Genomic DNA, 115,343 nt, shown 5'->3' on the forward strand with positions numbered 1-115,343 from the left:
AGCGGGAGCACTCTAGCTCCACTCGCTCACCCCGAAATTTATTCATTCTGTAATACAACACAAAGCCCTTGAGGCAAGCGCTAAGCTTGCTCCAAGGGCTTTGTTTGATTCAAAAAGCCGAACATTGTGTACCCTATATAAGAGGCCGTTAAGAAATCCTCCATCGAGGTCGCCTCTTACAGCGTAACCCAGCCAAACTTGATGGAATTGATGACGGCTTGCGTGCGATCGTCAACCTCCATCTTCTGCAGGATGCTGCTGACGTGATTTTTGACCGTCTTCTCGCTGATGAACAAATATTCGCCGATCATCTTGTTGCTCTTGCCCTCAGCCATAAGCCTGAGCACTTCCGCTTCGCGGCGCGTCAGCGGGCTCTCTTCCGTCGCGATATATTTCACTCCAGGCTCCTTGGCAGCGGCAGCGCCTGACGCAACGCCCATCTCATCGAGATACGTCATGCGGCGGAGCTGGTTAATCAGCTTGCCAGTCACTTTAGGATGAATATAGGAATGGCCGTGATGCACGGAGCGAATCGCGTTAATAAGCGCCTCCGCCTCCATATCCTTCAGCAGGTACCCCGTCGCGCCCTTGCGAAGGGTCTCGAATACATAGCTTTCATCATCATGAATGGATAAAATAATCACTTTCACATCAGGAAACATCGCTTTGAGCCGCTCTGTTGTCACGACGCCCGTCTCAATCGGCATATTGATATCCATAAGCACAATTTCCGGAACGGTATGATTGCAGAACTCCAGCACTTGTATGCCGTCGCCGCATTCCCCAATCACTTCGATATCGCTTTCCATATTCAGAATTCGTTTCAACCCTTCACGGAACAGCTGGTGATCGTCAGCGAGCAGAATCTTGATAGTATTGGATTGGCTAGACGTGATCTGGTTCATTATACTCATTCTCCTTTCTTTGTTCTGGAGTTGTCGGGATTTCTATCATAATCTTCGTGCCCTGTCCGGGATTTGAGTCTATAACCATCCTTCCTTGGATCAATTCCACACGCTCTCTCATGCCGATCAGGCCAAAGTGTGAATTGCCGTCGGTAGGTCTTGAGACTGCGCCGACCTGGAATCCCTTTCCGTTGTCCTGGATCGAAATCTTGATCATCTGCGGAGTATAATGGATTTCCAGTGAGACATGCGAAGCATTCGCATGCTTGATCACATTCGAAAACGCTTCCTGCATCATGCGATAGATAGCAGCCTCCATTGCGGAGGGAAGGCGAATTTCCTTGCCTGTCGTCTCGAAGGTGGCATGTACCTTTGTCTTCTCTTCGAAGTCCTGAACGAACTTGCGAAGCGTCGGCAGCAGACCCAGATCATCCAGCGCCATGGGGCGCAGGTTGAAGATGATTTTGCGAATCTCCTCAAGCCCGTTGCGCACCTGGCCCTTCAGATCCACCAGCTCATCCTGCACCAGCTCGAATTGCCCCTTAATCAGCATACGCTCGGCAATCTCGGTTCGAAGGACGATATTCGCAAGCGACTGCGCCGGTCCATCATGAATTTCACGGGCAATCCGCTTGCGCTCCTCCTCCTGGGCCAGAATAATCTTCAGGCCGAGAAGCTGCCTGTTCTTCGCGGATTCAATAATGTGGGTAACCTGATTCAAGTCGCCGGACAAATATTCCAGCACGACATTCATCTGCGATGCGATAGCCTCTGCGCGCTCGATCGACTGCTCGACATTCCGAACGCGCTTCTGGAGATCGTCCCTGCGGGAGCGGAGATAAGTCTCCTTCTCGCGGTATATCATCAGATCCAGCTGGATCTGTGTCGCTTTCTCGTAAGCCTGCTTAATATCCTCTTCCCGATATCGCACGAAATCGCGGCTCACCTCGGTCAGACGGATGCGGGCGCGCTTATAGTCCTGCTCTAATTGATCCACCTTATCGATTGTACGAACCGTCTCCTCGAGCACCTGCTCGAGCTCAAGCTCCAGCGCCTCCAGCTCCGAGCGCGCCGACTCGCATATCTCATAGATCTGATATTTGCTGTCTTCCATGACCTTGATCGCGTTCGAGATGACTTTGTTAATATCGACTGTCAGGTGATCCACTACAGCTAGGCACTCCCCATCCAAATAGGATATTCCACTCTATCATACCACATCACGACCATCTCTCGTCTAGCTATTCAATGGTAATCTTCTTTAATTTCTCCTCATAATTGACCTTGAAGCCCAGCTTTTCCGAAAATAATCGGATCGGTATAACCGTGCGGTTATTCCTTGTAAAAGGAGCGACATCGGCCGTATACCGGACGCCGTTCAGCATATAATCCCTCTCGCCGATCGTCATCTCCAGCATCTGGCTGCCTCTAAGCACCGTAATTCTTCTGGTCTTGGCCTCATACAATACCTCCGCGCCCATCGCCTCCGTCACGAACCGAAGCGGCACATAGGTGGAGCCCTTCTGAATGAACGGCGCGGCGTCCAGCTTGATGCTCTTGCCGTTCACCGTGGCGACGGATTTGTCGACATTCATGGTAATATTCGCCCTTGCGGGCTCCTTCACCTCAGCCGCCGTGCGAAGAACCAGATTGTCCATCGCAATCGCGCCGGTCGACACTCTCTTCTCGAAGCCCTCTTCAATCGTGACGACATAGATACGCTTCAGCTTGGCGGGATAAGCGATGCCGGCGGCGGTAAGATCCACCTTCACATTTCTCCAGCCGGACCAGTTCAGCTCCTTGGCGATATCAAGCAAATGCGCCTTGCCGTTCGCATCCACCACCTCCGCGCGTACCCAGTTGCGGCTGTTATCGCTGTAGAGATCCATCGTCAGCGAGGTCGGCGAGCCGGACAAGGTCAACCCGTCGCCGAATACCGCATATGAGGCTCGGGTGCCCTTCGTTCCCGCGGCAAAATCATACGCCAGCTGCAGCCCCCGGCTCTTCTGCTCCGGCAGATCGCTGACCAGCTTCACGGTGCCTGTAGTCGTGCCCTCTGAAGTGACGGCATTCGTAATCGCGTAGCGCGACACCTCGAAGTCCTCCAACGTTTTGACCTGCTCTCCCTCGACGAACGGGAGCATCGCCCCATAGCCGTCATAGCGGGCGATCGCATAGCCTGTTGCAGTCTTGCTGTCGATATCCTTCACCGTTACCGTACCCTTGTTGTATTCGCCGGTGAACCCGATAAATTCCCATTGCAGCGCATCGCCTGTCACATAATAGGTGCTGCCGTTCTTCAGCTTGATGGTGATGGGCACATTGACAACAGAGCCCTTGGTCAGCATAGCCGCCGACGAATTGATCTTGATCGAGGCGATCTGATCCTGGCCGATCACCTCGACGTCATAGGACGCCGTAATGTCGCCGGATTGAACGGTCAGCTTTGTTTGGCCCACCTTGCTTGCCGTGAACTGGTTCCCCTCAATCTTTCCCACGTCCGTGGAGGAGGTCCACTTGAGCGATGCGGCGTCCAGCGCGTATGGGTTGTAATACGTATCGTAGCCGCCCGCCGTATAGGTGGCGCTTTGGCCGAGCAACATAATAGCAGGGCCGCCTACAACCATACCCTTCAGGGCGCCCTGCGGCGCGGTTGTGAAGACGCCGATGCCATTCGCCACCGCTCGCTGCGAGCCCTCCTGCGTAGGATGCGCCAGCTGCACGCCTGTGCTGCCAAGCGGGCGCTCCGTCATCGTCGTGGAGCCTCCGCCGTCCAGATTTACGCCCTTGTACACGCCCAGCTGGACCATAATCTGCTGCAGCTCCTTCAGGCTGACGCCTGTATTGCTGCCGGACTTCTCGCTGGTAATCATATAGACCTTCGTGCCGTCCTTGGAATAGCCAATACCGGTTCTCGACGTATAAGAAGTGCCGCTGACACCTGCGACGTCGCGGGAGAATGCGGCGGCAGCGCCGTTATCGACAAGCAGCGTGTGACCGCCTACAAGCATCCCCAGGGACGCGGCGTCCACTGGCTGCTTCGTTGTCTGCGAGACAAGCGAATAGTCCGACGTAATAGTCTGCCCGATCTGCAGATTGGTTTTGACGAATTGCGCTGCCGTGCCATGAGCTCTCAGAATGTAGCCGTCCACCGGTACAGCCCCTGGGATTGCAGCGCCCTCCGATATTTGCTCCACGAGGCCGTTGCGCACGAGCACCTCTGTCGGCTTCGTCGCGGAATTCACCGGCCGCTCAGCGCCGCCCCATGTACTTGTATAAATAAACAGATTATTGACGTGGCTATACGCGGAGCTCCCGCCCTCCGGCGAATAGGCGGACTGATTCAGCCCCTCCAGCGGATAGGTCAACCCATTCTCGGCCGTCACTGTGCCGCTGAACGTGAAGGCGTCAATGAAGGGCTTGCGGTCGGCGCCAATACCGAAGGCATACATGCCCTTTAGCTTGGACGGACTGACGACCAGCTGGCCGCTCGTCACCTGGGCGCCCAGTGGTGCTCCTTCGTTGGACATGACGAAGACGTCACCGTTAATGCCACCGACAGCTCCATTCTCCTTGGTCATATTCAGAATGCTGTTGCGCTGGCCAACGCTGTTATTTTTGCCGCTGATTGCGTTCAACATAACATGAGGATTCGACAAATCAATCTCTATCACATGCACATCCGTCTGCACCGATTTATTATTGCGTGTTGTGCTCCATTTATAATCCAGCCGCTTCGCTCCAGACGTCAGGATCGAAGACTTCGTCAGCTTCAGAATCGGCGCAGTGGCCGCTTCCGCCTCTCCTATCATATACGCCTGCCAGCTGTGCGGCAGCGCAAGTGCCAACGGCTGCGCCAGCAACGCGCCGCTAATCGCAACAATAACAACTCTTCTTCCCAGTTTACCCGCATGCCTCTGCCGGCCCCTGCTGTTCCAAGCCTTGCTCATATCGTCAGCAACTCTCCCATCTCTATGTATCTATTAGTTATAGACTACAAGAGTATTCGAAAAGTTACGTCGATAAGAGACTGCTATCACTTCATTTCTACTGAAAAATATTGTTAATGTGGAAAGCCGTTGCGAAGAAGCTCGCAACGGCGGGTGAATTTCATATAGGATGCCTAATTCTTTCCTGACCTTCTAAGTCGCATTATATGCGGCAACACTTGCTCTCTCAGCACATCATGAATAGTATAACCAATTGGACCTGCTTGACGCTCACCTTCTTTGTCAGTCAAATCTTTAGGCACGTGCCAATGCCATGGATCATATTGAGTGATCTCAGCAGGTGTACCATTAGGATGATAATGAGCATGGTACTTACCTAATATTTCACCATTGCCAGCATACCAGTCGTAATAATATTCTACCAACAAATAGGTCGAAGGTTCGAATATCTCCTTACATCGAAGATAGCAATCTGTGTAATGAAAAGTTATTTTGGCGTTAACTTCCCTGCCTTTTTTGTGGTCAAGCTCCCTATTGTTCACCTCAGCCGTCCGAGCTTCGAGGATTTCGTTGTATATATAACTTAAGTTTAAAAAAGTGGTTTTAGGTATGTTCAGGGTCGTTCTTGACACTTTCCAACCTCACTTTGTAAGACAGCCAAATAGAAGCATCGGTATCCTCTTGAGTCAGCTCGTTGATTGTCTTATGACCAAAAACCTCTTCAAATGTTTTGCCGTCGTATTTATCTTCCAGTTCCTTGATGGATAACTCAAGATAAGTCTTTTCATCAACGACCGGGATTACATTTTCTTTTTCCCAGTTCTCCTTAAGCACCCTTATCGATACTTGAGAGCCATTTTGAAAAATGACTTCAGCTTCTTCCGGAATTCTATTCCATTTTTTATCTTCCTTTTCAGGAACACCAACAATCTTCCCATCACGCAACCACGCATTAATCGTTTGTTGACTGACGCCGATATACTTTGCAACATCAGACGTTGAGAATGTTACAACTGAATATTCTCGAATAGACTCTTCCGATATCAGTTCAAGCAACCTGTTTCCGCATTCCAGCAATCCCTCTTTGTCCACGAACTGTTCATCATTCCAGCTTCGTGCATAACGCTCCGCTCCACGAACGGTATAAAGCAGGTTTTTGACAAGGGCTGCGGTAACGATCATGTCTGTTTCGACCATTTGGCGTAATAGGTTTTGTGCAGCCGAACCTTTTAATAACCCTCTCTCAATCACTGTGGGGCGCATAATCATCTCACCTCACCTCCATACTAACTAAGTTATGCATCACTTGTCAACAAATTGAAAGAAAATAGAAAGTAAACTTAAATATAATTTTAACCTTTCTCCAAGCCCTTCATTCATTGCATAAAACCAAAAAACCCCGCCATAGCTCATCGCTATAGCAGGGTTTCGATAAATGAAAGTTACTGCGTCAGAAACTCCGCCTTCTCCAGAAGGCGCATAATCATCACGGCACCCTCCGCGCGGGAGGCGTTGGTCGTCGGGCTGAGCGTCGTCGCCGACTTGCCGTTGATGATGCCGAGGTAGATCGCCTGCGCCATGCTGGCTTTGGCATACGAGCTAACCTTGCTTCGGTCCGTGAAGCTGGACAGATAGGAATCCTGCGAGCTTGGCAGGGTTATCGTCTTATCAGCGGCCTTCCACGCCCGCATCATCATCGTCGCCATATCCTGGCGGGTGATGTAGCTGTTCGGCTTGAACGTCGTGCTGTCGATACCGTTCACGATTCCTGCTGATGCTGCTGCGCCGATATAAGCGCCCATAACCGTACTCGAGTTAACATCCTTGAACTTGGCCGCCGCAGATCGGTCGCCCTGGAGTCCAAGACCCTTAGCGATATACGTTGCGAACTCGCCGCGAGTAATCGGCTTGTCCGGCTCGTACTTGGACACCGTGTGGCCTTCGACGATGAATTTGCGGGCCATCATTTGAACGGTATCAGCAGCCCAGTGTTTGCCCATGTCGCTGAAGGAAGATGTATTTTTTACAAGCGCGTAGACGCTGTTCCCCTGACGGTGGAACGTGGCTGTCGTTACACCGTTCGTTGTCTTGAACGACGTCGGCACATAGGATAACGTCGCTGTCACCGGATCCAGCCATACGACGGAAGACTCCGCCTCGTTGACCGTGGACGTCGTCTTGAACGTGCGAGTCAGATACCCGCCGAAGTCCTTCAGCTCCTGCTCCTGCGAGCCATTCACGACGGACACCGCGAAGCTCGCCGGACCTTCAACGACTGTCGCTTTTGCGCTCTTAATTGCGTTGGAGAGCGGCAACGTCAGCGTGGTTGAGGTGGGATCAATCTCGACGACCAGTTGATTCGAGACTCCGTTGCCGCCAACCGCCGTTGCCAGCTGAGCAAAGCTCAGCTCGCGCAGCGGAAGGCGATAGCTTACATCGCCGTGCAGCACTTCAAGAATGACGTCACCGCCCTGCTTGTACGCCATTTCAAGCGTGATAACCGATACGGCAACGATTGCAGCCTTTTGGCTGTCCGGCACCATGAATGCGATGCGCGGACTGGCCAGTCCTGCATTGCGCGCAGTCGTAACGGCGGCGATGAACTTATCGTTATTCAGTGTATAGCGGTTCGCAGCTGTGCCGCCATGCGAGACATCCGACGTAGACATCGCTCCGCTGCTCTTGATTACGACGCCCTGGCCGTCTTCGGCCGCTTCATAATCGCCGGTCAGCGTATCGAGGAGCGTTGTCTGATTCGCAACATTGACGTTGGCGAACGTAGGAACCGCTTCTCCACCGGAGGATTTTAATCCACTCGCATTGGTATAATACGAGATTTCCGCTTTCTCCCCGACATTTGCCGGTGAAGCCAGCGTCAGAATAACCGTGCTGCTGCTAATCTGCACACTCGACACGACGCGGACCATATCCTTCACGCGAACGATGAACAAGCTCGCAGAAGGTATGGACGTCTGATTGAGTGGGGCGCTGAAGTTCAAGGTCAGCTTCGAGCCCTTGAGAATAGCGCCCTGCATCGTAGCGATACCACCTGTTCCCGTACCGGTTCCAGCGTTGGCCGTAACGTTGGTGAACGATGTTGCAGCATTGCCGCTAAGATCCATAACCGACAGGCCGTTGCTAATATAGGAGACACGCACTGTCTGTCCGGATGTGACAGCTGTTCCAAGTGTCAGGTAGACGGAATCGCCTGCGATAACGATGCCGCTTATCGTACGCGTCTGGCTATCTGCCAGGACGCTGTATTGATAGATGCCCGGGGTACTCCCCGGGTTGAGGTATTCATTATATTTTAACGTCACGATGGTGCCTGCTGCAGTAATGCTCTGCAAGACCGGTGCGCTGACATCTCCAACGGTACCTGTGCTGCCTGTCACATTGTAGCCGCTGATGCTGTTCACTTGACTGCCGGATGTCCCATACAATGGGTAGCTGCCCGGCGTATACGACACTCGAACGGATTGGCCGCTCGGAATCGAGCTGCTCAGAGTCAACTGCACAACATTGCCACTGTGCCAGATGGCCGTTGGACTGTAGTTAATGCCCCCTACTTCAACTGTGAACTGCGTATAGGCATATGCGTTAGGCGTCATCAATGCTTCACTGAAGTTTAGCACAACAACATTATTATATGCCGACCCGCTGGATATGACGGGATTCGTGCTCGTGAAGCCGTTCGAGATATCCAGCTTAGAGAAACCTGCAGCCTGATTGCCGGACAGATCCTGCACCAGACCAACAAACGGCTTCGTGTAGGATAGCTCCACCTTCTGACTGTAGCCCACGGAGCTGGACAACGTAAGCAGCACCATATTGCCCTCTATCTGCACGCTGCGAATGCTTCGCGCCGCTCCTGCCACTGTCGCGTAGTAGCTCGCAACGGAAGGTGACAGCTCCGTGTTCAGAGGCTCATTGTAGATCAAACGAATAACAGAGCCGCTGACTTCAGATTTCGTAATGGCCGGCTGAGTTGTATCTCCACCCTTCGTTAGGAACGTCCATTGGTATTGGTTCAGTATACCAGCGAATGCGTTGCCTACGAGATCGGTAATGGCCCCTTCATCAATAGCTATATAATAATTGGTGTTCGCTGCCAGCGGCGAGCTCGGCACAATGATCATCTTTTTATTATCGGCCGAATCGACATAGAAATTGGCATCCACTGTAACACCCGAGCTTACAGGGGTGAACTGAATTTCCTTCGTAAGATCACCTCTTGCAATCGGCTTGTCGAAGGTTGCCGTGAACGTCCCCGATGTGTCGACAGCCGTTGAACCGTTTGATGGAGAGACAGATACAAGCAGTGGACGCGTACCGTCCTGCGTAATAGTGAACGCCCATCCGCTTGTGCCCGAGATACCGGCATAGAAGTTGCCCGCACCGTCTCTAATGGCACGATTGCCGATCGTAACATAGTATTTCGTATTATTCAGGAATGACTTCGCCGGATCACTGGACGAAACATACCCCGTTGCATCGATAGTCAGTTGATTCGTACCGCCGCCTCTCACACGGGTCGATGTAACAGGGATCGAGCGGAACAGACCGCCTCCCACAGACTGACGAATTTCAATCGTGCCTGTGTTTGGATAGACGACCTCGTTGAAGGTAAGCACGAGATTTGTACTGGTACTTACGGCTGACCCATTATTCGACGGCGACAGGCTCGTAAGAGACGGCGCCGTAGTATCATTGCCATAGCCTGTCGAGAAATTCCAGATCGTTGCGGCAGAGATGCCGTAGAACCACTCGCCAGTGTTAGGAGCAGGACGGGAGAACGCTCCTGGCTGGATGAGCACGTAATATGCCGTGCTCGGGGCCAGATCCTCAGGCAGATTAATCGTCACCGTATCTGTAGTATTATCAATTGTAATAGCTGAGTCCGTCGCCTCCAGCCTATATACTGCCTTATTATCGCTGACTCGTCTTATTTCCACATATCTGCCGGCATTCGCTTGCACATCCTGATCGAAACGAATGGTCAGATTGGAAGCGATCGGTATCAGTGTTGCATCATCCGCAGGGAAAAACGGATTGCTCGCAGCCAGATTGACCGGGGCCGAGGCCGTCGTGAAGCTCCACTGCATGGCATCAAAAGAATTACCCGACGCATCCTGGAAGTTGTCCCCCGCAATTCGAACCGTATACGTTGCCGTTGGGAGCAGGGCTCCGTCCGGTGTAATCGTAATTTCTGTCGAACCGCTTCCTGTCACCATCGAAGAAGTAACCGGAATGGATCTCGTATCGTCTGCAGATTCCAGTGTAATATACCCATTCGAAGCATATACGGGCTCGCTGAACTGAATCCGGATGATGCTTGTAATGGAATGTGTACCGGCAGTCGCAGGACTGTAAGAGCCCGGAGCAGCAAGCGTTGGCTTGACAGAGTCCTCTGACACTACCGTGCGGAAATTCCATCTGGTCGCACTCTGGATGCCCGCATATGGCGCATTGTTCGACACATTAAGGAATGCTCCAGCGTCTACTAGCGCATAATATTCCGTATTCAGGTCAAAACGATTCGACGTTGCGCTAAGAAGCGGATCAATAATCGCTTCTCGCCCTTCAGATATCGTAATTCTTCCTGAACCGACGCTAATTCTCTCCACCACCTGGTTATCGGATGAACGATAGATGGTGACAGCCGTCGTGGCTGAGCCCAGCTTGATGTTCTCGTCGAACAGGATGCGCAGGTTCGCCCCCAGGGGCACATTGGTAAGATTATCAGCGGGATAGAAGCTCAGCGCCGCCGGGCCGCTTGGAGCTGCTTCCGCGTGTCTAGGCGCAGACAATCCTGGCACACCTAGCTGCAGGATCATCGCGAAGGCCAGCAGAACGGAAAGCTTTCGGATTCGATACATGTCATCATTCACTCCTCATCAAACACTCGTACCTTATTTTTCGGTTCAACACGATGAAAAATTTAGGGTATCCGCCTTTTTTGTACCGTTTGAAACCAATCGTTGCTTCTGACCATAAAAAAAACGCCGTTCCAACCATCATTTATCATGACGGATGAAACAGCGTTTCGGTTGCGCACCTCGCGCATTCTGTCGAGAAATTTATAGACCTGCGCCGGATTTCAGCAGCTCAGCCTTGTCTACGCGCTCCCAAGGAAGATCGATGTCGGTACGGCCGAAGTGACCGTAAGCGGCAGTCTTCGCGTAGATAGGACGGCGAAGGTCCAGCATCTTAATGATGCCAGCAGGACGAAGATCGAAGTTGTTCGTGATCAGCTCGACCAGCTTCTCCTCGGACACTTTACCCGTGCCGTATGTGTCGACGTTGACGGATACCGGCTTCGCTACGCCGATTGCGTAAGCGAGCTGGATTTCGCATTTGTCAGCCAGACCGGCTGCAACAATGTTTTTGGCTACATAGCGAGCCGCGTAAGCTGCAGAACGGTCAACCTTTGTTGGATCCTTGCCGGAGAACGCGCCGCCGCCATGGCGAGCATAGCCGCCGTAAGTATCTACGATGATTTTGCGGCCAGTCAGACCGGCATCACCTTGAGGACCGCCAATAACGAAACGGCCAGTTGGGTTGATAAAATATTTGGTCTCCGCATCCAGCCACTCTTCCGGTACAACCGGCTTAATGACATGCTCCATGACGTCGCGTTGGATTTGCTCCAGCGAGATTTCTTCCGCATGCTGAGTGGATACCACGATAGTGTCTACGCGTACAGGCTTGCCGTCCACGTATTCAATCGTTACTTGCGTCTTGCCGTCCGGACGGAGGTAGCCAAGCGTATCGTTCTTGCGCACCTCGGACAAGCGGCGTGCAATGCGGTGCGACAGGGCGATTGGCAGAGGCATAAGCTCCGGTGTCTCGTTCGTCGCGAAGCCGAACATCAGGCCTTGGTCGCCTGCGCCGATGTCTTCGTTCTCTTGCTTCATGTCCTTGCCGTCGCGCGTCTCGAGAGCCGCGTTCACGCCTTGCGCGATATCCGCGGATTGCTCGTTCAGCGACGTCAGAACCGCACACGTGCTGTGGTCGAAGCCGAACTTCGCGCGTGTATAGCCGATCTCCTTGATTGTGCGACGCGCAATGGATGAAATATCAATAAAATCCGCGCGGCTGCTGATTTCTCCAATGACAAGCACAAGACCTGTCGCTACCGAAACCTCGCACGCTACGCGCGCATTAGGGTCTGCTTCCAGGAATGCGTCCAGTACGGCGTCCGAGATTTGGTCACAAATCTTATCCGGATGTCCTTCCGTAACTGATTCCGATGTGAATAAATGGCGTCCTTTAACCGACATTCGATATCAACCTCCTAATTTCAATCCTCGCCCTCCAGGAAGAGTACGATATTGTTTTTCGACAAATAATAAATAAGTACAATGGTTTTATACAAAATTGAACCTTTTCCGCGAAGGAAAAGGTTGTCACACAGCTCTTCTTCTAAAAAGTTATGATACCTAAAATGTCGCATAGTGTCAATGGACGCCATCGGGTTTGTTTATAGGGTAAACCCGCCGCCCAGCACGGATTCTGCCTGCGCGATCAAGCGTTTCGTAATCTCGCCTCCGACCGATCCCGCTTGACGTGTCGAAATGTCCGACCAATGCACACGGCCCGCGCCGCTGCTTGGAGCTGCTCCAAGCTCGCCTGCAAATTCCGTATCCGCAGAGCCTGCCGAATAGCTTGGCGTCATTAAGCCAAACTCCGCAGCAATTTCATATTTCATTTGATCAAGGGCAGCCTTGCAAGTGGGAACAACGACTTTATTGGAACGACTCATGTTGATGCACCTCCAAGATGTGATGATTACATCCCTATTGTGCATCCCTGCCGTCATCCTCAAGCGTGCTTTCTGTTGTCAATGCGGGTAGAATGTAGCACCTTATCCACCAATCGTATTGAATGCCAACTCAGGTCTGATGGGCTCAAAGCAACGAGCTGCTCAGCCTGGGTTAGACTGCAGCAGCTCGCTTCGTTCATTATTTGATGGTATAAGTCCCTTTCACCATAAGGGTGAGCGGCCCTGTCTCGTCTGGGTGCCCCATGATGCCGCGTCCATCGCGTGGGAACCAGATCAAGTGGTTCGTCGGCACATCCTTGCCGCTCTTGATATCGATCCCGCCCGTCAGATCGGAGATGCCATTCGTGTCGGAGCTGTAAGCAACCGCTTTGCCTACACGAACCACTGCTTCGCCGCCCGCTGCAATCATGAGCGTCTTGCCCACAGGCAGCTCTACAATCTCCAGCCCGGAAGCCTCTCCCGTGCCACCGGCCGTTCCTCCTGTGCTGCCTCCTGTAGAGCCTCCAGCCGTGCCGCCATTGCTCAGCTTCGCAATCTGCTCATCCACATAGCTTTTGGTCACCACAGGATCCTCTATCGTTCCAGGCGCTATCGCCGAACCAGCCTCCAGCGGCTTCGCCATAGCCATGCCGACCCACACACCCGCTGTTACAATGACAGCTGCAGTTAATACCTTTAATGCCCTCTGTTTCACTAAAGTGGTCTCCTCTCTAGTATCTTATTAGTAGGATACTAGATTTCATGAAATTCATCTACTTCTATGTCCCTTATTGCGTTGTTTGGAACCATTTAAGTTGTTTTGAAGCTAATAGTATTTTTGCATCCTGAATGACAGTGTAGATATTTATAACATAGTCATCATACTTTTGAATTTTATTTTGAATATGTTCATCTTCAAATATAATTTCTAGCGTTCCATCTTCAGTAGGTTTTAATATTGTTTCTTGTGCTTGCGTTGCCCCAATACCAAATTGCTTACTATATGTCGGTTTCCCTGTGTTTTGATCTACAAATTCAACTAATACTTTATGATCACCCGCGATTAAATCGTATGATTTATCTCTTTTTAATGAATAATTCGTTTGAAGTTTAACACCACTTACCGTAAACATCCCTGTTACATGAAGTGACGCATGAATCTTGCTCAGACTTAATTCATAACCTCCAATAGCAATATTTGAAAATGATGTGTTAATTGCAGTAGAGTCAAAATTCAATTTATATTTTACTGGCTTAATAATAATACCGGTAGCTGAAGATTCTTCATCATTTTCCGAACCTGTAGTTCCGACTTTTTGACCCATTACAAATTCCATTTTGGAATCTTTAAAACTTTGAGGCACCTTAGCCCATCCGGATATTAATACCCTTCCATTGGCCCTTATTTGATTATTCGTTTGAGAAAATGATACTGGAATAATTTCACCTAAATCATTGGATAAATATCCTCCGAGTTCGGCAATTTTTGAAGCTCTTGCTTCCTTATTAGTTAGATCTAACTCAACATAAAAAATCTGTGAATCCTCAAAGTTGATAAGTCTTGACCGCTTAATATTTACATCAGATCTTTGACCAACTATCTTTGTTGAATACGTCTCATTTTCTTGAATACTTGCAATTTCATTTATTGTATTGCTTGTGAATTGAAACAAATGTTTATGACTATTAGCGTCAGAAGAAGTTTGATTAGTCAATATGAATGAGATATTAGTTATTGATGTAGAATAAGGTATGTTCGAATAAACCAATAGATTTATAGACTGACCTGGTGCAATGGTTACGTTATTGTTTAATGTTATTTTTTTAGCTTCTACATTCAACTTAACACCATTAATCATAAAGTAACCGCCCAGCATCGGAACTGTACTGCTTTCTGACCCTTTATTGGTTATCACAAGATCTGCTATCAACGTGTCCTTATCAGTAGAAGCTACACGTTGGATAGATTCCAGCTTTATATTGTAATTGTTGTACTTGTAACTGCTTCCTATCGCACCTAATTGTTGGCTAGTTCTAAATAAGTAAGAACCCAAAACATATCCTTCAGATTTTTCATTCGCACCTGTAAAAACAACGATTTGTGCTTGATTCAGGTCGATATCCGCGGGCAGTATACCTTCAACTTCTAATACCTCTCTGATTTGTGGAATGAGTTTTGTTGAATTTTCAGCTGTTTTCTTAATCGTCAAGGGATATGTCACACCATTAGCTGTAAGGATTGAAAATGCCATGTTTGGATAATCAACCGATTCCAGCCCCACATTTCTTATCGCATAATGAATGTTAATTGTAGTCTTATCTTGCACCTTACTTAAAAAAGCAGATTCCAGAAAAGTATTAATTTTTTGCCCGTTTATAAATGTATGTTTTGTTTTATCAATAGGAGTGATTGTATTATCTTTTGTCAAAGGTATCTGTAAAGAAGCGATTGGTAGCATTACTCCGTTTGCTTCCTCTTTGATCGCAGTGACAAAGTCTAATGATTTATCGATTAGATGCTTCGGTAATGCTACATTTAATGTATAAATCTTTTGCTCACCAGATCTTAAAGGATTGGATGCAAATACGCTTACATCAAGCGGATATACCGCCAGCGAATCGGTTTGAATAAGGAGATTAAGTTTACTTAAATCGGCAGAATTAAGCCCATTATTCCGAATTTGATAATTTATTTGAAGGTAGGCATTGTTTTGGTCTTGCGTCATTATAACCTGATCTATTTTGAAATTTAACTTACTATTTCCAAACACCGAAAGTTTTTCTTTATTTACTGGTGTCGAAACAGAAGATCCTTTCGGAAATTGAATACTGCCTAGCTTTCTTTCATAATTTGGTGCACTGAAATCCCATTCTACTATATCAAATACAAATTCATTCAATTTAGTGTCTTTGTCTACAATTGAATAGAAAGTAATTGTATCACTACTATTGGCGGAAATTGCTTTTAAACTCTTATCTTGTTCTGAAATTTTTGTCGTAAACGATTTACCATTGGTTGCTCTTAAACGAACCCAATAATCATTTAAAGAAAGCTCTTTGTTCCCGGTATTCTTAATTAAAAATGTAAATGCTATTATTCGTCCTTGATCTTGCATCAGAAACTGCGCATCTAATAGACTAATCGTACTCACATTGTTCATTTTTATCACTTGATCAGAAAAACTTAAAGAATCTGCATTTGTTGTTGGAATTGTTGTCAACACTGTAGCATTTTGAACTAACAAAACACATGTAATCATTGCAATAATACTTGTCTTTACTATTATTGATTTCACTTTTATTTCCCCTCCTATTTATATTACCTATATAGACGACTGGACCCTGATGATTGTTACAAGTCCATGTATCTTTTATTATAAAAATGTTTTGTGAACTGTATATGTATTTACAAGCATTCAGATAATTTTCATTTTAAAGATTCAGGTTCGACGAGATTTTGAACCTAAAATTACCTTTAGAAGTATTCAGGTAAGTATAAGAAAAAGACAGGAGATTAATCTCCTGTCTTTTTCTTTAAAAAAGTATTAATTAGTTAACAACGATAACAGCAGTTCCAGTTACATTGTTGGAAGTGATATAAGTCAGAGTTGCTTGACCAGGTGCTTCAGCAGTTACAACTAGACCATTAACAGACGCTACCTTAGCATCGCTGGAAGTCAAGAAGCCAGTAACAGTGATATCCACACCATATTGGTCTTTAACAGCTACTTTATAATCAGTACCTGTGTTTGCTGTGAATGTTAATGTTCCACCATCAGCTACACTGTACTCAGATTTACCAAACTCAACTTTTGTAGCAACCGGTGCAACTGTAGAAACAGTGACAGTTGTTTCGGCAAGTTTAGTAGAACCTTTGTATGCAGTGATAGTAGCTGTACCTTCACCAACACCTTGAATTGTTTTGTTATTAACAGAAACCTTAGTTGTATCGGATGTTGTTACAAAATCAAATGCAGTATCTTGAACAAGCGCTACCTCTGTAGAATTAATCTTACCTACAAGCTGAATTGTTTTAGCATGAGCTGCAGATACGGCTTCGTTAATTTTACCGCCGAAGATTGTTCCTACGGATTTAATTTCATAGGATTTAACATCAGCGACCTTAACGACATTTACATCAAATTCAAACTTGGAGTTAGCTAAGCCTTTGATTTCTGCTTTGAACTTGGTAACACCAGTTTTTGTAGTATCAGCGAGAAGACCAGTAACAACACCATTGTTAGATACGATGCTAACAGAGTCACCCGAAACGATGGAAAGTTCTACAGTACCATCTGCATTTCCAGCATCCACAATTTCCAGTCCGGAAACAGTTTTAGTGCGGTTGTAGTTATCCAAGAAAGTTACTTTATCTTTGTTGAAGTCGACTTGAGCGCCATTTGTAAGTGTTGTAAGAACACTAGTAACGCCGTTTACTTTAACAGCTGTTGCGGATTTCTTAACAGCCAATTGCAATTGACCAACTTGTGCACCATTTACATAAGCGTAAACATATGCATTTGCATCGCTAGCAATTGTGTCAAATTTGAACAAAAGCTCGCCTTTACCGTTAACTTTTGGATATCCAGCGGCGAAAGCAACGTTGGAAGTAACGTTAACTTCATTTGTACCGTTGCCGAATTTGATGTCTTTAGCCGCTACATTACCGTTGAATTGATCAACAGCAACATAAGGAATCTTAACCTCTTCTCCAGCCACTACAAGGACGCCTGGGTTATTGATTTGGAAATTTTTGATAACAGAAGTGTCTTCAATTTTAACACTTGTAGTACCAGTTGCACCTGTTGTAGGGTTAACTGCATTTACAACCAGTGTTGCTGCCTTTTTAACGCCGATAGTCAGAACGCCGTCTTTATCAACAGCATAGCTGCTTACAACATTATCTTGGCTCAGCATGAAAGTAATACCCGAAATTGTGAATGTAGACAAAGTACCATTCGCAGCTACGGTTACTTTTGCTGTTTCAGCAAGTTTAATTTCGGTGCCGTATTGGTCAGTCAAACCAACCGGAACAACTAGGCCTTCGTCACCAGCTGTAATACGTGTTTTATCTTTCAGCGGAGCAATAGTACCAAGTGTGATTTTTGTAGCTGCGCTTCCTGCAACAACTTTGAATGTTTTTGTATCACTCAAGCCGGAAGAATGTGTAACTGTGACAACAACGTTATCGTCAACTTTCGCTACATTGTCGTTAGACAAATCATATTTACCATTCACATCAGCGCTGATTTGCAAACCTTTTGTAGCATTGTAAACCGTAACGTTCAAGGATGGATTAGCAATTTCTTTACCAAATTGGTTATACAGTTTTACATTGAGGCTTTGTCCTGCTGCTTTTTGCAGGGAAGTCGCGCCGATCTCAATCTTCGCAGGAGCTTCGTCAGCTACAGTTACTTGTTTAGCATCAAAAGAGCCTACAGTAACCGAATAAGTGCCAGCTGGCAGATAAGTGGAGCTCAAAACAACGGACTTGTTGTCTTCTGCATATTTAGCAGTTACTGGGTACTTAACAAGACCATTTTCAACTGTGAAAGTAAGTTCTTTTTTCTCTTCATCAGTTGCAGCCTTGTTGAAGTTTACAGTGATTTCACCTTTGCCAGTTTGTGCAACTGTACCCACAGCCAGATCAACAACTTCGATCAGACCCAGTTTCTCGCCAAGAGTTTGGCCAGTGCCAGGGATCTCAGTGTTCAGAGCAGTTACGATTGTAGCGTAAGTTTCGCCACGTGTAGGGATTGCAGCCATGTCAGTTGCTTCAGTAGCAAGACCAAGCTCGATTGCAAGCGCCGGAACTTCAGCGTACTTGTCGCCTTTAGTGTCAACGCCGAATGCGCGAAGAACTACTGCGAAGAACTCTTGGTTTTTCATTTCAGCTTTGAAGCCGAATTTGCCTTCGCCTTTACCTTCTACCAGACCTTCTTCAACAGCCCAAGTGATGAAGCCGTCGTAGAATGCGTCAGATACGTCAGTGAAAGTGTGGCCTTTAGCAGTTGCTTTTGCTTCTGCTTCTTCACCCAGAAGGCGGGACAGAAGAACTACAACGTCTTGACGTGCCCAGGATTGATCTTCTTTCAGATCAGTACCGTTACCTTGGATAACGCCCAGATCGTTCAGAACTTCACCTGGAGTTTTGTCAGCTGCGTAAGCAGCGCCTGCGAACATGGAAACAACCATCGAGCTAGCAACAAACAGAGATAAACCTTTTTTCATAACCTTTTTTTCTCCTCCTCGAATATCTTTCGGTTTTTGAGAGTTTTGTTTGGATGTTACGGAATCTAAAGAAAATGAATTGCTCGTTTTTCTCATAGCCGATTCACCCCCTTCCCAGAGTTAGAGCATTATAAATTATAAAATGATGTCTACAATCACGTTCAACCCTATGAAAGCATGATGTAGAAACTTGTAAACGATACGACAATAGATGCTAGACTTCGCGCACCACTTTAACATTATACAATGGGCATTTGCAACCGTAAAGAGGAAGTTGAGAATTCATTCCAGCTGATAGGTTACTGCCCTGTTGTGATAACGTCATGTACTTAAACGTATGTGGCGCGGAAAAGTTGCGGCGCTTCGAAAAAAGTTTTCACTTTTTTCTTTTTTGTTCTCTTCGACAAGCTCATTCGTTACTCATTCGTGTATTTCAACTCGTTAATTTCGTGTGCCTCGTCTTGTGCACGTTGTTAGTATAGCGCGGAATCATGCACGAAGTATATACTAACAATTTTCCATGGGTAAGATTACGTTTCACAAATCTAGTACAAGCGTAAAACCGCATGAATGCTAGGTCTCCCCGTATTCTTACACAGAAGAGAGACTAGCGAAACAGCTAGTCCCTCTTGAATTTCATCCACTAATTGTAAATCGGAGGAAGCTTCTTCATATCCTTCATCACGCGAGCCATAATGATGGCTGCATCGCTCCGAAGCAGTCTAGCCTTCGGCACGAACACGGAGCCTTCCTTCGGCTCTTCCGGATTGATCAGTTGGCCTTGAATGAACCCTTTCTTCTGAATAGCGAGCACAGATGGAATCGAATAATAATCGAAGCTGCCGGAATCCTTGAAGATCTTATCAAGTGAAGCCTTCGCCTTCGTTCCACTCGTCTCCAGCTTCAGGTCCAATGCTCTAGCGAGCATAACCGAAGCATCCTGACGAGTCAATTCTACATCCTCATCGAAGAATCCAGGTCTGGTGCCCCGTACAATGCCTGCTCTGGCCGCCGTCTCAATATAACGATAGTCAAACAGCGCATTGGCATTATTCGCATTTGTAATGGTCTCTGGATAATACGAGAAGTGCATATCGCCGCCGTAATTCAATGGAAGGTCCAGCGCACGAATAATCATACGGGAGAACTCGCCGCGCGTTACGTAGCGGTCTGCACCGAATACGCCTACAGGGTCAACTGCATTCATAATACCCTTAGCGTAGATGGCTTCCATAGCTTCACGTGCATAAGGATGATCCGTCATGTCGTTATAGCTGCGTGTCATCTTGGCTGCGACATAATAGCCGAACTTTGTGAACGGCACAGTGATTGTACGATTCTTCTCGTCGACAACACCGCCGATATTCTCCCATGTGCTGTTGTACGGGTCGAATCGGAAGACGGTAATCGTCGTGCCCGCTGCTTGCGCCACATTGGCATCGTATGACAGTGTCAGCTCGCCAGCCTTGGTAGGGACCAGCTCGCGGTCGAATTGGTTCCAGCGGCTTGCGAAGCTCTCCAGATACTTGCCAGCCACGTTCGGGAACGGAAATGGATCTACGCCGCTTGTAATCGGGTCATACTGAGGCGAAGTGGGATCCGGGTCATCCGCAAGGCCTGCGTCGATCCAGAACAATGGGCTTGCCTTGATATACTGTCTGGCGATGTCTTGGAATCGATAGCCGATATGCAGATTGCCTTCCGCTTGACTGTTGGCTGAGTAGTTCGGCGGCTGGCTCTCGAACATATGGCGGTTCACGATGCCGTCATTCGGGTTAGCTATCGAGAACATAATATCATTGCCGCTGTACACCTGCGTTGATTGATTCGTTGATGCGTTATAATTTGGACGCACAAGCTGTGTATTTCTCTCGAACGTCAGCTCCAGAGCGCTGTCGAACATCTTATGTGACGACTTCATTGTCTGCAGCACCGATGCGCCAGGAATCGTTGCCGGAACATATTTGACGACTAGATCCTGCTTGATGGTATCATCGCCTCGTGTGATGGTGAATGGAATCTTCGTTTCCTTATTCTCCTTCAAATCCTTCACAACGGCTTTGAACGCGTCCACATAGGTTTCTACACCGCCCACGTATTCCACGAACTTCACGGGCTCAGCATTAATCTTGTTGACTACGATGGAGTCCGCGCCAGGGGAAGAGATAATAACCTCCACATAGTTCTGGTTCATCGTGCGCTCTTCCTTCAAAGGCGACTTAATTGTGTATGGAATGGATACCGGATTAATCTCCAGACGATAGGTGGCCCGAGGCCCCGCTTCACCTGCATTGAATACTGTAATCACGAATACCTGCGAGCTGCCGTCGATCGGCATGGACTGATTGTTCATAATGAAGTAGAAGTATTCATCATCTACATCATAGTAGAACCGAATAGACGCATCCGACGTCGACGGGTTGCTGCCCTTCGTAGGATCAGGATCTCTGTTGAAAGGTACCGTTTCGTAATTTGGTACAGGATCACCATTGGAAGTCGGCCAGAACTCCTTGGTTAAATCCCATTGAACCGTGCTCTTCCAGTTTGGTGAGGAGATGACCACCTTGTAGTTGTTCTTGCTGTCAGCCAAATCGGTGTGTCCCTGGACAAAGTTGCCAACTCCGCCCAGGTCCACAAAGTCGAAGGTTCCGTATACATTGAAGAAGGCTTCCTTCGTTGTGAAGACGGTGCCTTGCTTGGTGAAGCTAGGATCATTCGGCAGCGGCTTCGACGCTCCGCTGGTGTACGGATAGACCCCGTCCGTATTCGGAGCCGGAACAACCGGCAGATTCGTCGGGACGACACTGAACTTCAATGTGTTCTCGTAGACGTTCGTACCAGAGCGGAATACGATCTTGACCGTATTGTCACCCGCCTTGTTCATGACGGCTACGATATTATTTTTGACCGTGTCAGCACCAGCACCAGTAATTCCTTTGGGTCTGAACTTCGTTACTACTGAATCCTGCTCCAGCTCAATCTCCACATTATTCAGGTATAGGAAGACAGATTGCTGCTTGCCGGTAGGGCCTGTCGTCGTATTATAGGCAATGTCGCTTGTGTTGGTAACGTTCAAGAGTTGACCATAGAAATTCCCAAGCTCCGCCATCAGATCGGAGACATTGCCTTTAACCGTATCGTATTCGACCTTCATGCCGTCAACCAATGAGTTGAACTTCGCGTGCGGACCGTACAGAAGCTTCGCAATCACCTTCTTCACTTCTTGCGAGGCAGCAGTGTTGGCACGGTTAAGCTGGAAGGAAACCTCGTTGGTGCCGCTCTTCGGCAGCTGATCCAGCACGACGAATACACGCAGGAACGGCACCGACTCATTATTAACCGTTCGGTAAACAATTTCGGTCAGCGGAGGCGGAGTGCCTGTGCCCGGTCTCTTAATTTGGCTAAAATGCGAATTGCCATCCGCCTGCTGGTTCCCATTTATCTTCAGCAGGTTTGTATAGTCGGCGCCAAGCACCGAATAGTTGCCGATCAACACCTCTGCAGCCATTGGCATGGAATACACATTAACGCCATCGCTCGGAATATCTACACCCTGCAGGCCCAGAATTTGCGTAGAATTCGTATCCGGATTCACCATCGATACGTCGAAGCCGGACAGGTAATTAATGTCCTCGATATACGCCAGACTGTTATTCCGCACGGTGAACGTATACCAGCTGGAGTATCCATAGGAAGTATTGTTCGGCGCCTTGAACCGAATACGGTTGCTCGCATCGAACGTGAAGGCTGGCACATTAAATGTATAGTTAACCGTAATGAACTTTGTGGACGCAGTAATCTCGCTGTGCGTAACAGCAGCGGCTACTGCCACATCCGTAACAGAACCTCCATTAATCTGAGTCTCCATCGTGAACAGAGCGCCCAGCTTGTTAATAAACTGCGGATCCGTTGGATCGATGACCGTCTGCGGGCTCACCGGGTCATTGAGTGTACGCACCGGCAAAGGCACGATAGCCGAGCCCGTCACTTTAACATGTCCCGCTGTATTGGCGCCAGTGAGGAAGTTCATGTTATGTTCAAGCTTGGAGGTCTTGGACGTATCCTTCATCGCCAAGTTATAGAACGTCACTTCACCGTTATAGTATGCCACTTCACGGGTTGATTCAATAACCTGTCCGCCGTTGTAGACCTTGAACTGAATCGTGTTCATACCCTTGTCAATCGTCAGCTGCGAGGTGCTAAAGCGGTTGTCGCTTGTCGTGGAAACGTTAAAGTCGTAGCTGCGGCCGTTGATCACAATGGTAACCTTTGTAGCGTTTGGCGCTTTACCTGTAATCACGATAGATCCGGAGCTCGAGGTTTGATTGCCGGAGGCATAGAGCATGGTCGGGCCAGACTCCTGCATGTCGTACTCCTGGTTCTCGAAGTTGATCTTCAGGTCGTACAGCATCGGGCTGTTCCGGTATTCAATATAGATGGATTCGCTGACCTCAGAAGTGCCCGCAATGCCTTTGAACGTAATTTTGTTCAGGCCCGCGAATAGAACGATGCCGCTAACCGTAATTTTGTTGTCGTTGGTCGTGCTGATGCCAGTGCTGATCTCCTGAGTAGTGTTCAGCTCCTTGCCGGCAGCTGTAATTTGCTTAACGTTATAGCTGATGGAGCCGCCATTCACGCCATTGATCGTACCAGAGAGGTTGACAGTCGGCGTGGAGACGATTCTTGGACTGGAGATGACGTCATGCTCATTCGGGAACAGGAAGTAAGAGCCCGCAGCACTTGCCTGCTGAGGCAAGCTGAACGTCGGCAGCATGGTAATAAGTAGCGCAAAGGACAGTAGCAATGATAATACCCTTTTCAAAATGATGTTCCTCCTTCAAGTAGGCTATATGGAATAATTATGTGCTCGAAATCGAGCAAATTGGGCCTTATTGAGCAGCCAATTATAGAACTATAGTCACTGACGGCTTGTCCGCTTGCGAATGACTGGCCTATATCCGTTCCTCCCTTTGCCTCTGCAGCCAGATTGTCTCACTGCATGTATAGACGTGCTGGCACGAAAAAAGTTTTGCGTACTTGTTTTATCGGCGGATGGAGGGCAGATGTTTAGACAGCGGAGCAAGTTACTGGCGGAAATAGGCTGATTCTCCTAGAGGGGGGATTTGGGGAGTCGTGGTTGTGGCAAATAAAACAGCCTCATATCCGACGGGCGGATAGGAGGCTGGATGGTTACCTATAAGTGCGTTATTTGCCGCGGGATTGCTGCGCCTCTACCTTGGCGAGACGGAGAATGCCGATACGGACCAGGAAGTTGATAAGCGGGCGGCGCGTCTTGTCGACGATGCCTGTAATCTCGGCGCCGATCTGCAGCAGGAACATAAGCATACAGATAACGGCGAACGTAATCCAGTTCGCGGCGCTGGACTGCACGACGGCGGACTGCACGACTGCCAGCGCGCCGAAGACGGCGGCTACGCCCCAGATGATCAGTACCGTGCGTCTGTGGCTGAAGCCCAGATCGCGCAGGCGATGATGCAGATGGCCTCTGTCCGGCGCGAAGATCGGCTTCTTGTTCACCCAGCGGCGAACAATCGCGAAGAACGTATCAGACAGCGGCACGCCGATGATAAGCAGCGGCGTCACGAAGGAGACAATCGTGACCTGCTTGAAGCCCAGCATGGACAAGGTGGCCAAGCTGAAGCCCAGGAACAGGGAGCCGGAGTCTCCCATAAATATTTTGGCCGGATGGAAGTTGAACACGAGAAACCCGACAATGCCGCCCAGCAGCAGGGTGCTGAGCAGAATAACCGGCTGGAAGCCCATCAGCGACGCCATGATGACAATGGTCGCGATGGAGATGCCGGATACGCCGGCAGCCAGTCCATCCAGACCGTCGATCAGGTTGATCGCGTTGGTCACGCCGACGATCCACAGAATGGTCAGCGGCTTGCCAATCCACTCGGCAATAGGCTGCATGGATTCGCCGAACGGCACGTTGACGAGGTCGATGCTGACATCGAAGCCAAACACTACGACGCAGGCTGCGGCGATCTGGCCCAGCAGCTTCACTTTGGCAGACAGCTCGAACCGGTCGTCCAGCGCGCCCAGGATGATGATAATGGTGCCGCCTACCAGCAGCGCGTTAATCATATTCACGTCTCTAGGACGAAGCAGCCCGTCCGGAATGAAGGGCGATACAGCCAGGAAAGCACCTACAAAAGCGACATAGATAGCAAGGCCGCCGAGACGCGGCATAATGCGCGTATGTACCTTCCGATGGTTAGGTTTATCAATGGCGCCGATCCGGAACGCAAATTTCTTCACAAGCGGCGTCATGACTAATGCAAGAACAAGGGCAACAATAAATCCAATCGCGTACAAGAAGCCAACAGGCATGCGTACAACTCTCCTTTTCTGAAAAACATAAGCAGCATATGCCTAATAATTCGGGTTCAAACCACCTAGAGCTATACTCTGCTTATATTTCACCGGTACACGCTCGCTTATGCGGCCTTGCGGTCGCTAATTGCGCATTCGTGTTGCTCCGAAGTGAATTATACTCCGATTGAAAAAGAAATACCAACTCCGTATTCACCCAATTTTCATGAAAAAAACGACATTTTTACGACTCTGGACGAGGTTTTGTTACGTTTTCTTTGTTGCGAAGCACTTTCACGACGAATTTCGGCAGCGCAAGCATTCTCTTGTACCGCGCCGGCTCTTGCAGAAGCCTGTACAGCCACTCCAGCTTGAGCTTCTGATACACCTCCGGGGCTCGCTTCAGCTTGCCCGACACGACATCGAAGCTGCCTCCTACGCCCATGATGAACGGGACGCCCAGACGCTGCTTGTACGCCGCGTTCCACTCTTCCTTGTCCATACCGCGCGCGACGAACAGGAGATGCGGCTTCAGCCCGCGAATTTCCTCCACGATCGCCTCGTCGTCCGCAGGGCCAAAAAATCCGTTGCGGTACCCCACGATTCGCACCTGAGGGTATTGAAGCTGCAGCTTCTCCGCCGCCGCCTCGATAATCTCCTGCGTGGTGCCGAGCAGATACGCCGTCCAGCGGCGCTTCTCGCCCTCCGCCAGCAGCCGGTGCATCAGATCGAAGCCTGTCACGCGCTCGGCGACTGGATTGCCGCCAACCTTCGCCGCCCATACGACTCCCGCGCCGTCCGGTACGATCAAGTCGGCCCTGCGCATTGTCCGGGCGAACGCCGGGTTGTCCAAGGCCGCCATCACCATAATCGGATTAGCCGTAATGACGTGCGTCAGCTGGCCTTCCTCAATGGCCTGTGTAAGATAACTGACCGTCTCGTCCATGCTTAGTTTCGAGAACGGTATGCCAAATATCGGCACGGTTGGCACATGTTTCGACATGAGGAAATCACCTCGATCTATTATGACGCAAGTCACGCACAATTTGTTGCGCAGGATTGCTTGCTTGTTGCTTTAATTCTTCAATAGCAGGACCGTAGCGGTCGCGCCAAGCCTCCGGCGCGTCCAGCAGAGCGCAAGCCGCGTCGGCGAAGGCCTCGGGGTCCAGCGACTCCGTGGAGCCAATGGGCGTCAATCCCAGTCGATTCAGGAACTGATCGATCTTGGGATCATACGACAATCCCAGCAGGGGCACCCGCTGATTGGCGGCATAGATGAGCGCGTGCAGGCGCATGCCCAGCAGCGCGTCGCACCGGCTGACCTCCAGGAGCATCGCCTGGGGGTCATCGCCTGGGGCGGCCAGCTCGGCGGAGCTTCCCTCGCCGAGCCGGCCGCTCAGCCGTTCCATCACCAGCTCCGACGTCACTCCGTCGGAGGGGGTGTGGAACGGCAGGAAGCGCAGCCGCACCGGCCTGCGCTTCGACAGCGCGACCAGCGCCTCGGCGGCGCGCGCCATATCGGCGCCGTCCTCGCGCCAGCGGCGCAGCGAGACGCCGAGCACCGGCGGCGTCTCGGCCGCGGCGCCGCCGCGTGCTGCCGGCACAGTGCCCGGCGGCAGCGGCAGCCCCATAACCGGATCGGGCACAACCTCGATCCGGTCAGGCGAGACGCCCATCCGCGCCAGCAGCGCGGCGGACTCGGCGTCCCGCACAGACACGTACCTGCTCCGGCGCATCGCGCTCCGGATCAGGGGATACATCGCGCGGCGGTTCACCGGGCCGATGCCCTGCGCGTAGACGAACGTCGGCTTGCCCAGCCACTGGGCAAGCTTCAGCACGCCAACATAATAAGGGATCGTCTTCGCGCTCGTGACATCCTGCAGCAAGCTGCCGCCGCCGCTGATCAGTCCGTCGCAGGAGCGGAGCGTCCGCAGCAGGTCGCCGGGACGCATGCGGTGCGCGGACTCAACGCCGTACATGCGGCTGGTCCACTCCGGATCGGCGGACAGCACGACGGGCTGCACCTGCACCCCCTGCTCTGCGGCCGCCTTCTCCAGCGCCAGCAGGATGGAGCGGAGCACCGCCTCGTCACCGCTGTTGCGGAAGCCGTAGTAGCCGGATACAGCTATGCGGAATACTTGCGAATTGCGGGTGCCAGCCATTTGCGATAGACTCCTTCCAGAACAAGCCAGCCGCCAATCAGGATCAAGCCAATGATGAGGCCTGCGCCAAGACCCAGCAGCGTTCGTACAATCGAAATATACAGCGGTGTATGAATATGCGTGAACGTGCTGACCATCGTCAGCTGTCCAAGCGCACCTACGATAATAAGTACCCACGCCGCGCGATAGCGAATCGCAAGGAACAGGCCAAGCAGCAGCGGCGGATGCCCCAGCATAAACTCCTTGAAGCGCGGACGAACGCCGAATGTCGATTCCAGCCAGCCGCGAATGAGCAGCTCAATCGAGGACACCTCGCCGGCATTGCCCGTACGGGACAAATAATAGAACCCGACAGCGCCCACCGCAAGAGCGATGACAAGCCAAGCGACGCGAACCGGCTCACGCAGCAGCTTCAGGGCTCGTCCCATGACGCCCCGTCCGTCGCCGCCCTCGTACAACACGACATAGACGGCGACAAGGAACAGCGGCGCCAGATGCAGCACGCTGACCCCGCGGAACTGCTCCAGCACGAGGCTGTACGTAATATTGTTCAACAGTCCGAATACAAGCGGAATCGCTGTCCAGGTCATAAGCGTCGCCACAATGAACCAGGCCACAGCCGTGCCGAGACGTCGGCCCGCGGACACCTGAGGGAACACCCAAGCCTTACGCTTGTCCACTTCAGCCGAGCCTACGCTCCACTCCTCGCCGCCCACCATTCTGCGCTCGCCGAGCGTGCGCGAATAGATGCGGTTCATGACCCAGATGAGAGCAAGCGTCGGCCCGCTGACGGCAACGCCAAGCGCAAGCCCCTGCTCCAGCATGGAGCTGTTCAGTACATACAGGCCTGCAGACCCTGCCAAGCCAAGTAGGAAGACTGGAATGGTCACAGCCGGGACAAACGCGCCGATCAGCAGCGTGATCATCGCGATAGCGCCTAGCGCTACGATGCCGCGAAGCGGCTTCTCCCACGCGTGCTTCTCCGCCTGGAATGGCTCAGCGATACCGGCGGGGAAGCCCTCTTTCTCCAGGCTTGCTATCACCCCGGCTTCGCCGCCCATAATCGTCGCCAGCTTGTCGATAGAATGCTCCAGCAAGCCGAGGTCCTGATTGCCCTTGGTCGTCGTATTCAGGAAAAACATTCGAATATTCCGGTCCTTGGCAGCCAGAAGGAAACGATCCTCAATGCCTGCACCCGTCATCGCCAGACTGTCCTCCGGGGACAGCGAATACACTCTGACTACATTATAGTCTGTAATATAAGCCAATTTATGAATGCCTTGCTGCGGTTTCTTCAGATTCTCAATTGCCGTCAGACCCAGCTCGTATTGCTCCAGCAGCTGCCCGAAGCTGTCCAGGCTGCCGCTCTCTCCTTGGTCCGACGCGCCCTTGGCCTTCTCGCCGTCGAACAGCACCCGCGTGATGCCATAAGCCTTCAACCGCTCCAGCTGAGCAGCCGTTCTTACCGAATCATAAGGCACGACGCGGTCAGAGAATCGAGGAAGGATATGAAATCCGGCCTCCGAGACCGCCTGCAGCGCCATAGGGTCGAAATCCAGCGTCTTCAGCGCAGCCGCCGTTGTGGATTCCTCCAGAACGAGACCGCCGCGGCCTTCATAGGACCAGCTGCGGATGCCTACGCCCATGCGCTCGTAAGCTTCACGAAGAATTGGGGCAAGCTGCTCCTCCTCTTCCGGTCCGCTGAACAGCACATAGGTGTAATTGGCGTTGCGGTCAGGCAGAATTCCCTGCAGCAGCGCCGCCTCATCCTTGTTGTAATATACAAGCCGGCCAGCCTGCTTCAGCTCCTTCAAGGAGCTTTCGTAGACGGCCATTGTCGTAATGCCCGCGCTCTTCAGCCCCTCCAGCTTGTCCTCCACGAACTCGCGGGGCTTCGGCTGAAGCTCCGCGACCTCCACGATATCCCGATAATCGAACACATACTCGACCCTGTCCGAAGACTGCTCCATCGCCATACGCGATGCGCCCAGCGGCAAGGCCGCCACCACGCCAATCAGCGTAATGGCCCACAGCCACAGCTTCGCCCGTCGATTCCAACGCTGCCAACGCATAAGCACTGTAATCCTCCGTTCTCCTCTACACCGCGCCGTCCACTCGGGACATGACGGTTTCTCTCAAAGCGCGCAGCGCCGAAGCCGAAGCCTGGGACGATTCCTTCTTCACGCCAAAATAAATCTTAATCTTCGGCTCCGTGCCAGACGGCCGCAGACAGAACCAGGAGCCGTCCTCCAGCTTATACTTCAGGACGTTCTCAGGACGCAAGCCCTCCAGGCCGCCGCTGTAATCAAGCGCCTCGGCGATCTTCACGCCGGCGACCTCAACCGGAGGATTCTCGCGCCAGTCATTCATGATGGCGCCAATCTTCTGCACCCCGTCGAAGCCCTTCAGCGTGCGGGATTCCAGTCCCTCCAGGTAGTAGCCGAACGTGCCGTACAGCTCCTCCAGCACGTCATACAGCGTCTTGCCTTGGCTGCTGTAATAAGCGGCCGCTTCGCAGATCAGCATAGCGGCCACGATCGCGTCCTTGTCCCGTGCGTAGGTGCCGCTCAGATAGCCGTAGCTCTCCTCGTAGCCGAACAGGAAGGAGCGCTCGCCCGTCTGTTCGTAGCGAGTCATTTTCTCCCCGATATATTTGAAGCCGGTAAGTGTATTCTCGACTTCCGCGCCATAGGAACGGGCAATGTCCGCTCCCATCTCGCTGGTCACAATGGTCTTGATAACGACGCCATTGTCAGGCAGCAGGCCGCGGTCTCGAAGCACGCTGAGCTTGTAATGCACCATCAGCGCGCCGGACTGATTGCCCGTCAGCACCACATATTCGCCCTTGTTGTCCTTCACCACGGCGCCCATCCGGTCGGCGTCGGGGTCCGTGCCGATAATAATATCCGCATTCACCTGCTTTGCCAGCCTGATAGCCAGCTCGAACGCTTCTCTCTCCTCAGGATTCGGGGATTTCACCGTGCTGAAATAGCCGTCCGGCTGCTCCTGCTCCGGCACAACATGCACATTGCGGAAGCCAATGCCCTTCAGCGCCTCTCGCACCGGAGTGTTGCCCGTGCCATGCAGCGGGGTGAAGACAACGCTGAAGCGCTCCCCAAGCTCGCCCTGCAGCAGCTCTTGGTTAAGGCTTTCGCCAATGACGGTGTCGATGTACTGACGATCCGCATCCTCCTCCAGCCATACGAGCAAGCCCTGTGCCTCCGCATCCTCCTGGGACACCCGCTTGATGGCGTCGAAGCCGATCGCTCCAATGGCCGCAATGACCTGCTCCGCATCCTCAGGGATCAGCTGGCAGCCGTCAGAGCCGTAAGCCTTGTACCCGTTGTACTCCGGCGGGTTGTGGCTTGCCGTGATGACGATGCCGCTGGAAGCGCCCAGCGTGCGCACCGCGAATGACAGCTGCGGCGTAGGCCGCAGACCGCGGAAGAGGTAGGTTTTGATCCCGTTGCCCGCCAGCACCAGCGCCGAGTCCAGCGCAAATTCAGGCGAGTTGTTGCGGGAATCGTGAGCGATAACAACCGACGGCACCGATCCGCCCGCCCGCGCGAGCAGCCAGTTCGCAAGGCCTTGTGTCGCTTTGCCCACTGTATAGGCATTCATCCGGTTGGTGCCCGCGCCCATAACGCCGCGAAGACCGCCTGTCCCGAATTCGAGCTCGCGATAGAAGCGATCCGTGATCTCCTTCTCTTGTCCTGCAATGCCGCGAAGCTCCGATTTTGTCGCCTCATCGATCATAGGATCGTTCAGCCAAGCCTCATAACGCGATTGTATGGTTTCATTTGCGATTGAACTCATTGGGGCATGTCTCCTTTTTTATCCAAAATATTAAGAACGATCCGACAGCGCGAACATCAGCTCGCCCTCGGCCACCACTTTATCGCCGACCTTGGCTGTTGCCTGGCCTTTGCCGATGGGTCCTTTGAGACGGGTAATCTGCACTTCCAATATAAGCGTATCGCCAGGCTTCACTTGATCGCGGAAGCGGACGCCGTCAATGCCCGCGAAGAAGCCAAGCTTGCCCTTATTCGCCTCCACCATCAGCATAGCGACGGAGCCGACCTGCGCCAGCGCCTCGACGATCAGAACGCCCGGCATGACGGGATACCCCGGGAAATGCCCTGCAAAATAAGGCTCATTCATCGTCACATTCTTAAGGCCGACAGCGCGAACGCCAGGCTCTACCTCCAGAATGCGGTCCACCAGCAGAAACGGGGGGCGGTGAGGGATAATTTCTTGAATTTGATTAATGTCCAGCATAAGCGAATTGGCTCCTCTCTATTGTTCAAACAATGGACCAAAGTATAGGATTTCCGGCTTGAAGTATAAAACCGGCATGGTTAAGCGACACTAAGGTTATCCTTCATAAAACTGCAGTTTATGGAGGTTAAGATAAGGGGGCTTGACTGCGGGGCCTGAAGTGTCCCGTAGTTAAGCCTCTTTCTGCGCGATTTGGTGCCCCTGCCCTTTCCCTGCACGGACTTAACGGGGACTTCCCGCTTGCTGTTCAGCGATCAACCATATGTATGTATGACATCCACCATGACTCCCAACTATTATAAACTACCTCCTCCAAAATGAAAACAAATGACGGCTGCTCCACCAACTCTCTGCACACAGGTGTTGATAATTGGCGAGCGCCCATGCTAGAATACTGACTGAACGTTCAGTATACTAGTTGCATGAAGGGAGCGAAGCCTTGAACAGAAAGCAGCAGCAAACCGAAGAAACGAAAGCAAGACTGCTGGATGCCGCCTTTGCTATATTCTCGACTCGGGGCTACGTCTCCGCTTCCGTGGAGGAGATTGCATTAGCCACGGGCACCAGCAAAGCGAATATTTATTACCATTATAAGAGTAAGGAAGGCCTGTTCCTCGCCCTGCTTGACCGGCATGACGCGGAGTGGCAGGCTCTCTGGGAGGAGCAGCGCGCACGCTGCCGCACGGTTGCCGAGCTGCTGCAGACGATTGTTGAGGTCGGCTTGCCGAAAGGCTTCAATCATCCGCTTAACCGGGCGATCTGGGAGTTTCTCGACGCGGGCGCCGGCAGAAGCGAGGCAAGCAAACGGAGCATTGCGGAATGGTCGACCCGGAAGCGCCGGTTCATGGAAGCCGTCCTCCGGGACGGTCTGGAGCAGGGCGAGCTGAAGCCTCATCTGGACCCCTCACATCTGGCGATGACCTTGGACAGCCTGTTCCGTGGACTGGGGGAGACGACCCGCCATATGGAGCTGCCTCAAGCGCTGGAGCTGCATCGAACGGCTATCCAAGTGTGCTTGCATGGCATGCTTCAAGCGTCTACAACGAATACGAAGGAATAATGAAAACGGAGGAAATAACAGCATGCAACCATCATCAGCTGCAGCGGCGGCGCCCTTTGATTTGGGCAACGTCAAAAGACTGCCGATTCTGATTTCGCTCATTATCGGCGCATTTTTTTCTATTTTGAACGAAACCTTGTTGAACATCGCGCTTGTGGATCTGGTGGAGGATTTGGGCGTTTCCTTTACGACTGTGCAGTGGCTGTCCACGAGCTATATGCTGACGGTTGGCATCCTGATCCCGGTGTCCGCGCTGCTGGTGCAGTGGTTCACGACGCGGCAAATGTTCCTCGGCGCCATGACACTATTCTCGCTCGGCACGCTGGTGTGCGCGCTGGCGCCGGAATTTTATGTCCTGCTGATCGGACGGATCATTCAGGCGCTTGGCACGGGCCTCATGCTGCCTGTTTTGATGAACACAGTGCTTGTGCTGTATCCGCCGGAGAAGCGAGGAGCGGCCATGGGCAGTATCGGTCTTGTCATCATGTTCGCGCCGGCTATCGGCCCTACATTGTCCGGACTCATTCTGGATGCGCTTGAGGATTGGCGCTGGCTGTTCTACCTGGTGCTGCCGTTTGCGATCTTCTCGATCGGCTTTGCGGCCGTCTTCCTGAAGAACGTGTCGCAGGTGACGAAGCCCAAGGTCGACATCCTCTCCATCATCCTCTCCACGATCGCCTTCGGCGGCATTGTATATGGCTTCAGCAGCCTTGGCGGCCATGGCTCCGAAGGAAGCGGCTGGTCCGACCCCAAGGTATACGGCACCGTTATTGCCGGCTGCGCGGCTCTGATTCTGTTCGTCTGGAGACAGCTGCGGATGCGGGAGCCTATGCTGGACATACGCGCATTCAAGGCGCCTATGTTCTCGTTCAGCACGATTCTGATTCTCATTGTGATGATGTCGTTGTTCTCGACGCTGATGCTGCTCCCGATCCTGATGCAGACGGGCATGGCTCTGACGGCGTTCGCCGCAGGTCTGGTGCTGCTGCCGGGCGGCATTGTGAACGGCTTCCTGTCGCCGATTACGGGCAAGCTGTTCGACAAGTTCGGCCCCCGCGCCCTCGTTATACCAGGATCGGCGCTGCTGGTGCTCGTGATGTATTGTTTTACCCAAATTTCATTGGAGACGGGCAAGGGTACGATTATTCTGCTTCATTGTATGATGAGCGTCGGAATGGCCATGATCATGATGCCTGCGCAGACGAACGGTCTGAACCAGCTCCCGCCAAAATATTACCCGCACGGCTCCGCCATCTTAAGCACGCTGCAGCAGGTGGCAGGCGCTCTTGGCATCGCTTTTTTCATCAGCATCATGTCGTCCGGACAGAAGGACTACCTGCTGGGATCTGCCGATCCAACATCGCCGGCTGCATTAGCAAGCTCGGTCATGACGGGCATTCACGACGCCTTCCAGGTTGGCATGTATTTCGCCATCGCGGCCCTCATCCTGTCCTTCTTCGTGAAACGGGTCACCTCCACGAAGGAAGGCATGTAGCGGCACTCGGCACCTCTGCAAACCTACAAAAATACAAAAGGCTGTTCCATCCCCTCCAGGCTATGGAGAGGATGGAACAGCCTATTTCAGCTACGATTCCGCGAATATGAGATCATACAGGTGGCGCCAGGTCTCGATCTTGAAGACGTCGTCCTTCGGCCCGCTGCCCAGGATCGTGTAGCCTGCGTAGAGCCCCGCCAGCAGCATAACGATCATAATAATGGGCACAATGCTTTTGCGAAGCAGCCAGAACGCCACTTTCGCCCAAGCTGGAAACCGTTCTTCATACTCCTCGTCATCCTCAGGCTCCGCCGGTGGTGCAGACTTGCGATTGCCATTCTTGGCGCTTAAATCTGTTGCCTTTGCTGTGGACGACTGCGAGCCGCCGCCATGCCGCTGCGCTCGTGAAAGCGAGCCGCTCAGCGTTGTATAGACGGATGTGGGAGAATCGTCCGCCGCCGTATTCGTTCTCTTCGTTGGTCCGTCGTCCGATTGGTTACGACGTCCCGAGCCGATATGATCGTCGGCCATACCTATCACCTACATTCTGTCCTATGAGCGCATCGTGTTAGCCAGACCCATCATCGTGTCGCTGGAGGTTAGCGCCCTCGCCGCCAGCTGATACGCGCGCTGGACCGTGATGAGCTCAGTCATCTCGTCCGTCAGCTCGACGTTGGATTGCTCCAGATAGCCTTGGCGCACTGCAATTCGGTTATCATCGTTCGGCACGATCTGCTGCACAACATCATCCACGTTAATGCCAGCCGCTATGGCGAACAGGTTGTCAGCCACTGCCGTAAGGCCAGCCGGACGCGATGCCTGCAGCAGCTTGATGCTGCCGAGCGCAATCGTTCCCTCGGAGGATACGCCCAGCACGGAGCCATCGTCGTTCACCTTCATCTCGTAGCCTTGCGGCAGCACGAGATTGCCTTCAACCAAATTGCCGTTCCCGTCAGGCACCAATGCGACGACTGGGTAACCTTCTTCCGTTGCCAGTATGGTATCACCGTTTGCGTTGACCGTCAACTGGAACGCCCCGTTGCGCGTGTATGCCCGGGTGCCCGCCTCATCGACCACGACCTCGAACAATGCGTTCCCTTCGATGGCCAGGTCGGTCTTCGCGTCAGTAGCCTTCATAGGCCCTTGCGTCAGATTCGGCTGGATCATCGTCATCTTGGCGCCCCAGCCCTGGTTGAAGTCCAGCGGCGACAGCCTGCCAGGCTGACTGAACGCTTCAGGCTGGCGCTTGGCGTTGTTGAGCAAATCCTCGAAGGTCGCTTCCTTCTTCTTGTAGCCTACCGTATTCACATTGGCAATATTGTCAGAGATGAGGTCCAGCTTCTGCTGGAGCGCATTCATCGATACCATAGCGTTGATCATAGATGCGTTCATGCGGCGATACCCTCCCTTAGGTTATACGCTAGATGCGGCCAATCTCGTTCACTGTCTTCTCGAGACTCTTGTCGTAGAACTGAATGACCTTCTGGTTCGCCTCGTACGCGCGGAGCGCCGACATCAGATCAACAGCGGCTTGAGCGGAATCCACATTGGAGCGCTCCACATAGCCTTGACGAACCTCGATGCTCTCGCCAGCCTCGATGGGACGCGCCTCGCCTTCCCCGTCAACAAACCGGAAGTTACCGTTACCCTCGCGGACCAGCTCATTGGGGTTCTCGATGCGCGTGATCAGCAGCTGTCCCCCAATTTCATTACCGCTCGCATCCACGAAGCGCTGATCATCCGTCAGCTTCAGGCTGTCCAGCCCGACGCCGACAGGCAGCTGAATCGGAGCATTATTGGTGCCCAGCACGTTCGACCCATCGCTGGTCAGCAGGAAGCCCTCGCCATTCACAGTAAACTTGCCGCCCCGCGTATAACGAACATTGCCGTTCGCGTCCTGCACCGTGAAGAAGGCCTGCGGCTGGAACACAACCTCGCCGTCCTCGGATACAGACTTGCCGGATTCGTCGAACGCGATGCCGTCCACTTGAATACTGGACACTAGCGCGAAGTCAGAGGCCTGGTTCGTCTGCATCAGATCGCCTTGCAAGTGAATCGACAGGCTCTCCTCCGCGAACACACCGCTTGTCCAGCGTCCCACCGTCGTATTCTGGGCGCCCTCCACTCCCGTCATCTTCAGCAGCATCTCCGGGAAGGAGCGCGTGAGGGCGTTGGTCTGCTTGTAGCCCGGCGTATTAATGTTAGAAATATTGTTCGTGACGGTGTCATGTCGGCGCTGCTGCGCCGTCATGCCTGCGGCGGCCGTATACAGTCCTCTAAGCATCTGGCTAGTCCTCCTCCAATGTTTGCGTAGCAAACATACTTCGTAAGCATCCCTGAATCTATTAATTAGTTGAGTCGGGCCGGTAATTGGCCTTCCATGCGGCGCAGCGACTGGAATTCCTGCAATTATACATGATTTGTTGATATCCGCTTGCTCAAACAAAGGAATTGCTGCGATCCTGCATCATTTTCAGCAAAATCGCCCCATACCCGACTACTACAAGGCAATATCCTGCACATTTGCATCAATTGGACTCCTCTACAGCCTTTCGAGCCTCAATTGCTGCAGATTTGCAGGATTCACCCCGCCCCCAGTCGCCAGTCCCAGTCCCAATCCCAGTCCCAGTCTGAGTCATGGACCTAAGCAGCGGCATACAGCGAGCGTCTTCTTTATTTTGTTATCGGTCATCGCCGATTGTGTCTGAATAGCACTCGCCTGCGACTACAGACTCATTTCCGCCTCGGCGCGCCCCCCTAAGGCGCCCTACCTGCGAAATTTCCTATGCCGTTACTTCTTGAGCTTGTCCAGGTGGTCGAGCAGGATGCCGGTACCCTTCACGACGCAATGCATGGGATTCTCGGCAATCAGCACCGGCACCTTCAGCTCGTCCGCCAGCAAAGTATCCAGTCCGCCAAGCAGCGCACCGCCGCCCGTCAGAATAACGCCGCGATCGATAATATCAGCCGACAGCTCCGGAGGTGTCTGCTCCAGCACATACTTAGCCGCAGCAATGACCGACATCACGGGATCCCACAGCGCTTCGCGCACCTCATTGGAGCGGATCGTAACCGTAAGCGGCAGACCGGACACCATGTCCCGCCCGCGGATGTCGATCTCCTCCTTACGGCCGTTATCATAGACCGATCCGATCTTGATCTTGATATCCTCGCTCGTCCGTTCGCCGATCAGGAGCTTGTACTTGTTTTTGATATACTTCATAATCGCGTCATCGAACTTGTCCCCCGCGACCTTAATCGAAGACGCTGTTACGATATCGCCCATCGACAGGACAGCGACGTCCGTCGTGCCGCCTCCGATATCGACGACCATATTGCCGCTCGGCTGGAAGATATCCATGCCCGCGCCAATCGCCGCAGCCTTCGGCTCTTCCTCCAGATACACCTCTCTCGCTCCGCTGCGCTCGGCAGCCTCGCGAATCGCCTTCTGCTCGACAGACGTAATATTCGTCGGGGCGCAGATAAGGATGCGAGGACGGCTGAACCACTTGCGGCCGTCCACGCGGTCAATAAACGCTTTCAGCATAATTTCCGTAATCTCGAAGTCGGCGATGACGCCGTCGCGAAGCGGCCGGATTGCCACAATGTTGCCGGGCGTGCGGCCTACCATACGATGCGCGTCCTCGCCGACCGCGAGCACCTTCTTCGAATCGCTCTCAATCGCGACAACGGAAGGCTCGTCAAGCACAACGCCCTTTCCTTTTACATGAATGGATACATTGGCTGTCCCAAGATCGATCCCGATATCCTTGCTCAACATACGGCTGAAGTCCCCCAACGAATAATGTTAACGTTAACGTTCGAATTAGTTATCTCCCATAAGCACGGAGTAAACCCCTAACGAAACATTATTCGCCAAAAAAGTCTAAATTCCTCTACCAGATGTAAAAATAAATCGTTTTTTCCTCTATGGAAAAATGACGTCACACCTTAGCTGCCGCAAGCACTTCCCGCTTCTTCGCGCTTGTCTTCTTGTACTTGATCTTGGTTGCTTCTCCTCCTCTTAGATGCCTGATCGACTTGTGGTACTCGAGAATGTGCTTCACCTGGTCCGCCAGGTCGGGGTTGATCTCCGGCAGCCGTTCGGTCAAGTCCTTATGAACCGTGCTTTTAGACACACCGAACTCTTTGGCGATCGTTCGCACCGTGTGCTTCGTTTCCACGATGCATCGGCCTATTTTAATGGTTCGCTCTTTGATGTAATCGTGCACGTTCCCGCCTCCCTACTCGAGATAGTTTGGTACATTATATGAGTGGAGTGGGTATATATTCTTTGTGTCCAAGCGTGACAAGCCAGAAGCGGCAATAAATTTTCATAACAAGCCCTCAAGAAGGCCCAGAATGCGCCGGAAAGGCAGGTCGGATTGCTCATTTTGGTCCAACATTTGAATAACGATCCAGCACAAAAAAAAGACGGAGAACCTTCCCCCGTCTTCTTCGCGATCGGCCTTCTGCAGGCCGTCAGCCTTATTCCGCTATGTAATTGCTCGGGTTAACCGTTTCGCCGTTCAGGCGGGTTTCGAAATGAAGGTGAATGCCCAGATCGCGTTCGAGATCGCTGCGGCCCGCTTGCGCGATAACCGTGCCTTGGCCAACCTCATCCCCTTCTTCCACCTGTACGTTCGTCAAGCTTTGGTACACGGTAACCAGACCGTCGCCGTGGCTGATCTCAATGATGTAGCCATTCGTCGGATGCTGCTCGACATGGGACACCTTGCCCTCCAGGGCTGCAAGCACGTCGAACGTTTCCCCGTTGGGATCTACGAAGTCGATGCCCGTGTGCGGCGAAATTTCGTTGTCGACCTGGATCAGCGCCGCTTCCTTGTCCGCCTCGCTGGCGTTCATGTCGTAGAACTTCGTTTCGACTTGCAGCTCGCTCAGGTTGCCGACTGGCCAAGTCATTTTGCTTGCGTCCGCAATGACCTCTACCGCTTCGTCGCCGCCGCCTTCGTTGGCCACGCCGCCTTGCACGTCATTCGCCTCGTCCTCTTGCGTCACTTCAGAGCCAACCGGAGCTGTTGTTTCCTCAGCCGGATCCGAGCCCTGATAGATCCACATTAAGGTTACGATAATTGCCGCAGCAGCCATGAAGATTGCGGGGGAAACGTAGCGCTTTGCGAATAGTTTCCGAAGTCCGCTGCTAGAGTTCGCGGCAGATGCTCCTCCCAGAGCGTTTTTGGGAGTTTCTTCTTGTCTTTGCCTTGATTTGTTTTGATCATTCATTGTTATCACCTCACTAGCCATTGTTGCCACTATGGCGGGGTTTATACGTGAGAGATATCAAATTTTAAGAGTTTGTCCCACTTGGTAGCTTCGAAGCTTGCTTCAGCTCGGCGCCGGAATAATAGTACTCCAGAATGTCCTTCGCATGCCGCCCATCCTGCGCCATTCCGTTCGCTCCCCACTGGCTCATGCCAACGCCGTGACCGAGTCCATAGGTCGTGAAGGTAATCTCGTCCCGCCCAATCTTCCAGCTGAAATGAGAGGATGCCAGTCCGAGACTCTCTCGCACCTCCCGACCGCTGAACGTTCTCCCGTTTATCTTCATCTGCTTGATTCGTTTGCCGTCGCTTTGCTCCAGTATCTTCATAGAAACGGACGTTTTCCCCGGCAGCCCCAATGCGCGATAGAATTGGCCCAGCGTGAACGACACCTCCGCTTCGTACCTGGGCGACAGCTCCGCATCCCATGGACTGGCCACGCTGCGCAGATAAGGCAGAGACTGCTCCCAATAATCCTCGGAGTTTTCCGTATAGCCGTTGCTGGTAGAGAAAAACGCCGCCTCAATCGGCTCGCCCTCGTAGGTCATGATCAGGCCTCTCGTGTCCTCCACCGCATGCTTAAGCTTGGCGAGATTGTCCCGCTTCGCGTCACCCTTCCATCGCTTGTCCAGCTCATCCTTCGATAGATAGACTTGGTGCTGCACCGTATCGAGCACATCCGCCTGCCCGTCTCCGCCGTCCATTGCCAGCCGCCGGACAATGTATGTGCGCGCCGCAACCGCCTGGGCCTTAAGCGCCTCCAGATGGAAGTCGATTGGCATCTCGGCCGCAACCACGCCCATCACGTACGTCTCCAGAGGGACCGTCTCCACCTGTTTCCTATCGGTCAAATAAACCCGAACCTTCACGCCGTCAAGCGCCGTCTTCGCCGGAGGCTTGGCCGCATGCTGCTCCTCATTCCCCGTACCCGCCTCAACCTCCGTACCCGCCGCATGCGTCTTCACCTCCGAAGCCTCACGCCCATCCTTCTGCTCCGATTGCTCGGGAGCTGCGTCCGCTTCCAGGGACGACCCGCCCCCCTGCTGGCTCTGCATGCCGTTCGAGGCCGGCTCATAAGCCATCTGCCTCACGGGCTCTACCTCGACTGCGCTGCTCCACAGCCTGCTCCGCTCCTCGCTCGGCGCTGCAGCCGTCTGCACGCTCTGCGGCTCCACCTCTCTCAACCAGACCTTCATACCAAACACAACAGCCCCAAGCATTACCCCTATGCCAAACACAACCCACCAGCTTCTCTCGATCCTGGCAACGCTTGTCCGCACTCTAGCAAACCATGCCTCCATCCCGAATAAACCGCCCTCCTCTATAAGGGCGCCGCGCTCGCCAGGCGTGCGTTCCGGCGCCTTGCTGGACGTCTCTCTCGACTGCGTCCGGATAGTTTATTCTATGAGGCGGTCTACTAGGATAGACGCAAATAAATAATCTCTAATCTAGTCGGAAGCCTATTCCAATGCTCGACCTCGCATTAAAGCGAGTATCTGCACCTACGACCATCGCCAAATGCAGAACGTACCGTTATTTTTCCCCATAAACCCCGAATGCCCATCACCAAATGCAAAAGGTACAGTTAAATGTATGGTTCGTGGGGCAATGTGCGGTTTGATGAAAATTTAAATGCAGGTTCTGCAGGTAATGTCTCTGAAATGGGTCTGGCACTCCAAATTAACTGTATGATATGCAGGTAACCCCTTGAATCGGGCATAGCACGCACATTCGCAAAGAACATGTATCCGACATCGCAGACACCATTCGCACAAGTTATCTCATGCATCAGACCTGGCACACACGCACGGTTCGCAGGCAGCTCACCCTGCTAATCATGCCGCAGAGCGTCCACCGGCTTGAGGCGGGATGCCTTGTTCGCCGGGAATAGGCCGAATACGACGCCGACCATGGCGGAGAAGGCAAATGCGACGACCGCCGTCTGCGCAGGAACCGAGGTATCCGTGCCGTCGACAATGCCGATAATCTCGGAGCCCAGATAGCCCACGCCGATGCCGAGCGCACCCCCGATGCCGCTGATGACGACGGCTTCGATCAGGAACTGGAACAGGATGTCTCGGCGCTTGGCGCCCAGCGACTTGCGAATGCCGATCTCCCGCGTCCGCTCCGTCACGGAGACGAGCATGATGTTCATGACGCCGATGCCGCCGACGACGAGCGTAATAGCCGCGACGTACAGCAGCATCGTATTCATCGTCTCATTGACGGAGTTCAGCGTCTCGACGGCGTCCTCCTGGTTGAATATCCGGTAGCTGCTGTCATCGCCGCGGAACGACTCCAGCAGGCTGGCCTCCAAGGCGGCAACGGCAGCGTCCATCCGGTCGAGATCCTCCACCTTGATGCTGATGCTGCGCACGCCTACGGAGTCGAACATTTTCTGCGCGGTCGTAATGGGAATCAATAGCTTCTCGTCATTCGACCCGGCAAGCGTGCTCCCCTTCGCTTCCAGCAGGCCCACAATGGTGAACCGGCTGCCGTTCACGGAGACGACCTCGCCTACGGGGTCATCGTTGCCGAACAGCTCCGTCGCGGTATCGACGCCAATAAGCGCCACCTTCTGCGTATGGAGCACGTCGACAGGCGCGATGTACCGGCCCGACTGAACACTGAAGTCATTCACGATCTCATAGTGCCCCGTAATGCCTTCGACGGTGACATCCGTGCTTGTCTTCTCGAATTTGACTGTAGCGCTCCCGCTCACCGTCGGAGCGACTGCTTCAATATTGGCGATGTCGCCGAGCGCAAGCGCATCCTCAAGAGCAAGCGAGGTCGTCGCGCCCCGTCCGGTAATCGTTACGGACAGCGAATTCGTGCCCAGGCTGGCCACCTGCTGCTCCACCTGATTTTTGGACCCTTGGCCCATGCCCACCAGCGCAATGACAGTCGCCACCCCAATCAAGATGCCAAGCATGGAGAGAGCCGTTCTAAGCTTGTTCGACCAGACGCTCTTGAACGCCATCGCCAATCCCTGGCTGAGCTTCATGCGGCTCCCCCCTTCCTTCCGTCAGCTCGCCGTCGCGCATGACGACGGTCCGTCCCGCCCGTCTCGCCACATCCATATCATGTGTAATGAGCACAATCGTATGGCCATTGCGGTTCAATTCTTCTATTAAACCTGAATCCGTGACAGCTTAGGTCCCCTACCTCCTAGGCAGTCCGTATTTTGGAAAACAGGCGTAGAAGATTGTGTATCTTACAACATTCCCATCTTCGGATTCAAACAAGAAGCGCTTTTCACAGGAAGCAAGGCATGCGAAATAAACCTCCTTTTTTACAGGGGGGAGGCGACTGGTGGCTGTGCTTGCGTTTCATTCACAATAATCAGGCAAATGCCTGGTAGATTCGACGAACGGTTTGGAACCATGGACTGTAACGGCCGAAATTGAAGGACGTTTGTCGGGCATGGCGGCTGACTCTAGCTGCGATGTAGATGATGTTCTGAATGACAGTTCGGATACGACGGCGCCCGACGCCTCCACGAATCGGTGCATCATCTTGACGTAAGCTTTCTTGTCCCATGATGCGAAGCAGGTTATAGGCGAATACGCCAGCGTGCAGGACTAGCTCATTCGTATCGAACTTGCCTGCCGGCAATCGCTCCAAATCTAGATCGGTCTTAAGCTCACTATGAAATTGCTCGCTTGTGCCATGATCGCGATAAAGCTCAATGACACGCCATGGCGAGCAAGTCAGAGATGTCCAGTAAACGTTCACTTCCACATCTGGAAACATGAGCACCTGCCCATCCCGATCGATCGTACGCACGATGACTTGGAACACTTGACGCAGGTTACAATCGAAGTCTTTCTGTGGAAATGTAATCGCGCCGATGTAGGTGGTCTTCCCAGGGCGTTGCTCACAAGATATCCCTTTGTCTTCGGCTACTCGCAGCCAGCTTTCTTTGGAAGCGCCGCGAAGATTGACTTTAATGATGTAGTCAACATCTTTCTCCGCGTGGCAAACTTGCAAGTTTTCAAGACTATCGTGAGCAGAATCCATACGGACGAGTAGACGATCACTTGTAATGCGACGAGCGTAATGAATCGTTTCCCGAAGGAAATCAGCACCATCTTTCTGGCTGTGTGTACTACCTTCACGCAATTGAAGATTTACGCCATACCCTTCTCGGCCCAAATAGGCAAAGATGGGGGCATATCCAAATGTTCCTTTGTACGTGAGGGAGACACCTTCTTTTTTCGTGCCGGAGTTATCGAACGGCGAAACGTCAATGTCCAGCGGTATGACCGTATGCTCGCCTGCGTCAAGTCCAGTTACCGGGGCATTGAGGTTTCGGATGAGGTCGGCAGATTCCTGCAACAGAATGTCATTCCAATTGGCATCTATTGTTTGTGCAGCGGCATCCAGTCGCTGACGGAGCGTAGGGCTTGAAGGCACTTTGCGAATACCCAGGCATGTTTGAAACACCGTATCTTTGCGAAAAGGCTCGATGTGGTCGAAATCGCTTTTACCTTGGCAGAGCAGACCAAGATAGCTTTTCATGACTTCGCCGTTCCCGTGGATCGGATTCTCCATTCCTTTAACGGCTGAGCGATTAAGACGCTGAGACAACTGTGTATGGGAAAGCAGCGCACCGACCGCAGCCAAGCCTGCATGCGTTGTTAAGAGGATTTCCTTAGATTGGGTGAATTGGATCTTCATATTCAGCACCTCGTTGGTGAAAGTAGATAATAAGCGATTATCTTTAATTTTCGACTTCAGAGATGCATTTTCCTTTAAATATCTCGGTTTTTATAAACTTTGTATCACGGATTCAGGTTAAAGAGAGCACTTCCTGCCCCGTCCTCATATCCAGCGCGCCGGTCGGCTCATCCGCCAGCAGGATGGGCGGATGGGTCGCCAGCGCCCGGGCAATGGCTACCCGCTGCTGCTGGCCGCCGGACAGCTCGCTCGGCTTGTGAAGCATGCGCTCTCCAAGCCCCACCTGCTCCAGCGCGGTTACCGCCATTTCTCTCCGCAGCTTGCCGGGCAGCCCCCGGTAGATAAGGGGCAGCTCGCAGTTCTCCAGAGCTGTCAGCTTGGGGAGCAAATGGAATCCTTGAAAAATAAATCCGATCTTCTTATTGCGAATATCGGCCAGCTTGTTGTCGTTAAGCCCTCGCACCTCCACGCCATCCAGCTTGTAGCTGCCCTCCGTAGGCGTATCGAGACAGCCAATCATATTCATCATCGTCGACTTGCCGGAGCCGGATGGCCCTACAATGGCGACAAAGTCTCCCGGGTAGACGTTCAGCGACACGCCTTTCAGAATCGTCGTTGTCTCCCGGCCCATCGTGTACTGCTTGACGATTCCGCTCATTTCAATCAGAGGGTCCCGCTTCGTTGTGCCTGTCATCGGGCGCCACCCCCGCCTCCGAAGCCCCCTCCTGCACCGCCGCCAGCGCGAACGCCTCCGCCGCCAGTGCCGCCTCCAAAGCCTCCTCCTCCGAAGCCGCCCGGCATCATGCCCGGCACCATCTGTATAGCATCCTCGTCCGAGCCTCTGCCCGCCGCTCCCTGAGGCAGCGGGATGAGGACCTCGTCTCCCTCTTCAAGTCCGGACAGGATTTCCACATACGTGTCGTTGCTAATGCCGATCTCGACGGGCACCAACTGCCCTTCAAGCCCCGCCATCCCGGCCATGCCGGCCATTCCAGCCATGGCGCCGAAGCCTCCTCCTCGTCCGCCGCTCGGCTGCGTACCTTCACCCTGCCCTGCGCCGCCGGCCATTGCGCCGCGACCGCCGCCTCCTGCAGCGCCTTGTCCCTGCGTCGCACCATCGGCCTGGGCGTTCGGCCGCTGCGCCGCACCATCAGCTGGCGCGTTCTGCGACTGGCCCGCGCCCTCCACAGCCTCGCTTGGCTGGGCCGTCCCGCTCGCCTCACCCGCTCCCGGCGTGCGGACGAAGGTGCGATTGCCCATCTCCACGACGGCATCGACCGGCACGACAACAACATTTTCCCGCGATTCCAGCACAATATCCGCTTCTCCCGACATACCCGTCAGCACGCCGTCAATTTCCTTCAATAACAAGCGCACCTCGAACGCGGATACGCCGCCCGAGCTGGAGCCTTCCCGCGCAATCTCCGATACTGTCCCTTCATAAAGCCCATCAGGCAGCGCGTTCAAATAAATTTGCGCCGTCTGCCCGAGCTTCACGGAAGGAATATCCAGCTCGTCGACCGACACCACAAACTCCAGCAATTCGTAATCCACGATGTCCGCGATGACCGTATTGGGGTTCACCTCGTCACCGACCGACACCCCGCTCTCGATGACCTCGCCGTCTACCGAAGCCATGACCTGCGGCACTTCCTTCTGCTCCTCGTACAGCTCGGAGAGCTCCTCCTGCAGCTGCGAGATTTCCTTCTTCACATTCTCCATATTAGTTGTCAGCTTGTCCTTGGCAGCCTCTTCATTCTCCGTACCTGTCGCTTCCTTATATTGCGTCTGGTAATCCTCCAGCTGCTGCTCCTTGGTATCGATGCTCGTCTGCAGATTGGAAATTTCCTTCTCATAATCCTTTACCGGCTCCAAAGTAGCCAGCACCTGACCCGCTTGGACGCGGTCTCCCACCTGAAAATGCAGCTCCTGGATGGTTCCCGTCATACCGGAGGTGACCGTCTCCCGGGAATTCGCCACGACGCTGCCCGTCGCGCTGATCTTCAGCTCCAGATTGCTTCGAGTCGCCTGAACCGTCGTCGAGGTCGCTTCCTCCGCAGCTGCCAGCTTATCCGGCTGAAAATAATAATAAGCGCCTCCCGAGCCCGCGGCTACGAGAACCAGCGTAAGGCCTACCCACAATTTCCACTTTTTCATCGGCTGTGTTCCACCTTCCATAGTGTGCAGTTTCCGCCCACTCTAACACAGCTTCATGAACGCCAAATGAACGGAGCAGGCCGCCCTTCTCTCCTTACATTCAGCTAACTTTTAGGTTGATTTCAGCTTCGATTCAGCTGGCTCAGGTAAGCTAACGCTATACGCTGCCAAGAGGAAGGGGAGCCCTATGCCCAAAATCGTAGTCGTAGACGATGACGCGAACATTCGAGAGCTTATCTCGTTATTTCTGAAGAGGGACGGCCATCAGGTCGTTGAAGCCGTGGATGGGATGGATGCGCTGGACAAGCTGGAGGCGGTGCGTCCGGATCTCGCCATTATAGATGTGATGATGCCGAGAATGGATGGCTGGGCGTTATGCTCGGCGCTGGGCGGGAGCTATGACTTTCCCAAGCTGATGCTGACGGCCAAGGGAGAGACGGCGCACAAGGTAAGAGGACTGGAGCTGGGTGCGGATGACTATATGGTGAAGCCGTTCGACCCGCCGGAGCTGCTCGCCAGAGTGAAGGCGCTGCTGCGAAGATTCCGGATTGCGGCGTCGCAGCGAATTACATGCGGCAGCGTCACGATGGACATGGCGGACTTCCGAATAACGTCGGGAGAGGAGCATATCTCCTTGCCGCCGAAGGAATTCCAGCTGCTGTTCAAGCTTGCCAGCTATCCAGGCAAAACCTTTGCAAGAGACGATCTTATCGAGCAGCTATGGGGCGTTAATTACGAAGGGGACGAGCGGACGGTGGACGTTCATATCAAGCGGCTGAGAGACCGCTTCGCGGAGGAGCGGTACAGGTTCCGCATCGCCACGGTACGGGGCCTTGGCTACAGGCTGGAGATTCTGTCATGACGCGACCCCGGCTTCAAACCGACCGGTTCACAACGGGCCGCCTCAGCCCGTTCCGCTCGTTGTATGTACGGATCATGGCCACCTTCCTGGTTGTCGTCCTGATCAGCATCGGGCTGTCCTACCTGCTCACCAGCGCGCTGTTCAAGCAGCAATCCCGCGGCACCGCCATGCGGGAGGTCGACAGCGCCTTCGGTCTGATCGAGCAGCTGCAGGGCATCTCCGAGCCGGCATCCCTGGAGTCCTTCCTGGGGGAGGTCGCCCGTATTCACCATATGACAATCGCGGCAGTCAGTCCGCGCCTCGATATAGTGGCGGCGGGTGACGAGGCCGACACGCTGAAGGCCAGACTGTTGAATGCGCCTGAGCTGCCTGCCATGCTGTCCGGAGCCGCCTCTCGTGTGGCGTTGCGAGGCGAGACGACGGATGGGAGACTGCCGCCCCCCGCCGCCATCGGCAGACTGGTGAAGCTTGGCCATGAGAGCTGGGCCTTGTTCGTGCTGCCTGCTCGCTATCCGGCGAACAGCAATTTTATGTGGACGGCCGTGACCCTGCTGCTCTCACTGCTCGTCATCGGCTCCGCGCTCATTGATATAGCCGCGAGATATCTCGTGAAGCCGATCAAACGGCTCAACGAAGCGGCCTTGTCGATGGCCACCGGCAACTTCGCTGTTCGCGTGCCCGCACACCGAAGAGACGAGCTCGGCAAGCTCGCCGAAAGCATGAACACCATGGCTCTCAGCCTCTCGCGCCTGGAGACGATGCGGCAGGACTTCGTCGCCAACGTCTCTCATGAGCTGCAATCTCCGCTGACGTCCATCAACGGCTTTGCCGAAGCGCTGCGAAGCGACGACGTGACCAGCCAGGATCGGGATCGCTACGTCGGCATCATCCAGCAGGAGAGCGCCCGCTTGTCCAAGCTGTGCGAGAATCTGCTCAAGCTGTCCTCGCTGGATTCGCAGCAGCATCCCTATCATCCCGCCACGTTCCGGCTGGACAAGCAGCTTCGGCAGCTGGTGCTCGCTTGCGAGCCCGCCTGGCAGGCGAAGGCGCTGCGCATTGAGCTTCAGATGGAGCCTCTGACGCTACAGGGAGACGAGGACCTGCTCAGCGGCGTATGGAGCAACCTGCTGACGAACAGCATCAAGTTCACGCCAGACGGAGGCACAATCTCCGTCAAGCTCGAGCGGCGCGGCGACACTGCTTTCGTCGAAGTGGAGGACTCCGGCGTCGGCGTCGCGGAGTGGGACCGCGAGCGTATATTCGAGCGCTTCTATAATGCCGACTCCTCCCGCAACCGGAACGCCGGCGGGAGCGGACTCGGGCTCTCGATCGCCCGCAAGATCGTCGAGCTCCACGGCGGCACGATTTCTCTGAGCGACGCGCAGCCGGGACAAGCTGGCTCCACATTTATTGTGACGCTGCCCATTGCATAGGCTGCCGGTAACCTTGCAGCGGCGATGCTTCCACAGCTTCCTTCTTCAGCTTGAACGCTGACTCCAGACTGGCTGCAAGCGCGTCGTTATTTTCGCCGGGATGGACGATTCTGATCTGCACGTAGCCTTCGTCCTTGGTCTGCTGCAGGAAGCGGAAGATGGTCGACCGCTATACGCCGAGCTTCCTCGCGATTTCCTCTTGATTCTGATTCATTTCATATTGAACACTCCCGCCACCTATAAGATGGAAGATTCTTGGGTTGTTGCTCCTCACGGAGCAAAGTCGTAGCGATATTTTTTTGAAATATCGTACACCAAGCGATCCCTGTGGTTCCCACAGTTCCTATTTTGTTCGTTACTGGGCCATGGCCTTTATGTTTTGTGCCGCATTCCAATCTCGGTCATGCAGCGTTTGGCAAGATGAACATGACCATTCCCGTACGCTCAAATCTTTCACTTCTGCTTGCTTGGTCCCACAGACGTGACAGGTTTGAGTTGTTGGCGCAAATACCGGTGTTTCCTTGATCGTTCGGCCATACCACTTGGCTTTGTAATGCAGTTGTCGACTCATTTCGCCCCAGGAAGCATCGGCTATGTGCTTGGCGAGGTGTTGTTGTTTCATCATGTTAGCAATGCGTAAGTCCTCGAGACAGATCGTTTGGTTTTCACGGATCCATTTCGTAGTCTGCTTATGCATCGCGTCTAATCGGCTATTTCGAATCCTTTCATGGATGAGGGCGACTTTTCTTTTCGCTTTAGACCAGTTACTTCCGCCTTGTTTCCTTCTTGCAAGGATGCGCTGCCATTTCGTGAGCAGCCGTTCATATCGCAATGTATATCTTGGATTATCCATTGCAGGACCTTCCGAAGGCACGGCAAGATACTTGATACCCACGTCAATGCCAAGTATGCTGTCCGTTAAAGGAAGAGGCTGGATGTCAACCTCGCATACCAACGATACAAACCATTTGCCGCTTGGGGCTAGTCGTACGGTAGCGGATAGGATCCGGCCTTCGATCTCTCTTGACTTGGCATAGGGTACAGAGCCTAGCTTGGGAAGCTGCAGACGGTTTCCCTTCACGGCAATGTTCCCATTTGTATATCGCGTCGTATAGCTTTGTACGGGATGCTTGCGGCTCTTGAAGCGAGGTGGATCATTCTGCTTGTTGAAGTAGCGCTGAAATCCGTCAGCCAAGTTTCGCACAGCCGACTGCAGAGCAATGCTGTCCACTTCTTTCAACCACGACCACTCGCGCTTCATTTCAGGAAGCTGAGATGCACATGTGTTATAGGACAACCCTTTGCCTGTAGCCTCATAGGTCTGATTCCATTTCGCTAGGAGGTGGTTGAACACAAAGCGGCAGCAACCCAATGTTTTGCGCAATTGCATCATTTGTACATGACTTGGATAGATACGAAATTTGAAAGCTTTATGCTGGAGCATCGTCTGATTCGTCACCTCGCTGCAATAGAGATGAATGTTAATTCATCCCAATTATAGAACAAATGTTCGTATTTGTCCACGAACAAAATGCCCGATTCAGCCCCTGCCTACACTCTCACTTCGTGAGTAAGGTAGCTTAGAGGCGGGGGGTATTCTCGGTGTCTATAATAAAAAGCGAGAGACTGTCTTCCATCCGCCAGAGCCCATGTCTCTGTCGGCTGCAAGAAAGCCTCCCGCTATGCGTGGGTGAGGGTTGCACGTGCTGCACCTCATCCTATATAGGTGACGCTGGGTTAAGCCCAGGTCGGCTGAACCTTCAATACGGCGACTTCCTTCTCCCGCTTGTACGGCACCGTCTCGTTCGCCGCAGCGGACTTCGACGTCATAGCCGGAACAGCAGAAGGGGCTTGCTCGGCATCTGCCTCAACGCGATAGATATTCGCGCCCAGCGAGGCCAGCTTGCCTGTAATGTCGACATAGCCGCGGTCAATGTGATGCAGACCTGTCACTTCTGTCTCGCCTTCGGCGCGAAGGGCAGCGCAGATCAATGCCGCTCCGGCGCGCAGGTCAGTCGCGCACACCTTGGCTCCGCTCAGCTTGGTGCCGCCTGTGACGATGGCCGTACGTCCGTCTACCTTGATATTGGCTTTCATCTTCTGGAACTGCTCCACATGCATGAAGCGATTCTCGAACACCGTCTCCGTGACGAGGCTGGTTCCTTCGGAAGCCAGCAGCAGCGCCATCATCTGGGACTGCATATCCGTAGGGAAGCCAGGGTGAGGCAGCGTCTTGACATCTACCGCCTTCAACGACATGCCCGAGCGAACTCGAATGCCGTTATCGCTTTCCGTAATTTCGACGCCCATCTCCTGAAGCTTCGAGATGACCGGCGTCAAATGGTCGGCGATTGCGCCCTCCACGAATACGTCTCCGCCCGTAATGGCGGCAGCGATCATATAGGTTCCCGCTTCCACTCGGTCGGGAATGACATTATGCGCCGCGCCGTGCATACGCTCCACGCCTTCGATACGGATCATACCCGTGCCGGCACCGCGAACCTTGCCGCCCATCGCATTGATGTAGTTGGCCAGATCAACAATCTCCGGCTCCTTGGCCGCGTTCTCGATTGTCGTGGTGCCCTGAGCCAGAGCAGCAGCCATCATAATGTTCTCCGTGGCGCCTACGCTGGCGACGTCCAAATAAATTTTGGCGCCCTTCAGCTTCGACGGCGCGCTGGCTTCGATAAAGCCGTGGCCAAGCGTAATCTCGGCGCCCATCGCCTCAAAGCCCTTCAGGTGCTGATCGATCGGACGCGTGCCGATCGCGCAGCCGCCTGGCAGCGAGATGCGAACCTTGCCGATGCGCGCAAGCAGCGGGCCCATCACAAGGAAGGATGCTCTCATCTTCCGAATGAGCTCGTAAGGCGCCTCGAAGGATGTAATGAGCGGCGCGGAAATATGCATTTTTTCATCGTTATAAGTAATTTGTGCCCCGAGTGAAGCAAGCACGTTCTGAATCGTCATAACGTCGTCGAGGAGGGGAACGTCACAGATGACGCTGTCTCCTTCCGTCGCTAATAATGAGGCAGCAAGAATGGGGAGCACTGCATTTTTGGCGCCGCTGACGCGGACCGTGCCCGTTAGACGCTGGCCTCCGCGGACGATAATTTTAGTCATCATGTGTTCCCTCCGCGAATAGCATTTTCGGTGTATTTTTAAGCTTAGTTTTCGTGTAAAACCTACGACATTTGACAGCCTTCGAGCTTATCACTATCCTTCATCTTATCATTCGGCCGCATGAATCGACAAGGGAGAATTTTTTTCCAAGAAAGGTCCGAATGTCTCTTCAATGCCAGGAAAAAGCCTCCTGGAGCGGCGAATTTCATAAGAATATGAAGCTCCGTATTACCCATTGTTAACATATTTCGACGTTGTTATTCGACAAAGCTCTTCAGCATAACCGTATAGTCCCAATATTGCAAAATAAATTGAGCAAACAGGTGTCCCAGGCCAACCGCGGCCACCAGTTGAAGCATTCGCGACTTGGGGCTGAGAGGGTGCCGCAGGAACGCTTCCCACTTCACTTCCCTCATCAGCATCCAGACCAGCAGTATGCTCATAATTTCCACTGTGATGGAGAACAGGCCGGTCAGGCCGGTCATCCTGAACATCTGCTCCATGACTTCATCCCTCGTCCCCATGGCGTATCCTTCCGTCTCCATTCATTCGTTATGCTATCGGTTATCGCGATAGTATCGGTACAGCAGCGCTGCGAATTCGGCGCGGCTGGCGTTCTGATTCGGCCCGTATATATTGGGCTGTATGCCATTCAGCTTGCCGTCCGCCTTCATCGCCGACAGCATCGGCGTATACCATTCATACAGCGCTACGTCCGAGAAGGGACGCACGGTCGTCTGGCGCGGAAGCATCCCTTCCGCATAGCCGATCATCACAGCCATCTGGGCTCTGGTGATGTGCTGATCCGGGCGGAAGCTTCCATCCGGGAACCCTTGAATCCAGCCTTGGCGCACGGCCTTCATAATGGGCTGGCTGGCCCAGTGGCTGTCATCCACGTCATGGAACGACTTGGAGGTTAACGCTCCGCCAATAGGCTGGTAGGCATTGACGATCATAGCTACGGCCTCCGCCCTCGTCACGTTCCGCTCTGGAACGAAGCGGTATTGACCCGTGCCATTGACAATGCCGGAATCGGCCAGCTCCACTATCTCCTGCTCCGCCCAATGGCCTTGGATGTCGCGGAATCCGGAGACGAGCGGCTCTGCGTTCAGCTTCAGGCGGTAATACTGCGATTGGAAGGGCCAATCAGCGGTCAGCTTGACATAATATACGCCAGGCTGCAGCACCTGCTCCTTTGTTCCCAGCTCGCCCGAGCTTGCGCTGCGGCCCGAGAACACTTGCGACATTCTTTTATCATAGCCTTGCAGAAGCAAGCTCACACCTGACGGAACGCCCTTCACGCTCAGACTGACGATGCTCTCGCTTGCCAGTCGGAACTGGAACCAATCCGTATCCGAGGTGCTCCCGATTACGCCCTTGTATTCTGTCGTAGGGCTCATGAGGAGGCCTTCATAGCTCTGGTCGTTCGGCTCGTTAGGATCCGTCAGGCTCGGCGTGAAGGCAAGCTTCAGCTCATACGTGCCTAGCGTTGGGCTGGCCTCCAGCGAAATCGCGTTATGAACCCGGATATAATAGGTTCCCGGCACAACGGACACCGTCTGGGACTGCTCACTCTCTCCTTCGCCGTTATCATCGTATAAGGTCAGCTCCCCGCCCTCCCGCTGAAGCGACAGACCGGGATCGATTCTCGACGTATTCGTCGACACCGACAGCACCAGCTTGCCCTCCTGGTCGAAGGTGACCGCGTACCAGTCACGGTCCGCCTTCTGATGGAAGGAGCCCGATACCGCCCCTGACACCGGCTCCAGCTTGGCGGCGCTTCCCAGCCGATCATTCGGCTCGTAACGATCGGGCGACATGGTCAAGGAGGATGTCAGCACATAAGGCAGCGCCCCTGCAGCTGACGAATTGCCCGCTTGGATCACGATATACTGTTTCCCCGTTCGTACCGACAATTCCATCGTCTGAGTCGCGGTCTTGATCTCATCAGACTGAAGCTGCTCGCCGCCGCTTGACACCTCCGTCACCCGAATGGGCTGAGCCGGGCTCCCTTGCGGAGACTTCGCCGCATATTGGAGCGTCAGTGTCCCGTCGTAAGGAGCGTCGATCCAATACCAGTCCTGATCGCCCCCATCGCCCAGCTCTCCGCTAAGCTCGGTTCCGATCGGGAACGGCTGAGCTTGCTCGCGGGTATTGTTCGGCTCGTGTGCGTCGGGCTTCAGCTGCGCAGCTATCGCTTGGTCCAGCCTGAGCAGCCCATAGCCAGATGCGGCATCGACGCCTCTTGCCCCTACGTCCTGGGCGGTTTGGCGGAGCAGCTCCCGCACTTGATATGGACTATAGTCCGGATGCTGCGACAGAATGAGCGCTGCGGCTGCGGCTGCTTGCGGAGCCGCCATCGATGTGCCTTCCTCCTTGTGGTACCCGCCCCCTACAGCAGTCGTATACACATGCCATGGCGCAATGACGTCCAGCTCTGTACCGGGATTGGATCGGCGGTCGGCCGATCCGTCGGCACCCGCGCCTCCAACAGCAAGCACCGTAGGGTAAGCCGCAGGGTATTTCACCGCTGCTTTGCCGCCCATAGAGATGCCGTCGTTGCCGGTTGCCGCAATCAGGACGACCCCCTGGTTTTCGGCGTATTGCACGATATCCTGCATGTAAGGGGAATGCCGATGAAGGCCTACGGAGAGCACGACGACCTTGGCGCCGTTTTTGACCGCGTACAGAATGCCCTCGCCGAGATCCTTTTCGGTCCCGTCGCCCCATTCGTCAAGCGCTTTGATCGGCATCAGCTTGGCATTCCACAGAATGCCGGAGATTCCGATGCCATTGTTGCCCTTGGCCGCTATCACTCCAGCGACGCTTGTGCCGTGCCCATTGTCGTCATCCGCCGGCTGGCCCGGTGTAACCAGGTTCACACCCGGCACCACATTGTCCTGCAGATCGGGATGGTCCAGGTCGATGCCTGTATCCACCAGGGCGATCGTAAGCCCCGTGTGCTCCCGCACTGTCTCCCACGCCTTGTGAGCGCCAATCCGGCCCAGATAGCCTTGCTTCGCCAGCTCGGGATCATCCGGCTTTGTCGCGGCGGGCGCTGCGGACTTACTGCCCCCCTCATCGGCTGCGGCAGCATCCAATGAGGATGAGGTCAGGATGCTCGCCTTGCCGTTGGGATGCACATAAGCGACACCCGCCTCGCCGCGAAGCCGGCTCAGCCAAGCCTCCACGTCCCCGCCAGCATCCGCGGCGGGACGAACAACCCACACGCCCGCCTCTTCCTGGCGGCCGATCACTTCCACCTCGCGCAGCTCATGCGCCTGCGCGAGGTCAGTCCAGCCGAGCAGCCAGCTCTCCGGCTGCTCGTCAGCGGCGCCGAAGGCGCCGGGCGCCCCGTCCGCGTATGCGACGGGGGCCTCCGCTGCGGGAGCAGGAGCGAGCGCCGGAGGGGCGGCGGCGTAGCCGTAGCCGCCCGATGCGAGCGCCATGCTCCCGAGCAGCAGCGCAATCGCGGCGCGGCGAAGCCTGCCGCGGAGCGATTGCGCCGGGCTGGCAGCGCCTCGCGGTGAGGGGAGGCGCTTCAGGATGCCGTCGCGTGCCGGCTTAGCAGCAGCAGAGGTAAGCATGTGCGGTTGAACAAATGTATGTTCTTCCACTTGGGGATATGAGTGTTGCAAATTTGGGTTTGCGTAAATGTCCGGCCTGCTGCGGCCGTCGTGGTGATTCCCATTTTGTCTGTTCATGCCAGTCGCCTTTAAACGTATTTCCTTACTAATTCGGGCAAGGAACACGTTATCCCTTCTTTATTTTTGTGGAAAAAAGAAAGGCTGCGCCGCATCATACACTCCTGCTCCGCTTAAGCTGATCGCTCCATGACGGAGACGTAGCAGCAGGCGCATGTTTCTCGACTATGTATACGTTTCGGATGGTGCATTCGTTTTGGGACCGTAGCCCCCATGGCTTACCTATTTTTTTGGGTCGATCCTACTGCTTCGCCAGCGCACAAGCTCCGTTTCCTCTCCTTACCCCCATGCGCCCCCGCTGAAACAGCCCTTCCGGACAGCTCCATGCACGAAGGAAGGAGTGGGTCCATTTCAGTAATAATGAGCGTCAAAAGATGTCGCTCATCCACGAAATACGACGTCTCAACGCACGTTTGCATCAAGGGGGTGTCGCGTCGCTTATGCAACAGTAACGGTTGGTGCGCCTTCGCGAGCGTTTGTGGTGTGAGAGATCGTTACTGCCGTTTAAAAGTAGCTAGATTGGGCAACAACGACAGGGCGTGTCGTTGTTGCCACGAAAGAGCAGCTGGTTGGTGCTATAACGACACGGCGTGTCGTTGTTGCAGTAACTGAGGCGCTTTTGCCTTCTACAACGACACGTCAGATCGTTATTGCCACGTAGATGTAGCTAGTTGGTGCTATAACGACACGACATGTCGCTGTTGCAGTAACTGAGGCGCTTTTGCCTTCTACAACGACACGACAGATCGTTACTGCCACGAAAGAGCAGCTGGTTGGTGCTATAACGACACGACATGTCGCTGTTGCAGTAACTGAGGCGCTTTTGCCTTCTACAACGACACGACAGATCGTTACTGCCACGAAAGAGCAGTTGGTTGGTGCTATAACGACACGACATGTCGCTGTTGCAGTAACTGAGGCGCTTTTGCCTTCTACAACGACACGTCAGATCGTTATTGCCACGTAGATGTAGCTAGTTGGTGCTATAACGACACGACATGTCGCTGTTGCAGTAACTGAGGGGCTTTTGCCTTCTACAACGACACGACAGATCGTTATGGCCACGATAGAGCAGCTAATTGGAGCTACAACGACACGACATGTCGTTGTTACACCAACCGGGGCGCTTTTGCCTTCTATAACGACACGACATGTCGCTGTTGCATCAATTAGAGCCACTTCAGCCTTCAACAACAACACGCCATGTCGCTATTGCATCAAGTAATCCCTCCACCCTTCAACAGCAACACCTCATGTCGCTAAACAACAAAAAGCCGCATATGCGGTACCGAGGCCCATCCCCGGATCGCATATGCGGCTTAATATTACTCCCACTAGCAGCCTCTTACCCTTCACTCAGACCGCTCACTGCTATCTCCCGGGCAGCAGGTCCGTCATGATGGAGAACAGGAAGTCGATGGCTGCGACAACCGGCTGCGGGTAGACGCCAAGGGCGAACGTCAGAATGGCGCAGGTCCAGATGACGATGCCGATGGGGACGGGTACTCGGATGACGGCTGCCGCAGGAGCGCTCGCCTCCTCATCGCCCTCTCTGAGCCTCGCTTCCCGCTCGCTGAGCAGCCCGTCGCTGCTCCGCATGAACATCTGCCGGATAAGCCCGAAGTAAAAATAATACGAGATGACGCTGCTGAGCACCATAACGGCGACGATGCCATAATGCTTGCCGTTCGCGGCGCCGAGCAGTATGAACAGCTTGCCGAAGAAGCCGGCTGACACCGGCAGTCCCGCCAGCGACAGGACGAATATCGTCATCGCCGCAGCCGTCCACGGCGCGCGGTAATACATGCCGGCGAAGCCCTTCAGCTCATCATGGCCCACGGCCCGGCTGACGACGGTCAGCACGGCGAACGCGCCCAGTGTCATAAGCAGGTACGCGACGAGGTAGAACAGCAGCTCGGTCACATTGTTGCTGTGCGTCATCGTAACGCCGACGCCAATCGGCACAAGCAGATAACCCGCGTTCGCTACGCCGGACAACGCCAGCAGCCGCTTGACGTTACTCTGCCGCAGCGCAGCGAGCGTGCCGAACAGCATGGACAGCGCGGCGATCAGCAGCACCGCAAAAAACAAGTCACTCCCCAGCTCGGCGCCCGTATCGGAGCCCGAGCCCGCGAACAGCGCCGTCGAGAACAGAATGCGCAGCGCCATGGCCAGCGCCGCTCCCTTCGAGACGACAGCCAGGAAGGCGGCGACAGGTGATGGCGCGCCCTGGTAGACGTCAAGCGACCAAGCGTGGAACGGAGCCGCCGCGATCTTGATCGCAATGCCGCCCAGCATACAGCCGAAGCCGACATACAAGAACGCCTCATAGCTGGCTGCCGCCCCAGGCAGCGCCTCGCGAATCGCGCCCAGCTCCACCGAGCCCGTCACACCATACAGGTAGGACATCCCGAATAAAATAAACGCGGAGGCTATGCCGCCCGTAACAACGTACTTGAAAGCCGCCTCCGCCGACAGAACGGAGCGTCTGCGCAGGCCGACGAGCACATAGCTCGTAATCGCCAGCAGCTCCAGCCCGACATACAGCGTAATCAGATTGCCCGAAGAGGCCATCATCATTGCGCCTAACGCTGCGGGCAGCAGCAGGTAGAAGTATTCGCCTTTGTCCGTTATAGCGCCGTCCCCATCCGCAGAGCCAAGCCCCAGCAGAACGACAAGCCCCGTGCCCGCCAGGATCAGCAGCTTCAGCAGGCTGCCGAAATCATCGATTCGGTAGCTGTCCCCCAGCAGCGAGATGACCAAGGCAGGTTCGCCTCCATTGTTCATCACAAGCAGACGCAGCAGCACAAGCGCTCCCGCGCCAGCCAAGCCAACAAGCGTCAGCCCGCCGATCCAGGAGCTGCGGCGCAGCCGGCCGGGAAGCAGCAGATCCAGCACAACCAGCAGGACAAACCAGGCGCCAAGGACAAGCTCGGGAGCCATGATTGCCATATCCGACCATTGCAGCGGTTCAAACCGTGTAGCATCCGGCATCGCTCACCCTCCCCAACTTGACGCGAGTAGTTGTTGCATCCATGTCTCCACGCTTAGCTGCACCGTATCCGTCAGCGCGGAAGGGAAGCAGCCCAGCAGGATGATGAATGAGAGCAGGACGATCATCGGCAGCGCCTCCACGAATCTCGCGTCCCGAAGCGCGCCATGCTCTTCCCGCTGCGGACCAAACGTTATGCCCAGCACGCTGCGCAGCACATACACCGCCGTCAGCACAATGCCGAGCGCCGCCGCAGCCGTCAGCCAGCGATGCGATTGGAACAGCCCCAGCAGCGACAGCAGCTCCCCGACAAATCCGGACAAGCCCGGCAAGCCAAGCGCCGCGAGACCCGCCGTCAGCAGCATGCCGCTCATGAACGGCATCGACCGGGCGAGACCGCCAAGCTTCGGCAGCTCTGTCGTACCCGTCCGCTCGTACAGGCTGCCGACGATGAGGAACATCAGCGCAGAGATCAGGCCGTGCGACACCAGCTGGAATATCGCGCCCTGCAGCCCGATGTCGTTGAAGGCCGCGAGGCCAATTAACACGATGCCCATATGGCTGATGGAGGAATACGCAAGCACCAGCTTAAATTCCTGCTGCCGGAAGGCCAGGATCGCCCCGTACAGCAAATTGACTACGCCTAGCACAGCCAACACCGTCGCCCATTCCCTCGCCTGCTCCGGGAACAGGAACAGACCGAATCGGATGAGACCGTAAGCGCCCATCTTCAGCAGGATGCCGGAATGAATCATAACGACCGGGGGCGGCGCTTCCTTGTGAACCCTCAGCATCCACGTATGGAACGGGAAGATCGGCAGCTTGATGCCGAATGCAACAAGCAGCAGAATGAACAGCGTCCACCCCATGGCCTCGCTCATCTGGAACGGATTCACCCCGCCGGTTGCCTCCGGAGGCAGATGGACAAATGCGTTCGGATCAGCCATATTCGCGCCGATATCGGCATAGCTTCCGCTGTAAATGAACTGAGGCGCCTCGCCTGCCGGCTCCTCTATACGGAAGCCCGCCGTGTTCACCAGCAGCACGAAGGCAACAAGCATGATCGCCGAGCCGATGCCGTTGTAGATCAGGAACCGGTTCGCGGCCCGCTCCCGGTTGTAGTAGCCCCATACCCCGATCAGGAAGTAGGCGGACACCAGCGTTATTTCGAAAAAGATAAAAAACAGGAACAAGTCCCGCGCCAAAAACACGCCGAGCATGCCAAACTCCAGCAGCATAAACCAGCTGAAAAACGCCCTCCACCGCTTCTTCACATGCCAAGCGGCCCAGGCCGCCATCGCGGTGACGAGCGTCGTCAGAAGCAGCAGCGGCAGCGACAAGCCGTCCACGCCAAGCGTAAATTGGAAGGAGAACAGTATCTCCACGCCAGTATTCGTATCATTATTGATCGGAAGGGTCAGCCATGCCGCCGATTCGCTGTAGCCGTCTCCGCCTTTGGAGCGATCAAAGTCGGCATACAGCCATAACGACAGGACAAGCGGAAGCAGCGTCGCCGCAATGGCGGTCCGCTTGAACCAGGAAGCCCGCTGGCCGGGCAGCAGCAGAATAACCGCAAGTCCCAGCAGCGGAGACAGCAGAATGAGAGAGAGAATGGGAACGTCCTGCAGGAGGGTCATGACAGCAGCCTCCTTCCGATAATCGCCAGCGCCAGGACAACCATTCCAAGCACAGCCGCCAGACTGTACGTCTGCACCTGACCGTTCTGCAGCCGCAGCGCCAGCCGTCCCGCAGCATGGGCAGTCAGGCCGGCGAGCTTGACCGCGCCGCCAACCACATAGCGGTCGAACGCTTCCAGCGCCGCGCCAAAACCGCGAAGACCTCTCGCGAACACGGCTTCATACAGCTCGTCGATGCCGTATTTTCGTTCAACGAGCCGCACAAGACCTGGAGCCTTCTGGGCCAGGGAAAGCCTCGACGAGCCAGCGCCGCTCCCTTTGCCCCATAGCGTCCAGCCGGCCAGCACGCCAAGGACAGCGACTGCAATGGAGCCGATCAGGGCTGCCGCGCTGGCATGCGGCGCTGCCGCCTCGCCCGTCAGCCATTCGCCGAGCCAGCCATTCCATGGCGTCTCCACAAAGCCGGCCGCAATAGCGAGCGCCGCAAGCACAACCATAGGAATGGTCATAACGGCAGGCGACTCCTTGACAGCTCGCGCAGCGCTGCCCGGCTTCACCGCCGTTCCCCCTGACCGGCCAAGGAAGACCAGCACGAACAGCCTTGTCATATAGAGAGCGGTACAGAATGCCGTCGCAAGCGCCACCGCGAACAGCAGCGGGCTCTCCGCAAGCGCCGCCGCCAGGATGACATCCTTGGACCAGAAGCCCGACAGCGGCGGAATGCCTGACAGCGCCAGCGCGCCAATCGCGAAGGTCCAGGCCGTCGTCCGCATCGTCCTGCCCAGTCCCCCCATCTCCTGTATGTTGGCGGTATGGACCGCATGAATGACGCTGCCTGCCGCCAAGAACAGGAGCGCCTTGAAGAACGCGTGCGTGAACAGATGGAAGACCGCACCCGTGACAGACCCCAATCCAAGCGCAAGCATCATGTACCCCAGCTGGCTGATGGTGGAATAGGCGAGAATTCGCTTCAGATCATTTTGTGCAAGCGCAATCGTTGCCGCGAAAATCGCCGTAAACGCGCCGACGCAGGCGACTGTTCGCATGGCCGCCTCCGACGCCTCGAAGATGTCGAAGGTGCGCGCCACCAAGAACACCCCTGCCGCAACCATCGTCGCCGCGTGAATCAGCGCGCTGATCGGAGTGGGGCCCTCCATGGCGTCCGGCAGCCACACATGCAGAGGGAACTGGCCCGATTTGCCCACCGCACCGAGGAAGATCAGCAGCGCGATGAGCGTTGTGATGCCATCGGTGATCGTGCCGCCTTGATTGTCGAAGACGCTTTGGATCATGGTGAAGCCAAGCGAATGCTCCGGCATATACCAGAACAGCAGCAGAATCGCCAGGAATAGACCGGCGTCGCCGACGCGGGTGACGATAAACGCTTTTTTGGCCGCTGCCTTCGCCGCAGGTCTTGCATACCAGAAGCCAATGAGCAGGAACGAGCATACCCCGACCAGCTCCCAGAACAGGTAGAACGACAGCAGGTTATCGGATAGCACAAGGCCCAGCATAGAGAAGGTGAACAGCGAGACATAGCCGTAAAATACAACAATTCGTTCATCCCCGCCCATATAGCCTGCGGAATATACATTCACGAGGAAGCCGACCAGCGTCACGATGACCAGCATCAGCGAGGTCAGATTCGTCACCTCATAGCCAATGGTCAGCGTATAGCCGCCGATGGCGATCCAATCGAAGCCGTTGCTGTAGTCCACCGCGTTCGGCTTCAGCCGCTCCAGCAGCACAAGCAGAGACATGACCAACGCGCCGCATGCGCCGATTGAGCCAATCCAGGCCCCCGCAGATCGATAGCCCCTGCCGAGCGCCGTCAGAATCAGGAAGGAAGCGAGGGGAAGAAGCGGTATGGTCCATGCTATTTTGGCAAAAAAGTCCATCCTCCGCTCACCTCCTCATCTCATTATAGGCGTCCACGTCCACCGTTCCGCGCGCGCGGAACAGGGCTATCAGAATCGCAACTCCGACAGCAGCCTCGGCCGCCCCAACCGTGATCGTAAAAATCGAAAATATCTGCCCCGTAAGGGCGGGCGCAACCCCGTACTTGGAGAAGGCGATCAAATTCAGGTTGACCGCATTCAGCATCAGCTCCAGCGACAGCAGCACAATAATCGCGTTGCGCTTGGCCAGCGCGCCGTACAAGCCGATGCAGAACATAATGGCGGCCAGGGTGAGATAGGATGAGAGCATCGATTAGTCAGCCCCCTTCTTCGCCAACGCGATTGCCCCGATGAACGCGACCGTCAGCAGCACGGACAGCAGCTCGAACGGCACAATGTAGCCGGAGTACAGCAGCTCGCCGATCGCCAGCGTGTTGTCTTCCGCCTGCGTCGCGGTAGGGGCGGCGCCCGAGACCGGGAGCTCCGTCGTCCGGATCGCGTAGAAGAACAGGCCGAACAGGCTGAGCGCTCCGACCGCTGCCAGCGTTTCATACAGCGGCCTCGCCGGCTGGGGCTCCCCGCCGCTATGCTTCGTCATCATAATGCCGAAGATCATGAGGATCGAGACGGCGCCCGCATAGATCAGCACTTGGACGAATGCGACGAATTCCGCGTCCAGCAGCACATACATGCCCGCAAGTCCCAGGAAGGCCGCCGCCATCGAGATGACCATATGCACAACCTTCTCCAGACTGATCATGAGCACGGAGCCGCCGATGATAATCGCCGCGAACACAAAAAACGCGACAAGCTCTCCTGTTATGTCGACGTTAAGCAATTATTTGGCGCCCCCTTTGCCCGGTGCTCCGATGTTGTTGTTGTCCTGGCGCACAAGGGTGTTGTTGTCGGTCAGCCATTCGGCGTCCTTATACAGCTCATCGCGGCTGTACGTCGCCAGCTCGAAGTGATTGGTCATGACGATCGCCTCCGTCGGGCACACCTCCGTGCACAGGTCGCACAGAATACAAATTTCGAAGTTGATGTCGAACGTGTCGATCACCTTGCCCTTCTTCTCCGGGTCCGGATTCGGCTTGCCCGTTAGGGTAATGCAGTCCGTGGGGCAAATTCTCGCACATTGGTTGCAGACAATACACAGCTCCGGAATGAAATGCTGAATGCCCCGGAATCGGTCCGGCATCTCCATTGGAACATCGGGATAGGAGGTGGTAACCTTTGGCGCGGTCAGCGATTTGAGCGTGACCCCTAGTCCTTGCAGCAGTCCCTTTCCGTTCATCGCAATCTCCCCTTCTTATGCTAATCTCTCCAAATGGGCTTGCTGCTCCAAACGAACTGCAGGTTTTACAGCTAATCCCCGACGGAGCTTGCTACTCCAAACTATCTATAGGTTGTGCAGACCAGGTCATTCTCCCAAGCTAAGCCAGTTACTCTAACTAAATGCAGGTTTCGTTACAGCAAACTCCGCCAAATGGGTTGTGCAGCTAAGCTCTCAAACAAGCCCACATGCAAAATGTACAGTTATTTTCCCAATTGCCACCTTAATAACGGTAGCTAAATGCAGAAGGTACAGTTAAATTCAACGTTTTGGCGATAATGAGGGGTTTGACTTGGATTTAACTGTAGGTTGTGCAGCTAATTTCTCCAAATGAACTTTTTACTCTAAACTAACTGTACGTTTTGCAGCTAATCCCCGACTAAGCTTGCTACTCCAAACTATCTATAGGTTGTGCAGACCAGGTCATTCTCCCGAACTAAGCTAGTTACTCTAACTAACTGTACGTTTTGCAGCTAATCCCCGACTGAGCTTGTTACTCCATACTATCTATAGGTTGTGCAGACCAGGTCATTCTCCCAAGCTAAGCTAGTTACTCTAAACTAACTGTACGTTTTGCAGCTAATCCCCGACGGATCATGTTACTCCAAACTATCTATAGGTTGTGCAGACCAGGTCATTCTCCTAAACTAAGCTCGTTACTCCAAACGAACTGCAGGCTGCGCAGCTACGTCCGGCTATACCGTCCTATTTCACAAACAGCTCCAGCCACAGGGCGGTGAGGAACACATTGGCGATGGCAACCGGCAGCAGCACCTTCCAGCCCAGGCTCATCAGCTGGTCGATGCGGACGCGCGGGAATGTGGCGCGAATCCAGAACAGCGAAAATACGACGAAGGCGAACTTGAGCAGGAACCAGATGATGCCCGGCACGAAGTCCAGGAACGGAGCCGGCGCGTGCCAGCCGCCCAGGAACAGCACCGTAGTCAGCGCGGCGATGGCGTAGACGTACACATATTCCGCCAGCATGAAGAAGGCGAAGCGGAAGCCGCTGTATTCGACGTGGTAGCCAGCCACCAGCTCCGATTCCGCCTCCGGCAGGTCGAACGGCGTCCGGTTCAGCTCCGACACGGCCGCGATGAAGAACACGAGGAAGCCGATGAGCTGCGGGAACAGGTTCCAATGCCAGAACCACCCGCCCTCCTGCGCCGCGACAATATCCTTCAGGTTGAGACTGCCGCTGAGCAGAATAACACCGACGACGGAGATGACAAGCGGCACCTCGTAGCTGATCATCTGCGCGGCGGAGCGCATCCCCCCGAGCAGCGCGTATTTGTTATTGGACGCCCAGCCGCCCAGCACAATCGCCAGCGTCGTGATGCCGGACAGCGCGGCGTAGTAGAGCAAGCCGACGTTCAGGTCCGCGAACACCAGCTTCTCGGAATACGGGATAACCGCCAGCACAGCGAACGAAGGGATGAACGCCAGCGCGGGCGCCAGGATGAAGAGCAGACGATCCGCCTTGCGCGGGATCGTGTCCTCCTTGAGCAGCAGCTTGAGGATGTCGGCAACCGTCTGCAGCAAGCCGAACGGGCCGACGCGATTGGGACCGACGCGCAGCTGCATCCAGCCAATCACCTTCCGTTCGTAATAAATCGCATAGGTGACGAAGCCAAGCACGATGAGCAGGAACACGGCCGCCCACAGGAACAGCACGAGGGCGTTGCCCCAGGTCATCGGTTCGTTCAGCCATGCTCCCATCAGGCATCCACCTCCCCAACCACGATATCGATGCCTCCCAGAATCGTAATTAAATTGGTCATGGTCTCCCCGACAAGGAGCTTGGGCAAAATTTGCAGGTTCACGAACGACGGCCGCCTGAATTTGAGCCGGTATGGCTCCGCTTTGCCCTTGGAGACGATATGGCAGCCGATCTCGCCTCGCGGCGACTCGATACGCACATACGTCTCGCCAACCGGTGGACGGATGACGCGGGGCACCTTGCCCATCGTCTCACCGTCCTGCGGGAACTGCTCCACCGCTTGCTTCAGAATGCGCAGGCTCTGCCGGATTTCCTCCAGCCGCACCCGGTAGCGGTCATAACAATCGCCGTTGTGCCCGACGGGAATATCGAATTCGAATCGGTCGTACAGGCTGTAGGGCTCATCCTTGCGGAGATCCCACTTGACCCCCGTACAACGAAGATTAGCGCCAGACAGTCCGTAATCAATGGCTGTCGCAGCATCGTAGCGTCCGACCCCCTGGATGCGAGCCAAAAAGATTTCGTTCCCGGTAACCAGCTTGTCGTACTCCTGCAGCTTCTTCTCCATGTATGGAATGAACGCCCGCACCTTGTCGATCCAGCCTGGGGGAGCGTCCCACTTCACGCCGCCTACCCGCATATAGTTGTAGGTTAATCGGGCGCCGCACAGCTCGTTGAACAGATTGATGATCGTCTCCCGATCACGGAACGCGTACAGAAAGGGACTCATCGCCCCGATATCCAGCAGGTAAGTGCCCCACCAGACGAGATGGCTCGCCACGCGCTGCAGCTCCATGACGATCAGCCGAAGAAATTCAGCCCGCAGCGGCACCTCCAGCCCCATCATCGTCTCCACAGCGTGCACAAGCACATAATTGTTGGTCATCGCCGACACATAGTCCATCCGGTCCGTATAGGGAATAATCTGTGTAAAATTCAGGCTTTCCGCGATCTTCTCGGTCCCCCTGTGCAGATAGCCCATAACAGGTGTCGCTTCGGTAATCACTTCTCCGTCCAGCTTGACCACAATCCGGAACACGCCGTGCGTGCTGGGATGCTGGGGTCCGACGTTAAGCAGCAGTTCTTCCGTCCGAATCAACTGGGCTACACCTCCGAATCGAGCGGCTCGTAATCTTTGCGGAGCGGATGGCCCGCCCAGTCATCCGGCATCATAATTCTTCTGAGATCGGGATGGCCCCTGAACCGCACGCCTAGCAGATCATAGATCTCCCTCTCGTTCCAGTTCGCTGTGGACCAGACCGGCGTTGCCGACGGCACCTCAGCCCCCTCGCGATCCGTCCGCAGCTTGACGGCGACATCCGCCTTGCTCTCCAGCGACAGCAGATGGTAGACGACCTCCAGATGAGTCTCGTAGTCAACGCCGGACACATTCCGCAAATAATTCATGCGCAGCGACTCATGATCGCGAAGCAGCAGCGCGGCCTGCGGCCAGCACGCGGGATCAAGCACGAGAGTCGGCATGTCAGTGTTCAGCTCATTCAGATAAGCCTCCGCGATCGCTCCCGCTCCCAGCGCCTCCCCCAGGATCGCGACGATTCGGTCCAGCTCGGGCTGCCGCCGCGACGGCTCCTTCGGCGGCTCCGGCTCGGCATGACCGGCAGCTTCCGCCGCTTCCGCCTCCGCCTTGGCCTTGGCGACGGCTCTCGCCGCTCTGGCCTCAGCCGCCGCCTTCAGCTTGGCTTCACGGTCGGGATCGACGGACGCAGCCGATTGCGAAGCAGCCGCCTCGCTTGCGCGCTCCGCCTTCTTGTCCTCCTCGCTCATCGGCCCGTCACCCGCTTCCCGGTCTTCGCTTCATAACGAATCTTCTCCTGAAGCTTGTTGATGCCGTATATCAGCGCCGCCGGATTGGGCGGGCAGCCCGGAATGTAGACATCGACCGGCACGATCTGGTCGACGCCCTTAATAACGGCATACGACTTCACATAAGGCCCGCCCGCCGTGGCGCAGGAGCCCATCGCGATGACCCACTTCGGCTCCGGCATCTGATCATAGAGCCGGCGCAGCAGCGGGCCCATCTTCTTCGTTACGGTGCCCGACACAATCATGACATCGGACTGGCGCGGCGACGTGCGGAACATGACGCCGAAGCGGTCCAGATCGTAATGCGACGCGCCGGTGCCCATCATCTCGATGGCGCAGCAGGCGAGGCCGAACGTAAGCGGCCACAGCGAATTGCTGCGCGCCCAAGCCTTCAGCTGCTCCAGCGTGCCCATAAACACGTTGCGTTCGAGTTCCTTGCGTTCCTCCAGCGTAATGGATTCCAGGTTAAGCCCATGCCCGTTCAGTTCCATTTCAGCACCCTCTTCTTCCAAGCGTATAGAAGTCCGACGAGCAGCATGCCTGCGAAGATGAACATTTCAACCAGAACAAAAAAGCCGAGCTTATTGTACGCAACGGCCCATGGATATAAGAAAACGGTTTCCACATCAAAGATAACAAACATAAGCGCAAACAAATAGTACCGGATGTTGAATTGAACCTGACCCTCGCCTACGGGCTCATTGCCGCTCTCATACGTGCTTCGCTTCGGCTCCGTCGGCTTGTGCGGCCGCAGCCGCCTTCCGGCAGTCAGAGCGACAACCGGCAGCAGAATGCCAAGCACAAGAAAGATCGCGACCACAACGTAATGGTTGACATAGTGTGCCATACAATCTCCTCCATAACAGGATGGTATGCAGGTACTTGGTCAATTTTTCCTCACAATTATAACAAATGCTTCCTGCACCGTCTATGACGGAGTTAGCCCTGCTTGTCCCTCTCCCGTCTTGTTCCGGAAGCGGAGCACCTGATGGTACGGGAACGAAGCATGAGCGGAAGCCTCCCTTCTGCTGGGTTCGGATCACTCATTAGGGTAACTCTTCCATGCCAAAAATATGTATACGGCAAATAAGCGCGAAGCCCCGACCATGAGATCGGAACTCCGCGCTTATATGTTCAATTCAGCCAATCTGTTACCAGGCTGTTACCAATGACCGCCGTAACGGATGGGCCCCCGCCAAGCAAATGGATTGTTCTGGCGAATCCTCTCCTCGGTCCATTCCTTCCGCGCCGCCTGGTCGGCCTTCAGCTCACCGTTCTCCATCGTGATACCATGGCTGGCAAAGGTGTCCGCCAGAATCCGGCGATAAGACACGAGGCGCTCATCCTTGGCTGCGGCCGCGGCAGGCCATAGGTCCTTCAGCTCTCCGGCATCCTCTTCGACATGGAACAGCTGCTCGCGCTGATCCTGGGCGTAATAGACGTACTTCCACTTGCCGTCCGTGACCATATACAAGCCGCCTTCGTCTTGAATATAGCCCGCCAGCACGCGATCGGCGACAAGCTCGTCCCCGTTCATGGAAGCGATTAAGGAGCGGCCCTCCCGCTCATCCCTATCGCCCGGCTTGCTGCAGCCCGCAAGCTCCGTCAGTGTCGGATACAGGTCGGCAAGCAGCACCGGCTTGTCGCATACGCTGCCCGCTCCCAGCGGCAATGGCGTGGATGACGCCGGCTTGAGGATAAGCGGCACCCTGGCCGACTGCTCGTAGAAGCAGGACTTGTGGAACAGGCCGTGGTCGCCCAGCATCTCGCCATGGTCCGACGTGAAGATAATGATGGTATTATCCCATAGACCCTGTCCCTTCAGCTCGCCGAACAGGCGTCCAAGCTCGTAGTCGATGTGCGTGATCATGGCATAATAGTGCTTGCGCGCGGCTCTCACGACATCCTCGCTCAGCCGGTCCAGCTTGCGGGAGAGGCGGCGATGGCGCACCCACTCCGGCGCTTCGGCGCCTGTCCAATCGCCGGCAATAGGGTCTGGAATGTCTACGCCGTCATACAGCCGGACGAATCGCTCCGGCGGGTCGAAGGGCGGATGCGGCGCCTCGAAGCTGGTCCACATGAAGAACGGGTTCCCTTCGTCGCGCTGTCTCAAGAAATCAATGGATTCCGATACCGTCCAGTGCGTCGACGTATATTCGGTAGGCACGGCGCTGAAGGTGGGGTGCACCTCATTGCCGCCAAGGCCGTGGCCCCGGTACATGCCCCCATAGCCCGCTCCCTCCAGCATGTTGACATAATCCTCAGGCAGCAATCGCATCCGCTCGAATCCGTTGCGATTGCGCGGCGGGTAGAAATGCATCTTCCCCGCAGCATGCGTCTGGTAGCCGGCCGATGTAAGCCGGCCGGGCAGCGTATTCTCCTTCTCCTCGGGAATAGGGAACTCGCCGTTCGTGTCTACCCCGTGCGCATAGGCCGTACGCCCCGTCATAATCGTTGTGCGGGAAGGGATGCACAGGGGGCAATCGCTGTAGGCCCGAGTGAACCGTACGCCTTCGTCCGCCAGCTGATCCAGATGCGGCGTCATGACGGGATGCTCCGATCGCGCGATACTAAGGCAATCCGCGCGCTGCTGATCCGTCGTAATGAACAAGATATTCGGCTTCTTCGTCATCGTCCCATCCTCCCCCTCTCTATCAGGCTTCCGCATCCAGCAGCGCACCGCCGCGGCGAAGCTCCGCCTGCAGCTGGGCTACGTCAACCTCCGACGGCGTGCAGCCATGCTTGACGGCTAGGCCCGCCGCTGTGCCTGCCGCTTGACCTGTGGCCATACAGCTTGGCGTCAGCCTCGTCGTCGCCAGCGTCTCGTGGGTGGTGGAGATGCAGCGGCCCGCTACAAGCAGGTTGTCGATTCGCTTCGGCAGCAAGCAGCGATACGGAATATCGTAAGCGCCGTCTCCCTGCACCCAAGCAGCCTGTACACCCTTGCCTGTCGGGTCGTGAATATCGATCGGATAGCCGCTTCTGGCGATACAATCGGAGAACGCCTTGCCTTGAATAACATCCTCTACCTGCAGCGCATATTGTCCGTCAATCCGGCGTGTTTCCCGAATGCCGATCTGCGTGCCCACAGAGGAGAGCGAGGCCTTCTCGAAGCCGGGCAGATTCCCTCTCATGAAGTCCGCTACCATCCGGACCTGCTTCCGTCCCAGCGTCTCCGCCTCTGTCAGATCGCTCACGTCGGTGCCGTCCAGTCCCTGTACGCGCGTCGTATTCACCAGCACCTCGTCAGGACCCGGTCCCGTGAAGAACAATACTTGATCGCGGTTGATGGGCAGGTTCGCTTCCTTCCAATGCTTGTAGTACCCCAGCACCCCGGACAATGGCAGCTCCTGCAGCTCATCGAATGGCGTCTTCTTATAAAATTCGTCAGGATGCTCCAGCATATATTGCTTCACAGCGTCGAGATCGACGCCCCGCATTCTGAACTTCATCGTCATCGGCTGCGTCTGCTTATCGCCCTCTCGGCCCTGCAGGGTAGGAGCGCCCGACAGATAGGCCAGGTCGGCATCGCCGGACGTGTCCACAAATTGCTTCGCATGAATGTGGAACCGGCCGGATTTCGTCGTAATCTCCACCGACTCAATCCGATCCTCTACCGTGTTGACCTGGTCCACGAAGCTGTGCAGCAGCACGGTAACGCCGGCTTCGTGCAGCATGTCGACGATAAGCGTCTTGTACACCTCAGGGTCATAAGGCGTAATCGTATTCACAAAGCCTACTGTATCCCGCACATGTCCCGGCGAGGCTCCCTCCGCCTGCAGGCGGTCCACGATCTCCTGGGCGATGCCGCCAATAACCTGTTTGCCGCCCGTTGTATGGAAGGTCATCCACGGGTACACCAGCGCGATGGTAGACATGCCTCCGAGGAAGCCATACCTTTCAATTAACAGCGTCTTCGCGCCGCTTCTGCCCGCAGCCAGCGCCGCGTTAATACCCGCTGGTCCGCCGCCGCACACCACAATATCTGTATCGATTCTTGTTCCATTTGCAAGCTTCATATCGTTATTCGCCTCCTGCAATGTTGTTGTGATTTCATTATAGATAGGGAGGCGCGCTTCAATATAGTATCATTTTCGTTTAAAATAGGGGCAAGCTCGTAGTATTCGGAAGGCGGGATTGTTCGCGTATGGGAAGAAGAAAAGCAGCGACGCTTGAGGATTTATCCTCGGAGCTCGGCATATCGATTCAGACGATCTCCAAGGCGCTGCGGGGACTGCCCGGCATGTCGGAGGCGACGCGCGGGCGTATTATCCGCACCGCCTATATGCGGGGATACCTCTCCACCAGCCAAGCCAGGGAGATGGCCAGGCAAGGCATCATGCCCTATCCCTCTATTCGGCTGCGCTTTATTCTGGTGCAGTCGCATGAATCCATGAATTACAATCGGCTGCTGACCGACGGGCTGGAGGAGCGGTTCCGGCAATTCGACCACCAGCTGGAGCGTTATGTGCTGGATGAGGACTGGTCGGAGGAGACGTTCCAGCAGTGGGTGGAGGAGCACAATATCATCCATGCGGACGGCCTGCTGATCGCCCCCAGAATCCGCTCCAGCTCCATCGAGAGCAGGCTGCTGTCCCTGCCGCTGGCCATCACGCTCATTAATTATCCAAGACCGCTGTCCCAGGTCGACAGCGTGGTGTGGGATGTGCAGGAGGCGATCTATCAATCCGTGGACTTCCTCTATCGCAAGGGACATCGGCGTATCCTGTATGTCGGCGACGTTCTGTCCCAGAGAGGATACGTGCTGAGGCAGCAGGCGTTCGACGGGGCGATGGCCGAGCTTGGCCTGCCCGTGCTGCATGCCAGCGCCCCAGGGTTTATGGAGAGCTACCGCCAGCATGCGCCAACGGCGGTGATTGTCGGCATTGACGAGGATTGCCCAGCCGTCTATCGCGCCTTAACGGAGGTAGGGGTCTCCATCCCGGAGCAATGCTCCCTTGTCGCGCTGGTGAATGAGCAGCCTCCCGAACTGCCCCTGCTCAGCAGGCCGCAGCTATTGATCAAGGAAACCGGGTATCAGGCCGCCGACCGCATCCTGTGGAGGCTTGCCCATCCCAATCAGCCCTATGAGCATTCCCGCATTATGGGCTCCTTCCAGGAAGGCGCAACTTCATCCCCCGTGTAGGGCGGCCTTCGCCCTTCCTCCGCTACCCTCTGCTCTGATGCCGCTTCCGATATTGATGCGGCGTAACGCCCGTCCATTTCTTGAACCGCTGGATGAAATGCGAGGCGACCGGCCAGCCGACCCGAGCGCCGATGTCCGCGACGGACAGGGGGCTGGTCGTCAGCCATTGGCAGGCCTCCTTCATTCTTCGGGCCTGTATATAGTCCGTAATGGTGCTGCCCGTCTCTCGCTTGAACGTATGGGAGAGATGGTATTTGGACACATGCAGCTCCTCGGCCAGCGACTCCAGTCGGTAAGGCTCGGCATAATGCCGCTCCACCCATTGCAGCACAGCCTCCGAATGGGACAAGCTGCGTGCGGCGAACGGCGGCTGCGGCGACGCCTCCTGCACCTGATGCTGCATCATCACCAGCAGCTGCTGCAGCAGGCTGGCGAACAGCTCAAGCTGGTCCGCCTCCCCGCCAACCTGAAGCCTCTCCTTGTAATAGCGCAGGAGCGGGTCTATGGGATAGTGCTCCGTGATGCCTCGCAGCACTTGCTTGCGCATGGCGCCCTTCCATATATACGTATAGATGTCATACAGCCGGTCATACGGCTTGAGATAACGCTCCAGCATTTGCGGCTCGAAATGCAGCGTGGAGCGGATATAGGGGGTCTCCTCGCTGACATGCGCCTGAACATGGTGCAGCTGGAACGGCTGGAATAGATACAGATCCCCGGGCTGCATCTGATGCACCTGCTGCTCCAGCACCAGCGTGCCGCTCCCTTGATGTACATACAGCAGCTCTACTCCTTGATGGTAATGGAAGTAGCCTCTGTACTTGTCATCCGCCTTGGCCAGTATGCGGGCTCGGAACGGCTTCGTTACGAAGTCAATGTTCTGTAGTCGATTCATAGGTATGGGGTCACTCCCAGGACAGCAATATAGCTACATTTTAACACAATCGGCATGGACAAATAGCTCGCATTCTCCCTTACGATAGACATAGTATAACAAGGAGGGTGAATGAAATGTGGAAGCAAGCGATTGAGGATGCGGTAGAAAAAACAAGGGTGAACATCGGCCGGTTCGGCGATCAATTCCCTCATTGCAGCAAAAACGATGAATATATGCTTACGCCTAACAATACGTGGACGGACGGCTTCTGGCCGGGCATCCTGTGGCTGTGCTATGAATATACCGGCGACAATGACTTCCTGGAGGCAGCGCGCAGAACGGTGGAAAGCTTCCGGAATCGGATGGAGAAGCAGATTCGTGTGGACTTCCACGATCTCGGCTTCCTGTATTCGCTGTCGTCGAAGGCGCAGTGGATGATTGAGAAGGATCCGCAGGCCAAGGCGCTGACGCTGGAAGCGGCTGACATGCTGATGTTGCGCTGGCGGCCGAAGAGCGGCATTATTCAAGCATGGGGCAATGAGGGAGATGAGCTGAACGGCGGACGGATTATTATCGACTGTCTCATGAACCTGCCGCTCCTCTACTGGGCTCACCGGACGACGGGAGATGAGAAGTATCTGGATGTAGCGGTCAAGCATGCGGATCGCAGCCGTCGCTTCCTCATCCGCGGGGATGATTCCTCCTACCATACCTTCTACTTCAACCAGGAGACCGGCGAGGCGCTTCGAGGCGGCACGCAGCAAGGCTACGACGACGGCTCGACATGGACGAGAGGACAGGCATGGGGCATCTACGGCTTCGCGTTGTCCTACGCTTATACGAAGGACCCGTTGTATCTGGAAACGTCGCTGCGTCTGGCCAAATATTTCTTGAACCGCCTGCCGGAGGATCATGTCGTCTATTGGGACTTCGAGGCTCCTGTGACGCCGGAGACGAAGCGGGACAGCTCCGCCTCCGCCATTACAGTGTGCGGCATTCACGAGCTGCTCAAGTATCTTCCAGCGGATCATCCCGATCGCGCCTTCCTGGAGGACGGCATGAACAAATCCATTCGCGGTCTGGTGGAGTCTTATTCCACAATGGATATGCCAGGGGCACAGGGCTTCCTGAAGCGCGGCTCCTACAGCGTCAGAAAGGGCAATTCGCCCGACGATTTCGTCATCTGGGGCGATTACTACTACCTGGAGGCGCTGATGCGACTGGAGCGGGGACACAAGGGATATTGGTACGAGCAAGTGTAAACGGCTGCGCCGTCCATTGACTGGCAGCATACGTTTCGCGTTGAAATATAAGCCCCGTATAGAGGAAGCATATACTTTTTATTTCAACAAAAACAGCGCACAGGGAGGTTGCCGCCCTGTGCGCTGTTCTTTTGTTCTACTGTTATTTTATTGTTTTGTTCTTGTATTCTTTTGTTCTTGTATACTTTTGTTCTGCTGTACTGCTGTTGCTTCTGCTCTTTATTCGTAATCGTTCATGCGACTGCTGTTGCTTCTGCTCTTTATTCGTAATCGTTCATGCGATTGCTGATGCAGCTGCTCTTGTTAATGCGCGCCCCCTCCGGAATGGGCACCCTGCCCTTCAGCAGAGGATCTCCGGTTTGCTCCATCCACGCCAGGAGACGGTCCGACAGCTCCTGATACACCTTCTCGTAACGCTCCTTGCGAACGACATTCACCCGCTCCACAGGGTCCAGATAAAGATCGTACAACGCCTCTGAATCCCTTCTCTCCTCCAATAGGCCATGCTCAACCAGGAATGCCTTGGACGGCGAGTCGTCGATATTGGCAGGCACTGGGCGGTCATGCTCGTCAAACCATCGAATAAGCTTATAGCGCTCCGTGCGAATGCACCTCAGAGGCTCATAAGCGGCATGGAAGGTGACCTCGGCGAACACCTCGTCCCGCACCTTCTCCGCCGTCCCTTGGAGCAGCGGCAGGAGCGAAACGCCCTGCAGATGGTCCGGCTTCCGGAGCTGCAGCAGCTCGCATATCGTCGGGAACAGATCGATCTGCGATACAAGCGCATCCTCCGCATGTCCCGCTCTTACGGCTCCTGGCTTCTTCATCAGCAGGACGACGCCAATGCCTGTATCGTACAAGCTGCACTTCATATGCGGGAAGGCAATGCCGTGGTCCGTCGTGAAGATGACCAGCGTGCTCTCCTCCTTGCCGGATTGCTTCAGAGCCTCCATCACAATGCCCACGCAGCGGTCCATGAGCTTAGCCGAGCTGATATACGCCGCCATGTCCTCCCGGTTCTGCCGAGTATCGGCGAAGGGATAAGGCGGCTGCACATAGTTCGGATTCACCTCAGGGTCCGTCTCCGGAAACTCCCGATGCGTGTTGAACAGTCCCAGCGACAGGAAAAACGGCTTCTCACGCTCCTCCTGGATGAAAGCAGCCGCTCGGTGCGCATGGCTGATATCCTCATGCTCATAGGCGTCCGTCAGTTCGGCATCCAGGAATTGCCCGTAAGGCAGCATCGTCCGCTCCGGCGCTTCATGCTGCACGCCGCACAGAGCCGTGTCGAATCCATTGGCATGCAGGAACGCAGCCAGATGCTGGCCATAGTCGTGCAGCAGAAAGCCTCGATGCGTCAGGCCCAGCATGCCGTTGGAATGCGGGGCGCTGCCCGTAAGCAGCGCCGCCCTGCTCGGCGAGCAGGTAGGCGCGGCCGTGTAGGCCTGGCGGAAGAGCGTGCCCTCCTCCGCCAGCTTCATCAGATGCGGGGTTAGCACGGCATAGCCGTAAGGCTGAATGTATCTCCCCGTGTCATGCGTATGCAAATATACAATATTCATCTCTCTCGCAGCTCCCTCTCTCTATCGCAAATCCTGATCCAGCCCTACTTCTCTTTCTTGGATTGGTCGTGCTCTACAACCACATAACCTTCGCCCGTCGATACGTTGCCTGCCGCATCCGTAGCTCGATAGGAGACGGTGTAGACTCTGCCTGAGCCCGAGCCTTCGCGCTTCGCTCTCAGCTTGAACCGTGTATCGAAGGTCCCGTACTCCGCATCCTGAATATCCTCCAGCTCTCCCGCTTCATTGCTGGATATACCCGTAAGCACGATCGAAGCCGTGCCCGACAGCTCATCCTCCGCGCTCACGTCGACGATAATGTCATGAAATTTGCCGTTCGGAGGCCATAAGGATTGCAGGTTCGTATTCACCTGCAGGACGGGTCCCGTGCGATCCACCTTGATCTCCACGGTCTGAGCCGTCTCCGCATTGCCGGCTTCATCCACGCTCCAATACTGCAGCGTATGAACACCCTCTTCGACAATGGTAAGGGAGGTGCCGGCTGTCTCTTCTCCTCCGTTCAAGCGATAGTAAGTCGAGGCGACGCCGGAGAGGTCATCCGATGCCGTGAGCTGCACCTCCACCTCGTCGCTCACCCAACCGCTGGGTGCGTTCGTTGTTGTCACTGGCGCCTCCGCGTCTTGCGGCGCCTGCATGGCTCCAGGCACGGTGACGGTAATTTTCGCCTCCGCTCCCTTGTACATCGCCACTAGCTGGGTTGTACCCTCGTTCAAGCCCTGTACCACCGCGTTTGCGCCGCGCGATTGCAGCAGCCGTGCGAGATAGGCATCATCGCTGTACCAAATGACGTTCTCCAGATCCGTGACCGGCTGTCCGTTACCATCCAGCACCTGGGCGCTTACGGCAGCCTCCTCATACTTGTCAAGCGACAGGCTGGCGGCGCTGATCTGCACCGTGTAAGGCGTGCTGTTCGGACCCGGATACGTGTAGCCCTTCGCCGTTCCGTACAGCTGGCTGTTGAAATCCGTGCTGTTCCCTTGCCAGCCCGCATTGGTGCCGTTCACGAACTGCGGATCATTGCCCTGCACGCCCGCAATATATTCCTCGGTGTTGGTGACGTTCACTTGTCCGCCATTCAGGACGTACAGCGCCCCTCCGTTGCTGTCCCCGATAATGGAGTCGTAAATATCTACCTGGTTGGTCGCGCCTTCCAACGCGATCTCCGTATTCTCGTTATTGTAGAGCGTGCTGTAGTACAGCTCCGCCTTGCCGACGGCGCTGCCCACCCACAGGCCAAGGGAATCGCCGTTGCCGCCGCGCTTGTAGGAATAGGCGCCGATCGACCGGATGAATACCGCCTTATCCGCCGACCAAATCCGGTAGTTCCGCTTGTTGCCGAAGGCAACCGTATCGATAAACACCGGGTTGATGGATTTGTCATCCCAGCCGCCGTCCGTGCTGTCGAACGCTTTGCTGCGCACATAGGTCAGGTTATAGGTCTGGCGCTCTGCCGCAAAGCCGTCGCCATTCCAATAGTTGCCGCCATTCTCATGCCAGCTGTTGCTGCTGACGACGTCCTGGAAGACGATGTCATGGTCGAAAATATACTCCGACTCCGGCGAGTTGCCGATCCGGAAGCCCATCGGGAAGCTGCCTGCCGCATAGTTCGCCTGTCCGCCCGCATCCGCCGTTACGCCGATGACGCTGGCATTATAGTTGCCATTGCGGAAGCGCACGGCACTTTTCGTATAATTGGTGTAGTGGCCGCCCTTGATCACAATATCGTGGGAGCCTGCATCCGGATTGGAGCGGGTAGCTCTTCCCCACATATAGACGCCGTCGCTCATGTCATGCATATCGACGTCAATGACTCGCACGCCTTCATGCTGTCCGTTGGCATAGACGCCATAATAGTAGTTCCTGATGACGATATTCTCAATATGCCAGTAGCTCACGCCAAGGGGAACATCAATGAGGCTCCGCTGCACCTGATTGGACAGGGTATAGTCGCCTTGGAACACCGGCGCTCCCGCGCCCGTATCCACGCCAAGCAATCGCTTCCAGCTCGATTCATCCGTACCGCCTCTGGTCAGCTCTACCGTCTGCGGCACGGTATACGTCCCGCTGCCGACGAACAGCGTATGGCCATCGCCTGTAGCATCCCAGGCCGCCTGCAAGCCGCCAGCCGTGTCTCCGGCGAACGCATTCGCCCAGCTGCTGCCATCCATCGAACCCGCGCCCTGCGGCGTCACATAACGATCAACCGGAGCAGGCTGTGTCGGCGGAGGCGTCGTGCCTACGGTATCGGACAGCAAGATGGCATCGCCGAACGCTACCGTATTCTTGTAATTGTCGGCAATGCCGCTCCATACTAGCTGGCCCTCGCGCACGCCGCCCGTATCATCGTCATTCACGGCAAGATCGAAGCCAAAGTCAAGCCCCGCTCCAGCCGTCAGCCCCAGGTTGATCCACGGAATGGCAAGCTCGACAGCATAGCCTCCCGGAATGGCCGCCGAGGCATGGAGTACGCCTGCTCTTTCGTTCAATCTCTCGAAGAGCGCCGTATCGTTATAGCCCTTGCGGAAATGCCAGTCATTCACATCATAAGTCGAGCCGTGATTATGATCGGCATCAATGAAGACCTCTACAGAATCATCGTCATAGGAATCAGTGGAATCATTCCATAGCGCATCGTCGAACACCTGCACGCCAACATACAGGTAGTCCTCATCCCACAGCGCTCCGAAGTTCACCGTGTTGCCGTTCACGCCGAGCACGGATTTGCGCGCTGTGCGGTCGAGGCTCCATACGCTTTCGTCCAGCGCTCCATCCACCTCAAGCGGCTGCAGTGTACGCTTCAGCTCCAGCGGCGCCTCCGTTACAAGCTCCTCTACCGTAACAGCGGCGGAATCCGACAGGCTGCCATAGGTCGCGCGAACAACCGTTGACCCTGCCGCCATGCCCGTCGTGAAGCCGTTCCCGTCAACAGCTGCGACAGAAGCGTCATCGCTGCTCCAGGTTACCGATACGTCGTTCATGGCCTGATCCCCTTGATCGAAGACGGTGGCCGACAGCTGACGAACTTCATCCTCCAGCAGGACAACGCTCTCTGGCTGCACCTCCAGTCTTGTAGGCTGTCTGAGGTCCCTCACGATGACATCGTCAACCGCGTAGCTGGACTTGCTGTAGCCGCCAATAGCTATTTTGCCCGTTGTATGCGAGGCGTCCGTAACCGAAACCAGCGGTACGCCATCGACATAACCCGTGATCTGATCGTCATTCACTTCAAGCTTCAGCGTGTACCACGTGTTCAGGTCCAGCACGATTGGCGCGGAGCCCAGCAGCGAAGCGTTCCCGCTCAATCGCTTGACCAGCGAAAGCGTATCCGTTGCCGTGTCCAACCTGAGCAGATAATGGTTATTCTCACCGTTATATCTGGCGTATACGCCGACACTGTTGCTGTCTGAGGCGCTGGTCACCTTCAGCTCCACCTCATAGTGCGACCAGTTAGATTCCCCCGCTACAGCGTACTTGCGCGTGGAGCTGCCCGCGTTATACGTATACTTCAGCACGTTGTTGCCTGCATCCGAATGCAGAGCGAAGCCGGACGGCAAATTCCAGGCCGAGGTGTCCCCATTCTCGAAATCATTGGATAACAGCGTGGAGCTCGCCTCCGCCTTCGTCAACATTCCTACAGGCCCGGTCAAAGATAGGGCAAGACAAAGGGTAAGCATAATAGAAATCGCTTTCAAAAATGTCTTCGACATATCCATTTCCCCCTAAAGTCAAATTTTAACAGGATTGATCTTCCGGAACACAACGCGCTGCGTCGTCCCCTTCAAGCCCTCCCGCTTCACAGACAAGCAGACCGCAGGCTGCAAGCCAATAACCGTAATAGACTCGCTGCAGCTCTCTACCGCATCGACGGCCAGATGAAGCTTAAGCTCTATGCTTCCCTCTTCCGTCTGCGTCGGGTCTGCGATGAACAATTCCAGCAGCTCCTCACTCTCCTTCAACAGAATTGAAGCGCGACTGTCGCAGCTGAGCACGCCAGCCTTCTTCCAACCTCCTTCCCAGAAGTGTACGGCGAACAACCCCTTGCTGGCATCCGACACCGCATGAATGTCGCGGGTTAAGGCTGCCACTTCAAGATCCGGGTTATCGGCGTAGGCGGCAACCTGCCCCGGGCTTCTTCCCGGCAGCAGCAGATAGGCATACGCATCCTCCTTCTCACGGGTATCATGCTCCAGCCAAGCCGTCATATAATGCTGGGTCAATGTCTCATCGGAGCCCTTGGCGCTAATATCGCTCCAGCGTCCCGACCTTTCCTCGCGAAGCAGCTTGAGCGTGGCCGCCCTCGGGAATACATATCCCATGTCCGCTCCCGGGACGTTTCCGGACAGATGCATCCAGCGAGGCCGAAGCGTACGGACGTCTCCGTCACCTATGAGCTCCTCACAGCCTTCCTCTGTCTCCGCCACAATGCGGTTGTTCCCTTCCCGGTTCAGCTTCCGATTGTCTACAATCGTCTCAACCACCGGCACCTGCGAGCCCTCCAGCACGGTACCCACTGCCGCGATGACATCCCCCAGCATGAACCATGACTTCCGGGCGTGGAACTCCCCAGGCTCCAGCAGCTCCATCCCAACAAGGCCATATTGTGCTCCGTCAGCGGCTCCTCCGACAAATTCGCCCGCGATCGACCTGCCTAGCCCGAAGCCCTTGTCACGGGGCATATGGCTTACGGTTGTGCCGGGCAGACGATTCGGGTCCACAGTCGCCCAGAAGCCGTCGCTGAATTGCGTCAGATCGGCATTATACAGATAAGTCATGCCATGCGCCGTATACCAGCCCTTCAGATTCTCGCCGTTAATGGATTCATAGCTGCCTGTTCGGCCCGAGAACATGCTCACCGCAACGGCATACCCCTTACCCCTCGCCACAGCCCGGTCCATACGGGCGTACACGCGACATAACGCAGCCTCCTCCGCAGGCTTCACCTTGTCGTCTCGCAGCACGGCCCTGGCCAGCACCGCGATAGCCAGTGGAGCCTCCGCCACCATATTCCGGCACGTGTTGTCCAACATCCATCGCTTCGCCTTCCCCTTCAGCCATGCCGATCGCTGGGCTGACACCACCTCCGCCAGCTGCAAGGCTGCGCCGATGATCGTCTGGCCGCCAGAGTGGCTGTCAGGAAAGCTTCGGGAAATTTCCCTGCCCCTTACCATATCCATCATAAGGCCGCGGAAGATGAAGGGATCGAAGGCTTGATCCAGCCATTCCACCATCGTGTGGGTATGCTCAGTAGCCATTTCCCAGTGCGTTCCGCGCAGGATGTAAGCGAGCTCCGCCAATTCCTTCAGCAGCGACTTGCCATAACCGCCGGTATACGAGAATTTTTTATGCTGAATAAACGAGCCGTCCGCATAGAAGCCGTCGCCGGAGGCGGCCAGCTCGAATACGGGAGACAGAGCGTCGCGAGCCTCGGCGATTCCTCTTGCGTCCTCAAGCAGCAGCGCACGGAACAAATAAGCGCGGCACTTCCACACCCGATTCGCTCCCGTAGAGGTGTACGGCTCCGCCAGATCCGCAGTCCGCATCAGGTACGGGTTCGGGATAAATCTCGCAATGGGCTCCAGGTATGCGGCCAGCCTCTCCTGCGGGAGACGCTCTCGCATCAGGCAAAGCGTATTGGTCAGAAGCAGAGGAGATCCGATCTCCCAATACCACCAATTGCCGTAGGTCGCCGTTCGTTCGTTGTAACGATGGGCATACATCCACTCCAGCCCTAGCAACACGTTGCGTCCAAGAGCTTCATCCTGGTAGAGCGGCGAGCCCGGCGTCTCATGCGCGAGAGCCATCTCCAGCAGCCTGCTGTAATTCTCGTGCAGATCCGCCGCATTCGGAAGCTTCGGCACATCCTGCCACATCGCATCAAGGCTCCCCGTATCCATGGCTTGCGCGTGGGCGCGCGCGGCTTCAGCTATACGCTCAAGCTTGTCTCTAAAGTCGGGATCGGAAGGCTCAAAGGCGAGCTCCGAGCCTCCTGTCAGTACCGAACGCCATCGTGCCAGCAGCTTATCAAACATGGGCAGTCTCCTGCAGCTTCCCGCCGGGCAGCAGCGATTCGCTGAGCAGCATCAATGGAATGCCGTACGCATACAGCGTCTCGGTATACGGAACCTGGAGATAGCCCTCTCTCCCCTGGCAATCCGTTCCCCCTGAAGCCCTCTGCGGGATGATGTTCTGGGATAGCTGAGCGGATAACGCCTCAGCGGTCTCCCTGCCCCATGCCTCAAAGCGTTCATCCAGCACGCCGAGCCTTGCTCCCTTCAGAGCAGCATACGCGAACAGCTCCGTGGCCGTCGATTCAGAATACGCGTCCTCCACAACGAGCAGCGTGCGAAGCGTGCCGTCCGGCAGACGCAGACCATAGGCTCTCTCCATCAGTCGACGGAACACCTGGGTATATGGGGAGTTATCGACTTGGGACGCCAGCTCGTGCTCCAGCAGCTCCACCAGGCTTGCCGCCGCCCAGCCGTTGCCTCTTCCCCAGAATTCGCCCAGCGGCTTGCCGCTGACGCAATGATACCCGTGGTAGAACAGCTCGGCTTCTTGATCGAATTGGCAGCGAATATGAATGTCGAACTGCTCTCTTGCCGCCCGAAGCAGCTCCTCATTGCCCTTATACGCTCCGTACCGAAGCATGAACAAGCAGGCCATGAACAGCGAGTCGATCCACAGCTGATTCTTGTAATCCTCCAGCCCGCCTTCACTCCATACATGAGCGAAGCCGCCGTTGCTTGTCTTCAGCGCCGTGCGCAGGCACCAATCGACATATTCCTCGCACACCTCTTCATACTGTCGATCCCCTGTTTCCTGCAGCAGCAGCAGGGCAACGTTCGCGGATATAACGGTGTTGACCGAGCCGGACTTGCGGCGCGGCGCGTTCCGGTCGTACCATTCACGAAGAAACCGGAGGTATTGCTCCTGATGAGTAGCTTCATACGCCTTGATGATCCCGAACAGACATACGCCCGAGTTCCATTCCCAATGCTCCATATTCAGCCGCCATACATCCGACTGAATACCTTCGACTCTGTGCAGCAATTGTTCCATTAGCAGCGCCGGATTGTTCCTTGTCATCTGTCCGTACTCCTCTCACGATGTCTTTCTTCCACCTAGTCGAGCAGGTTTAGGCGAATTCGCCTAAACCTGTCTCTCCCGCGTATTGCAAGTGTTACTTCGTCTTCTGATATTGCTCGTTCAATTCCTCGATCACAGCGTTGCCGCCGGCATTGCGCCACTTCTCGACCTCAGCTTGGTAACCGGCCGCGTCAATATGGCCCATCACGTATTTCACCATCATGTCATAACGCATGCTGTCCAGCTGCTGGCCTTGCTTCGTATAGGTGTCAGAATCGAATGGCTGCGCCAAATCGTATACAGCAACCTTCTCATTAGCCTCCTTGAGGTCAGCAACCTTCTGTTGGATCGGCAGCAGACCGCCAGGAGGCGTCAAATTCATGGCTACCTTCACCTGCAGCTGCTTGTAATCCAGCAGCTGCTTCTGCAGCAATTCGTTGTCCGTAATCAGTGCCTTGCCGTCTTCCACCTTATAATGCGTGCCTTCAATGCCATACTCCAGAAGATTCTGCATCTCCTTGTCATTCATCTGATCCATGAACTTCAGCACCTTGTGCAATTCCTCTTCGTTAGGTACGGATTTCTTCGGAATCATGTAGACGCCCAGATAACCGCTGCCCGCTCTAGCCCGTGGACCGAAGCCCGCTTCCAGCGTGCTGAAGGCATCCAGCACCGCTTCCGGCTTCGTCTTGCCGCTGGCTACCCATGCAGCCGGGTTGTTCAGGGAGCTCAGCATGGAGCCGCCTTCACCAGCCAAGAACATCTCGTTTGCTTTGGAGTTGGCCACAACCGCGAAGTCCTGATTGATCAGCTTGTCGTCATACAGCTTCTTCATGAAGTTCAGAGCGGTCATGTATTCTTCTGTTACAAAGTCCGGAGTCAGGTTGCCCGACTCGTCCTCGCCCCAGATGTTCGGAGAGCCGAACCAGTTCGCAATAATGCGGAACATGCTCAGGTAATCCTCTTTCCAATAGATGAGGCCGTATGTGTCGTCCTTGCCATTCTGATCCGGGTCCTTCTCTTTAAACGCTTTCAGCATCTCGTAGAACTCATCCGGTGTTGTCGGCTCTGTCATACCGAGCTGGTCCAGCCAGTCCTTGCGGTATGTCACGCCAACCTGAGCAGGCGCGGAGTGCTTATACACGGCATACACCTTGCCGTCGATGCCCAGGTTACGAAGAATGCCCTCGTTCGCTTGGCTGAGATTCGGGTAATCCTTCAAATAAGGACCAATCTCCCAGAATGCGCCCGCCTTCACAGCATTCAGAATGCTGGAGGACTTCATGCTCTTGACGTACATGAGATCCGGCATTTCGCCGGAAGCCATCATCAGGTTCGTTTTCTCATCATACGTGTCCTGAGGCACCCAAGTAATGTCCAGCTTCGTATTCGTATGCTCCTCGATCGCCTTCTGGAAGGCATTGTCCTTCTCTGGGTTGTCCGGGCTCAAGCTCAGCACCATCAGCTTCATAGCATAAGGCTCGGCTGGTGCATCCTCCTTTGGTGCATTGCCCGCGTTCGCGGATGGTGAAGGGGAGCTTTGCTCCGGAGCGGCATTATTGCCCGCGCACCCAGCGAGAAGGCTGGCAGCCAGAAACATCGTACAAGCTGGAGCAAGCAGACCTTTCCACTTCCGTTTCTTTGTCGACATTGAATAAATCCTCCCTTTTATCTCTTATCTATTATCCAACCGCCGGCATGCCTGCATACAGCATGCCTGGCAGATTGTACCGATGTTGCCTTGCGGAATCAGCCCTTCATAGAGCCTAACATAATGCCTTTGACAAAATATTTTTGCAGGAACGGATAGACCAGCAGGATCGGCAGCGTTGCCGCCACGATAACCGCCATCTTGATGGACGATGACAGATTGGCGACGGCTGATGCGTTGAAGTCATCATTGGTGCCCAGCTGCTCGGATAAGATGACGATCTGGCGAAGCACCACCTGAATCGGACGCATATCCGCATCGTTAATATAAATAATGGCGTTGAAGAACGTGTTCCAGTGTCCCACCGCATAGAACAGGGTGAACGTCGCGATGACCGGCATGGACAATGGAATGACGATTTTCACCAAGATGCCCAGATCGCTTGCACCGTCAATCTTCGCGGATTCCTCCAGACCAGGCGGAAGCTGCTGGAAGAAGTTCTTAATAATAATCATATTGAAGGCGCTGATCGCTCCCGGAAGCAGCAGAGACCAGTACGTATCTATCAAATGAAGCTCCTTCACGACGAGATAGGTCGGAATCATGCCGCCTTGGAACAGCATCGAGAAGATGACGAGCAGCATAATCGTACGCCTGCCGAGCAGCTCCTTCTTCGCCAGACTGTAGGCCATCGTCAGCGTAAAGATCAGATTGACGATCGTCCCCGCTACTGTAATGTACACCGTAACGAGCAAGCTTCGGGGAACCGAGTCCATAGCGAACAGGTATTTATAAGCATCCAGCGTTAAGCCTCTTGGCCACAGAATAAACTCCTTGGCACCGTAATCTTGAGCTGTAGACAGCGACACCGCGATAATGTGTATGAAGGGCAGCACGGTGACCAGGGCAAAGGCGGTAAGGAAAATATAGTTAAAGCTGTCGAACAGCACGCCGCCCAACGTTTTTTTTCTCAGCATCCGTTATTGGCCTCCTCTCTCCATTAATACAGACTTTCTTGACCGGCCCGCTTAGCAGCGTGATTCGCGCCCAATACAAGCGCAAGTCCGATCAACGATTTGAACAACCCTACCGCGGTACTGTAGCTGTATTGCCCTTGCGCGAGACCGACGGTGTAGACATAGGTATCGAATACCTCGCCGACGCTTCGGTTCATCGGGTTCAGCAGCAGGAAGACATGTTCAAAGCCTGTATCAAGGAAGTCGCCAAGTCTGAGAATCAGCAAAATAATAATCGTGCTGCGAATGGCCGGGAACGTAATATGCCACATCTTCTGCCAGCGATTCGCTCCGTCAATGGTCGCCGCCTCGTATTGCTCCGTATCGACGCCGGCAAGCGCGGCAAGGAACAGGATGGTGCCCCAGCCGGTTTCCTTCCACAAAATTTGGCCGATAAACACGGAGCGGAACCAATCAGCGCTGATGAGGAAGTTAATCTTCTCTCCTCCGATGGATGCGATCCACTCGTTAATGACGCCGCCCTCGGTTGTGAACAGTACATAAGTAATCGCTACCACAACGACCCACGACATAAAGTGAGGGATATAAACCATCGTCTGAACAAACCGCTTGAACACCTGCTTGCGAAGCTCGTTCAGCATCAAAGCGATAATGATGGGCGCCGGGAAGAAGAAGACGAGCTTATACAACCCGATCAGCGCGGTATTGCGCAGCAGCACCCAAAAATCGGGGTCGCCGAACAGCCGCTCAAAGTGCGCCCAGCCTACCCACGGGCTGTCCATTACCCCAAGGAATGGATTGTAGTCCTGGAACGCGATGACGATTCCCCACATGGGCAAATACTTAAATAAGAGAAAATACAGCAGTCCGGGGAACAACAGTATATATAACCATCTATCCCTCACGAGCCTGCGGATTTTCTGATAACTCATGAGCTGTCTCTGCATCCTGTTGATCATCTTGGATGAGCCCGCGTTCGTAATGATGTCTTTCATGACGGCGAATTTCGGCCTCCTTCTGGTTCGTTTGATCCCAATGTACCATCAGGTCCGATTACCGTATATAATCATATCCCCGCCTGTCGGAATGCCTTGGAATCAGCGAATTGCGGGGTGTCATTACAGGCAATAATCAAGGTGTAGACTGTTCCGAGCGGTCCATTCAACGAGATGATTGTGGTAAAAAAACCTCCTGAAAACCGGGTCTCAGGAGGCATTGTCCGCATTATGGCGTTCCTTTCTATATTTCCCGGGCGATACGCCCTCCATCTTCTTGAAGTACCGGATAAAGTTCTGCGAGTTATTGTACCGCAATCGCTCCGCGATCTCCGTAATGGTCATATCGGAGCCCTCCAGCCATTCCTTCGCCACCTTCAGGCGATGCTGCGCCAGGTATTCGCTGAAGCTGATGCCAGCCTCCTTCCGCAGGATGCGCCAAATGTAGCTGGGGTGGTAATGAAGACGGGCTGCGCAATCCTCCAGCGTCAGATCCGTGTCGTACTCCTCATGTATGATCCGTATGATCTCGTCGGAGATGGATTTGTACTTCTCGCCTCTTCGCTCATCCAGTAGCCGGATCGCCGGAGCGATAACCGTGTCGCGGAACCACTCCCCAATCTCTCGCTTGCTGGTCAGCTCGAACAGCTGATCAATAATGGACTTGCCCTCCAGCTCCTTCCAGCGAAACGGCTCTCCGGAATCGTCTACAATACGCATAATCCCCGTCAGCAGCCGGACCATGGAGAGCTGATACTCGTCCAGCCTCATCTCGCTTCTGAACACATCCTCCAGCCATTCCTCCAGCAGTATATCGGCTTGTTCCTTATCCGTCTCCTTGACGGCATCCAGCAGCCGATTCTCGAGCTGCTCCGGATACGAGGCTTTGCCGCCGCCTGATTCCATATCCTTAATGAAGAGAATCGACTCATGTCCCAGCTTCATGCGGTACTTGAGCGCCTCCACGCTCTCCCTGTAAGCCTGGGGCAGCTGGTCGTAGGAGGCGCATACCTTGCTAATGCCAATGCTGACCTTCAGCTTCAAATAATGCTTGATCGCCTTCTGAATGCTCTCCGCCTGCGCGTACAGCTCCTTCACGAACAACGCCTCGGAGTCATGGCAGCCTCCCCGTATCACAATAACGCCATGCCCCGTCACCATACAGGCATGCAGAGCGTTCTCCGGGGCCAGCTCATTCACGATATTTTTCATCGCGAACAGCATCAAGTCCCTGTCCTTCTCCTCGTATACGGTACCCTCCAGCGTATCAATCTGTATCGCCAGCACACATTTCTGCGTCCAGCCTTCCGTATAGCCGAACAAGCGCAGGCGCTCCTCGATTTCTCTCCGGGGAATTTCACCGCGCAGCAGCTTCAGCACAAAAAAGTCGTTGAGCTGCTCCACCTGCCGGTCAAGCTGCTCCGTCAGCTGGCTTCGATTCATGTCCAGGCTGTGAATCCGCTCGCTAATAATGCGGAATTCATCCCCTCCCTTGGCGGGAGCCTCCGTCGCGCCCGTCATTCTTGCGGACAAATCATACAGGCTGCGAATGGGCCGGTACATCCGGAACGAACCCAGGAAGGAGATCAAGGTGGTAAGCAGCAGAGTGACGATACATATAATGAGCGTTAACCATCCAATGGCGCGCGCGTCGCTCGTAATCTCGTCGATGGATACAATGGACAAATAAGACCAGCCATTATAGCTGGAGCGAATATAGCTGATGCCGGATTTCTCTTGTCCCACATCAGCCTCTGTATAGCCCGCAGCGTAGCCTTGGCCTTGAATAGCCTTCATGAACGGGTATGCCGCCGCATCCTCCCCTGTCCGGAGGTCTGTATCGGAGACCAGCACCCTGTACTGCTCATCCAGCACAACCACACTGCCGGAGCTCTGGTTCTTATAGATCTGCCGGCTAATATCCCTTGTAGAGGTGCGAACAACCAGCAGACCGGATGGCGAGCTGTCATTGAGCGGCACCTTAATGACCAGATTAATATGTCCAGGCGAGCCGCCTGCGAACGGCGCTCCCGCCTCGCTGATCCAGAGCAGCTGCTCCGGAAGCTGGGTATAATAAGCCAGCTCTTCCTGGCCGATCTGCGCCTCCATCCGTCCAAGGCCGTCATCGCTGACTGCCCAGCCCTGCCGGCTGCTGATCAGAATGGGATCGAAGGATTCCAGCTGCACCCCGGACAAGGTCGACAATTCCTTCATCAGATCCCCAACGATCTGGAAATCATCCGGAGTCAGACCTACATCAATATTGGCGTTCACCAGCGGAGAGTTGGCGAACCGCACAGCCGTATGCTCAACGGTCTTCAGCGCTTGCTCCACCGTCAACTGCGTCTGCTTCAGGCGCATCATATTCCCGTCATTCACCTTGTCTTGAATATCGGAGGCGGACTTGGAATAAGAGAAGACGCCAAGTATGGCGACCGGCAGCATGCTGAGCAGCAGCGTAAAAGCGATCAGCCGCTGCAAATAACCATTAAACCTCATCTAAACACATCCTTATTGATCACCATTATGAAAGCGCTTGCGATCCTGCAGGGGTTACCGTATCCCTTGCGCGTGACGCGAATACCATGCCCACCTTAGCATGAACACCTATAACGATCAATAATCATTACCTTGCATATACGCCCCAGGCACCAAGAGAAAAAGCCTTCAGACCCGTTCTGCTGGCGGATCTGAAGGCTTTCACTTGCTTGAAGCTCTCGTTGCTAGGTGCACCGCCAATTATTCGTAATTCTGCTCACGCGGGCTCAGGGAGCTGAGCGTGTTGATTCTGGCGCCAGGCGGCTTCGGCACCGGTCCCTTCAGCAGCGGATCGTCTGTCGACTCCATCCAGCTCGCCAGACGGTCCCGCAAGGAGCCATAAACCTCCATATAGGCTGGATTGCCCACCAGATTGACTCTCTCCACAGGGTCCAGATACAGGTCGAACAGCATTTCGTTGACATGCTTCTCCGCCAGCAGGCCATGCTCCACCATAAAGGTTTTGGCCAAGCCATCATCCACATTCGCCGCTACATATTGGCCATGCTCGTCATAGAAGCGAATGTACTTGTATCGCTGCGTGCGAATGCAGCGCATAGGCTCATAAGCGGCATGGTAGGTGACCTCAGCGAATAGCTCCTCTCTGACCTCCTCCTCGGCGCCCGTAAGCACCGGCAGGAGAGATTCGCCCTGAAGCCAATCCGGCTTATCCAGCTCCAGCAGCTCGCACAGCGTCGGGAATACATCCAGATGAGACACAAGCGCATCTACAGCCCCTCTGCGAGGAAACGCTGTAGGATGCTTCATAATCAAGGATACGCCGATGCCGCCATCATACAGCTGACTCTTCATATGCGGGAACGCAAGTCCATGATCCGTCGTGTACAGAATGAGCGTATTGTCCATCAGACCTGCCTGCTCCAAGGCGTTCATGACAACGCCGATACAGTCATCCATAATGCGGGCGGAGGTCATGTACCTGACCATGTCGTCGCGATTAATGGGATGATCATAGAACAGAGCCGGAGGCATAACAAAATCCGGGTTCAGATCGGGAGCCGGCTCGGGAAAGTCCCGGTGCGTGTTAATCATGCCGAACGACAGGAAGAACGGCTGCTTCGCCGGAAGCTCCTTGATATACTCTGCGGCAAGAGCCGCATTGCGTTTATCGTTGGATTCCGTCGACAATATATCCGTATAGCCAAGACTGCCGACATCCACCGTTTCATGCTGAATGCCGCACAGCACTGTTCTGTAGCCATTATCTTGCAAAAATGATGCCAGATGCTGCTTAGGATCATTCAGCTCGAAGCCTCGGTGTGTCAAGCCCAGCATGCCGCAAGAATGGGGAGTCATCCCCGTCAGCAGGGCAGACCGACTTGGTGAACAAGTCGGAGCTGCGCTGTACGCGTGACGGAAGATGACGCCTTCCTCTGCCAGCTTCATTAAGTTGGGCGTTGGAACGTTATAGCCATAGGGCTGAATATATCTTCCAGTATCGTGAGAATGCAAGTATACAATATTCATTATGCCTTCATCCTTTAGTACTACTGATTTTGCTTGTAAGCAGCCGTGTATTCTTCAATGATGTTTTGGCCGCCGTTTTTCATCCAGTCCTGTACAGCCTTCTCCCAGCCTGCTTCGTCAATCTCGCCCAGGATGAATTTGATTCTGGCATCCTCGATGATCTTAATGATTTGCGCGCCCTTCTCCGTATTCGTAGGAGAATTCAGCGTCAGAGCAGGGTTGGCAAGCGCGAATTGCTCGTTTTCCTTATTCATCTCCACACCCAGCATTTGGAGCGGCTCCAGAACGCCTGGCGTCGAGTTTTTCACGATATCGCCAACGGCAAGCTGGTTGTACGGGGAGAGAAGCTTATTGTAGGCTTCGCCTTCTACATGCTTCGCTTTACCGTCAGTAACGGTATAGGTTTGACCCTCGATACCCCAGTTGAACAGATCGGACATTTCCTTATCCATCAGCTTGTCGAAGAACGACAGCACTTTCTTCAGATCCTCTTCCGTCTTCACAGCGGACTTCGAGATCAGGAAGAAGCCGTTGCTTCCGCGTTCCGAGTAGATCATCTTGCCGCGAGGGCCTTCCAGCAGGGATACCATGTCAATCTCAGCATTAGGATCTGTCTTCTGAGCGCCGCGTTGACGGATCAGACCGTTCTGAGTAACCTGGCGCATAGCTCCCGCTTCGCCTGCATCCCACATATTGAACCACAGATCGCGAGATGTGATAGGGAAGTCCTGGTTAATAATTTTCTCATCGAACAGCTTGCGGTAGAATTGCAGCGCTTCCAGATAAGCATCTGTTGCGAAGGAAGGCACTAGCTGTCCGTTTTCCTCGCCCCACTGATTCGGCGCTCCGAAGTAAGCAGCGATGATATCCATGTTGAACAGCGTATTGTATTCAATCAGACCGTAGGTATCATTTTTGCCATTGCCGTCTGGATCCTTTGTAGCGAATGCATGCAGCATGTTGTAGAACTCATCCACTGTTGTTGGCTCTGGCAGGCCAAGCTTCTCCAGCCAGTCTTTACGGTAGACCATCGTATTACGCGCCAGATCGCGAACGGATGGGATGCCATAAATTTTGCCATCGACTTTTATATTGTCATAGACAAGAGGGTTAATGGCGGAAAGGTTAGGATAGTCCTGCAGGTATGGGCCAATTTCCCAGAAGATGCCTGTTTGAATCGCATTGACGACAGGTGTTTCATAGAACGTTTTGATCGCTGATGGGAAGTTGCCTGAAGCCACCGTAACATTGAACTTCTCCGCGCTAGTGGAGGAAGGAACGGACAGCACATCCAGCTCTGTGTTGGTGTATTCTTCGATGAGCTTGACTACCTCAGAATCATTTTTTGGAGGCTCACTGTCATAATGGAACAGCACGCTGAGCTCGAACGGCTCCTCGGCCTTCTCTCCTCCTGTTCCCGTTGTCTGCGATGGATTCGCAGATTCACTAGGCTTCGCACCATTGTTGCTGCAGCCCACCATTCCCAGCACTAACGAACTAGCTAATAAAGCGATTACCCAACCTCTTCTTTTCATAACCATAACCTCCCTATTTATATATCAGCCTTTGACAGAGCCCAAGAGCACGCCTTTGGCAAAGTGCTTCTGAAGAAACGGATACACAAGCATGATAGGCACTGTTGCGAACACGATAACCGCCATCTTGATCGACTGCGGAGGCAATATGACCTCATCAGCCAAGGAGGAGTTATCCCCGATAGAGCTCTGCGACAGAATAACGATTTGTCTCAGAACAACCTGTATCGGCCACTTGGTGTTGTCATTGATATACATAATCGCCTGGAAGTACATATTCCAGTGGCTGACGGCGTAAAACAAGGCAAAGGTAGCCATAGCCGGCAGCGACAGCGGCAATACGATCCGAAGCAGGATGACCATATCGTTGGCGCCGTCGATCTTGGCGGATTCCTCCAGGCCATCAGGTATCTGCTGGAAGAAGTTCTTCAGAATGATCAGGTAAAATGCGCTTATGGAGGTCGGAATAATGACCGACCACATGCTGTCAAGCAGCCCTGTCCATTTGACGATGAGGAACGTAGGAATCAAACCGCCGCTGAACAGGATCGTGAAGACAACAAACATAATAATTGTTTTTCTGCCCTTCAGGTAGCCCTTGGACAGTGGATAAGCCATCAGACTGGTCATGATCAGGTTGACGAGTGTTCCGCCAAGCGTAATCAGGATGGAATTATATAAGCTTCTCATCAGCGTATCCGTGGAGAAGATATACTTGTACGCTTCCAGGGACCAGCCCTTCGGGAATAGAATTAATCCGCCCTGTGCGATCGTCTTCTCATCGGAGAAGGACATCGCCGTAATGTAGATAAACGGGAAGATCATAACGACTGCAATCAAGCTCAGAATCACAATGTTGAAAACGTCAAAGCTTTTTTCGCCGAAGGTTTTCGACATGTCTAGAACACCCCCTCTTCGCCCGCTTTCTTAGCCAGATAATTTGCTACCAGTACAAGGATCAAGCCAACCAGCGATTTGAACAGCCCTACCGCCGCACTGTAGCTGAAATTACCTTGGAGCAGCCCCACCGTGTAGACATAGGTGTCGAACACCTCGCCGACCTCACGATTGAGCGCATTGATGAGCAGCAGGATATGCTCTACGCCTTGCTCCATAATATCTCCAAGTCTCAGGATGAACAGGATGACAATCGTGCTGCGCAGCGCGGGCAACGTAATATGCCATAGCTGCCTCCACCTGTTGGCGCCGTCAATCTTCGCTGCCTCATAGAGCTGCGGATCAACGCCGGCCAGCGCGGCAAGGAAAATGATTGTACCCCAGCCCGCTTCCTTCCAGACGACCTGCGATACCTGCAGCGTCCTGAACCAGTCCTCGCTCATCAGAAAGTTGACTTTTTCTTGTCCGAGCGCCGCGAGCGATTCATTAATGAACCCGCCCTCCGGTGTCAAGAAGAGATAGCTGATCCCTGCGATAACGACCCAGGAGACGAAATGCGGGATGTAAATAACGGTCTGCACGAACCGTTTGAACAGCTGCTGTCTCAGTTCATTCAGCATGAGCGCTAGAATGATGGGAATCGGGAAGAAGAAAGTCAGCTGATAGACGGATAACAGCAGTGTGTTGCGGAACAGTCTCCAGAAGGTTGGTTCTGAAAACAAGCGATCAAAGTGCTTCCACCCTACCCAGGCGCTATCCATCAGCCCTAGTGAGGGCGAATAATTCTGAAACGCGATGATAACTCCCCACATGGGTAAATACTTATAGACGATAAAGAATAAAATGCCGGGCAATAACATGAGGTATAACCAACGATCTCTGATGAATGGTTTATACCATCGATAGCTGGTTCCTGTATGTTCCATGCGGCCACCTCCTCTTCCTGTTGTACATTCACCTTAAAGCCATTCCAGCCGGAAGTCTATATGCAGCACCCTCACACATGCAGACGCATCCCATGCACATTATTGGCGCTATATATAGTAGAAACACGTGGAGAAAGCCGGGGTGTGCAGCAGATGCACACCCCGGATGTCACACCTTGCATATCGTTTGGGCAGGGTATGACCTCTGATGACATCGCATGGCATACAAAAAGCATGTCCCCCATACTGAGAAGACATGCTTGTATCGGCTATTGCTTCATCTCTCGGTAGCTGGAAGGCGTCATGCCCTCCATTTTGCGGAAGTAGCGAATAAACGCGGTCGTGCTCTGATAATGCAGTTTCTCCGCCACCTCCTGCACCTTCAAGTCGCTGGTCGTCAGCAGATGCTTGGCCATCTCCAGCTTCGTGATCGCCATGTAGTCGCTGAAGCTCATGCCGGCTTCCTTCTTGAATACTCGGCTTAAGTAGTTGGCGTTGAAGTTCATCCTGTCGGCAATAGCCTCAAGAGTTAGATTCTCCTCGAACCTCGTCTGCACCAAATGCTTGATCTGCGCGGCAATCTGGCTCTGGTGTGTCTGCTCCCGAGCGAGCAGAAGGTCGAACAGCTGCTCCATGCCGACATGGGTGAACCAGTGGCCCAGCTCCTCGAAGCTTGTCGTACGGAATAAGGCCTGGATATATTCCGCGTCCAGGAGCATCTTCTTCAGCGTCTGCTCATCCCATTGCAGCAAGCCGATCAGCTTGACCAGCAGCTGGTAGAAGAGCACCTGCGCCTCCATCTGTGTGAACTGTCTCTTCTCCACTTCCTGCAGAATTCTCTCCACAATGTCGTAGGCCGATTCCCGATCTCCGCTCTGCACAGCCTCCAAGAGCTCCTGCTCGCGTCGAACAGGATACGACATCTCCAGCAGCCTGCCGGGGTCCGCCTCCTCGGAATTCATGACGCCGCGGCAGCCGGTACGCTGACAGAAGCGCAGTGCTGTAGCGGATTCCGCAAAGGCGATAGACAGCTGATCCAGCTCGTTATGGATCCGGCTTAAGCCGATCTGAATATCGAGCCCCAGGAACGCTCGGATCTTCTCCTCCATCTCCTCGCATGCCATCATCAGGCCGCCTTCATTCTGCGCGCCCTTCCCTTGCAGGGGATTGACGTATATAGCCGTGCAGCTCTCATTCATAATAATGGGCTTGAACGGCTGGGCTGGCGTCAGAATCTCCTCCATCATATTTTTGACGGCGTACAGGATCAGACCCATATCCCTCTCCTCGAACCGGGTTTGATCCAGCGTATGAATACGCAGGGTAAGAACGCTGAATTGCTCCCAATTGCGGGGAATATCGAAGGTGTCGATATGCTCGTTGATCTCTTTGTTCGACAATTGACCGAGCAGAAGCTTCATGACAAACAGCTCATTCAGGTACGGGTATTGCTTCTGCAATTGCTTCTGCAGCTCCATCCGATTGCCGAGAAGTCCCTGTATGCCTGTATGAATATACTGAAGCTCGTCCGCGGCAGCGGATGTGCCCGGCGCATGGCTGGTGCCGGCGACCATATCCTTCAGCCGTCGAATAGGGGAGTAGAACATCCTGGACCCTTGCCACGCCAGACTAAGCGTAATAGACACGATGACGAGACACATAATCAGCGTCACCCAGCCAATGGACTGCGACTCCTTCCGAATATCGGACAACTGGACCAAGGATACATATTTCCAGTCGTTGAAGGCGGAGTCCGCGATGGTAGCCAGCATGGGCTCGCCTGCCAGCTCCAGTCGAATATCCTGCTGCTTGGCAAATTTGACCTTCGACTGCAGCTCGAATTCATCCTGCGGGTCTCTGGAGCTTAAGGTTTCCGAATTGCGAAAGATTAATTCCATATTTTCATTGTATATGACCGTATCCCCGAAGCTTTCGCTTCTGACTATGCCGTCAAACAAGCGGGGGGAGAACCGCATAACGAACGCCGCGCTGGGCGGCAGCTTCTCCGACAGGAAGGGCAAGGGCTTAATTAAGGTGACTACACCCTCCTCAATGCCCGTCTCCCATTGCGAGGTCCGCTCCTTGGATAAGGCGGCGGTCCATTCCGCCAGCTTCTCCTCGCTGTCCAGCCGCTCCATCCCCTTGTAGCTGATGACCCAACCCTTCTCCAGGTTGACATAGTGAACACTCTGGACGAAATCGAATACTTGAAAGCCCTGCATGGCCTTCACCAGATTCGTAACCGTCTGGAAATCTCCTCGATCTATATCCATGCGCAGCGCCGCTACCGCCAGCGTTGAGGTCGTAAATTGGGTAGCCATCACATGTGCCGTTTCCAGTCTATGCTCGAGACTGTTTTTGGTCGTATTCAGTATTTGTCGGTTCGCTTCATCCACTTTCTGCTGGACGACAGTCGAAGCGCGGTCATAAGAGAACACACCCATTGCGATTACCGGTAAAGCGCCCAAGAGTAAACTGTATATAAACAATTTTTTCAAGTAGCTGTACTTCATCACACGTTGTCCCCCCAGGATATATTATGTTGTAGTCTACCTATTATAGTGCACTACCCTGCGGAGGCAATAAACCTCATATGACCTAAAAATCAGTCGCTTACTGCATACTTATAGGGTCTAATCTGCTGTTATCCACGCGGCTGCGCCAGATGAAAGCCCGCTTCAAACAGCCATTTCGCAATAAAGCCAGCCTGCTGACGCTGTACTTCCTCCGTGAAATGGGCATGATCCCGATAAGCTTCAGCGCCGAAGGCCTGCGTGAATGTGTACAGATCAATGACAGGCACCTCATGCCGAGCCATCAAGTCCGCCGCTATGGCATTGTAGGCGAGCACATCGCTATGAAAGCGATGGAAGGCTTCGCTTTGGGCATTATGAATCTCGTCAATCACATCCGTGGTAGTGATCCAGATCAGATGATTGGACATGCTGCGCGCCGTCTCCACAATCTGCTCCAGGTTGTCTTTATATTGCTGGGCGGACACCTGCTTCTCTCCGGTTGTTACGCTGGTCTTGATATCATGCAGGCCGCAGTTCACCAACAGAATATCATACCGCACACCCTGCTCACGCTCGCTCGACAAATATTCCAGCACTCTGGCGCTGTCTCCGCCATTGGCTCCCACGGGCTTGTCCAGATTGACCAAGGCCTGCGCCTCTCCCCGCTTCCGATCGTAATGAAACTCCTGCTCCACCTCGGCCTTCAAGAACGGTCCGTACTGTATCGAGATGCTGTCACCCACAACAAACAACTTTCTCACTTCATGTCCTCTCCTCTCATCCTTCATAGCCACTCAACCATGAAGCGCTGCACGATGCTATTCCCTACCATTGTACCGTAACTTCCCATCCGTTCCTATACAAACAGGAAACCTATACAAACAGGAAAGAACCGTTCCTGCCAGCCTGGGCTGGAGAACGGTTCTTATAGGCCACTCCTTAGTTGGTGAAGGTCAGTCGCTGCAGCATCCGATACAGGATAGCGGAGCTCTGTGCGCGGGTTGCCGTCTCATTGGGAGCGAATCGGTCCTCTCCAACGCCATTGACGATACCCATGGAAGCCATCAGAGCAATGGATTCCTTCGCCCAGCCCTGGAATACGTCCGCATCTTTGAAGGCTTGGCCGCTCTGGCTGTCTTCGCTCGAATAGCCGGCAAATACCATTGCGCGGTGAATCATAACCGCCATCTCTTGACGGGTAATCGTTCTGTTCGGCTGGAAGGTGCCATCCTCATAGCCGAGCACAATTCCCGCTTCGACAGCCGCTTTCACACCCGCAAAGTACCAGTCCTTCTCAGTGACATCATGGAAGGCTGAATCTGTGCCGGACGACGCCGCGGACAACCCAAGCGTCCTTGTGACGAGAGCGGCGAACTCGGCTCTTGTCACCGCCTTGTCCGGCTTGAACTCCGCGTCGCTTATGCCAAGCACGATGCGTCTTGCAGCCATACGCTCGATTTCTTCCTTCGCCCAGTGCTTCGTCACATCCCCGAAGGAAGCGGCATTCTCCAGAACCATATAGGTGCTGTTGGTTCTGCTGTATAGCGTCACTGTATCTCCGGAGATCGTGTAAGGAATCGAGGTGTAACGAATCTCCCCATTCCCATCCTTCTCTACACGAACCACAGCCGTCATGTTTTCATTCACCTTATCAGCCGTCTTAATGGTACGAGGAACATACTGCTGGAAGGACGAGATTTCCGTCGAAGCGCCATCAGAATCGACGGCCAGCACCGTAAAGTCAACGGAAGCCTTCACCTTCCATCCATCTGCCTTCGCACGTTCAGCCGCCGCAGCATCATGGGTTATGACGATGGCAAGCTCGCTCGCTCCGCCAAGCTCCTGAAGCAGAGCTCCTGTAATCGGCAATTGATAGCTTCCAAGTCCGCTCTCGACAACCAAGGTGCGGACAAGTCCATCCCCGGCAGCCTTACGCAGAGCCGCGCTATTCACGAGAACCTTGGAGCCAGCCGTGTTTGCCACCGGATCAACCGTCAAGGTCAGGCGGCCGTTAACCGCGCGCTTCACGGCATCCTCGACAGCCTTGCCGTCTGCTTTCGCCTGGGCGATCGTTTTACCGTTGGAGGTGACGACATTCGTATCCAGCAATACGGTATTATCCGCAGGCTTTTCATTGTCGTTCGGAGTCACCGGATAGACAGGCGGCACATATGCTGCCGTCTTCAGCAACGGACGAACGTTAATGAAAGGATGGCTCGCCGCATACAGCTCGATTGGCACGCCTTGACCGGTCATGTCGGCGACCAGGAATACAGCTTCGCCGTCCAGCCTGCTGTTCACATACTGCGTCATGGCATCCGTCGAGATATTGTAGGAATCCACATTGTAAGGCAGATTATACGTATTATCCTTGAAGCCCTTCATCGTGAATTCACCGAGATACACACCATCCTCAGCTGCTGCTGCCGAAGGGCTGCTCATATCTGTGCTTGTCATGCCATAGACCTGAAGCGTAATCGTCTCGCCGCCAGGATTCGTATCCGTCAGCCTGCCGCTGAGCTGGAGCGACGCAGCGCCCCGTAAATCGATGTTCGCCAGGTCGAACTTGAACAGTGCCGCGAACGGCCCTTCCGCTTGGCCCCGTGTGTCCTCAGCGGCGTAATGCACCGCGTTATAGATTGGATTTCCAGCCATGTTTAGAATGGGAACGCCGCTCGGCGTCACCACATGCCCATGTCCTTTGCGAATTTCGATGCCGCGCATGCTGCCTTCAATGTTGTTGTCCAGCAGCTGAATGTCACGCGGGTTGCCGTTGCCGATATAACCTGCATTCGTGTCGCCGTTATCGTAATCCAGCAGGATCGGCACATCCGTCGCTTCGAAATTCCGAATCGTGTTCTTCGATGCAATCGTTCTTGGCGCGTTCAACAGACGAAGGCCAATTAGCGATTGCTGGTATGGACCTCTGACGAAGGTCGAACGATCAATCTCGATGATATTGTTTTCAATGATGGTATCCGGCGATCCAAGCACCACCGTAATGCCCTCCGCATTGTTGCGCAGCGTGTTGCTGTGAATATAATTGAACGGTCCAGCCTCGCTGTGATTGCTGGGATAGCCGCCGCCAGTATTGCCAAGCGCTATGCCGGCGCCTCTGCGTGTGCCAATAATGGTATTGCCTGATACCTCGTTCAAATATTCGTCTTCCCCGTGCAGATCAATCGCGTCATAGGTGTTGTTGATCAAGGTGTTGTTATGCACCAGGTTGTTATGCGTGTATGCCTGCACAATGATGCCGTGGCGCATCGCATTGGTGCCGTCGAATACATTGTTCTCAATAAGATTGAACTGGGAATCTTCCTCATAGCCGTAACGGTCAACCTTGAAATCGCCTTGCAGCGCGATGCCGTAACCCGCACCGCCTCCGCCAATATCGGTTGCGTCGCGGAATATGGAGTTGCGAACAACAAGATGCTTGCCCTTGGCCATACGCACTCCGGTTTTCTCAAATTTCTCGATAATGACATTGTCCACCACGATATTGTATGGCGCGCTGGCTGAGCTGCCGCTTGTGGACTTGTCAATATAGATGCCATGCTTGTACCCGCCGCGAAGCGGATGGGCGATTGCAGGGTCCGTCGGGTATTCATTATCCCAGGTGGATGAGATTGTCAGGCTCGAGATCGTAATGCTGTTCAGATTCATGGCCGACAGCACTCGGCTGCTGGCATTCGTCAGGCCAGTGCTGACATCATCCGGACCCAGTCGGTTGTCGAAGTCAGACAGCAGAATCGCGCCTTCACGGCTCTCTCCCGTCAGATTAACCCCTGTCTTCAGCATAATGTGTGTATCCGCAGAATAGGTGCTCATGAGCTTGTAGATGCCGTTCGGCAAATACACTTCATCGCCCGGCTGCGCCGCGTTGATGGCATTCTGGATCGCTAGACGGTCATCCGCCACGCCATCTCCAATAGCGCCATGATCCTTCACATTAATTCGTGTGCCTGTCGTTGCATTCGGCAACGGCAGCTCATGCGGGGTTCCGTCAGGATTGTATAGTCCCGCCATGATAGGGCGCTCACCCACGTTAGGGGCAGGCTGCTGATTCACAGGTCCGATAGGGTCGGTAGTATCGCCCGAGACCGGGGAATACACATGCACCGCCGTATAGCCGTTGTAAGCAGTCGCGCTGTTGCCCTTGCCCACAATTCGAACATATCGAGCGTCCGTATTGTCTACGTCGAACGTCTCCATTCCGAGCGTTTTGCCGCTGCTGTTGCCGGTGTAGATGGTATTCCAGGTTATGCCGTCGTTAGAGCTCTGAATATCGAAGGCATAGGATCTTTCGTTTCCTTTGTAGAAGGCGATGCCTGCGTAGCCGATCGTTGACACCGTGCCCAGGTCGTATTGCACCCAAGCTCCTTCACCATTCGCACCCCATCTTGTATTGGGGTTGTCATCAATCGTGTTGGCCGGTTTATTGCCCCAAGTGCCGTCTCCGTTGTACATACTGTCGAAGGCGCTGGCCGATACTTGCGTCTCTGTAAACGTATAGCGCATTTGCGGCTTGGCGGAAGCCTCCAGGGAATTCAAGCTGCTGCCGTTTTTGTCGTTGAGCGCTTGCACCACATAGAAATACGTTTCGCCGTTCTGAAGATTGCTGTCCTCATAAGCAGGCGCTGTTAAGCCTGAAGCCAGTACGGAATAGGAGCCGCCGGAGGAGCTGGCCCTCTTCAGCGTATACGATACCGCATCTGCGACGGGCTGCCATTGCAGCTTAATCGTGGAATGGCCTGGAATGGCCGTCAAGCCTTGCGGCGCAAGAGGCGGATATTCCGTTCTGGCGTACAGCTCAGGAGATGCCAGGCTGTCGCCGGATGCATTATACGCCGTTACCGTATAATAATAATCGGTGTGTACGGTCAAGCCCTGATCCAGGTAGCTCGTGCTCACGCCATCCACAGTGGCAACGACGCTGTAGCTCTCGCCCGAGATGCTGCTGCGGCTAATCTTGTAGCCGACGGCATTCGGCACCTCCGTCCATGTAATGCCGACCTCCGTGTCGCGAATGGCAGCGAACAGCTGGCCCGGTGCTTCGGGCGCTGCCGTTGAAGCCAGCGGAGACGCGGCCGCAGAGGCCGACAGGCTGCCGTCGAGATACACGCCATCCATCGTTTTGGCGGCTGAGCTCACCGCATAATAATAGGTGCTGCCATTGGTGACCGAGGTATCCTGATAGCTGCCGGAGGACACCGTTGCAATGGTGGTAAAAGGTCCGCCTGGCGCTGTTCCTCGCTTCACATGATACCGCTCCGCTCCGGCTGCGCCGGACCACTTCAGGCTGATCTGATTGTCCACTGCAGAGACGATGGTAACCCCAGTCGGAGTACCAGGGAACAGCTTCATGGCATAGATATCATCCACAAACGCCTTCATGCTGCTGCTTCCGAAGAAGCCTACGCTTGAGCCTGTCGGGATGCCTGTTGTATCCGTAACCGTTGCTGTTACCGTCGGACCGCCTTCAATGGAGCCGATCAAGACCGTGTTGCCCGGCGTGCCGGTGGTTTGCATCGTCATCCGGTAATATTGGTTGGCTGTAAAATTCGGAATCGGCACAGATTGCGAAATTTCTGTAATCGTTCCCGAAACCCGCTTGAACAACACCAGATTGTGCTGTGTCGCCGATACCTTGCGTATAGCCACCGCATACATGTTGTTATTGTCCGTTACCCGTGTGGCCACACCGAAGTAGGACGTGCTGGTCGCCGAGCTCGTGTCCGGCTTAACCTTGGCTGAGAACAGCACATCATTGGCGGAATATTCAATAAGCCACGCTGTCGACGTGCCGTTTCCGTTCAAGACCATCCCGACATTCGAGCCTGCGTCTGTGCCGATGCTCCATACTCCGGCACTTGCATTGGATCTCCAATTATTCAAGGTTCTCGCCGTTGTATTGCTGGAGTTTACAGCTTGGCCCATAGGGATCGTCGAATCGAGGTTCTGGAAATCGTCGAACCGTTCGTTGTCCTCATAATAGGCTGCAGAATCAGTATTCTGCGAAGCCTCCGCCCGGTCAACCGGCGGAATAAACGAAAAAATGAGGGCGAAGCTTAGGACCATACTAACGCTTCTTTTCAATAAGCCTTGTTTCATAGAATGACTCCCTCTCTAACTAAGATAGCGCTTACATATACAGCTTCACTATATAGAAAGGAGGGGTTCATGGCGAGGAATTTGCTTATGTAGGGTTGTACTTTTTTTAGCTAACATACAATTAGCCGGTCCCATCGCTCTTATAAGCAATGAGACCGGCTAATCTACGCCTAACGCACCCGATTGTCCGTCAGCTTGAACTGACCCACCATCTGGTGCATCAGCGTCGTAATCCATTCCACATTCTGCGAGGTTTGCTGGACGCTGCCCATCTCCTGGATCAGCTCCTTCATCCGGCTCTCCACCTGGCCCGATACCTTGCGGTTCTCTCGGCTGACCAGGGCGATATTCTCCAGCAGCTGGACCACCTCGTCCACAACGGCTGATTTCCTGGCATCCTGAGAATGCGCAGCGGACAATGTGGCTTTGGCCGCAGCCACGTATTGATTGCCTTCCTCCACCACCTGCGTACCTTCGTCCATGGAGACGTACGCCCGCTCCGCTTCCTTATAGATTTTGTGCGTGATGGCATGGACTTCTTCCGTCGACTCTCTCGTGCTGTTAGCCAGCTTGCGAATTTCGCTGGCGACGACAGCGAAGCCACGGCCCTGCTCGCCGACACGGGCCGCTTCAATCGAGGCGTTCAGCGCCAGCAGATTCGTCTGCGACGAAATTTGCTCGATGACCTGCAGCACGCTTTGAATTTCCTGAACGGTCTTCATAAAGGTGCGGATGGTCTCGTTCGTCTCGCCAACCTTGGCCGATATATGGCCCATCTTGTCGCCGATCCGATCCACTTCCTGCTTCGCCATTACAATCTGCTCGGCGGCCTGCTCCTCCAGCCTAAGCAGCGTGGCGCGCATCATATCCGCCGTTTCCTTCGCCATGTCGATATCCTTCAGCTGCAGCCGTATGCTGCTGATCATTTCGTTAATTTGACCGCTGACCCTGCTTGTCGAGTGCGATGTGGCATTCGCCGTATCGTTCAGCGCGCGCTGGCTGGCGGTCACATCGGAGGCCGCCGCTTTCACCTGCAGCATAATGCCTTCAATGGAATCCATCATATTGTTCAGCCACTTAGCCATGTCCTTGATCTCATCATTGTCGAAGGAGGTGAGCGGCAAGCGCTTGGTCAGATCGCCCCTGCCCTCCGCGTTCATACGGATAAATCGTGTGACGTCCCGCATATGGTTGACGACGCGGCGATCCTCTCTTTTTTTGAAGAAGCCGATAACCCCGAGACCAAACAACAGGTTGCAGCTTCCAGCTACAAGTCCGATCGCCCAGACCGGCGCCTGAATCGCAACAAAGGTGACCAGCAGAGCCAGAAGAATGCTTGCCGTAAGCGTCGTCAGCACATGCAGCTTCAGCTGACGGAACCGGATGCTGCGAATGCGGTAAACCTCTTCCAGATCGCCCTCGCACATCATGCCCCACTTGTCGGGGCAATGCGGCAGCTGGAAGGTAACCCCTTTGCCAATGACAGAAATATGGCGATAATCCGAGTAGCCTGGGAATTCGACAAACAGGTTGCTTCCATTGCGGATTGTGTTCGCCACGCCGGGATGCAGCTCGCCAGTCGCCGGATCGGTGAACAGCAGCTCCAGCTCGGTATGCTCCTTCACGGTTACCGTGCCCCATTCGGTTGTGACGCCGTCCTTCAGGTTCTCGCCGTGGGTGAAGGTGCGATCCTCGAATCGGCTGCGGGAAAGCGCCGTGCCCGGCTTAATGGATGGATTCAGCATCGGCTTCGCCATAAAGATATAGTTGTCTCCGGAATCCGGATACACATGGCCCGACTCCCGTTGAATGAGGTCGCCAATGACATCGTTTGGCACACGACCGCAGATGAAGCCCGTCAGAATGCCGTTAAGCTTCACCGGTGCAACGAACAGAAGCGTAACCGCGTCATGAAACGAAGAGCTTCTAGCGCCAAGCTGAAGCGTGACGGGATCGCGATACGGCCCATACAGGCAATTGCGGCCCTCTCCGCCATGGCTGGCATACTGGAGCGCTTCATGCAGCAAGCTTCCCTCTCCGTACCGCTGTCCGAGGTGCTTATTATGTGTGGATGCCGCAACGCAGCCATCCTTAGCATCGAGATAAAACAGCTCCGTCATATCGATAGCGCGATTATAGGTGCTCTGCAACAGCGCTTCGAGGAGCACCGACGATTGAGACGTCGCGCCAGCCTGCGATTGAGACGAACGTGTCGGCGATTGTGGCGCACCAGCCTGCGTGTGAGGCGCACCTGTCAGCGTTTGAGGTGAACCTGTCAGCGACTGTGGCACACCTGTCAGCGTTTGAGGTGCACCAGCCGTCGACGCATGCAGCAGCCCTTCCACCTCGTTACGCAGTCGCTCCATCAGCATCCAGTTATCCCCCGCCCAACCCAGCAGCAGCTCCTTACGCGTCTCCGCAAAGCCCTCGAACGTTGACTCTACGTCCTCCTTCAAATCCTTGTTCAACTGCCATGATACCCAAAGCGGAAACCCTGTTTTCATGCCCAGCCAATCAAACATAAATCTCTCCCCACTCTCTCTCCGCTGTTACCTATTAATGATGTTAACTATTCTAACATATACGCAGAGAAATTTGGGTATTATTCATTGTTCATGCGAATAAATTTTTTGAATGATTTATTATCAATTTGAAATGATTTTATAGATGATTATTTTGATTTTTTTAATCATAAGTTTCGAGATTGCGTGTCGCTGTAGCGCGCTAAGAGACCTCATGCGCTTCAACAACGACACCTCGTGTCGTTGTTCCGCCAACTAACTCCACTTTCGCCGCTATAGCCACACCTCATGTCGTTATCGCTCTCCAAGGGACCTCATCCGCTCCAACAACGACACCTCGTGTCGTTGTTCCGCCAACTAACTCCACTTTCTCCGCTATAACCACACCTCATGTCGTTATCGCTCTCCAAGGGACCTCATCCGCTTCAACAACGACACCTCGTGTCGTTGTTACGCCAACTAACTCCACTTTCGCCTCTATAGCCACACCTCATGTCGTTATCGCTCTCCAAGGGACCTCATTCGCTACAACAACGACACCTCGTGTCGTTGTTCCGCCAACTAACTCCACTTTCGCCGCTATAGCCACACCTCATGTCGTTATCGCGCTCCATGAGACCTAATTCGCTACAACAACGACACCTCGTGTCGTTGTTCCGCCAACTAACTGCCCCTTCGCCGCTATAGCCACACCTCTTGTCGTTATCGCGCTCCAAGGAACCTCATCCGCTCCAACAACGACACGCGGTGTCGTTGTTCCGCCAACTAACTCCACTTTCGCCGCTATAGCCACACCTCATATCGTTATCGCACGCCAATCTACCTCAATCACTCAAACAACGACACCTCGTGTCGTTGTTCCGCCAACTAACCAAACAAAGCTTCGCCCTGTGCATCATCTCGTCCACGCAAGGCGTAGCATTGGTGCTTCTAACGAACGTAAAATACGCTTACACGACTCTAATTGGCGATCCCAGGCTGTGACGGACATTTTCGATCGTTAGAATAACGATTGAGCGAGAGTCCCTCCGTTTCGGACCGCTAAGCGTCCAATTTGACCGTTACATTCTGAGCGATGCCAAATTTGAGCTCTAAGTGTCTTTTATGATCGTTACCGAGCTCAAACGCCAGTTTGGACGAAAATTCGACTATTGAAACTCACACGATATACAGCCAGCCGACCGCTCTCCCATTAAACATGAGTTAGAAGCCTGCTTCGCCCCGAATTTGAATGAGAAAATGCAAAAAAGGCATCCCGGCGCTGAAGCCTGCGGATGCCTTCTTCTATTGGAATTAACGCTGCGAGACGCCGATCCGATTCATAGCACGCTGGAGCGCAAGCTCCGCGCGACGGAAATCGACTTCGTCCTGCCTGGCGGCAAGACGCTGCTGAGCGCGCTGCTTGGCAGCCTCGGCGCGTTCCACGTTAATATCTCTTGCCATCTCGGCACTTTCGGCCAGGATAACAACCTTGTCCTTGCGAACCTCGATAAAGCCGCCGTTAACGGCTACGACATCGACTTGGCCATTGCGCTTGATTATAACCGGAGCAATGCGAAGCGGCGTTACAAGCGGAATGTGATTCGGCAAAATGCCGAGCTCGCCTTCCGAGCCTGTTACGCTAACCATATTCGCCGTCTCTTCGTACACCTTGCGCTCTGGCGTTACGATTTCTACCTGAAAGGTACTCATGTGGATCCCTCCCGCCTACCGCTATTAAAGCGTTTCGGCTTTCTTCACGGCGTCTTCGATGACTCCTACGTAACGGAAAGCTTCTTCCGGAAGATGATCGTATTTGCCTTCGAGAATTTCCTTGAAGCTGCGTACGGATTCTTTGACTGGAACGTAGATGCCTTTGTTGCCTGTGAACGGCTCAGCTACGTGGAACGGCTGGGACAGGAACAGCTGAATGCGGCGAGCGCGGCCAACTGTGATCTTGTCTTCCTCGCTCAGCTCGTCCATACCGAGAATCGCGATAATATCTTGAAGCTCTTTGTAGCGCTGAAGAATCTTCTTCACGCCTTGAGCGACGTTGTAATGCTCTTCGCCCAGTACTTCAGGCGACAGGATACGAGAGGAGGACGCCAGCGGGTCAACCGCCGGGAAGATACCCATCTCGGAAATTTTACGCTCCAGGTTCGTCGTTGCGTCAAGGTGAGCAAACGCCGTAGCAGGAGCCGGATCCGTGTAGTCGTCCGCAGGAACGTAGATCGCCTGGATCGAAGTAACGGAGCCTTTTTTCGTGGACGTGATACGCTCTTGCAGCTGACCCATCTCAGTTGCCAGCGTTGGCTGGTAACCTACCGCCGATGGCATACGTCCCAGAAGGGCCGAAACCTCGGAGCCCGCTTGCGTGAAGCGGAAGATGTTGTCAACGAACAGAAGAACGTCGCGGCCTTCTTCGTCGCGGAAGAATTCAGCCATTGTCAGACCCGTCAAGGCAACGCGCGCGCGCGCTCCTGGCGGCTCATTCATCTGACCGAATACCATCGCTGTTTTGCTAAGTACTCCGGAGTCTTTCATCTCGTGGTACAAGTCATTGCCCTCACGAGTACGCTCGCCTACGCCGGCGAATACGGAGATACCGCCATGCTCTTGCGCGATGTTGTTGATCAGCTCTTGGATCGTTACCGTCTTACCTACGCCGGCACCGCCGAATAGGCCGATTTTGCCGCCTTTGGTGTAAGGCGCGAGCAAGTCGATAACTTTAATGCCTGTTTCCAGAATTTCCGCTTGCGTGGACAGCTCGTCGAACGCAGGTGCGGAACGGTGAATCGGCAGATTCACTTCGGATGTAACGTCGCCAGCTTCGTCGATTGGCTCGCCAAGTACGTTGAATACGCGGCCAAGCGTAGGAGCGCCGACTGGAATCGTAATTGGTGCGCCAGTATCAACGGCTTCCATACCGCGAACCAGACCGTCCGTCGTGCTCATTGCAATTGCGCGAACCATGTTGTCGCCAAGGTGAACGGCAACTTCAAGCGTAAGGTTAATGTCGATACCGCCGCCCACAGCCTTGTTGTCGATCTTAACGGCGTTCAGAATCTCCGGCAGATTGCCGCGTTCGAACTCCAGGTCGACGACTGGACCCATGACGGATACAACGCGTCCTTTTTTCATTGCTTTCCCTCCTGCTTCCTTCTTATATGCTAAGAATCAAATTACGATTGTGCGTTAGCTCCCGCAACGATCTCGGTAATCTCTTGCGTGATCGCCGCCTGACGCGCGCGGTTGTACGTCAGCGTCAATTGGTTGATCATCTTCGTGGCGTTCTTCGTCGCGCTGCCCATGGCTGTCATACGCGCGCCGAATTCGGAAGCCTTGCCGTCAAGCACAGCGCTGTAGATCAGCGTCTCCGCGTATTTCGGCAGCAGAACCTCCAGCACGCCTTCCGGCGATGGCTCATATTCGTAAGCCGATACCGCTGCTCCTCCGTCAATCTCCTCAAGTGGGAGCAGACGGATTTCCGATGGAATCTGGGTAATCGCGTTCACGAATTGGTTGTAGCACAGGTAGAGCTCATCATAAGCGCCATCCGCGAACATCTGAACGGCAGTCGAAGCAACCGATTTGATGTCTGCGAACGTTGGAGCATCCGGAAGCCCGATCACTTCTTCAATGATCGGCATGTTGCGGCGCTTGAAGTAATCGCGGCCCTTCCGCCCAATCACGAATAACGCGTATTCGTCTGCGGATTTATGCTTCTGCTTGATGGTTTGCGTCACTTTGCGGAGGATGTTAGCATTGTAGCCGCCAGCCAGACCGCGGTCGGACGTAATGACGAGATAACCCGTCTTCTTGATGGGACGGGACTCCAGCATGGGATGCTTCACATCCTTGGTGCCCGCTGCGATGCTCGCTACAACCTCTTTCAGCTTGTCCGCGTAAGGACGGGATTGCGTTGCTGCCTCCTGTGCCTTTCTCAGCTTGGAAGCCGCGACCATCTCCATCGCTTTCGTGATCTGCTTCATGTTTTGCTTGCTCTTGATCTCGCGTTTAATATCGCGCATGCCTTTTGCCATTTGTTTCACCCGCCTTTGAGTGCCCCGACTTCCGTCAGAGCGTGGTAAGGGTCTACGCCCGGACGAGCCCGCCGAGCGTAGAATATGTTAACCCGATGCCCCAATCAGAGCTTCTACGCGCAGGCTGGTGCCGGCGCTTCGAACGCTTGCTTAGGCAAAGCTTTTCTTGAATGTTTGGATGGCTGCGACAAGCGCCTTCTCGTTGTCCGCTACCAAGTCTTTGGTGTCGCGGATGGAAGCGCCGATCTCCGGATGGTTGGATTCCAGGAACGCCAGGAATTCTCTTTCGAAGCGGCCGATATTCTCCAGCGCTACGTCGTCAAGGTGGCCTTTAACCGCTGTGTAGATCGAGATCACTTGCTTCTCAACCGGCATCGGCTGGTTCACGCCTTGCTTCAGAATTTCCATTGTACGCGCGCCGCGGTTCAGACGAGCCTGAGTCGACTTGTCGAGGTCGGAGCCGAACTGAGCGAACGCTTGAAGCTCGCGGTATGCCGCAAGGTCCAGACGGAGCGTGCCGGCAACCTTCTTCATCGCCTTGATCTGCGCGGAACCGCCTACGCGGGATACGGAGATACCGACGTTAACCGCCGGACGTTGGCCGGAGTAGAACAGGTCGGACTCAAGGAAGATCTGGCCGTCCGTGATGGAGATCACGTTCGTCGGGATGTAAGCCGAAACGTCGGACGCTTGCGTCTCGATGAACGGCAGAGCTGTGATCGAGCCGCCGCCGAGCTTGTCGCTCAGCTTAGCTGCGCGCTCCAGCAAGCGGGAATGCAGGTAGAATACGTCGCCCGGATAAGCCTCGCGGCCCGGAGGACGACGGAGAAGCAGGGACAGCTCGCGGTAAGCCGCGGCTTGCTTCGACAGGTCATCGTATACGATCAGGACGTGCTCGCCTTTGTACATGAAGTACTCAGCCATGGATACGCCTGCGTATGGAGCCAGGAACAACAGTGGAGCCGGCTCGGAAGCGCTCGCTGTTACGACGATGGTGTAGTCCATCGCGCCGTGGCGGCGAAGAGTTTCCACAACGTTGGCTACTGTGGATTGCTTTTGGCCGATGGCAACGTAGATACATTTTACGCCATTGCCCTTTTGGTTGATGATCGCGTCGATCGCGATCGCCGTTTTACCTGTTTGACGGTCGCCGATGATCAGCTCGCGTTGACCGCGGCCGATTGGCACCATCGCGTCGATTGCTTTGATACCCGTCTGCATAGGCTCATGAACCGATTTACGGTCGATAACGCCTGGCGCCGGGGATTCAACCGGACGAGTTGCTGTTGTGTTCGTTGGACCTTTGCCGTCAACCGGCTGGCCCAGCGGATTAACGACGCGGCCCAGAAGCTCGTCGCCAACAGGTACTTCCATGATGCGGCCCGTGCGTTTCACTTGGTCGCCCTCGCGAATGTCCGTGTAAGGACCGAGGATAACGACACCCACGTTGCTTTCCTCGAGGTTCAGCGCCATGCCGATTACACCGTTCGCGAATTCGAGCAGCTCGCCTTGCATCGCGTTCTCAAGGCCGTGTACGCGAGCGATACCGTCACCGACATTGATGACTGTGCCGACGTCTACGACTTGAATCTCGGATTTATATTGTTCGATCTGTTGTTTAATCAGCGTGCTGATTTCATCAGGTCTGATACTCAATTCGTTCACCCCTATCTACAGTGCTTTGGAATGTAAAGATTTTTGTAAACGCTCCAGCTTGCCGGACAAGCTTCCGTCGTACAGGCGGTCGCCGATGCGCACTTGCATGCCGCCTAGCAGCGCTGGCTCGACAATTTGCTGTGCAATAATTTTTTTGCCTGTGATGCTTCCGAATTGCTCCGCGACTCCCGCTAGCTCAGCGTCGGACAGCTTCTGCGCGGTGTATACCGTCGCATGAGCTTGACCAAGAGCTTCTCCCGCGATCTTCGTGTAAGCTTCGTATACGTCGCCGATCAGCTCTTGACGGCCGCGCGATACGATAACTCTCAGCGTATCCAGCACAAGACCGGACACTTTGTCGCCGAAAGCGGATTTCAGCACTTCAATCTTGGATGCAGGCGCAACGCTTGGAAGGGAAAGGAACTTCCCGATCTCTGCGTCTTGAGTCAGGGCGTCCGCGATCAGCTTGAGCTGCGCTTCAACCTCCGAAACGATGCTGCTGCCGGAAGCTAGCTCGAACAAGGCTTTTGCGTAGCGCTTCGCTACTACCGTGTCGCGGCTCATTTGCTTCCGACCTCTTTCAGGTATTGATCAACCAGCTGCTCCTGGGACTTCTCGTCCACTTGCTTCTCGATGATCTTGGAAGCGATTTGAACGGAGATGCCTCCGACTTCCGAGCGGAGCGCTGCGATCGCTTTGTTCTTCTCGCTTTCGATATCCTTAAGCGCGTCGCCTTTCAGGCGGCCCGCTTCGTTCTTGGCGGATTGAACGATCTCTTCCGCTTGCTTCGTGCTGGTTGTTCTTGCTTGCTCGATGATGGCGTAAGCTTCCTTGCGTGCTTGCTCAAGCGCCGCCTTCTGCTCTTCCATCGAAGTTTCTGCTGCTTTGCGGCTTGTCTCAGCCGTGTTCATCTGCTGCTGGATCAGCTGTCTGCGCTGCTCCATGATCGAGAACAATGGGCCAAAAGCATATTTGTTGAGCAGCCAGTACAAGATCAGAAACGCCGCGATCGCGAATACCGTCGATTCCCATACAAAATCCATTCTGCCACTCCTTCCTACCAACTTATAAAGGTAGTTCAAAAACCCCGATTTTGATCACGAAGCTATTCATGAAGCATACTCGGCATCGAATCTTGAATTCAGCCGAAACTTCCGGTTCTCACGTAGCGCTGCTACGCTCCGATCCTCATTTTCTAGCTTCATTCAACCTTCTCGGTGCTGAAAACCGGGATTTTTGAACGTTTATTCGAAGTTATTTCTTAAACATCTCGTATTCACAACGAAGGCGAAGAGGGCTAGGCCTTCCCCGCCAATGGCTCGAGTATGACGATTCTTAAGCGAAGAACGCCAAGAAGCCGATAACTACGCCGATGATCGGCACAACTTCGACGATACCAACGCCGATAAACATTGTTGTTTGCAGCTTGCCTTGAAGCTCAGGCTGACGAGCGATACCTTCGATTGTTTTGCTTACGATCATACCGTTACCGATACCTGCGCCAAGTGCGCCCAAACCAACTGCTAGTGCTGCTGCCAAAACTCCGTAATCCATTTAAAAATCCTCCTCGAATATAGGTTTTAGATTGGTGGTGTTGCGGTTAGATATATCTAATCCCGTTCAAGATATCGAACCCGACTCTCAGACGGGGCTTAAACCAAAGCTTAATGCGCTTCGTCTTCGTGATGATGAACTGTAGCTTGCGAGATGTACACCATCGTCAGAATGGTGAACAGGAATGCCTGGATAGCGCCTACGAAAATACTGAAGCCCTGCCAAATCGCCAGGAACGGAATACCGACCACGCCCAGCATCAGAATGGTTGAGATCAGAACCTCGCCCGCGAAGATGTTCGCGTAGAGACGAAGAGCCAGTGTAATCGGTTTTGAGATCTCCTTAATGATGTTAAGCGGCAAGAAGATCGGGAACGGCTCTACATAGTGCTTGATGTAGTGCTTCGTGTTCTCCTTCAGGCCCAGGTAGTGAACAAGGAAGATCACCGTAATCGCGAGACCGGCTGTAACCTCTAGAGCAGCTGTCGGGGATTTCCAGAATGCCATGTGCACCGCACCACCGTGATGCTCCAGAACTTCCTTCGTAATGCCAAAGAATTCGTTCTCGTGATGGAAATCGAACACGATACCGAATGGCAAGCCAAGTAAGTTGGACACGAAGATGAACATGATCAGCGTCATGCCTAACGACACGAAACGCTTTACCTTCTCAAGCGGCATCGTGCTCGCGATTGTGTTGTGAACGAACTCGACGACCCACTCCATGAAGTTCTGCAGCTTGCCCGGATTGTGTAAGGACAGGTTGCGAACGGCGAGACGAGCAAGCAGGAAGGTAATTATCGAAGAGATAATGATTGCTCCCCACGTCGACAAGTCAATTTCGAAGCCGCCCACAATAATTATGGGAAATTCATGCATGTAACAATTTCACCCCTTTCACATGTTTATTCGCGTTTATGGTGTAGAAAAGCGGATACCAATGTAAGAAACGGCATCACCATACTTGCCGCCAGCGTAGCCGGCAGGTTGAACGTCTCTGGATTCTTGTAGGCAATCATGGCAACGAGCAGCACCATCGCGATGCGGCTGCCTAGTCCCATTCCCATGCGGCGTTTGCCGCTTACGGCTTGTCCTACAATGTCCACCCTGCGTCTCAGCATAAGCGCATTCAGAAAGCTTGCGAATATGCCCAGCAGAAGACCAGCGTATACGCTCTTCCACTCCGGCATAACCAGCCAGAGCAGCAGGCAGGCAGCCGCTATAAGAAGCGCCCAACGCATCGCCGTTTTGAAAATATTATCCACCATCGGTCCTCTTCATCACCTTCCTGACAATCAGAATGGCTGAAAGAATGCCGACAGCCAGACCAACAAGCAGCCCGGAAGCCATCCAGGTCTTCGAATCGCCGAAGCGTTCCCCGGCTATCGAGCCAAGCCAATACCCCAAGAATATACAAATCCCGACATCGATGCCAAGCCCGCCCACAAGCGCGGCGGCTCTCCACGGATTGTCATCATTGCGCTTCTCATTCATATTGTCCCAACCCCTGTCAATCCTCATTTATTTTATCCAAGCGGCGCAAGGTTTGTCAATTGACGAACTGGCAAACATTGCGTGAATAAAGGGGTGAAAACCCTTGTGGAACAAGGACTCTTGCGCCTCCAAAACCGTACAGTGCCACTGTATGCTGTACATTCAGGCTTTATACGCCCGCCGGGAATAAACTATGAACGTTGTGTGAACGCTTCCGGGCGCTGTGCATTTCGTCCAAAATGATGCAGAATCGCATCAACAATTCGCTCCGAAGTCCTGCCGTCGCCGTATGGGTTGGCCGCTTGGCTCATCCGGCAATACAGCGCGGAATCGTTCAGCAGCGACTTCGCCTTGCTGTACACCTGCTCCTCATCCGTCCCGACCAGCTCCAGCGTGCCGGCCTCGATGCCCTCCGGCCGCTCCGTCGTATCCCGCAGCACCAGCGTCGGCACTCCGAACGATGGTGCCTCCTCCTGCATGCCGCCGGAGTCCGTCATAATCATATACGTGTGCGGGTAGAAGTTATGGAACTCGAACACGTCCAGCGGATCAATCAGACGAATGCGGGGATGGCCTCCCAATATCTCGTTGGCCGGCTCCCGAACCGCCGGGTTCAAGTGCACGGCGTACACCACAACCACATCCTCATGCTCATCCGCAATGCGCTTCACCGCGCGGAAGATGTTGCGGTGCGGCTCTCCAAGCGACTCCCTGCGGTGCGCCGTCATCAGAATCATCCGCTTGCCCTTGGCCCACTCCAGCACGGGATGGCTGAACGATTCGTCTACCGTATACTGGAACACATCCGCAGCCGTATTGCCCGTTATGTAGATGGATTCCTCCGACTTGTTCTCCTTGCGCAGGTTGTTCGCCGACCAATCGGTCGGAGCAAAGTGAATATCGGATAATACGCCGGCGAGCTGACGGTTCATCTCCTCGGGATACGGCGACATCTTGTTCCAGGTGCGCAGGCCGGCTTCAACATGGCCAACTTTGATCTGCTTCAGGAAGGCGGCGTAGCTCGCGAGGAACGTCGTCTGCGTATCGCCGTGCACAAGCACGATATCCGGCTTCGCTTCCGCAAGCACCGGCTCAAGCCCCTCCAGCACGCGTACCGTCGTCTCCGTCAGCGTCTGCCGCTCCTTCATCACGTTCAGGTCGTAATTCGGCTTGATCTCGAAGAAATCGAGCACTTGGTCCAGCATCTGGCGATGCTGCGCCGTCACGCAGACGATGGATTGAATCTGGTCGTCCCGTCTCTGCAGCTCCAGTACGAGAGGGGCCATCTTCACCGCCTCAGGCCGGGTGCCAAATATCGTCATTACCTTTAATTTCGACAAAATATTCCACTCCCAGTTATGGTAGTTTAAAAAATCCGCATCTTCTCGGTGCTGAAAACCAGATTTTTTAAACCTATATTTATGAGAAATCCTCTTTCGAGGCCTTTCTAATTCGTGCCGAACATGCGGTCGCCGGCGTCGCCGAGTCCAGGGACGATGTAGCCCTTCTCATTCAGGCGCTCATCCAGCGCGGCGATATAGATATCGATGTCGGGATGCGCATCCTGCACCGCCTTCACGCCTTCCGGAGCAGCGATGAGGCACATCAGCTTGATCTGGTCGCAGCTGCGCTTCTTCAGAGAGGAAATCGCGGCAATAGCGGACCCTCCCGTCGCCAG

83 protein-coding genes and 1 pseudogene (1 of these 84 cut by a window edge) are annotated in these 115,343 nt (G+C 54.5%); 6 read left to right on the top strand and 78 right to left on the bottom strand.

Translation table 11 applies throughout. From position 1 onward, the window contains the following. Positions 1–176 precede the first annotated feature (176 nt). From AB1S56_RS23335 to fabZ, 18 genes are all read right to left on the bottom strand, one after another. Positions 177–905, bottom strand: coding sequence for a response regulator transcription factor (locus AB1S56_RS23335; RefSeq protein WP_340871072.1), 729 nt, complete (start codon positions 903–905; stop codon positions 177–179). Continuing rightward, positions 886–2,073 (bottom strand): sensor histidine kinase, encoded by a 1,188-nt coding sequence (locus AB1S56_RS23340; protein WP_340871074.1) that lies wholly within the window; start codon positions 2,071–2,073, stop codon positions 886–888. Before AB1S56_RS23340 ends, AB1S56_RS23335 begins: the two co-directional genes overlap by 20 nt. Before the next feature lie 73 nt (positions 2,074–2,146). Then, positions 2,147–4,855, bottom strand: coding sequence for a stalk domain-containing protein (locus AB1S56_RS23345; protein WP_340871076.1), 2,709 nt, complete (start codon positions 4,853–4,855; stop codon positions 2,147–2,149). A gap of 173 nt (positions 4,856–5,028) precedes the next feature. Further along, a complete protein-coding gene (locus AB1S56_RS23350; protein WP_340871077.1) occupies positions 5,029–5,487 on the bottom strand; it encodes a hypothetical protein in 459 nt (152 codons plus the stop codon). Further along, positions 5,459–6,124, bottom strand: coding sequence for a helix-turn-helix domain-containing protein (locus AB1S56_RS23355; RefSeq protein WP_340871078.1), 666 nt, complete (start codon positions 6,122–6,124; stop codon positions 5,459–5,461). Before AB1S56_RS23355 ends, AB1S56_RS23350 begins: the two co-directional genes overlap by 29 nt. Positions 6,125–6,297: 173 nt before the next feature. Continuing rightward, on the bottom strand, positions 6,298–10,734 hold the full coding sequence (locus AB1S56_RS23360; RefSeq protein ID WP_340871079.1) for an Ig-like domain-containing protein: 4,437 nt from the start codon (positions 10,732–10,734) through the stop codon (positions 6,298–6,300). A gap of 201 nt (positions 10,735–10,935) precedes the next feature. Continuing rightward, on the bottom strand, positions 10,936–12,138 hold the full coding sequence (metK, locus tag AB1S56_RS23365; protein WP_340871081.1) for a methionine adenosyltransferase: 1,203 nt from the start codon (positions 12,136–12,138) through the stop codon (positions 10,936–10,938). Positions 12,139–12,338: 200 nt separating this feature from the next. Beyond that, positions 12,339–12,620 carry an alpha/beta-type small acid-soluble spore protein gene (locus AB1S56_RS23370; protein ID WP_340871082.1) on the bottom strand — a complete coding sequence of 94 codons (282 nt, stop codon included), beginning with the start codon at positions 12,618–12,620 and terminating at the stop codon, positions 12,339–12,341. A gap of 199 nt (positions 12,621–12,819) precedes the next feature. Then, positions 12,820–13,335 (bottom strand): hypothetical protein, encoded by a 516-nt coding sequence (locus AB1S56_RS23375; protein WP_340871083.1) that lies wholly within the window; start codon positions 13,333–13,335, stop codon positions 12,820–12,822. Between the two features lie 73 nt (positions 13,336–13,408). Continuing rightward, positions 13,409–15,916 (bottom strand): hypothetical protein, encoded by a 2,508-nt coding sequence (locus AB1S56_RS23380; protein WP_340871085.1) that lies wholly within the window; start codon positions 15,914–15,916, stop codon positions 13,409–13,411. A gap of 253 nt (positions 15,917–16,169) precedes the next feature. After that, on the bottom strand, positions 16,170–18,947 hold the full coding sequence (locus AB1S56_RS23385) for an S-layer homology domain-containing protein (protein ID WP_340871087.1): 2,778 nt from the start codon (positions 18,945–18,947) through the stop codon (positions 16,170–16,172). Positions 18,948–19,494: 547 nt separating this feature from the next. Then, positions 19,495–23,673: an S-layer homology domain-containing protein gene (locus AB1S56_RS23390; RefSeq protein ID WP_340871089.1), complete on the bottom strand. Its 4,179-nt coding sequence runs from the start codon at positions 23,671–23,673 to the stop codon at positions 19,495–19,497. Between the two features lie 383 nt (positions 23,674–24,056). Further along, on the bottom strand, positions 24,057–25,208 hold the full coding sequence (locus AB1S56_RS23395; protein WP_340871091.1) for an MraY family glycosyltransferase: 1,152 nt from the start codon (positions 25,206–25,208) through the stop codon (positions 24,057–24,059). 226 nt (positions 25,209–25,434) lie between these two features. Then, positions 25,435–26,193 (bottom strand): WecB/TagA/CpsF family glycosyltransferase, encoded by a 759-nt coding sequence (locus AB1S56_RS23400; protein WP_340871092.1) that lies wholly within the window; start codon positions 26,191–26,193, stop codon positions 25,435–25,437. Positions 26,194–26,200: 7 nt separating this feature from the next. Further along, positions 26,201–27,352 (bottom strand): polysaccharide pyruvyl transferase CsaB, encoded by a 1,152-nt coding sequence (csaB, locus tag AB1S56_RS23405; protein WP_340871111.1) that lies wholly within the window; start codon positions 27,350–27,352, stop codon positions 26,201–26,203. Further along, a complete protein-coding gene (locus AB1S56_RS23410; protein WP_340871112.1) occupies positions 27,316–29,424 on the bottom strand; it encodes a DUF5693 family protein in 2,109 nt (702 codons plus the stop codon). The genes csaB and AB1S56_RS23410 overlap by 37 nt, the downstream gene beginning before the upstream one ends. A 25-nt stretch (positions 29,425–29,449) precedes the next feature. Continuing rightward, a complete protein-coding gene (locus tag AB1S56_RS23415; protein WP_340871094.1) occupies positions 29,450–31,168 on the bottom strand; it encodes a phospho-sugar mutase in 1,719 nt (572 codons plus the stop codon). Between the two features lie 30 nt (positions 31,169–31,198). Beyond that, positions 31,199–31,630: a 3-hydroxyacyl-ACP dehydratase FabZ gene (fabZ, locus tag AB1S56_RS23420; RefSeq protein ID WP_340871095.1), complete on the bottom strand. Its 432-nt coding sequence runs from the start codon at positions 31,628–31,630 to the stop codon at positions 31,199–31,201. A gap of 439 nt (positions 31,631–32,069) precedes the next feature. Between fabZ and AB1S56_RS23425 the strand changes: the two genes are divergently transcribed. Then, complete coding sequence (locus tag AB1S56_RS23425; RefSeq protein WP_340871096.1) at positions 32,070–32,690, top strand: TetR/AcrR family transcriptional regulator; 621 nt, start codon at positions 32,070–32,072, stop codon at positions 32,688–32,690. A 22-nt stretch (positions 32,691–32,712) separates the two neighbouring features. Beyond that, the gene (locus AB1S56_RS23430; RefSeq protein ID WP_340871097.1) at positions 32,713–34,185 is read left to right on the top strand and encodes an MDR family MFS transporter; all 1,473 of its coding nucleotides are present in this window, start codon (positions 32,713–32,715) and stop codon (positions 34,183–34,185) included. Between the two features lie 90 nt (positions 34,186–34,275). Here the strand turns inward: AB1S56_RS23430 and AB1S56_RS23435 are convergent, their stop codons facing one another. The 12 genes and pseudogenes from AB1S56_RS23435 to AB1S56_RS23490 all read right to left on the bottom strand — a co-directional run bounded on the left by AB1S56_RS23435 (position 34,276) and on the right by AB1S56_RS23490 (position 46,304). Then, positions 34,276–34,716: a DNA-directed RNA polymerase subunit beta gene (locus tag AB1S56_RS23435; protein ID WP_340871099.1), complete on the bottom strand. Its 441-nt coding sequence runs from the start codon at positions 34,714–34,716 to the stop codon at positions 34,276–34,278. A 21-nt stretch (positions 34,717–34,737) separates the two neighbouring features. Further along, positions 34,738–35,577, bottom strand: coding sequence for a flagellar hook-basal body protein (locus tag AB1S56_RS23440; RefSeq protein ID WP_340871101.1), 840 nt, complete (start codon positions 35,575–35,577; stop codon positions 34,738–34,740). A 28-nt stretch (positions 35,578–35,605) separates the two neighbouring features. Further along, complete coding sequence (locus AB1S56_RS23445; protein ID WP_340871102.1) at positions 35,606–36,469, bottom strand: flagellar hook-basal body protein; 864 nt, start codon at positions 36,467–36,469, stop codon at positions 35,606–35,608. Positions 36,470–36,976: 507 nt separating this feature from the next. Further along, positions 36,977–37,966, bottom strand: coding sequence for a rod shape-determining protein MreB (gene mreB, locus AB1S56_RS23450; RefSeq protein ID WP_340871103.1), 990 nt, complete (start codon positions 37,964–37,966; stop codon positions 36,977–36,979). A gap of 163 nt (positions 37,967–38,129) precedes the next feature. Then, positions 38,130–38,417 (bottom strand): sporulation transcriptional regulator SpoIIID, encoded by a 288-nt coding sequence (spoIIID, locus tag AB1S56_RS23455; protein WP_340871104.1) that lies wholly within the window; start codon positions 38,415–38,417, stop codon positions 38,130–38,132. 256 nt (positions 38,418–38,673) lie between these two features. Continuing rightward, positions 38,674–39,429 carry a M23 family metallopeptidase gene (locus AB1S56_RS23460; RefSeq protein ID WP_340871105.1) on the bottom strand — a complete coding sequence of 252 codons (756 nt, stop codon included), beginning with the start codon at positions 39,427–39,429 and terminating at the stop codon, positions 38,674–38,676. A gap of 64 nt (positions 39,430–39,493) precedes the next feature. Continuing rightward, entirely contained in the window at positions 39,494–40,768 is a 1,275-nt protein-coding gene (gene spoIID / locus AB1S56_RS23465; protein WP_340871106.1) for a stage II sporulation protein D, read from the bottom strand. 530 nt (positions 40,769–41,298) lie between these two features. Then, positions 41,299–42,471, bottom strand: coding sequence for an ABC transporter permease (locus AB1S56_RS23470; RefSeq protein ID WP_340871108.1), 1,173 nt, complete (start codon positions 42,469–42,471; stop codon positions 41,299–41,301). After that, positions 42,413–42,589, bottom strand: coding sequence for a hypothetical protein (locus AB1S56_RS23475; protein ID WP_340871109.1), 177 nt, complete (start codon positions 42,587–42,589; stop codon positions 42,413–42,415). The genes AB1S56_RS23470 and AB1S56_RS23475 overlap by 59 nt, the downstream gene beginning before the upstream one ends. A 220-nt stretch (positions 42,590–42,809) precedes the next feature. After that, positions 42,810–44,147 carry an IS1380 family transposase gene (locus tag AB1S56_RS23480; RefSeq protein WP_340873812.1) on the bottom strand — a complete coding sequence of 446 codons (1,338 nt, stop codon included), beginning with the start codon at positions 44,145–44,147 and terminating at the stop codon, positions 42,810–42,812. Positions 44,148–44,271: 124 nt separating this feature from the next. Then, a pseudogene (locus tag AB1S56_RS23485) lies at positions 44,272–44,841 on the bottom strand (ABC transporter ATP-binding protein); the annotation flags it as partial. Continuing rightward, positions 44,838–46,304: an efflux RND transporter periplasmic adaptor subunit gene (locus AB1S56_RS23490; RefSeq protein ID WP_340873764.1), complete on the bottom strand. Its 1,467-nt coding sequence runs from the start codon at positions 46,302–46,304 to the stop codon at positions 44,838–44,840. The gene AB1S56_RS23490 and the pseudogene AB1S56_RS23485, both read right to left, overlap by 4 nt. Positions 46,305–46,491: 187 nt before the next feature. On the opposite strand from AB1S56_RS23490, the gene AB1S56_RS23495 reads away from it, so the two are divergent. Then, positions 46,492–47,166 (top strand): response regulator transcription factor, encoded by a 675-nt coding sequence (locus tag AB1S56_RS23495; protein ID WP_340873763.1) that lies wholly within the window; start codon positions 46,492–46,494, stop codon positions 47,164–47,166. Further along, positions 47,163–48,599, top strand: coding sequence for an ATP-binding protein (locus AB1S56_RS23500; RefSeq protein WP_340873762.1), 1,437 nt, complete (start codon positions 47,163–47,165; stop codon positions 48,597–48,599). The genes AB1S56_RS23495 and AB1S56_RS23500 overlap by 4 nt, the downstream gene beginning before the upstream one ends. On the opposite strand, the gene AB1S56_RS23505 is transcribed toward AB1S56_RS23500, so the two are convergent. From AB1S56_RS23505 to AB1S56_RS23590, 18 genes are all read right to left on the bottom strand, one after another. Then, a complete protein-coding gene (locus tag AB1S56_RS23505) occupies positions 48,574–48,720 on the bottom strand; it encodes a hypothetical protein (protein WP_340873761.1) in 147 nt (48 codons plus the stop codon). The two genes, AB1S56_RS23500 and AB1S56_RS23505, sit on opposite strands and share 26 nt — an antisense overlap. A 234-nt stretch (positions 48,721–48,954) precedes the next feature. Continuing rightward, entirely contained in the window at positions 48,955–50,043 is a 1,089-nt protein-coding gene (tnpB, locus tag AB1S56_RS23510; protein WP_367903404.1) for an IS200/IS605 family element RNA-guided endonuclease TnpB, read from the bottom strand. Between the two features lie 293 nt (positions 50,044–50,336). After that, entirely contained in the window at positions 50,337–51,719 is a 1,383-nt protein-coding gene (murA, locus tag AB1S56_RS23515; RefSeq protein ID WP_340870897.1) for a UDP-N-acetylglucosamine 1-carboxyvinyltransferase, read from the bottom strand. A 257-nt stretch (positions 51,720–51,976) separates the two neighbouring features. Beyond that, positions 51,977–52,243 (bottom strand): DUF1146 domain-containing protein, encoded by a 267-nt coding sequence (locus AB1S56_RS23520; protein ID WP_340870891.1) that lies wholly within the window; start codon positions 52,241–52,243, stop codon positions 51,977–51,979. 33 nt (positions 52,244–52,276) lie between these two features. After that, entirely contained in the window at positions 52,277–55,306 is a 3,030-nt protein-coding gene (locus AB1S56_RS23525; protein WP_340870890.1) for a S8 family serine peptidase, read from the bottom strand. A gap of 1,488 nt (positions 55,307–56,794) precedes the next feature. After that, positions 56,795–58,417, bottom strand: coding sequence for an NADH-quinone oxidoreductase subunit N (locus AB1S56_RS23530; protein ID WP_340870888.1), 1,623 nt, complete (start codon positions 58,415–58,417; stop codon positions 56,795–56,797). A gap of 3 nt (positions 58,418–58,420) precedes the next feature. Then, entirely contained in the window at positions 58,421–60,052 is a 1,632-nt protein-coding gene (locus AB1S56_RS23535) for an NADH-quinone oxidoreductase subunit M (protein ID WP_340870887.1), read from the bottom strand. Continuing rightward, positions 60,049–61,950, bottom strand: a complete 1,902-nt coding sequence (gene nuoL, locus AB1S56_RS23540; protein WP_340870886.1) for an NADH-quinone oxidoreductase subunit L — start codon at positions 61,948–61,950, stop codon at positions 60,049–60,051. The genes AB1S56_RS23535 and nuoL overlap by 4 nt, the downstream gene beginning before the upstream one ends. A 7-nt stretch (positions 61,951–61,957) precedes the next feature. Continuing rightward, a complete protein-coding gene (gene nuoK, locus AB1S56_RS23545) occupies positions 61,958–62,260 on the bottom strand; it encodes an NADH-quinone oxidoreductase subunit NuoK (protein WP_340870885.1) in 303 nt (100 codons plus the stop codon). A 3-nt stretch (positions 62,261–62,263) separates the two neighbouring features. After that, positions 62,264–62,788 (bottom strand): NADH-quinone oxidoreductase subunit J, encoded by a 525-nt coding sequence (locus tag AB1S56_RS23550; protein ID WP_340870884.1) that lies wholly within the window; start codon positions 62,786–62,788, stop codon positions 62,264–62,266. Beyond that, positions 62,789–63,244 (bottom strand): NADH-quinone oxidoreductase subunit NuoI, encoded by a 456-nt coding sequence (nuoI, locus tag AB1S56_RS23555; RefSeq protein WP_340870883.1) that lies wholly within the window; start codon positions 63,242–63,244, stop codon positions 62,789–62,791. A gap of 744 nt (positions 63,245–63,988) precedes the next feature. Beyond that, on the bottom strand, positions 63,989–65,002 hold the full coding sequence (gene nuoH, locus AB1S56_RS23560) for an NADH-quinone oxidoreductase subunit NuoH (RefSeq protein ID WP_340870882.1): 1,014 nt from the start codon (positions 65,000–65,002) through the stop codon (positions 63,989–63,991). Then, positions 65,002–66,102: an NADH-quinone oxidoreductase subunit D gene (locus tag AB1S56_RS23565; RefSeq protein ID WP_340870881.1), complete on the bottom strand. Its 1,101-nt coding sequence runs from the start codon at positions 66,100–66,102 to the stop codon at positions 65,002–65,004. Before AB1S56_RS23565 ends, nuoH begins: the two co-directional genes overlap by 1 nt. A 5-nt stretch (positions 66,103–66,107) precedes the next feature. Then, positions 66,108–66,788, bottom strand: coding sequence for an NADH-quinone oxidoreductase subunit C (locus AB1S56_RS23570; protein ID WP_340870880.1), 681 nt, complete (start codon positions 66,786–66,788; stop codon positions 66,108–66,110). After that, positions 66,785–67,318: an NADH-quinone oxidoreductase subunit B family protein gene (locus AB1S56_RS23575; RefSeq protein ID WP_340870879.1), complete on the bottom strand. Its 534-nt coding sequence runs from the start codon at positions 67,316–67,318 to the stop codon at positions 66,785–66,787. Before AB1S56_RS23575 ends, AB1S56_RS23570 begins: the two co-directional genes overlap by 4 nt. Beyond that, complete coding sequence (locus AB1S56_RS23580; RefSeq protein ID WP_340870877.1) at positions 67,309–67,674, bottom strand: NADH-quinone oxidoreductase subunit A; 366 nt, start codon at positions 67,672–67,674, stop codon at positions 67,309–67,311. Before AB1S56_RS23580 ends, AB1S56_RS23575 begins: the two co-directional genes overlap by 10 nt. Before the next feature lie 315 nt (positions 67,675–67,989). Next, positions 67,990–69,459, bottom strand: a complete 1,470-nt coding sequence (locus AB1S56_RS23585; RefSeq protein ID WP_340870876.1) for a sulfatase-like hydrolase/transferase — start codon at positions 69,457–69,459, stop codon at positions 67,990–67,992. A 22-nt stretch (positions 69,460–69,481) separates the two neighbouring features. Then, the gene (locus AB1S56_RS23590; protein ID WP_340870875.1) at positions 69,482–70,846 is read right to left on the bottom strand and encodes an FAD-dependent oxidoreductase; all 1,365 of its coding nucleotides are present in this window, start codon (positions 70,844–70,846) and stop codon (positions 69,482–69,484) included. Between the two features lie 128 nt (positions 70,847–70,974). On the opposite strand from AB1S56_RS23590, the gene AB1S56_RS23595 reads away from it, so the two are divergent. Beyond that, the gene (locus AB1S56_RS23595) at positions 70,975–71,973 is read left to right on the top strand and encodes a LacI family DNA-binding transcriptional regulator (RefSeq protein WP_340870874.1); all 999 of its coding nucleotides are present in this window, start codon (positions 70,975–70,977) and stop codon (positions 71,971–71,973) included. 22 nt (positions 71,974–71,995) lie between these two features. Here AB1S56_RS23595 and AB1S56_RS23600 read toward each other — a convergent pair whose 3' ends face one another. Continuing rightward, entirely contained in the window at positions 71,996–72,868 is an 873-nt protein-coding gene (locus AB1S56_RS23600) for an AraC family transcriptional regulator (protein ID WP_340870872.1), read from the bottom strand. Positions 72,869–72,984: 116 nt separating this feature from the next. On the opposite strand from AB1S56_RS23600, the gene AB1S56_RS23605 reads away from it, so the two are divergent. Beyond that, complete coding sequence (locus AB1S56_RS23605) at positions 72,985–74,112, top strand: glycoside hydrolase family 88 protein (RefSeq protein ID WP_340870871.1); 1,128 nt, start codon at positions 72,985–72,987, stop codon at positions 74,110–74,112. 260 nt (positions 74,113–74,372) lie between these two features. On the opposite strand, the gene AB1S56_RS23610 is transcribed toward AB1S56_RS23605, so the two are convergent. The 29 genes from AB1S56_RS23610 to upp form a co-directional block, all read right to left on the bottom strand. After that, positions 74,373–75,674: a sulfatase gene (locus AB1S56_RS23610; protein ID WP_340870868.1), complete on the bottom strand. Its 1,302-nt coding sequence runs from the start codon at positions 75,672–75,674 to the stop codon at positions 74,373–74,375. Between the two features lie 44 nt (positions 75,675–75,718). Further along, on the bottom strand, positions 75,719–79,402 hold the full coding sequence (locus AB1S56_RS23615) for a sugar-binding protein (protein ID WP_340870866.1): 3,684 nt from the start codon (positions 79,400–79,402) through the stop codon (positions 75,719–75,721). An 18-nt stretch (positions 79,403–79,420) separates the two neighbouring features. Then, positions 79,421–81,724, bottom strand: coding sequence for a polysaccharide lyase family 8 super-sandwich domain-containing protein (locus AB1S56_RS23620; RefSeq protein ID WP_340870865.1), 2,304 nt, complete (start codon positions 81,722–81,724; stop codon positions 79,421–79,423). Next, complete coding sequence (locus tag AB1S56_RS23625; RefSeq protein WP_340870864.1) at positions 81,717–82,781, bottom strand: glycoside hydrolase family 88 protein; 1,065 nt, start codon at positions 82,779–82,781, stop codon at positions 81,717–81,719. The genes AB1S56_RS23620 and AB1S56_RS23625 overlap by 8 nt, the downstream gene beginning before the upstream one ends. A 94-nt stretch (positions 82,782–82,875) precedes the next feature. Further along, entirely contained in the window at positions 82,876–84,432 is a 1,557-nt protein-coding gene (locus AB1S56_RS23630) for an extracellular solute-binding protein (RefSeq protein ID WP_340870863.1), read from the bottom strand. 98 nt (positions 84,433–84,530) lie between these two features. Next, on the bottom strand, positions 84,531–85,409 hold the full coding sequence (locus tag AB1S56_RS23635; RefSeq protein ID WP_340870862.1) for a carbohydrate ABC transporter permease: 879 nt from the start codon (positions 85,407–85,409) through the stop codon (positions 84,531–84,533). A 23-nt stretch (positions 85,410–85,432) separates the two neighbouring features. After that, positions 85,433–86,368 (bottom strand): ABC transporter permease subunit, encoded by a 936-nt coding sequence (locus tag AB1S56_RS23640; RefSeq protein WP_340870896.1) that lies wholly within the window; start codon positions 86,366–86,368, stop codon positions 85,433–85,435. Between the two features lie 246 nt (positions 86,369–86,614). Then, on the bottom strand, positions 86,615–88,903 hold the full coding sequence (locus tag AB1S56_RS23645) for a helix-turn-helix domain-containing protein (protein ID WP_340870861.1): 2,289 nt from the start codon (positions 88,901–88,903) through the stop codon (positions 86,615–86,617). Between the two features lie 240 nt (positions 88,904–89,143). Next, positions 89,144–90,430 carry a sulfatase gene (locus tag AB1S56_RS23650; RefSeq protein ID WP_340870859.1) on the bottom strand — a complete coding sequence of 429 codons (1,287 nt, stop codon included), beginning with the start codon at positions 90,428–90,430 and terminating at the stop codon, positions 89,144–89,146. Positions 90,431–90,450: 20 nt separating this feature from the next. Next, positions 90,451–91,965: an extracellular solute-binding protein gene (locus AB1S56_RS23655; RefSeq protein ID WP_340870858.1), complete on the bottom strand. Its 1,515-nt coding sequence runs from the start codon at positions 91,963–91,965 to the stop codon at positions 90,451–90,453. A gap of 24 nt (positions 91,966–91,989) precedes the next feature. Beyond that, positions 91,990–92,862, bottom strand: coding sequence for a carbohydrate ABC transporter permease (locus AB1S56_RS23660; RefSeq protein WP_340870857.1), 873 nt, complete (start codon positions 92,860–92,862; stop codon positions 91,990–91,992). 2 nt (positions 92,863–92,864) lie between these two features. Continuing rightward, positions 92,865–93,788 carry a sugar ABC transporter permease gene (locus AB1S56_RS23665; RefSeq protein WP_340870856.1) on the bottom strand — a complete coding sequence of 308 codons (924 nt, stop codon included), beginning with the start codon at positions 93,786–93,788 and terminating at the stop codon, positions 92,865–92,867. 269 nt (positions 93,789–94,057) lie between these two features. Then, entirely contained in the window at positions 94,058–96,301 is a 2,244-nt protein-coding gene (locus AB1S56_RS23670) for an AraC family transcriptional regulator (RefSeq protein ID WP_340870895.1), read from the bottom strand. Between the two features lie 131 nt (positions 96,302–96,432). Next, positions 96,433–97,065, bottom strand: coding sequence for an SGNH/GDSL hydrolase family protein (locus tag AB1S56_RS23675; protein WP_340870855.1), 633 nt, complete (start codon positions 97,063–97,065; stop codon positions 96,433–96,435). Between the two features lie 178 nt (positions 97,066–97,243). After that, on the bottom strand, positions 97,244–102,418 hold the full coding sequence (locus tag AB1S56_RS23680; protein WP_340870854.1) for an S-layer homology domain-containing protein: 5,175 nt from the start codon (positions 102,416–102,418) through the stop codon (positions 97,244–97,246). Positions 102,419–102,588: 170 nt separating this feature from the next. Next, positions 102,589–104,940, bottom strand: coding sequence for a methyl-accepting chemotaxis protein (locus AB1S56_RS23685; RefSeq protein ID WP_340870853.1), 2,352 nt, complete (start codon positions 104,938–104,940; stop codon positions 102,589–102,591). Positions 104,941–105,559: 619 nt separating this feature from the next. Beyond that, complete coding sequence (locus tag AB1S56_RS23690) at positions 105,560–105,733, bottom strand: hypothetical protein (protein ID WP_340870852.1); 174 nt, start codon at positions 105,731–105,733, stop codon at positions 105,560–105,562. Positions 105,734–106,233: 500 nt separating this feature from the next. Next, positions 106,234–106,632, bottom strand: a complete 399-nt coding sequence (locus AB1S56_RS23695) for a F0F1 ATP synthase subunit epsilon (protein ID WP_340870851.1) — start codon at positions 106,630–106,632, stop codon at positions 106,234–106,236. Positions 106,633–106,656: 24 nt separating this feature from the next. After that, on the bottom strand, positions 106,657–108,060 hold the full coding sequence (atpD, locus tag AB1S56_RS23700; RefSeq protein ID WP_340870850.1) for a F0F1 ATP synthase subunit beta: 1,404 nt from the start codon (positions 108,058–108,060) through the stop codon (positions 106,657–106,659). Positions 108,061–108,101: 41 nt separating this feature from the next. Continuing rightward, the gene (gene atpG, locus AB1S56_RS23705; RefSeq protein WP_340870849.1) at positions 108,102–108,962 is read right to left on the bottom strand and encodes an ATP synthase F1 subunit gamma; all 861 of its coding nucleotides are present in this window, start codon (positions 108,960–108,962) and stop codon (positions 108,102–108,104) included. 150 nt (positions 108,963–109,112) lie between these two features. Then, entirely contained in the window at positions 109,113–110,618 is a 1,506-nt protein-coding gene (gene atpA / locus AB1S56_RS23710) for a F0F1 ATP synthase subunit alpha (protein ID WP_340870848.1), read from the bottom strand. A gap of 15 nt (positions 110,619–110,633) precedes the next feature. Next, a complete protein-coding gene (locus AB1S56_RS23715) occupies positions 110,634–111,182 on the bottom strand; it encodes a F0F1 ATP synthase subunit delta (protein WP_340870847.1) in 549 nt (182 codons plus the stop codon). Further along, complete coding sequence (gene atpF, locus AB1S56_RS23720; protein ID WP_340870846.1) at positions 111,179–111,661, bottom strand: F0F1 ATP synthase subunit B; 483 nt, start codon at positions 111,659–111,661, stop codon at positions 111,179–111,181. The genes AB1S56_RS23715 and atpF overlap by 4 nt, the downstream gene beginning before the upstream one ends. A gap of 292 nt (positions 111,662–111,953) precedes the next feature. Next, positions 111,954–112,172: a F0F1 ATP synthase subunit C gene (atpE, locus tag AB1S56_RS23725; protein WP_340870845.1), complete on the bottom strand. Its 219-nt coding sequence runs from the start codon at positions 112,170–112,172 to the stop codon at positions 111,954–111,956. 110 nt (positions 112,173–112,282) lie between these two features. After that, the gene (atpB, locus tag AB1S56_RS23730) at positions 112,283–113,050 is read right to left on the bottom strand and encodes a F0F1 ATP synthase subunit A (RefSeq protein ID WP_340870844.1); all 768 of its coding nucleotides are present in this window, start codon (positions 113,048–113,050) and stop codon (positions 112,283–112,285) included. A 26-nt stretch (positions 113,051–113,076) separates the two neighbouring features. Continuing rightward, positions 113,077–113,439, bottom strand: coding sequence for an ATP synthase subunit I (locus AB1S56_RS23735; RefSeq protein ID WP_340870843.1), 363 nt, complete (start codon positions 113,437–113,439; stop codon positions 113,077–113,079). Further along, positions 113,429–113,665: an AtpZ/AtpI family protein gene (locus AB1S56_RS23740; protein ID WP_340870842.1), complete on the bottom strand. Its 237-nt coding sequence runs from the start codon at positions 113,663–113,665 to the stop codon at positions 113,429–113,431. The genes AB1S56_RS23735 and AB1S56_RS23740 overlap by 11 nt, the downstream gene beginning before the upstream one ends. A gap of 191 nt (positions 113,666–113,856) precedes the next feature. Continuing rightward, entirely contained in the window at positions 113,857–115,005 is a 1,149-nt protein-coding gene (gene wecB / locus AB1S56_RS23745) for a non-hydrolyzing UDP-N-acetylglucosamine 2-epimerase (protein WP_340870841.1), read from the bottom strand. Positions 115,006–115,112: 107 nt separating this feature from the next. Beyond that, a protein-coding gene (gene upp, locus AB1S56_RS23750; protein WP_340870840.1) for a uracil phosphoribosyltransferase crosses the window boundary here: on the bottom strand, positions 115,113–115,343 show its end. 399 nt of this gene lie beyond the right edge of the window; the window shows 231 of its 630 coding nt (coding positions 400–630); its start codon lies beyond the right edge, outside the window; its stop codon occupies positions 115,113–115,115.

The organism is Paenibacillus sp. PL2-23 (assembly GCF_040834005.1).
GTDB lineage: Bacteria > Bacillota > Bacilli > Paenibacillales > Paenibacillaceae > Pristimantibacillus.

Excerpts from the sequence above, each read along its gene's own strand:
- AB1S56_RS23335 (WP_340871072.1), bottom strand. The coding sequence starts at position 905 with ATGAACCAGATCACGTCTAGCCAATCCAATACTATCAAGATTCTGCTC.
- AB1S56_RS23345 (WP_340871076.1), bottom strand. The coding sequence starts at position 4,855 with ATGAGCAAGGCTTGGAACAGCAGGGGCCGGCAGAGGCATGCGGGTAAA.
- AB1S56_RS23355 (WP_340871078.1), bottom strand. The coding sequence starts at position 6,124 with ATGATTATGCGCCCCACAGTGATTGAGAGAGGGTTATTAAAAGGTTCG.
- AB1S56_RS23360 (WP_340871079.1), bottom strand. The coding sequence starts at position 10,734 with ATGTATCGAATCCGAAAGCTTTCCGTTCTGCTGGCCTTCGCGATGATC.
- metK (WP_340871081.1), bottom strand. The coding sequence starts at position 12,138 with ATGTCGGTTAAAGGACGCCATTTATTCACATCGGAATCAGTTACGGAA.
- AB1S56_RS23370 (WP_340871082.1), bottom strand. The coding sequence starts at position 12,620 with ATGAGTCGTTCCAATAAAGTCGTTGTTCCCACTTGCAAGGCTGCCCTT.
- AB1S56_RS23385 (WP_340871087.1), bottom strand. The coding sequence starts at position 18,947 with ATGAGAAAAACGAGCAATTCATTTTCTTTAGATTCCGTAACATCCAAA.
- AB1S56_RS23395 (WP_340871091.1), bottom strand. The coding sequence starts at position 25,208 with ATGCCTGTTGGCTTCTTGTACGCGATTGGATTTATTGTTGCCCTTGTT.
- AB1S56_RS23400 (WP_340871092.1), bottom strand. The coding sequence starts at position 26,193 with ATGTCGAAACATGTGCCAACCGTGCCGATATTTGGCATACCGTTCTCG.
- csaB (WP_340871111.1), bottom strand. The coding sequence starts at position 27,352 with ATGGCTGGCACCCGCAATTCGCAAGTATTCCGCATAGCTGTATCCGGC.
- AB1S56_RS23410 (WP_340871112.1), bottom strand. The coding sequence starts at position 29,424 with ATGCGTTGGCAGCGTTGGAATCGACGGGCGAAGCTGTGGCTGTGGGCC.
- AB1S56_RS23415 (WP_340871094.1), bottom strand. The coding sequence starts at position 31,168 with ATGAGTTCAATCGCAAATGAAACCATACAATCGCGTTATGAGGCTTGG.
- fabZ (WP_340871095.1), bottom strand. The coding sequence starts at position 31,630 with ATGCTGGACATTAATCAAATTCAAGAAATTATCCCTCACCGCCCCCCG.
- AB1S56_RS23430 (WP_340871097.1), top strand. The coding sequence starts at position 32,713 with ATGCAACCATCATCAGCTGCAGCGGCGGCGCCCTTTGATTTGGGCAAC.
- AB1S56_RS23435 (WP_340871099.1), bottom strand. The coding sequence starts at position 34,716 with ATGGCCGACGATCATATCGGCTCGGGACGTCGTAACCAATCGGACGAC.
- AB1S56_RS23440 (WP_340871101.1), bottom strand. The coding sequence starts at position 35,577 with ATGAACGCATCTATGATCAACGCTATGGTATCGATGAATGCGCTCCAG.
- AB1S56_RS23445 (WP_340871102.1), bottom strand. The coding sequence starts at position 36,469 with ATGCTTAGAGGACTGTATACGGCCGCCGCAGGCATGACGGCGCAGCAG.
- mreB (WP_340871103.1), bottom strand. The coding sequence starts at position 37,966 with ATGTTGAGCAAGGATATCGGGATCGATCTTGGGACAGCCAATGTATCC.
- AB1S56_RS23460 (WP_340871105.1), bottom strand. The coding sequence starts at position 39,429 with ATGAATGATCAAAACAAATCAAGGCAAAGACAAGAAGAAACTCCCAAA.
- spoIID (WP_340871106.1), bottom strand. The coding sequence starts at position 40,768 with ATGGAGGCATGGTTTGCTAGAGTGCGGACAAGCGTTGCCAGGATCGAG.
- AB1S56_RS23470 (WP_340871108.1), bottom strand. The coding sequence starts at position 42,471 with ATGAAGCTCAGCCAGGGATTGGCGATGGCGTTCAAGAGCGTCTGGTCG.
- AB1S56_RS23480 (WP_340873812.1), bottom strand. The coding sequence starts at position 44,147 with ATGAAGATCCAATTCACCCAATCTAAGGAAATCCTCTTAACAACGCAT.
- AB1S56_RS23490 (WP_340873764.1), bottom strand. The coding sequence starts at position 46,304 with ATGAAAAAGTGGAAATTGTGGGTAGGCCTTACGCTGGTTCTCGTAGCC.
- AB1S56_RS23495 (WP_340873763.1), top strand. The coding sequence starts at position 46,492 with ATGCCCAAAATCGTAGTCGTAGACGATGACGCGAACATTCGAGAGCTT.
- AB1S56_RS23500 (WP_340873762.1), top strand. The coding sequence starts at position 47,163 with ATGACGCGACCCCGGCTTCAAACCGACCGGTTCACAACGGGCCGCCTC.
- tnpB (WP_367903404.1), bottom strand. The coding sequence starts at position 50,043 with ATGCTCCAGCATAAAGCTTTCAAATTTCGTATCTATCCAAGTCATGTA.
- murA (WP_340870897.1), bottom strand. The coding sequence starts at position 51,719 with ATGACTAAAATTATCGTCCGCGGAGGCCAGCGTCTAACGGGCACGGTC.
- AB1S56_RS23520 (WP_340870891.1), bottom strand. The coding sequence starts at position 52,243 with ATGGGGACGAGGGATGAAGTCATGGAGCAGATGTTCAGGATGACCGGC.
- AB1S56_RS23525 (WP_340870890.1), bottom strand. The coding sequence starts at position 55,306 with ATGCTTACCTCTGCTGCTGCTAAGCCGGCACGCGACGGCATCCTGAAG.
- AB1S56_RS23530 (WP_340870888.1), bottom strand. The coding sequence starts at position 58,417 with ATGCCGGATGCTACACGGTTTGAACCGCTGCAATGGTCGGATATGGCA.
- AB1S56_RS23535 (WP_340870887.1), bottom strand. The coding sequence starts at position 60,052 with ATGACCCTCCTGCAGGACGTTCCCATTCTCTCTCTCATTCTGCTGTCT.
- nuoL (WP_340870886.1), bottom strand. The coding sequence starts at position 61,950 with ATGGACTTTTTTGCCAAAATAGCATGGACCATACCGCTTCTTCCCCTC.
- nuoK (WP_340870885.1), bottom strand. The coding sequence starts at position 62,260 with ATGCTCTCATCCTATCTCACCCTGGCCGCCATTATGTTCTGCATCGGC.
- nuoI (WP_340870883.1), bottom strand. The coding sequence starts at position 63,244 with ATGAACGGAAAGGGACTGCTGCAAGGACTAGGGGTCACGCTCAAATCG.
- nuoH (WP_340870882.1), bottom strand. The coding sequence starts at position 65,002 with ATGGGAGCATGGCTGAACGAACCGATGACCTGGGGCAACGCCCTCGTG.
- AB1S56_RS23570 (WP_340870880.1), bottom strand. The coding sequence starts at position 66,788 with ATGAGCGAGGAGGACAAGAAGGCGGAGCGCGCAAGCGAGGCGGCTGCT.
- AB1S56_RS23575 (WP_340870879.1), bottom strand. The coding sequence starts at position 67,318 with ATGGAACTGAACGGGCATGGGCTTAACCTGGAATCCATTACGCTGGAG.
- AB1S56_RS23580 (WP_340870877.1), bottom strand. The coding sequence starts at position 67,674 with ATGGCACACTATGTCAACCATTACGTTGTGGTCGCGATCTTTCTTGTG.
- AB1S56_RS23585 (WP_340870876.1), bottom strand. The coding sequence starts at position 69,459 with ATGACGAAGAAGCCGAATATCTTGTTCATTACGACGGATCAGCAGCGC.
- AB1S56_RS23590 (WP_340870875.1), bottom strand. The coding sequence starts at position 70,846 with ATGAAGCTTGCAAATGGAACAAGAATCGATACAGATATTGTGGTGTGC.
- AB1S56_RS23595 (WP_340870874.1), top strand. The coding sequence starts at position 70,975 with ATGGGAAGAAGAAAAGCAGCGACGCTTGAGGATTTATCCTCGGAGCTC.
- AB1S56_RS23600 (WP_340870872.1), bottom strand. The coding sequence starts at position 72,868 with ATGAATCGACTACAGAACATTGACTTCGTAACGAAGCCGTTCCGAGCC.
- AB1S56_RS23605 (WP_340870871.1), top strand. The coding sequence starts at position 72,985 with ATGTGGAAGCAAGCGATTGAGGATGCGGTAGAAAAAACAAGGGTGAAC.
- AB1S56_RS23610 (WP_340870868.1), bottom strand. The coding sequence starts at position 75,674 with ATGAATATTGTATATTTGCATACGCATGACACGGGGAGATACATTCAG.
- AB1S56_RS23615 (WP_340870866.1), bottom strand. The coding sequence starts at position 79,402 with ATGTCGAAGACATTTTTGAAAGCGATTTCTATTATGCTTACCCTTTGT.
- AB1S56_RS23620 (WP_340870865.1), bottom strand. The coding sequence starts at position 81,724 with ATGTTTGATAAGCTGCTGGCACGATGGCGTTCGGTACTGACAGGAGGC.
- AB1S56_RS23625 (WP_340870864.1), bottom strand. The coding sequence starts at position 82,781 with ATGACAAGGAACAATCCGGCGCTGCTAATGGAACAATTGCTGCACAGA.
- AB1S56_RS23630 (WP_340870863.1), bottom strand. The coding sequence starts at position 84,432 with ATGTCGACAAAGAAACGGAAGTGGAAAGGTCTGCTTGCTCCAGCTTGT.
- AB1S56_RS23635 (WP_340870862.1), bottom strand. The coding sequence starts at position 85,409 with ATGCTGAGAAAAAAAACGTTGGGCGGCGTGCTGTTCGACAGCTTTAAC.
- AB1S56_RS23640 (WP_340870896.1), bottom strand. The coding sequence starts at position 86,368 with ATGATCAACAGGATGCAGAGACAGCTCATGAGTTATCAGAAAATCCGC.
- AB1S56_RS23645 (WP_340870861.1), bottom strand. The coding sequence starts at position 88,903 with ATGAGGTTTAATGGTTATTTGCAGCGGCTGATCGCTTTTACGCTGCTG.
- AB1S56_RS23650 (WP_340870859.1), bottom strand. The coding sequence starts at position 90,430 with ATGAATATTGTATACTTGCATTCTCACGATACTGGAAGATATATTCAG.
- AB1S56_RS23655 (WP_340870858.1), bottom strand. The coding sequence starts at position 91,965 with ATGAAAAGAAGAGGTTGGGTAATCGCTTTATTAGCTAGTTCGTTAGTG.
- AB1S56_RS23660 (WP_340870857.1), bottom strand. The coding sequence starts at position 92,862 with ATGTCGAAAACCTTCGGCGAAAAAAGCTTTGACGTTTTCAACATTGTG.
- AB1S56_RS23665 (WP_340870856.1), bottom strand. The coding sequence starts at position 93,788 with ATGGAACATACAGGAACCAGCTATCGATGGTATAAACCATTCATCAGA.
- AB1S56_RS23670 (WP_340870895.1), bottom strand. The coding sequence starts at position 96,301 with ATGAAGTACAGCTACTTGAAAAAATTGTTTATATACAGTTTACTCTTG.
- AB1S56_RS23680 (WP_340870854.1), bottom strand. The coding sequence starts at position 102,418 with ATGAAACAAGGCTTATTGAAAAGAAGCGTTAGTATGGTCCTAAGCTTC.
- AB1S56_RS23685 (WP_340870853.1), bottom strand. The coding sequence starts at position 104,940 with ATGTTTGATTGGCTGGGCATGAAAACAGGGTTTCCGCTTTGGGTATCA.
- AB1S56_RS23695 (WP_340870851.1), bottom strand. The coding sequence starts at position 106,632 with ATGAGTACCTTTCAGGTAGAAATCGTAACGCCAGAGCGCAAGGTGTAC.
- atpD (WP_340870850.1), bottom strand. The coding sequence starts at position 108,060 with ATGAAAAAAGGACGCGTTGTATCCGTCATGGGTCCAGTCGTCGACCTG.
- atpG (WP_340870849.1), bottom strand. The coding sequence starts at position 108,962 with ATGGCAAAAGGCATGCGCGATATTAAACGCGAGATCAAGAGCAAGCAA.
- AB1S56_RS23715 (WP_340870847.1), bottom strand. The coding sequence starts at position 111,182 with ATGAGCCGCGACACGGTAGTAGCGAAGCGCTACGCAAAAGCCTTGTTC.
- atpF (WP_340870846.1), bottom strand. The coding sequence starts at position 111,661 with ATGGATTTTGTATGGGAATCGACGGTATTCGCGATCGCGGCGTTTCTG.
- atpE (WP_340870845.1), bottom strand. The coding sequence starts at position 112,172 with ATGGATTACGGAGTTTTGGCAGCAGCACTAGCAGTTGGTTTGGGCGCA.
- atpB (WP_340870844.1), bottom strand. The coding sequence starts at position 113,050 with ATGCATGAATTTCCCATAATTATTGTGGGCGGCTTCGAAATTGACTTG.
- AB1S56_RS23735 (WP_340870843.1), bottom strand. The coding sequence starts at position 113,439 with ATGGTGGATAATATTTTCAAAACGGCGATGCGTTGGGCGCTTCTTATA.
- AB1S56_RS23740 (WP_340870842.1), bottom strand. The coding sequence starts at position 113,665 with ATGAATGAGAAGCGCAATGATGACAATCCGTGGAGAGCCGCCGCGCTT.